General features: G+C 64.5%; 69 protein-coding genes and 2 tRNA genes (1 of these 71 cut by a window edge). 23 read left to right on the top strand and 48 right to left on the bottom strand.

Annotated elements, in window-relative coordinates:
- Positions 1–1,020: LysM peptidoglycan-binding domain-containing protein (locus OK351_RS02620; protein WP_265155774.1), on the top strand; the 1,020-nt coding region annotated here is incomplete at its 5' end.
- Positions 1,021–1,101: 81 nt separating this feature from the next.
- Here the strand turns inward: OK351_RS02620 and OK351_RS02615 are convergent.
- From OK351_RS02615 to OK351_RS02595, 5 genes are all read right to left on the bottom strand, one after another.
- Positions 1,102–2,580, bottom strand: coding sequence for a sensor histidine kinase (locus OK351_RS02615; RefSeq protein ID WP_265155773.1), 1,479 nt, complete (start codon positions 2,578–2,580; stop codon positions 1,102–1,104).
- Between the two features lie 7 nt (positions 2,581–2,587).
- The gene (locus OK351_RS02610) at positions 2,588–7,399 is read right to left on the bottom strand and encodes an NAD-glutamate dehydrogenase (RefSeq protein WP_265155772.1); all 4,812 of its coding nucleotides are present in this window, start codon (positions 7,397–7,399) and stop codon (positions 2,588–2,590) included.
- A 110-nt stretch (positions 7,400–7,509) separates the two neighbouring features.
- Positions 7,510–8,748, bottom strand: a complete 1,239-nt coding sequence (locus OK351_RS02605) for a CpaE/TadZ family protein (RefSeq protein ID WP_265155771.1) — start codon at positions 8,746–8,748, stop codon at positions 7,510–7,512.
- Entirely contained in the window at positions 8,745–9,410 is a 666-nt protein-coding gene (locus tag OK351_RS02600; protein ID WP_265155770.1) for a hypothetical protein, read from the bottom strand. Before OK351_RS02600 ends, OK351_RS02605 begins: the two co-directional genes overlap by 4 nt.
- Positions 9,411–9,499: 89 nt before the next feature.
- Positions 9,500–10,051: a hypothetical protein gene (locus tag OK351_RS02595; RefSeq protein ID WP_265155769.1), complete on the bottom strand. Its 552-nt coding sequence runs from the start codon at positions 10,049–10,051 to the stop codon at positions 9,500–9,502.
- Positions 10,052–10,227: 176 nt separating this feature from the next.
- Here OK351_RS02595 and OK351_RS02590 point away from each other — a divergent pair, with 176 nt between their 5' ends.
- Together OK351_RS02590 and OK351_RS02585 are read left to right on the top strand one after the other, a co-directional pair.
- Complete coding sequence (locus tag OK351_RS02590; RefSeq protein WP_265155768.1) at positions 10,228–10,893, top strand: LysM peptidoglycan-binding domain-containing protein; 666 nt, start codon at positions 10,228–10,230, stop codon at positions 10,891–10,893.
- Between the two features lie 12 nt (positions 10,894–10,905).
- Positions 10,906–11,421, top strand: a complete 516-nt coding sequence (locus tag OK351_RS02585) for an Rv3235 family protein (protein WP_265155767.1) — start codon at positions 10,906–10,908, stop codon at positions 11,419–11,421.
- Here the strand turns inward: OK351_RS02585 and secA are convergent.
- From secA to OK351_RS02505, 16 genes are all read right to left on the bottom strand, one after another.
- Positions 11,418–14,102, bottom strand: a complete 2,685-nt coding sequence (secA, locus tag OK351_RS02580; RefSeq protein ID WP_265155766.1) for a preprotein translocase subunit SecA — start codon at positions 14,100–14,102, stop codon at positions 11,418–11,420. The genes OK351_RS02585 and secA overlap by 4 nt on opposite strands.
- A gap of 67 nt (positions 14,103–14,169) precedes the next feature.
- Positions 14,170–15,408: a winged helix-turn-helix domain-containing protein gene (locus tag OK351_RS02575; protein WP_265155765.1), complete on the bottom strand. Its 1,239-nt coding sequence runs from the start codon at positions 15,406–15,408 to the stop codon at positions 14,170–14,172.
- Positions 15,409–15,444: 36 nt separating this feature from the next.
- Positions 15,445–16,134 (bottom strand): ribosome hibernation-promoting factor, HPF/YfiA family, encoded by a 690-nt coding sequence (gene hpf / locus OK351_RS02570; protein ID WP_265155764.1) that lies wholly within the window; start codon positions 16,132–16,134, stop codon positions 15,445–15,447.
- A gap of 173 nt (positions 16,135–16,307) precedes the next feature.
- Positions 16,308–17,087 carry a ComF family protein gene (locus OK351_RS02565; RefSeq protein WP_265155763.1) on the bottom strand — a complete coding sequence of 260 codons (780 nt, stop codon included), beginning with the start codon at positions 17,085–17,087 and terminating at the stop codon, positions 16,308–16,310.
- Positions 17,088–17,145: 58 nt separating this feature from the next.
- Entirely contained in the window at positions 17,146–18,849 is a 1,704-nt protein-coding gene (locus OK351_RS02560; RefSeq protein WP_265155762.1) for an LpqB family beta-propeller domain-containing protein, read from the bottom strand.
- Positions 18,839–20,653, bottom strand: a complete 1,815-nt coding sequence (mtrB, locus tag OK351_RS02555) for an MtrAB system histidine kinase MtrB (protein WP_265155761.1) — start codon at positions 20,651–20,653, stop codon at positions 18,839–18,841. Before mtrB ends, OK351_RS02560 begins: the two co-directional genes overlap by 11 nt.
- On the bottom strand, positions 20,650–21,330 hold the full coding sequence (gene mtrA / locus OK351_RS02550) for an MtrAB system response regulator MtrA (protein ID WP_265155760.1): 681 nt from the start codon (positions 21,328–21,330) through the stop codon (positions 20,650–20,652). The genes mtrB and mtrA overlap by 4 nt, the downstream gene beginning before the upstream one ends.
- Positions 21,331–21,470: 140 nt before the next feature.
- The gene (locus OK351_RS02545) at positions 21,471–22,535 is read right to left on the bottom strand and encodes a uroporphyrinogen decarboxylase/cobalamine-independent methonine synthase family protein (RefSeq protein WP_265155759.1); all 1,065 of its coding nucleotides are present in this window, start codon (positions 22,533–22,535) and stop codon (positions 21,471–21,473) included.
- On the bottom strand, positions 22,528–22,899 hold the full coding sequence (locus OK351_RS02540) for a chorismate mutase (RefSeq protein WP_265155758.1): 372 nt from the start codon (positions 22,897–22,899) through the stop codon (positions 22,528–22,530). Before OK351_RS02540 ends, OK351_RS02545 begins: the two co-directional genes overlap by 8 nt.
- A 93-nt stretch (positions 22,900–22,992) precedes the next feature.
- On the bottom strand, positions 22,993–24,669 hold the full coding sequence (locus tag OK351_RS02535) for an ABC transporter ATP-binding protein (protein ID WP_265155757.1): 1,677 nt from the start codon (positions 24,667–24,669) through the stop codon (positions 22,993–22,995).
- Complete coding sequence (locus OK351_RS02530; protein WP_265155756.1) at positions 24,666–25,652, bottom strand: ABC transporter permease; 987 nt, start codon at positions 25,650–25,652, stop codon at positions 24,666–24,668. Before OK351_RS02530 ends, OK351_RS02535 begins: the two co-directional genes overlap by 4 nt.
- A 2-nt stretch (positions 25,653–25,654) precedes the next feature.
- The gene (locus OK351_RS02525) at positions 25,655–26,743 is read right to left on the bottom strand and encodes an ABC transporter permease (protein ID WP_265155755.1); all 1,089 of its coding nucleotides are present in this window, start codon (positions 26,741–26,743) and stop codon (positions 25,655–25,657) included.
- Between the two features lie 140 nt (positions 26,744–26,883).
- A complete protein-coding gene (locus tag OK351_RS02520; RefSeq protein ID WP_265155754.1) occupies positions 26,884–28,515 on the bottom strand; it encodes an ABC transporter substrate-binding protein in 1,632 nt (543 codons plus the stop codon).
- A 296-nt stretch (positions 28,516–28,811) separates the two neighbouring features.
- On the bottom strand, positions 28,812–29,948 hold the full coding sequence (mnmA, locus tag OK351_RS02515) for a tRNA 2-thiouridine(34) synthase MnmA (RefSeq protein ID WP_265155753.1): 1,137 nt from the start codon (positions 29,946–29,948) through the stop codon (positions 28,812–28,814).
- A complete protein-coding gene (locus OK351_RS02510; protein WP_265155752.1) occupies positions 29,945–31,180 on the bottom strand; it encodes a cysteine desulfurase family protein in 1,236 nt (411 codons plus the stop codon). The genes mnmA and OK351_RS02510 overlap by 4 nt, the downstream gene beginning before the upstream one ends.
- 27 nt (positions 31,181–31,207) lie before the next feature.
- The gene (locus OK351_RS02505) at positions 31,208–32,014 is read right to left on the bottom strand and encodes a hypothetical protein (protein WP_265155751.1); all 807 of its coding nucleotides are present in this window, start codon (positions 32,012–32,014) and stop codon (positions 31,208–31,210) included.
- A gap of 110 nt (positions 32,015–32,124) precedes the next feature.
- Here OK351_RS02505 and folP point away from each other — a divergent pair, with 110 nt between their 5' ends.
- Entirely contained in the window at positions 32,125–33,054 is a 930-nt protein-coding gene (folP, locus tag OK351_RS02500; protein WP_265155750.1) for a dihydropteroate synthase, read from the top strand.
- Positions 33,055–33,056: 2 nt separating this feature from the next.
- On the top strand, positions 33,057–33,833 hold the full coding sequence (locus tag OK351_RS02495) for a dihydrofolate reductase family protein (RefSeq protein WP_265155749.1): 777 nt from the start codon (positions 33,057–33,059) through the stop codon (positions 33,831–33,833).
- Here OK351_RS02495 and OK351_RS02490 read toward each other — a convergent pair.
- Positions 33,769–34,689 carry a diacylglycerol/lipid kinase family protein gene (locus OK351_RS02490; protein WP_265155748.1) on the bottom strand — a complete coding sequence of 307 codons (921 nt, stop codon included), beginning with the start codon at positions 34,687–34,689 and terminating at the stop codon, positions 33,769–33,771. The two genes, OK351_RS02495 and OK351_RS02490, sit on opposite strands and share 65 nt — an antisense overlap.
- Positions 34,690–34,812: 123 nt before the next feature.
- Between OK351_RS02490 and OK351_RS02485 the strand changes: the two genes are divergently transcribed.
- The 3 genes from OK351_RS02485 (at position 34,813) to OK351_RS02475 (ending at position 36,939) form a co-directional block, all read left to right on the top strand.
- Positions 34,813–35,727, top strand: a complete 915-nt coding sequence (locus OK351_RS02485; protein ID WP_265155747.1) for a J domain-containing protein — start codon at positions 34,813–34,815, stop codon at positions 35,725–35,727.
- A gap of 36 nt (positions 35,728–35,763) precedes the next feature.
- Positions 35,764–36,225 carry a tRNA (cytidine(34)-2'-O)-methyltransferase gene (locus OK351_RS02480; RefSeq protein ID WP_265155746.1) on the top strand — a complete coding sequence of 154 codons (462 nt, stop codon included), beginning with the start codon at positions 35,764–35,766 and terminating at the stop codon, positions 36,223–36,225.
- Between the two features lie 126 nt (positions 36,226–36,351).
- On the top strand, positions 36,352–36,939 hold the full coding sequence (locus tag OK351_RS02475) for an anti-sigma factor (protein ID WP_265155745.1): 588 nt from the start codon (positions 36,352–36,354) through the stop codon (positions 36,937–36,939).
- A 129-nt stretch (positions 36,940–37,068) separates the two neighbouring features.
- On the opposite strand, the gene OK351_RS02470 is transcribed toward OK351_RS02475, so the two are convergent.
- The 4 genes from OK351_RS02470 to OK351_RS02455 all read right to left on the bottom strand — a co-directional run bounded on the left by OK351_RS02470 (position 37,069) and on the right by OK351_RS02455 (position 41,299).
- A complete protein-coding gene (locus OK351_RS02470; protein ID WP_265155744.1) occupies positions 37,069–37,830 on the bottom strand; it encodes a PIG-L deacetylase family protein in 762 nt (253 codons plus the stop codon).
- Positions 37,827–38,765, bottom strand: coding sequence for an electron transfer flavoprotein subunit alpha/FixB family protein (locus tag OK351_RS02465; protein ID WP_265155743.1), 939 nt, complete (start codon positions 38,763–38,765; stop codon positions 37,827–37,829). Before OK351_RS02465 ends, OK351_RS02470 begins: the two co-directional genes overlap by 4 nt.
- A gap of 14 nt (positions 38,766–38,779) precedes the next feature.
- Positions 38,780–39,601 carry an electron transfer flavoprotein subunit beta/FixA family protein gene (locus OK351_RS02460; RefSeq protein ID WP_265155742.1) on the bottom strand — a complete coding sequence of 274 codons (822 nt, stop codon included), beginning with the start codon at positions 39,599–39,601 and terminating at the stop codon, positions 38,780–38,782.
- A gap of 174 nt (positions 39,602–39,775) precedes the next feature.
- Positions 39,776–41,299, bottom strand: a complete 1,524-nt coding sequence (locus OK351_RS02455; RefSeq protein WP_265155741.1) for a S1C family serine protease — start codon at positions 41,297–41,299, stop codon at positions 39,776–39,778.
- A 261-nt stretch (positions 41,300–41,560) separates the two neighbouring features.
- On the opposite strand from OK351_RS02455, the gene OK351_RS02450 reads away from it, so the two are divergent.
- The gene (locus OK351_RS02450; RefSeq protein ID WP_265155740.1) at positions 41,561–43,585 is read left to right on the top strand and encodes a TPM domain-containing protein; all 2,025 of its coding nucleotides are present in this window, start codon (positions 41,561–41,563) and stop codon (positions 43,583–43,585) included.
- Between the two features lie 54 nt (positions 43,586–43,639).
- The gene (locus OK351_RS02445; protein ID WP_265155739.1) at positions 43,640–44,371 is read left to right on the top strand and encodes a PspA/IM30 family protein; all 732 of its coding nucleotides are present in this window, start codon (positions 43,640–43,642) and stop codon (positions 44,369–44,371) included.
- Between the two features lie 115 nt (positions 44,372–44,486).
- Here OK351_RS02445 and OK351_RS02440 read toward each other — a convergent pair.
- The 4 genes from OK351_RS02440 to OK351_RS02425 all read right to left on the bottom strand — a co-directional run bounded on the left by OK351_RS02440 (position 44,487) and on the right by OK351_RS02425 (position 49,279).
- Positions 44,487–44,560, bottom strand: a tRNA-Met gene (locus tag OK351_RS02440).
- Positions 44,561–44,992: 432 nt separating this feature from the next.
- Positions 44,993–45,066, bottom strand: a tRNA-Met gene (locus OK351_RS02435).
- Positions 45,067–45,135: 69 nt separating this feature from the next.
- On the bottom strand, positions 45,136–48,039 hold the full coding sequence (locus OK351_RS02430) for a UPF0182 family membrane protein (protein ID WP_371931363.1): 2,904 nt from the start codon (positions 48,037–48,039) through the stop codon (positions 45,136–45,138).
- A gap of 229 nt (positions 48,040–48,268) precedes the next feature.
- Complete coding sequence (locus OK351_RS02425) at positions 48,269–49,279, bottom strand: YlbL family protein (protein WP_265155738.1); 1,011 nt, start codon at positions 49,277–49,279, stop codon at positions 48,269–48,271.
- Between the two features lie 267 nt (positions 49,280–49,546).
- On the opposite strand from OK351_RS02425, the gene OK351_RS02420 reads away from it, so the two are divergent.
- Positions 49,547–50,959, top strand: a complete 1,413-nt coding sequence (locus OK351_RS02420; protein WP_265155737.1) for a zinc-dependent metalloprotease — start codon at positions 49,547–49,549, stop codon at positions 50,957–50,959.
- A 146-nt stretch (positions 50,960–51,105) separates the two neighbouring features.
- Here OK351_RS02420 and OK351_RS02415 read toward each other — a convergent pair whose 3' ends face one another.
- From OK351_RS02415 to nudC, 3 genes are all read right to left on the bottom strand, one after another.
- Positions 51,106–51,711 carry a M48 family metallopeptidase gene (locus OK351_RS02415; RefSeq protein ID WP_265155736.1) on the bottom strand — a complete coding sequence of 202 codons (606 nt, stop codon included), beginning with the start codon at positions 51,709–51,711 and terminating at the stop codon, positions 51,106–51,108.
- A gap of 116 nt (positions 51,712–51,827) precedes the next feature.
- Positions 51,828–53,936, bottom strand: a complete 2,109-nt coding sequence (locus tag OK351_RS02410) for an ATP-dependent DNA helicase UvrD2 (RefSeq protein WP_265155735.1) — start codon at positions 53,934–53,936, stop codon at positions 51,828–51,830.
- Positions 53,933–54,862, bottom strand: coding sequence for an NAD(+) diphosphatase (gene nudC / locus OK351_RS02405; RefSeq protein ID WP_265155734.1), 930 nt, complete (start codon positions 54,860–54,862; stop codon positions 53,933–53,935). The genes OK351_RS02410 and nudC overlap by 4 nt, the downstream gene beginning before the upstream one ends.
- Positions 54,863–55,028: 166 nt before the next feature.
- Here nudC and OK351_RS02400 point away from each other — a divergent pair, with 166 nt between their 5' ends.
- The gene (locus OK351_RS02400) at positions 55,029–56,204 is read left to right on the top strand and encodes a phosphotransferase (protein ID WP_265155733.1); all 1,176 of its coding nucleotides are present in this window, start codon (positions 55,029–55,031) and stop codon (positions 56,202–56,204) included.
- A 64-nt stretch (positions 56,205–56,268) separates the two neighbouring features.
- On the opposite strand, the gene OK351_RS02395 is transcribed toward OK351_RS02400, so the two are convergent.
- From OK351_RS02395 to OK351_RS02385, 3 genes are read right to left on the bottom strand one after another with little or no spacing between them, the layout of a single operon-like run.
- Positions 56,269–59,622, bottom strand: coding sequence for an ATP-dependent helicase (locus tag OK351_RS02395; protein WP_265155732.1), 3,354 nt, complete (start codon positions 59,620–59,622; stop codon positions 56,269–56,271).
- Positions 59,619–62,822: an ATP-dependent helicase gene (locus OK351_RS02390; RefSeq protein ID WP_265155731.1), complete on the bottom strand. Its 3,204-nt coding sequence runs from the start codon at positions 62,820–62,822 to the stop codon at positions 59,619–59,621. Before OK351_RS02390 ends, OK351_RS02395 begins: the two co-directional genes overlap by 4 nt.
- The gene (locus tag OK351_RS02385) at positions 62,819–63,220 is read right to left on the bottom strand and encodes an MGMT family protein (protein ID WP_265155730.1); all 402 of its coding nucleotides are present in this window, start codon (positions 63,218–63,220) and stop codon (positions 62,819–62,821) included. The genes OK351_RS02390 and OK351_RS02385 overlap by 4 nt, the downstream gene beginning before the upstream one ends.
- Positions 63,221–63,307: 87 nt before the next feature.
- Between OK351_RS02385 and OK351_RS02380 the strand changes: the two genes are divergently transcribed.
- From OK351_RS02380 to OK351_RS02365, 4 genes are all read left to right on the top strand, one after another.
- Positions 63,308–63,991, top strand: a complete 684-nt coding sequence (locus tag OK351_RS02380; RefSeq protein ID WP_265155729.1) for a 3'-5' exonuclease — start codon at positions 63,308–63,310, stop codon at positions 63,989–63,991.
- A 243-nt stretch (positions 63,992–64,234) separates the two neighbouring features.
- Complete coding sequence (locus tag OK351_RS02375; protein WP_265155728.1) at positions 64,235–65,227, top strand: methionine ABC transporter ATP-binding protein; 993 nt, start codon at positions 64,235–64,237, stop codon at positions 65,225–65,227.
- A 2-nt stretch (positions 65,228–65,229) separates the two neighbouring features.
- The gene (locus tag OK351_RS02370; protein WP_265155727.1) at positions 65,230–65,910 is read left to right on the top strand and encodes a methionine ABC transporter permease; all 681 of its coding nucleotides are present in this window, start codon (positions 65,230–65,232) and stop codon (positions 65,908–65,910) included.
- A gap of 82 nt (positions 65,911–65,992) precedes the next feature.
- Complete coding sequence (locus OK351_RS02365) at positions 65,993–66,847, top strand: MetQ/NlpA family ABC transporter substrate-binding protein (protein WP_306349463.1); 855 nt, start codon at positions 65,993–65,995, stop codon at positions 66,845–66,847.
- 98 nt (positions 66,848–66,945) lie between these two features.
- On the opposite strand, the gene hemL is transcribed toward OK351_RS02365, so the two are convergent.
- The 8 genes from hemL to hemE all read right to left on the bottom strand — a co-directional run bounded on the left by hemL (position 66,946) and on the right by hemE (position 75,706).
- Positions 66,946–68,253, bottom strand: a complete 1,308-nt coding sequence (hemL, locus tag OK351_RS02360; RefSeq protein WP_265155726.1) for a glutamate-1-semialdehyde 2,1-aminomutase — start codon at positions 68,251–68,253, stop codon at positions 66,946–66,948.
- Positions 68,254–69,240, bottom strand: a complete 987-nt coding sequence (gene hemB, locus OK351_RS02355; protein ID WP_265155725.1) for a porphobilinogen synthase — start codon at positions 69,238–69,240, stop codon at positions 68,254–68,256.
- 10 nt (positions 69,241–69,250) lie between these two features.
- Positions 69,251–70,054, bottom strand: a complete 804-nt coding sequence (locus OK351_RS02350) for a uroporphyrinogen-III synthase (RefSeq protein ID WP_265155724.1) — start codon at positions 70,052–70,054, stop codon at positions 69,251–69,253.
- Between the two features lie 11 nt (positions 70,055–70,065).
- Complete coding sequence (gene hemC, locus OK351_RS02345; protein ID WP_265155723.1) at positions 70,066–71,040, bottom strand: hydroxymethylbilane synthase; 975 nt, start codon at positions 71,038–71,040, stop codon at positions 70,066–70,068.
- Positions 71,037–72,242 carry a ferrochelatase gene (locus tag OK351_RS02340; RefSeq protein WP_371931362.1) on the bottom strand — a complete coding sequence of 402 codons (1,206 nt, stop codon included), beginning with the start codon at positions 72,240–72,242 and terminating at the stop codon, positions 71,037–71,039. The genes hemC and OK351_RS02340 overlap by 4 nt, the downstream gene beginning before the upstream one ends.
- Complete coding sequence (gene hemQ, locus OK351_RS02335; RefSeq protein WP_265155721.1) at positions 72,239–72,952, bottom strand: hydrogen peroxide-dependent heme synthase; 714 nt, start codon at positions 72,950–72,952, stop codon at positions 72,239–72,241. Before hemQ ends, OK351_RS02340 begins: the two co-directional genes overlap by 4 nt.
- A gap of 47 nt (positions 72,953–72,999) precedes the next feature.
- Positions 73,000–74,565, bottom strand: coding sequence for a protoporphyrinogen oxidase (gene hemG, locus OK351_RS02330; RefSeq protein ID WP_265155720.1), 1,566 nt, complete (start codon positions 74,563–74,565; stop codon positions 73,000–73,002).
- A gap of 85 nt (positions 74,566–74,650) precedes the next feature.
- Positions 74,651–75,706, bottom strand: coding sequence for a uroporphyrinogen decarboxylase (gene hemE, locus OK351_RS02325; RefSeq protein WP_265155719.1), 1,056 nt, complete (start codon positions 75,704–75,706; stop codon positions 74,651–74,653).
- Positions 75,707–75,898: 192 nt separating this feature from the next.
- On the opposite strand from hemE, the gene OK351_RS02320 reads away from it, so the two are divergent.
- From OK351_RS02320 to OK351_RS02295, 6 genes are all read left to right on the top strand, one after another.
- On the top strand, positions 75,899–77,239 hold the full coding sequence (locus OK351_RS02320) for a glutamyl-tRNA reductase (RefSeq protein WP_265155718.1): 1,341 nt from the start codon (positions 75,899–75,901) through the stop codon (positions 77,237–77,239).
- Positions 77,240–77,398: 159 nt separating this feature from the next.
- Positions 77,399–78,022, top strand: coding sequence for a TetR/AcrR family transcriptional regulator (locus tag OK351_RS02315; RefSeq protein ID WP_265155717.1), 624 nt, complete (start codon positions 77,399–77,401; stop codon positions 78,020–78,022).
- 85 nt (positions 78,023–78,107) lie between these two features.
- A complete protein-coding gene (locus OK351_RS02310; RefSeq protein ID WP_265155716.1) occupies positions 78,108–78,329 on the top strand; it encodes a DUF3107 domain-containing protein in 222 nt (73 codons plus the stop codon).
- Between the two features lie 123 nt (positions 78,330–78,452).
- Entirely contained in the window at positions 78,453–79,925 is a 1,473-nt protein-coding gene (locus OK351_RS02305; protein ID WP_265155715.1) for an RNB domain-containing ribonuclease, read from the top strand.
- Positions 79,926–80,174: 249 nt separating this feature from the next.
- Positions 80,175–81,728, top strand: coding sequence for a DEAD/DEAH box helicase (locus OK351_RS02300; protein WP_265155714.1), 1,554 nt, complete (start codon positions 80,175–80,177; stop codon positions 81,726–81,728).
- 69 nt (positions 81,729–81,797) lie between these two features.
- Positions 81,798–82,691 carry a DNA-methyltransferase gene (locus tag OK351_RS02295; protein WP_265155792.1) on the top strand — a complete coding sequence of 298 codons (894 nt, stop codon included), beginning with the start codon at positions 81,798–81,800 and terminating at the stop codon, positions 82,689–82,691.
- Here the strand turns inward: OK351_RS02295 and OK351_RS02290 are convergent.
- Entirely contained in the window at positions 82,646–83,491 is an 846-nt protein-coding gene (locus OK351_RS02290) for a PHP domain-containing protein (RefSeq protein WP_265155713.1), read from the bottom strand. The two genes, OK351_RS02295 and OK351_RS02290, sit on opposite strands and share 46 nt — an antisense overlap.
- A gap of 65 nt (positions 83,492–83,556) precedes the next feature.
- Here OK351_RS02290 and OK351_RS02285 point away from each other — a divergent pair, with 65 nt between their 5' ends.
- Positions 83,557–85,101 (top strand): aminopeptidase P family protein, encoded by a 1,545-nt coding sequence (locus OK351_RS02285; RefSeq protein ID WP_265155712.1) that lies wholly within the window; start codon positions 83,557–83,559, stop codon positions 85,099–85,101.
- 93 nt (positions 85,102–85,194) lie between these two features.
- Here OK351_RS02285 and OK351_RS02280 read toward each other — a convergent pair whose 3' ends face one another.
- From OK351_RS02280 to OK351_RS02270, 3 genes are all read right to left on the bottom strand, one after another.
- Entirely contained in the window at positions 85,195–85,437 is a 243-nt protein-coding gene (locus OK351_RS02280) for a hypothetical protein (protein WP_265155711.1), read from the bottom strand.
- A 120-nt stretch (positions 85,438–85,557) separates the two neighbouring features.
- The gene (locus OK351_RS02275; RefSeq protein WP_265155710.1) at positions 85,558–85,956 is read right to left on the bottom strand and encodes a hypothetical protein; all 399 of its coding nucleotides are present in this window, start codon (positions 85,954–85,956) and stop codon (positions 85,558–85,560) included.
- Positions 85,957–86,043: 87 nt separating this feature from the next.
- Positions 86,044–86,373, bottom strand: the end of a protein-coding gene (locus tag OK351_RS02270) for a YflT domain-containing protein (RefSeq protein ID WP_265155709.1). The gene runs 525 nt beyond the window's last position; 330 of the gene's 855 nt are visible here — the last part of the coding sequence; the start codon falls outside the window, past its right edge; its stop codon occupies positions 86,044–86,046.

The following is an 86,373-nucleotide window of genomic DNA, read 5'->3' as shown; positions in this document are numbered from 1 at the left end:
GCGCTGGGCGTCTCCCTGACCGAGGTCCGCAAAGCCGCAGGCAACCCCTCCGGCGACCGGATCACCATCGGACAGAAACTGAACTTCGGATCCAGCGGATCATCCTCAACAAAGCAGACCTCCACGGGATCAACATCATCCGGTGCCTCGAGCTACACCGTCAAGGCCGGCGATACCCTGGGCGCTATTGCAGTCCGCCACGGCTTGAGCCTGAGCAAGCTGCTGAGCTTGAACAACCTCAACGGCAAGTCGCTGATCTACCCGGGTGACAAGCTCACCCTCACCGGTGGTTCGTCGTCCCAGTCGGCTCCCAAGGCCGAAAGCGCACCGCAGCAGAAGTCCGAGTCAACCAGCAGCTATACAGTGAAGGCCGGGGATACCCTGGGCGGAATCGCCGCTGCCCACGGTATTTCGCTCAGCCGCCTGTTGGATCTGAACCCGCAGATCAGTTCGCAGACTCCGCTGCAGATCAATACCAAGCTCACCGTTAGCGGTTCAGCAGTCAAGCCCAACTCTAGCCAAGAGTCGGAGCAGAAAATCGGCAACACCTTCCTTGGCCGCACCTATCCCGACGCCACAGTTCGCAGCGCCAATGAGAACAAGCGGTACCTGGATTCCATCTCCGTGCCAAGTAAGGGCGAGATGCAGTCCCTGATCCGCAGCACCGCGCAGAGCATGGGTGTGGATCCGGCCTTGGCCTTGGCCCACGCCCACCAGGAATCAGGATTCAACCAGCGAGCAGTGTCTCCGGCCAACGCCATCGGCACCATGCAGGTAATCCCGAGTACCGGTGAGTGGATGTCGACCAGGGTGGGCCGCCAGCTGAACCTGCTTGATCCGCGGGACAACGTCACCGCCGGTGTCGCGACCATTAAGTACAACCTCGACAACGCCGCGAACCTGGATCAGGCCATCGCCGCCTACTACCAGGGGCTCGGCGGCGTACGCAAGTACGGCATGTACTCCGACACCAAATCCTATGTAGCCAGCGTCAAGGCCCATATGCGCCTCTACCGCTGATATCGCCTTGTACAAAAGGGGGTGGGGTGGAAACCGAACGGTTTCCACCCCACCCCCCTTTTTGGAGTTCATCTGTGCGGGCTAAGACGCCGGTTTACGCAGCTCCAGGGGCATTTCGATGACCACTTTGGTTCCCTGCCCGTCGGCCTGGGTCCACAGGATCTCACCACGCAGCTCGCTGGTCACCAGGGTCCGCATGATCTGCAATCCCAACCCCTCGGTCACCTTTTCCTCCGGCATCCCGTGCCCATTGTCGCTAACGCCCACCCGCAACCAGTTCTGGTGGTGTTTGGTGAAACGTTCGGCCACCAGGCTTACCTGGCCATCACGCCCAGCCAGCCCGTGTTCCACGGCATTGGTTGCCAGCTCGTTGATCACCAACGACAACGGGGTGGCCAGTTCGGCAGGTAACATTCCGAATTCGCCTTCGCGTACGGTCTGTACCCGTTGGCCCGGCGAGGCGATCTCCACGATCAGGCGGAACTGCCGGTCCATGAGGTCATCGAACTTGACCGTCTCGTTCAGGCCCTTGGACAGGAACTCGTGTACCGAGGCGATCGTGGCAACCCGGCGCATGGCCTGTTCCAGCCCCTGTTTGCCTTCCTCGGTGTGCATCCGGCGCGACTGCATGCGAAGTAGTGCGGCTACGGTCTGCAGGTTGTTCTTCACCCGGTGGTGGATTTCACGGATGGTGGCGTCCTTGGTGACCAATTCCTTTTCACGCCGGCGCAGTTCCGTCACGTCGCGGCAGAGCACCAGGGCACCCCAGCGACGTTTTTCATCGCGCAAGGGAACTGCCCGCAAGGACAGGTTGACTCCCATATATTCGACTTCGGTGCGCCAGGGCATTTTTCCCTGCAGGACCAAAGGCAGGGTTTCATCGATAACACGACGGTCGCTGACCAGTGCCATGGTCACATCGGATAGCGACTGCCCCTGGAGGACCTCGGCGGCCCCCAGGCGGCGAAAGGCCGAGACCGCATTGGGGCTGGCGTATTCGACGACACCACTGGCATCCAGCCGGATGAACCCGTCCCCGACACGTGGCGCACCACGCCGCGAGCCGGTGGGGCTGGCAAAATCCGGCCATAGACCCCGAGTGCCCATGGTCAACAGGTCCTCGGCGCTCTGCCGGTAGACCAGTTCCAGATTCGATGCAGTACGGCTGGAGGCCAGGTCGAAATGCGAGGTGATGACCGCGACCTTGCGTCCCTGTCGAACCAGGGGGACCGCCTGGACGGTGCTTTGGCCTGCCAGATCCAGCGATTGCTCGATTGAGCGTTGCAGGGTACTGGTTTCCCAGGCGCGGTCTACCATGATCCTCAAGTCCTTGCGGATCCGCTCCCCCACGAAGTCGGTGTGGAAGGCGGTATGCGAGGTTGAGGGGCGCACATGGGCCAGGGCCACGTAGGACCCGTCCCCGGTGGGGAACCAGAGCACCAGGTCGGCGAATGCCAGATCCGCAACCAGTTGCCAGTCCCCCACCAGCAGGTGGAGCCAGTCCTCATCACCGGGCCCGAGCCGAGATTGGTTCCGCAGTTGCTCGGTGATGAGGGCCATGGTGTGTTTACTTCCTCCGGACGATCGAACGCAGCAGGCGAAGGGCCACGGACAGCGACGACATGTCATCGCGTTCCAGGCTGTTCACTTCTTGGAACATCTTCTTCGCACGATCAAGGTTAGCCGCGTTTGCTTCCTCCCATGCCGCAACACGCGCATCGGCGGACTGAAGCTGCCCGGCCACGTCCAGGACGTCCCCGGTCATGTCGATCACCGTGGCATACAAATCATCACGCAATGCCGCCCGGGCCAGCGCCTTCCAGCGGTCGGTGCGCGGCAACGCGGTGATCCGGTTGAGCAGCGCATCGATTTCGAATCGGGCGAAGAGGGCGAAATAGGTGGTCGCAACCTTCTCTGCATCGGACCCGGTACGGAAGATGAAGTCGGCGATGTCCAGCAGCGTGTAGGACTCGAACTGCGCCGCCCAGTGCGTGGCCTGTTCGCTGGTCAGCCCGTGTTCCATGGCATCCTGGCGCCAGGTGGTGAACCGGGCCGCGTCGACCCCCCGCAACAGCTCCGGGAGCTGGCCGCGCAGGTCCTGCACAATTGCGGCGTAGCGGTCCACCAGCTCGCCGACACTCTGGCTCAGATCAGCATGGTTCAGCATCCACCGGGTGGCCCGGTCCAGCAACCGACGCATGTCATGGTGTTGACGGCTCCAGTATTCGAGGTTCGACCCTGCGGGTTGCTCGTTGATCTGCTGGAACCAGCGCTCGAACTCGTAGATCTCACGCAGTACGCAGAAGACCTTGGCAATATGCTCTTCACTCGCGCTGGATTCCTCCATGGCCCGGAAGATATAGGTGATGCCGCCGATGTTCACGATCTCGTTGGCCACCACCGTGGCGATGATCTCGGCACGCAGCGGGTGGGCATCCAGTTCATCGCCGAACCGCTCGACCAGTTTGGCCGGGAAATAGCGTTTAATCGTGGCCAGGAAGTAGTCGTCCTTGATCAGCTCCGTCCCCGACAGCGACTGGGCCAATTGGATCTTCGCGTAGGCGGTCAGCACTGCCAGTTCCGGGGTGGTCATCGATCCCCCGGCCGAGCGGCGTGCTTCGAGATCCTCGTTGCCGGGTAGGAACTCCAGAGCACGATTCAGGTCCGCGTGTTCCTCCAACCAGTCCATGAGCCGGCCATAGGCCGGGGACCAGGTGCGGGCCGCGTGCTTCTCATTGAGCAGCAAGACATTCTGGTCGAAATTGGTGCGCAGAACGAGCTCGGCGACATCGTCGGTCATCGAAACCAGGAAGTCGGCACGCTCCTCGGGCTCGATGGCACCGGCCTTGACCTGACGATCCACGAAGATCTTAATGTTCACCTCACGGTCGGAGGTGTCCACCCCCGCGGAGTTGTCGATGGCATCGGTATTGAGAATCACCCCGCCATTGGCTGCCTCGATGCGTCCGAGTTGCGTCATGCCCAGGTTCCCGCCCTCGCCGATAACCCGCGCCTGGACCTGTCGTCCGTCGATGCGGATCGCGTCATTGGCGCGATCGCCGACTTCGCCGTGGCTTTCCGTGCTGGCCTTGATGTAGGTGCCGATTCCGCCGTTGTACAGCAGGTCGACCTTGGCCGAGAGGATCGCCTTGAGCAGGTCATTGGGGGCCAGCGACGTGGTCTCGGCCGGCAGGCCCAACAGCTGCTGGATCTGCGGGCTGAGCGGCACCGACTTCAATGAGCGGGAGAAGACCCCGCCGCCGGCTGAAATCAGGTCACGGTTGTAGTCGGCCCAGCTCGAACGCGGCAGGTCGTACAGGCGTTGGCGTTCAGCGAAGGACGCTGCAGGATCCGGGTCCGGGTCCAGGAAGATGTCCCGGTGGTCGAAGGCAGCCACCAGTTTTACGGTACGGGTGCGCAGTAAACCGTTGCCGAAAACATCCCCGGACATGTCGCCGATCCCGACTGCGGTGAACTCCTCGCTCTGGGTATCGATGCCCAATTCGAAGAAGTGGCGCTTCACCGATTCCCAGGCACCGCGCGCGGTAATGCCCATGCCCTTGTGGTCATAGCCCACCGAACCGCCCGAGGCAAAGGCGTCGCCGAGCCAGTGGCCCATCTCCTCGGAAATCGCATTGGCGGTGTCTGAGAAGGTCGCGGTGCCCTTGTCCGCGGCTACCACCAGGTAGGTGTCGTCCCCGTCGCGGCGCACGACGTCAACCGGCGGGATGACCCGCTGGCCCTGCTCATCGGTGACGATGTTGTCGGTCAGCTCCAGCATGGTGCGGATGAAGATCCGGTAGGAGGCCTTGCCTTCCTCGATCCAGGCGCCACGGTCCACGGCGGGATTGGGCAGCTGCTTGGCGTAGAAACCGCCCTTGGCGCCGGTGGGCACGATCACCGAGTTTTTCACCATCTGGGCCTTGACCAGGCCCAGGACTTCGGTGCGGAAATCCTCTCGCCGGTCCGACCAGCGCAGGCCGCCTCGAGCCACGGCACCAAAGCGGAAATGCACTCCCTCGACACGCGGGGAGTATACCCAGAATTCGTGCTTCGGGCGTGGGAAAGGGGCGAAGTCGATCTCGTTGGGTGCCAGCTTGAAGCCCAGCGCGTTGCCCACGGCGTAGTAGTTGGTGCGCTTGGTGGCTTCGATGACCTTGACGAATCGGCGCAGCAGCGTATCCGCATCCAGTGTCGGCACGGCCTCCAGGGCTGCGGTGATCTGCTCGTGGGCTGCCTGCCGTGCACTTTCCGATGCCTCGGCCGAAAGCTTCGGATCGAAGATGGCGTGGAACAGGCTCACGATTCCATGGGTGACCGCGGCGTTGGAAACCAGGGTGCTCGCGATGAAATCGGTGGAGTTCGGAACCCCGAGTTGGAGCAGATAGTGGGCGTACGCGCGGAGCATCGCCACTTCGTTCCAGTGCAGTCCCTCGCGCAGGACCAATGCATTGAGCTCATCGGATTCGGCGGCGTTGCGGACAACGGCGGAGTAGGTCTCGGCCAGTTGTTCCTGCACGCTGGCAAAGTCGATGTCCTCATCGATCTTCAGCCCCATGTCATAGATGTAACGTTGTTCCCCGCCCTCGGGTTTGAGCTCGAACGGGCGTTCGTCAACGACCTCCAGTCCCAGATCCTGCAGAACCGGAAGGATCCGTGAAAGCGTCAGCGGGCGGTTCACATAGATCTTCATGCGGACCGTGACCGGGATGTCCTCGTTCTGTTCGACCGGTTCGTAGAAGGAGACTACCGGCCCATCCTGGGTCGGCTCATCAAGCTGCGCCAGCCGCTCGATATCGGCCAGCGCGTCTTCGACTTCGAACTGCACCTTGTAGGCCTCGGGGAAGGCCTCGGACCAGGACCGGGCCAGGGTGCGCGCCTGGTCAGGGTCCAGCTGGTCGTGGGCGGCATCGCCCACGGCTTCGCCCCAGGAACGTACGGCCCGTGCCACATCGGTTTCCAGGGCCTTGCGATCAATCACCGGTGCCAGGCCATGGCGCTGCAAACGGATGCGGTAGAACAGTCGCACCAGGGTGGAGTCGCCCATCATCACATCGTGTTCCATGGAATCCGGGTTGAAGGCGCGTTGCAGCACCCCTTCGATGCGCTGGCGCACCAGGGTGGAGAAGCGGTCACGCGGCAGGTAGACCATCACTGACATGAAGCGGCCGTAGTCATCGGAGCGCAGGAATACAGAGGTACGCCGGCGTTCCTGCAGGCGCAGGATCCCCAGGGCGGTCTGGGTCAGGTCCTCAACGGAAATCTGGAAGAGTTCATCACGTGGGTAGGACTCCAGGATGGTGACGATGTCCTTGCCCGAATGGGAGTCCGGGGCGAAACCGGCATGTCTCAAGACCGCGTCCACCTTTTCGCGGACCAACGGCACGGTGGTGACACTGGAGGTGTACAAGGTCGAGGCGAACAGGCCGATGAAGCGGCGTTCACCGTTGACCTCACCGTTGGCGTCGAAGCTCTTGACTCCCACGTAGTCCAGGTAGGTGCCGCGGTGCACTGTTGACCGGGCGTTGGCCTTGGTGATCACCAGCGCCCGCTTGTCGCGGGCGGTGTCGCGTCCGCGCTTGGTCAGGTGCAGGGGCCCGCGGTCATCCACGTCTCGCATCACACCCAGGCCGCTGCCGGCACGCGCGCGCAACACATCCTCGCCGAACTCGGTGACCAGCTCGTAATCACGGTAGCCCAGGAAGGTGAAGCGCCCATCTGCCATCCAGTTCAGCAGTTCCACGGCCTGGTCCAGGTCCGGTAGCTCGTCGGCGCCGGTGATACGCGGCAATGAGGCGGCGATTTCGGTGGCACGATCAAGCATGATCGGCCAGTCCTCCACGGCCTGGCGTACATCATGCAGGATGCCGATCAGTCCGGCACGGATCTGTTCACCCTGTTCCGGGTCGAGTTCGCGGTCCAGTTCAATGGAGATCCAGGATTCCACGGCGGTGTGGGTGCCCTGCATGGTCAGGGTGCTCAGGTCCGAGAGTGCGGCGGTGTCTCCACTGGCCACGTGCTGGGCATCGGTGGGGGTCAGTGAACGGATCTGGTCGGTTCCGGTATCCCGGGAGACCACGAAGGTCGGGTGGACGACCAGGTGGATCGGCAGTTTCTGGCGAACCAGTTCGGTGGTGACCGAGTCGACAAGGAAAGGCATGTCGTCGGTCACGATGAACACCACGGAGCGACCGGCAGCGGACTGCAAGACGACGTTCGCGGTCTGGGGCTTCCTGGTAAACCCGATTTCCAGGTGGGTTGCCACGCGATCCTCCAGCTCCCCCGGCTGGTAGGCGGCAAAATCCTCCCTGGCTATTTGCTTGTAGTACTCACTGATCAGATCGTTGTTGAGTGTCGCATTGACGAATGCTTCTGACACGACCGATTCCGACGAGTTCAACTGAACGCCTCCAAGAGTGAAGATCAACGATTCGCTCCATTGCGAATACACGATTGTCTCCAGCCTATCGCGTTTTTTCGTGGGTCACTTCACATCTTGGATCGCCAGCTGGGCCCTTTGTTTGACCCTGTGCGAAATGGAAGATTCTTCTGGGTCAGGGCACGGATTTCTGAGCGTAATGCACAACGCGGAGCCAGCTCCAGCAGCGCGCTGCCGGCCAGTATTGCCGCCTGGCAAGTCTGGTGGTCATCGGGCAGAAACCCGATAATCGGGTAGGAGGGGCCGAACCGCTCCCAGGCCTCGGAGACCCCACGCCGCGGACTGCGGCCTGCGGCGGCGGTACCGATCTTGTTGAAAAGGATCCGCAGCGGGGCTGCCACCTGCTGCTCGTTCAGCTCGTCGATGGCACGGATGGCACGGGGAATCCCGACGCTGTCGGCCGCGACGACCATGAACACCTCGTCGGAAAAGTGCAAGGCCTCCACCGTGACCCCGTTGCGTTGCGGGGCCCGGGTGTCGAAACTGAGCTGCTCATCGGTCTCCACCGGCGCAGCCACGTCCAGCACCACCCGGTCATAGTGCTGTTTGAAGACCCCCACCGCCCGGCGCAGCGACGCGGCACGGATCTCCGGCCAACGGCTGGCCCGCGGGATCCCGGAGGCAACCGTCAGTACCGCGGATCCCACTTGCAGCGACTTGCATACGGATTCCAGCCGTGCGACGTCATAGTGGCCGGTATCCACTACCCGGCAGATCTGCGCGACGGCGGCCGACTCGTCGAGTAATCCCAGTTGGACGGCGATCGACGCACCGTAGGTGTCGGCGTCAATCAGGATCACCTTCTGCCCTGCGACTGCTGCCTCGACCGCGAAATTCAACGCGAGCGTGCTGCGTCCCGGCGCCCCCACGGCACCCCAGAACGTCGTCACGCTGCCTTTGGCGCGCTCCTGTCGAGGCACCCCGTCCTCCGTGCCGGGATTCGCACTATCCACTGCATCCAGAAACTGCCTCAGCCCACGGGTGATGAGGCTTTCCAGTTCCGCGGCACTACCGCTTGGTGTCGCACTGAGTACCCCGGGGGTGCTCACCGGCTTGTCGTCCAGCAAGACCAGGACCACTTCATGCTCACGCACGTAGTCGACCTGTTCCATGGGCAGCATCAACTCCGGGTCCGAGACAATAAGCGCCTGTCCCACACCCGCGGCGCAGGCTGCCACCGCTTCGGAGATCTCCTGGCAGACCCTGGCCACCATGAGGTCCCCACGGTAGCTTTCGATCCGGTGCACCAGCTCCGGGTTCTGGCCCAGCACCACAACCGGAATGCTCATCGGGAGTCACCAGCCGGGTTGTAGACCACGATAATCCGTGATTCGTTGGCCAGAGCCTGAAGCAGGGGTTCCAAGTGGTCCGGTTCCACCAGCAATTCGAGGTTGACCCCGCGCTGGCCGACCAGACCCGCCGCTCGCTCACTACGGGCCGAGACTTCCATGAGGTTGGCCAACAGCTCCGGGGTGCCGTACGTGGCCGACCCCGGCTCGCGTTGGGCGATCCACACATCCACCCGGCTACCCGGGGTGATGGCCGGGGAAAGATCCACCGGCAAATCGATGTTGATCGGACGGCGTGAGCCCAGTTCACTGCGCGTGATGAAATCCTGGGCGATCAGTTGGCCGGCACCAATGTAGGTGTTGGCCCGCACCCCGTCCATCGCCCCGTCAGCCGCCGGAAGATAATGCCGCAGCGACTCCCCCAGCTGCACCTGGACGACTTCGGTATTGGTGTCCGTGATCGGCTCACCGAGGGTGATATCGGTCTTGGCCACGTAGACACCAGTTCGTTCGTCCATGGCATTAACCAGGAAAACGATGCCGACAATCGAGGCAGCCACCAGCAGCAGTCCCAGCAACAGACGGGGCTCTTTCCACCCAGCCCGGCGCAGCCGGGGTGCCGTAGCCGCCGATTTGTGCACACTTCGCTGTTCTGCAACCACGATTTTCACCTTGTCTCGATGTCTCGCATGGTGCTGGTGAGCCTAATCGAAGAAGCCCTCCGGCGGAAGAGCCGCCCTGGGACTGTGGATTACTCGATAGCCTGCGTGACGATCCAGGCCACGGCGGAGTACGGGATCAAGACCTGTGCTTGGATGCTGCGTCCGCGCGCGTATTCGTCACGGGGATGCACACCGAGCACGAGGAAATCCTCGGCTGCCTGCTGCAGGGTTCCTTCGCCCAGACTGCGCCCGTCCATACCGTAGACCCCCACCGGCGTCCTGTCCCGTAGTAGGGCACGGATCACGGCAGCGAATTTGGTCCGGACCAGGACCGCGGGATGGCCACCGCGCCGGGTAGGCAGGATGAGGGACTGCACTGCCGCCCGGCGAATGAGCCACCTGTTCGAGGAATCCTCCAAGCACAGGTAGTCCGATCCCACCGGTCCGACCACTCCGCTCACTTCCGCTGAACCACACAGGCGCAGCGACACCGGTAGGCCGCGGTACCCCGTCAATCGTTCATCCAGCGTTTGACGTGCCTGCTCCACCCGCGTTGACTCGGCGATTTCCTCACGAAGTTCCCCGGCGAGCCTCGCCTCCAGCTGCGCCTCCAGATCCGCAAACAGTGTTTCCCATCTCATGGAGCCACTCTACGTTTTTCACAATTTTCCGCCAAGAGCCTTCTCTTAATCGGATAAAAGTGCGACTATCAATATCAAATAACATCAAACAGGATCAAACTAGGAGATCTGATGTCATGTGGAACATGGGAAGGTTTGCACTCCTACCGGCTACGTTCGTGGTTTTCGGCATCCTAATGTCGCTGGCACTACGCCAGCTGAACCAGATACCGGTTGCCTCATGGCGGAACCTGAACCTTCCGCCCCAGACCGGAGTTTTCCTCCAGGCACTGATACTGGTCGCCATCATCTACATCCTCTGGCTTGTTGTGGGGCTACTGCTTCAGTACGCCTCGATCTGGGCGGCCCGCACCGGTCGGACACGACTTGCACAACGGCTCCATCGGAATTCGCCGCGGATCCTGCGGGGCCTGGCCGTGTCAGCGCTCAACACCGGCCTCCTGGTCGGATCGTCCGTGGTACCGGCATTTGCCGCCCCCGGAGTGCAAACCAGCCAGTTGGAGGAACCGGCGGCCGATACGAATTCGGATGCCGGGCCTCGAACGGCAACGCTCGTCCCGGTTCCCAGCTGGCTCCCGCACAATACGGCGGTCACCTTCTCCCGTTCGGTGGGCAGCCCAGCCCCACAGGTCGGTTCCCGGCAAGTCGTTGAGGAAGTGGTGGTCCTGTCCGGGGACACCCTATGGGATATCGCCCGCAAACGCCTGGGGCCCAGCGCCAGCATCACCGACGTGGCTGTCTACTGGCCTCGGATCCATGCTGCGAACCGTGAAGTGGTAGGCCCAGACCCGCATTTTCTGCGAATTGGCACGGTCCTGCTATTACCCACCCCCGGAAATTGAAAGGTGTAGATCATGTCGCTGACCGCCCAACCACTGCGTCCCGTTGCACCCTGGCACTCGCATCCGGCAGCAAACCTCACCGTACGGCTCTCCGGCGGAACCGCGTACCATCCCTTGCGCCATGAGTCGCCGACACAGATCGCCAAACCCATGGACCATATTTTCCACCGTGCCCCGGTTCCCCGCACCACCAGGCTGGCCGCCGTGCACCTGTGCCATGCGGTGGCTCGGGCCGTGTTCGAGATCCTGGCCGGACACCGTGGCCTGTGGCAACTGAACTTCGCCGTGGAACCGCGTTGTATCGAAAAGCTCAAGTGCCAACAACTCATCGAGACCAGGGCCCTGACCCTGGATCCTGCGGAGGGAACCAGCCATGGTTGTGTGCGCACCATCAGGATGGAATTGACGGCTTCCGGCGCCTACGAATGTGCCGCTGTGCTTGCGTTTAAACACCGCGTCCGTGCCGTGGCCCTGAAATTGGAGCCATGGCACGGACGGTGGCAAGTGACCGAACTGGAAGTTCTCTAGCGCTTCTTGTTCTTCTTGGATTTGCTTCCGCCAGCGCCGGCGGCCACCTTCTTGTTCTTGTTGCCAGAAGCTTGTTCTCGCTTCGTGCTGGCTTCGCCGTCCTCGTCCGGGCCGGTGAACTGGAGGTTGCGGGGCTTGGCCGGTTCGACCAGGGCACCGTTGATTTCCTCCGGCTTCTTCTCTCCTGTCGGCAATTCCAGGTGGAACAGGGTGCCGATGGAATCCTCCCGGATACCCTCCATCATGGTCAGGAACATGGTGTAGCCCTCGCGCTGGTATTCAACCAACGGGTCACGCTGGGCCATGGCACGCAGGCCGATACCTTCCTTGAGGTAATCCATCTCGTAGAGGTGCTCCTGCCACTTGCGTCCAATGGTCGAGAGCACCACACGGCGTTCGAGTTCGCGCATCGTCTGCGCGCCGACAGCCTCCTCGCGCGCTTGGTACTGCAGTCGGGCATCGGAAAGCACCTCGGTCTCGATGAATTCGGCACTCAGGTGCGAAACTCCCCCGGCTTCCTCGACCAGGTCATCCACGGTCAGAGCGATCGGGAAGACCTGCTTGAAGTTGGTCCAGAGCTGGCGCAGATCCCACTCATCCGGGTGACCGATCTGGGTGGCTTCCAGCACCATGGCCTTGATGACATCTTCCAGGAAGTGCTCGACCTTCTCGTGGATATCGTCGCCTTCCAGGATGCGGCGGCGGTCGGTGTAGATGGCCTCACGCTGGCGGTTCATCACGTCATCGTATTTCAGCACGTTCTTGCGCTGTTCGGCGTTCACGCCCTCGACCTGGGCCTGGGCGGACTCGATCGCCTTGGACACCATCTTGGATTCCAGGGCAACGTCATCGGGCATGGAGGGGTTATTCATGATCCGCTCAGCCATACCCGAGTTGAAGCGGCGCATCAGGTCATCGGTCATCGACAGGTAGAAGCGGGACTCACCGGGGTCGCCCTGGCGCCCTGCACGACCACGCAGCTGGTTGTCGATTCGACGTGACTCGTGGCGTTCGGTCCCCAGCACGTAGAGGCCACCAAGTGCCGAGACTTCCTCAGCATCGCGGGCCACGGCCTTCTTGGCGTTGGCGAAAACCTCATCCCACTGGGCCTGGTACTCCTCGGGATTGTTTTCCGGGTCCAGTCCGCGCCGTTCCATTTCGGCCACGGCGATGAACTCGGCGTTACCGCCGAGCATGATGTCGGTACCACGGCCGGCCATGTTGGTGGCCACGGTGACCCCACCCTTCTTACCGGCCATGGCCACGATCGCCGCTTCACGTGCGTGGTTCTTGGCGTTGAGCACTTCGTGGCGGATTCCCTGCTTGGCCAGCAGCCGCGAAAGGTACTCGCTCTTTTCCACGCTGGTGGTGCCCACCAGGATCGGCTGCCCGGTCTTGTGTCGTTCGGCAATGTCCTGGACGACCGCGTCGAACTTGGCGATCTCGTTCTTGTAGATCAGATCCGATTGGTCCACACGAACCGCAGGACGGTTGGTGGGGATTTCCACGACACCGAGCTTGTAGGTGCCCATGAACTCGGCGGCTTCGGTTTGCGCGGTACCGGTCATGCCCGAGATCTTCTCGTACATGCGGAAGTAGTTCTGCAACGTGATCGTGGCCAGGGTCTGGTTCTCGGCCTTGATCTGCACCCCTTCCTTGGCCTCGATGGCCTGGTGCATACCCTCGGAATAGCGGCGCCCCGCCAATGCGCGGCCGGTGTGCTCGTCAACGATCATGACCTCGCCGTTGACCACCACGTAGTCCTTGTCCTTCTTGAACAGTTCCTTGGCCTTGATGGCGTTGTTCAGAAAGCCGATCAGCGGCGTGTTGGCCGCCTCGTAGAGATTGTCGATGCCCAGGTGGTCCTCGATCTTTTCGATCCCGGGCTCCAGCACACCGACGGTGCGCTTCTTCTCGTCCACCTCGTAGTCGGTGTCGCGTTCCAGCGTGCTCATCATCTTCGAGAACTCGGTGTACCAGCGGTTCACATCCCCGGAAGCCTGCCCGGAAATGATCAGCGGGGTACGGGCCTCGTCGATGAGGATCGAGTCGACTTCGTCGACGATCACGAAGTGGTGTTCGCGCTGGACCAGTTCCTCTTTGCTCCACGCCATGTTGTCACGCAGGTAGTCGAAACCGAACTCGTTGTTCGTCCCATAGGTGACATCGGCTTGGTACTGCTTGCGCCGTGTGGCCGGATCCATATTGGACATGATGCAACCGGTGCTCATCCCCAGGAATCGGAAGACACGGCCCATCAAATCCGACTGGTATTCCGCCAGGAAGTCATTGACCGTGACCACGTGCACGCCCTTGCCGGTCAGCGCGTTGAGATAGGCCGGGGCCGTGGCAACCAGGGTCTTACCTTCACCGGTACGCATTTCCGCGATATTTCCCAGGTGCAATGCGGCGCCACCCATCATCTGCACGTCGAAGTGACGCATACCCAGCACCCGGTCTGCAGCTTCACGCACAGCGGCAAAAGCTTCTGGGAGCAGCGAATCCAGGGATTCCCCTTCGGTATACCGCGCCCGGAACTTCTCGGTTTCCCCGCGAAGTTCCTCGTCGGTCATATCGCGAAATTCGCTCTCCAACGCATTGATTGCGTCCGCGTAGACCCGGAGTTTTTTCAGGATCTTCTTGTCGCCGGTACGCAAAATACGTTCTAGCAATGATGCCACGTGGTAGCTCCCAATATCTCAAGCACAGTAAATTCTGGCGTTCCCCAGTCTACGTGAGTAATCCTGCCTACAAGCTCATTTCCCGTCTGGGTTTGGCATTTGCGGCTAAAGTCCATGGGCTGCACAGCACCTGCTCAGGTCCAACATGCACCCGCTCCAGTTGCAGCCACCCCGCCATGCGCCACAACTCGTCGTGGGTGCTGCTGAGCAGATCGTCGCTCGGATCCCCCTCGAAATACAGGGCCTGGACCCGCAGCACCCCGGCCCTCCGATCGGCTTTGAGGTCCACCCGGCCCACGAATTCATGCCCATAGAGGATCGGGAACACATAGTATCCGTATAGCCGCTTGGAGCTGGGCACGTAGATTTCGATCCGGTAGTGGAAACCGAACAGGGACTGCAATCGGGCGCGGTTGAAAACCATGGAGTCAAAGGGCGAGAGGATCCGTACGGTCCGGGTGATGCGGCTGGGAACCGGGGTGCCACGGGGCATGAACAGGTGTCCGGGCTGGCCCTGTACCCGCACCGGCTCCAGCTCCCCTGCCTCCACCAGTTCCCGGGCGGTTTGCCTGACCGGCCGCAGCGGCAGGCGGTAGTACTCGGCGATGCACTTGTCGCTGGCGATCCCCAAGCTGCCTGCCGCAGCCCGCACCAGTCGGCGCAGTGATTCATGCCGGTCATGCGCCGGGTGCAGTTCCTCCAGGTCCACCACCTGCCCGGCAAGGGCGAATCGCCGTTCGAACTGCCGGTTGCGGCCCAGGCTCAGTATCTCCGCGTTCCAGAAAAGCGACTCCGTCACGAGCTTGGTGTCGTTCCAGTTCCACCCCCAATGGGTTCCTTCCGTGTTGCCAGGCACCTTCAAGGCATTGCTGATATCACGGGCCGACGAGCCGGGGTGCTCACGCAGGTAACCCCGGACGTCCTCAAGCAACGACCGTTGGGCATCGGTAAACATCGCGGATTGGTCTGCCCAATGTCCCCGCCGCCAACGCCGCAGGTCGCCGATCAGCTCGCTGCGGACGAAGCTGGCTTCATGCCCCCAGTACTCGGTGACACCGCTGCGTGAGGTGGACACCAGCTCGTCAAGGTCCTCGGTGCGGTAGGGTCCCAGTCGGGCGAACAGCGGCTGGTAGTGCGCCCGGCAGACCACGTTGACCGAGTCCACCTGCGTTTGGCCGATGCCCCGGAAGACCTGGGCGATCCGTTGCCGGGAGCTGGCCGCGTCGTTTCGCTGTCCGGTTAAACCCTGAGCGGCCACGGCGATCCGTTGCGCCTGTTTCAGGCTCAGATCTCCGTGGCCGCTCATATGGGTCAGTTGGCTACCGAATTGGTGCGGTTTGGACTAGCTCACCGAGGCGTCGCGGTATCCGCGGACTTCGGTTGGCAGTTCATCGTCCTCATTCAGCGACGGATCGAGGGTGATCACACCGTACTGGTACTGGTGACGGCGGTAAACCACCGAATGGGACCCGTTGGCCTCGTCGATGAACAGGTAGAACGGGTGGCCGACCAGCTCCATGCGGTCCACCGCGTCATCGATGCTCATGACCTCGGCGGGGAACACCTTGCGTCGGATCACAACCGGGGTGTATTGCGAATCCTCTTCCTTCGCAGCGGCCTCGGCGGCTGCCTGGTTTTCCAGGGTCTGCTCCACCAGGGTCTTGTCCGTGGAGATGGTCGGAAGGTTACTGGTCGCCTCGTGAACCGCCACCGGGGTGTGGTTGCCGCGATGGACCTTGCGCTTGTCGCGCGCCTTGCGCAGGCGTTCAAGCAACTTGGAGAATGCCACATCAAAGGCCGCAAATTTGTCCGCGCCAGATGCCTCCGCGCGAATCGCCGGTCCCCGGCTGACCACGGTCAGTTCCACCGACAGCGCGGTGGACTGGTTACGGGCGTGGGCTTCCTTGACAACCTTGACATCGATCCGCTGCACCTTGGTGGTCAATTGCTCGACCTTCGTCATTTTCTCGTCCACGTATTCGCGGAAACGATCGGAGACGGTGATGTTGCGGCCGCTGTAATTCAGCTCCATGGTGTCCTCCAAAATAGAGTCGGGTGACACAACAATCCGGGATTTTCTCAGCTCCCGGACTGAAGATGGGCCTTCGCTGCATCTGTGATGCAACCCATACTTCACCATATGCCACATCGCTGAATATTCCACTATCAGACGCCCATTTTTCTTATCGCGGTCAGCATAATCGGCTACCGCGCGTCGCCCTGGGGAGCCGGCGTCAGCGCCACGACCAGCGCGCCGATCACCCGGTATCCGGCTGCCGTGCAGATCTGGGCCGCCGCCGACAGGGTGGCACCGGTGGTCAGCACGTCATCGACCAGCAGTATTTGTTGCCCTTCATGAAGCGCATCGAAGGCGAAGAGCGCCGTATTGGCTTCGCGGCGCTGGCGGCCGCTTCGCCCCTTTTGCGCCGCGGCGAAGGAGTTGGCCAACCGGTATTTCAGGATGGGCCGGCATTCCAGGGACGGCCCGAGCATTCCATGACCTGACGCGTAACGCAGTATCTGTTGGACCGGCCAGTATCCGCGGGTGGCCTGCGCCTTGTGGGAACTGGGCACCGGAACCAGCCAGATGGAACGGCCCGCAGGTTGCGGCGGGCACAACGTGTTGGCCAGGGCCGCCAGATACGGCGCAAAAAGCTCCGCAAGGAATAGCCGCTGGTGGTTCTTGAACGCCAGGATCGCCCGGGCCAGCTCGTTGGCGTACATCCCTGCCGCACAGGCGAGGATGCCGCGCTGGTACGCGGGCAGCTCGACGACCATCCGCAGCTGCCGTGGCACCGGCGGGTAATGCAGCAGTCGGTTCAGCGTGCTCCGGCACTGCCGGCACAACCGCTGGTCCGCGGTCTCGCACACCGCGCAACTGGTCGGCAGCAGCAGGTTCAGGGTTTCGGTCACAGCCCGTTCGGCGGTGCGTGCCGGCGTGCTGAGTGCGAGATCGTCCACGATCCGGTCCCATTGTGATGCCATGGGACCATCCTGCCTGTTCCGGGACGGACATTGCCGGTGCCGGCACAGGCTGTGGAAACTATCCCGGGTAGGAGACGTCCGCGGCGAAATCCTCCAGCACCCGCCAGGTGTTGCCTACCCGGGTGTGCAATTCACCCAGGGTTCCGGCGTAAACCGGGCGCCGTTCGCCAACACCCACCGCCAGGTTCACCATGCCCAGTAGCGGGGAGAACTGTTCGCTGCCGCCGGAGAAGGTCACCAATTCGGCTCGCACCGACTCGTTGCGGCCCAGTTGCGCCACGATAATGGACTGGTCGGAGTTCCACAGGGCGGTATTCGCCGGAACGCTGGGGAAGATCTCCATGGGGTGTTCGCTCAAGCCGCGGGGCACCCCATCGGTATCGCGAACGATCCCGGCCACCAGCACCCGGGTGCGTTCCTCGTCATGGACCACCAACAACGCCCGCGAACCGTCACGGGAAATGCGTAGCGAGTCCACCGATTCCCCGCTGAGCCAGCTGACAGTGATGGGGCGGGTCTCCCCCGACACGTTGGGATCGGCCGGGGCCACGATGATCGGATTGCTTTCGGAATTATCCGCCGTCCAGGTCCACCCGGCGACGTCCATGGACGGGCGCAGCAGGTCGGTGCCGCTGGCGATCTGGGTTACCTGGCCATGTTCGTCAACACCCATCAGTCGTGTGCCGTCACCGGAAAGGAACGCGAACCGGTTTCCCACCGGTGCCATGGCCGGTGCACGCGGCGAATACTGCGACAGATCCGGCACCCCTCCGACGGGTATGATGCTGCGTCCCTTGACGTACACCAGTCGGTCATCCTCCAGTCCCACCAGGGTATCGGGGGTGCTCGGGTTGATCTGCGGCTCAACGTAGTCCGTGGCCAGGGGACCGATGATCACATCGGACTCCTCGGATTGCATCTGGACCCGTTCGACCGAGGTCAGTTCATCCAGGGAGGCCGAGAGCTGGCGTTGCATCAACTGCTTGGCCAAGTCAGAGCTGTCCTGGAAGGTCTCGGCGTTCAGGTCCACCGTGGCCGTACCGTCCTTGACCGGAACCGCGGAGCGCATCAACGAGCTGGCTGGCGAGAATGCGGAGAGGACCGCATTCTCCAGGTGCGGTGCGGGGCCAGCGAGCAACGCCTCCACGATGGAGGTCGCCGCTCCGCTACGCGAGGAGAACCAGCGGATGTCCGGAACCAGGTAGTTGTAGCTGGAGTCATAGAAGTACAGCGATCGCGGGGCGAAGATCCGCTCGAAGTAGCTGGTCTCGAGCATGATGCCGTCCGGGGTGTTGGAGATCCGCCACTGCCCGTCGACCACGGTCAGTTCGATATCCACCGCACGGGTCGAATGCGGCGGGTACTCGGTGCGGATCCCGTACTGGTCAACCTCGGCGGTGATTTCCAACTGGACGGTGTAGCGGTTTTCCGACTCGGCGCCGATGATCGAGCTGGCATCGTAGACCAGCGTACGGGTGGTGCCCTTCCATTCGTTCTTCAGCTCCGGGGCCATGAATTCGCGGGCCACCGCGTAATCCTGGGCCAATGAGATGCCCGCTTCCATGAAACCTTCGACAATGCTGCGCGGGCTGGCCCCTTCGGTGGGACCAAGCGCGGTGAAGCTGTAGTTGTCCAGTTCCTCGTCGATGGGCTGCGATTCGATCTGCTGCACCGGCGAGCTACGCGGTATCGCGGCGCAGCCGGAGAGCACCATCAGGCCGGTCAGGGCCACGGCGATGATCCGGTAGAGGTTACGCGCCATCGGTGTCTGCTCCTCCTGCCCGTTTCTTCTCTTCGATCGTCGGATCGGCGATGTCGTCATCCAACACATCATCCAGCAGCAACGGTACGAACCCGATCTTGGGCAGTTCGCCGGTGAGCGGGAAATGCTCCGGGATGCTCGCCCCGCTCAAATCAGGCACCGCGCTGGGTTCCAATGGTATCGGTGAACTGGTGATGGTGCCGCCCGGAGTGCGCGGCAACGTCAGACGGAAGTTGGCTCCCACACCGGGGGCGCCCCAGACTTCCAGCCGTCCCCCGTGCAGGGCCGTATCCTCCTTGGCGATGGCCAGCCCCAGACCGGAACCACCGGTGGTGCGTTTGCGGGCCGGGTCGGCCCGCCAGAACCTGTCGAAGACATGGGCCAAGGCCTCTTCACTCATCCCGATTCCGTGGTCCCGCACCGAGACGGCCACGGCATCCTCGTCCTGCCCGATCGTGATGTCGATGGGGTGACCTTCACCGTGTTCCGCGGCATTAAGTACCAGGTTGCGCAGGATCCTCTCGACGCGACGCGGGTCCAGCTCCGCCACGCAGCCCGATCCGCTGGTGTTCAGGCGCAGCACCGAACCGTATTCGTCGGCCACCGGGGTGGCGGTATCGATGACCTTGCGCACAATGGTGCCCAGGTCGGTGGATTCGCGGTCCAGTACGGCCACGCCGGCGTCGAAACGCGAGACCTCCAGCAGGTCGTTGAGCAGGTTCTGGAACCTCTCGATCTGGTTGTACATCAATTCGGCCGAACGCGAGGTCATCGGGTCGAAGTCCTCGCGGGCATCGTAGATCAGCTCTGCGGCCATGCGTACCGTGGTCAACGGGGTACGCAATTCGTGGGAGACGTCAGAGACGAAACGCTGCTGCATGGCCGAAAGCTGATTCAGCTGGGTGATCTGGTCCTGCAGGGAGGCGGCCATGTGGTTGAACGCGGTGCCCAGACGGGCCACCTCGTCCTGACCGGCCACCTTCATGCGCCGGTCCAGGTCCCCTGCGGCAATGCGTTCCGACACGTAGGCGGCATCGGCGACCGGGCGGACCACGGTCCGGCTGACCGACCAGGTGATGACCCCGACCACCAGCAGCAGGATCAATCCGGTCAGGATCATGGCGCGGTTGATGAACTCCAAGGTGTTCTGCACGCTGCTCAGGTCGTAGACCAGGTACAGCCCGTAGTCCACTCCGGGTGGCAACAGGACCTGGGTTCCGAAGATGATGCCCGGCACCTGGTCGGTTCCGGTGCGGATCTCCACGGAGCGCCAGAAGATACCCGGATCGTTCATGACCCGTTCGGCCAGGTCCTCCGGGATGATCCGGCTGGTGAGCTGTCCCGAGGCGGTGGGTGCCACGTAGATGTTCTCGTCTCCCGGGAACGGCACCAGCACGAAGTCGCGCACGACGCTGGCCCCGTCGCCTTCCAGGGTACTGAGCGTGCTGTTGACCAGTGACTGGGTGGACACCCTGTCGGTGGTGGCCGCCGATTCGAAGATCGAGCGCGCCTGGCTCAGGCCCCGTTCGGATTCAGTGGCGATCTGGTTGAAGCGTTCGGTGAACAACGTATTGGCGATCTGGTTGGACAGGAACGCCCCGGCCGCCAGCAGCGCCAGCGAGGTGAAGAGCAAGGTGGAGGCCACCGTACGGTACATCAGGTGGCGGTTCCAGCGACGCCGCAGGACCGTCAGGGGACGAAAGACCCAGGCCTTGAGACGGTAGAACCGCGGAGCCCGGGGAAGTTCCGCGTTGCGCACGTCGACCGGGACTAGTTCTTTTCCGGTCGTTGCGCGCTGGTTCAACTTGACGAACCAGCCTTGTAGCCGACCCCGCGAACGGTCTGGATGATTCCCGGCTTCTCCGGATCCTTCTCGATCTTGGACCGCAGGCGCTGCACGTGCACGTTCACCAGCCGGGTATCTGCCGCATGGCGGTAACCCCACACGGCTTCGAGCAATTGCTCACGGCTGAAGACCTGCCATGGCTTACGTGCCATGGTGACCAGCAAATCGAATTCCAGCGGGGTCAGTGAGAGCACCTGCTCGCCGCGGGTCACGCGGTGTCCGGCCACATCGATGCTCACATCCCCGACGTTCAGTGTCTCGGCCGTATGCGTTTCGGCCGGGCGCAAGCGTGCGCGGACCCGGGCCACCAGTTCGGCCGGTTTGAACGGTTTGGGTACGTAGTCGTCCGCCCCGGATTCCAGGCCGCGCACCACATCGGCGGTGTCCGATTTCGCGGTGAGCATCACCACCGGCACATCCGATTCGGCGCGGATCAGCTTGCAGACCTCGATCCCGTCGATTCCGGGCAGCATCAGATCCAACAGCACCAGATCCGGGTTGGCTTCGCGGAAGGCTTCCAAGGCTCCAGATCCCTCATAGCAAAAGACCGGTTCGAATCCGTCGTTCTGCAGAACGATGCCGATCATTTCCGACAGCGCCTCGTCGTCATCGACGACCAAGATCTTCGCCTTCATTCAACTTCCCCCTGAAACCAACATATCGGTGCATGGCACGAGCACAGCATACCGCCGGGTAAGTTCTTTACCCCATTGTTCTTAAGATACATGAGAACACGCCGGTTTCCCCCGGTGGCCCCGGAGCTTGGGCGTGTAACCTAGGCGTCGATCCGTGTTTGCTCAAGGGCTTGGGCATAACCGGTGAGGCTTTGCAGGCAGCGAAGGACCTCACCGGGACTGCTGGTGCGGAAATCCCCACGTGGCATCAGCCGCAAGGCGGAGAGTGTGGCCGGTTCAAGGCCCAGCGTGCGCCATGGTTTGAGGAGGTCCTTGACCCCTTGGACCACGCCCGGCGGTCGCTGCGCGGGGTCCAATGCCTCCAGGAAGACCTGGCCACCGGACTCAACCAGTCCGGCCATCCGCTCCCATTGTCGGTAATCCAGTGTCCGCGGATCGAAGATCATCCCGGTGATTCCGGCCTGCTCCAGCAGATCCACGCGCTCGCGCCACTTCGGGTCGGCTTGCGGCAGGCCACTGATCCAGGACACCTGGTGTTCGGTTTCGATGGTTTCGACCAATTCCTTCAACCCCGTACGCACCTCCTGCCGTGGTAGCGAGCGCAGGGTCCGGTAGCCGCTGACGGTGGGTATGGTTCCGTCCAGGACCGCCGGCAACTGCTCTTCGCACAACTGCAGGGTGAAGTGTTCCAGCGAGGTGATGCGCCGCACCCGGGTGAGCCAGTCCCCCAGTCCATGGGTGTAGGCCTGGATGACATCGCGGCGGGCCCCGTGATCGCTGATCACGCGCTCGCCATTGGACAGGTACAGGTTGGCTGCCAGCGTCCAGGGGCCCATGATGGAGAGCTTGATGCGCCGTGAGACGGACTTCTCCGCTCCGATCACGTCGGCCAGCAGGTTCTCGTCGCTGCGCAGCAGCGAACGGGCCCGGCGGGCGTCGATCCCGTCCGCTACGCCCACACGCCACCCATGCGGTTGCAGGTCGAAGCCGAGTTCAGTGATCAGCGCGGCGCTACGGGCGACCGGTTCGGCCCAGATCCCGCGCTCGGGTAGTTCGGGCAACACCGCAAGGTTCGGTTCGCCCAATTCCCCGCGCACGACACGGTGCACCTCCAGGGCTTCCTTGCCGGCAAAGGCGGCATGGCAGGTGACGTGCACCGACTCCTCGGCCGCGGCCACGGCATCGGATGTCGGCGGGTTATCCATTGTGGTGTGATTCCGAGATGTTCTGGTGGTGGCGGATGACCTCGGAAATGATGAAGTTCAGGACCTTCTCGGCGAATTCCGGGTCGAGGTGCGCTTCGCGGGCCAGCTGGCGCAGGCGCTCGATCTGCGACTTCTCCCGATTGGGATCGCTCGGCGGCAGCTGGTGCCGGGCCTTCAGGTGTCCGACCCGCTGGGTCGCCTTGAAACGCTCGGCCAGCAGGTAAACCAGCTGGGCATCATAATTGTCGATGCTGCCACGGATGGAATACAGCTCCTCCAACACGCTTTGCTCAACCTCGCCGCGCAGGGAACTTGAGTGCGGGTCGAAGTCCGTGGCCTCGGTATTGTTATTCGGCTCGCTCATGCGCCCAGTTTACTTCCACCGTGGTCATAGTACGCATTCGATGACTTTGGACCCGCCGACAGGATGTTGTCGACGGGTCCATCGGATGGCCGGTCAGCTGTTCCGGTTCAGCTCCTCGATCAGCGCCCGGCGTTTGGCCTGCTCGCGGGGGTCCGGTACGGGCAATGAGGCGATCAGGCGCTGGGTGTAGGGGTTCTTCGGTGCACTGAGCACCGCGGAACCCAACCCCTCCTCCACGAGCTTGCCGCGTAACAGCACCCCGACCCAGCTGGCCAGCATGTCCACCACGGCCAGGTCGTGGGAGATGAACAGGGCGGCGAATCCATGCTCCTGCTGCAGCTGCTTGAACAGCTCCAGCACCTTGGCCTGCACCGACACGTCCAGCGCACTGGTCGGCTCATCGGCGATCAGCAGCTTCGGATCCAACGCCAGGGCGCGGGCCAGCGATGCCCGCTGGCGCTGCCCTCCGGAAAGCTCATGCGGGTAGCGGCCGGCGTAGGAGGATGGCAGTTGCACCGATTCCAACAAGGCCGCGACCTTGTCCCGGGTGGCCCGCGGGGTCAGCTCGCGGTGCACGTTGAGCGGTTCGGCCACGCATTCGCCGATGGTCAGCTGCGGATTGAAGCTCGCAGCCGGATCCTGGAAGACGAATCCGATATCCTGGCGCAACGGCTTGAAACTTCGTTCCTTGAATTCGGCCATCTCATAGCCCAGCACCTGCAGGGAGCCGGCGGTCATCCTGTTCAGCCCGGCAATGGTGCGTCCGATGGTGGTCTTGCCCGAACCGGACTCCCCCACCAGGCCGTAGACTTCGCCGGCATGGATCCTGAAGGACACTTCGTCGACCGCGGTGAACCCCGGTGCCCCCAACCGTCCGGGATAGTGGATGTACAGGTCCTTGGCCTCCACCAGGACCTTGCTTTGCGCGTGCGGGCGTTCGGTGAGCCCCTCGGAGGCGCTGTTGCGTCCCAGGTGCGGCACCGCGGCCAGCAGCGAACGGGTATAGTCCTGGCCGGGGTTCTCGAAAAGCGTGGTGGCCGCGGCCTGCTCGACGACCAGTCCCTTGTTCATGACGATCACCCGGTCGGCGATATCGGCGACCACCCCCATGTTGTGGGTGATGATCACGATCGCGGTGCCCAGTTCGTCACGGACCTCACGCAACAGGGCCAGGATCTCGGCCTGCACGGTCACGTCCAGGGCGGTGGTCGGTTCATCGGCGACGATCAGCGAGGGTTTCATCGCCAGTGCGGCGGCGATGACCACGCGCTGCTTCTGTCCGCCGGAGAACTGGTGGGGGTAGTAGTCCACCCGCCGTTCGGGGTCCGGGATGCCCACCTGGCCCATCGCCTCGATGACGCGGGAGCGGGCTTCCTTCTTGCTCATCCTGGTGTGCGCGCGGATCCCTTCCATGATCTGCCAGCCCACGGTGTACACCGGGTTCAGTGCGGTGGACGGCTCCTGGAAGACCATGGACACATCGCGTCCACGGGCGGCCCGCAGCTGGGCTCCGCTGGCGGTGAGCATGTTCTGCCCCTGCAGGTAGACCGCCCCGCGGGCGGCACCGTTCTCCGCCATGATGCCCAGCGCGGTGCGGGCGGTGACCGACTTGCCCGATCCCGATTCGCCGACAATGGCCAGGATCTCCCCGGCCTTGACCGAGAAATCCACGCCTTTCACGGCCGGGACCGCCCCGGAGTCGGTGACGAAGTCGATGGACAGCTCGGATACCTCCAGCACCTTGCCGGTGCCTGCGTCAGTAGGGCTCATGCCTTGGTTCCCATCTGGATCATTCGTTTGGCTTTCCTGCGGCTGATCCGGCGTAACCGCGGATCGTTCAGGTCGTTCATCGATTCGCCCACGAGGGTCAGTCCCAGCACGGTCATCACGATGGCCAGCCCCGGGAAGAGCCCGGTCCACCAGATGCCACTGGTGGCATCACTCATGGCGCGGTTCAGGTCGAAACCCCATTCGGAGGCCGCGGTCGGTTCGATGCCGAAGCCCAGGAAGCCCAGGCCTGCCAGCGTCAACAGTGCCTCGGAGGCGTTCAGGGTGAAGATCAGCGGCAGGGTGCGGGTGGCGTTGCGCAGCAGGTGGGTGAACATGACCCGCCAGCCGCTGGCGCCGATCACCTGGGCGGATTCCACGAAGGGCTCGGCCTTCAGGCGGATCACCTCGGCACGCACCACCCGGTAGTACTGCGGGATGAACACCACGGTGATCGAGATCGCCGCGGCCATGATGCCGCCGAACAGCGAGGATTGGCCCTGGGAGATCACGATGGACATCACGATCGCCAGCAGCAGCGACGGGAAGGCGTAGATGGCGTCGTTCAGCACCACCATGACACGGTCGAACCAGCCGCCGAGGTAGCCGGAGACCAGGCCGAGGAACACCCCGAGGAAAATGGACATGAGCACCGCGGCGACGATCACCCAGACCGCGGTCCGGGCCCCGTACATGGTGCGGGAGAAGACATCGTACCCGGAGACCGTGGTGCCCCAGATGAACTTGTCATCGGGCGCACTTTGGCGCGGGAAGGCCCCGGTGGCGTCGGCGTTCTGGGCGAAGTCGAAGGGCGCGATCAACGGGGCGAACAGCGCGGTGAGTAGCAGCAGCGCGGTTAGCGCCAGCCCGGCGATCAGCATTCCACGCTGCAGTCCGGAGGACATGCGCAGGTGCGATACCACCGGCAAGCGCAACCACCAGGGCGCGCCGATCTTCGCTTCGCTCACGGGAGTAGTTGCAACCATCTCTAGAACCTGACTCTCGGATCGATCAGTGCGGCGACCACATCGACAATGAAGTTGGTGACCGCCACGATCACGGCCAACAGCACGACAATGCCCTGCACCGCCACGAAGTCGCGGGCGGTGAGGTACTCGGCCAGCTTGAATCCGAGTCCGGACCATTCGAAGGTGGTTTCGGTCAGCACGGCCCCACCCAGCAGCATGGCGATCTGCAGGCCCATCACGGTGATGATCGGGATCAATGCCGGACGGTAGGCGTGCTTGGTCAGCAGGCGGTATTCGCTGACGCCGCGGGAACGGCCGGCCTCGACGTATTCGCGGCCCAGCGTGCCGATCACATTGGTACGGACCAGGCGCAGGAAGACACCGCCGGTGAGCAGGCCCAGGGCCACGGCGGGCAGCACCGCATGGGCGGTCACATCCCAGAAGGCGGCCAGGTTGCCGCTGCGTAGCGCGTCCAGCCAGTAGATCCCCGAGGGACTGGCCAGGTTGTTCAGCGCCAGTTCGGTCTGCCACTGGGCCCGCCCGGAAATCGGCAGCCAGTCAAGCCACACACCGAAGATGAGTTTAAGCAGCAGGCCGGCGAAGAAGACCGGGGTGGCGTATCCCAGGATCGCGAAGATCCGCAGGGCGGCATCCGAGTAGCTGTCACGGAATCGGGCGGCGATCAGACCCAGCGGGATACCGATCAGCAGGGCGACCAGCACCGCGTTGATCGACAGTTCCAAGGTGGCGGCCCCGTAGGTCAGCAGTACCTCGGTCACCTCACGGTTGTCGGTCATGGTCCGGCCCAGGTCGCCACGCAGGATCTGGCCCAGGTATTCGAAGTACTGGATCAGCACCGGACGGTCGTAGCCGGCCTCGGCGATGCGTTCGGCCAGTTGGTTCGGGGTCAGCCGCCCGCCCAGGGCGGCGGTGATCGGATCCCCGGTCACCCGCATCAGGAAGAAGACGACGGTGATCAGGATGAAGATGGTGGGGAAGATCAGCAGGAAGCGGGTGATGAGGTAGCGGGCGAAGCCGCCGCCCAGCGCCTTGCGTTTCTTCTCCGGTGCACTGGGTGTGGGTTCTTCCACAGGCAGGGTTATGGACATTCAGGTTCCTTCGGACGGGTTTTCCGGCGCTGCTGCCATCAGGGAACGCTCCCTGACATGCCAAAGGGGCCCGCGGAGATACTGCCCGGTTCGGGCACCGCAGGCCCCCTTGGCGTCGCATACGCCGGTTGGGCCAGGGCTTACTTGCTCAGTACGCCAAGGCGGAACTTGAAGGAGGCATCCAGGGTCGAGTCCACGCCCTGGACATCGCTACCGGAGACCGCTACCTGGGCGCCCTGCAGCAGCGGCAGGGTCGACAGGTCATCGGCAACCATGTCCTGCAGCTGGCCGATCATTTCCGCACGCTTGGCCTCGTCGACTTCACCGCGCTGTTCGGCAATCAGCGAATCCACTGCATCGTTGTCATAGCCGTTGGACAGGAAGTTGTCCTTGGCGAAGAACGGTGACAAGAAGTTGTCGGCATCCGAGTAGTCCGGGAACCAACCCAGCTGGTAGGCCGGGTAATCGGTGACACGCTGCTGCTGGTAGGTGACCCACTCGGTGGACTTCAGGTCGACCTCGAACAGGCCCTCGGTTTCCAGTTGGGCCTTGACCATGGCGTACTCGTCACCCGAATTCGGTCCGTAGTGGTCCGGGTTGTACTGCAGCGCCAGCTTGACCGGGGTATCCACCCCGGCGTCCTCCAGCAGCTTCTTGGCGGCCTCGACATCGGGTCCGCCGTTCTGCCCGTACTTCTCCTTCAGCGGCTCGGTGGCTCCGGTGAAGCCCTGCGGAACGAACGAGTAGGCCGGGGTGTAGGTGTCCTTGTAGACCTCGGAGGCAATGGCCGCACGGTCCACCAGGTTCGCCGCCGCCTGGCGGACGGCCAGGGCCTTATCGGCATCCGCCTCGGCGGTGTCGGCACCGTATGGCATGGAATCGAAGTTGAACACGATGTAGCGCAGTTCGCCACCCGGGCCCTTATGCACGGTCAGGTTGTCCTGGCCTTCCAGGTCATCGATGTCCGTCGGTGTCAGCGAACGCCAGGCCACATCGATCATGCCCTGCTGCACTTCCAGCTTCATGTTGTTGGCATCGGCGTAGTACTTGATGGCGGCCTGGTCGTTGGCCGGGGCACCGAGGACTCCGTTGTACGCGTCGTTGGCGGCGAAGGAGACCAGGTTGTTCTTGTTGTACGAGTCGATGACGTACTGGCCGCCGAAGGCGTTGGCGGAGACGATTTCCTGGTCATCGAGCAGGGCGTCGGCCGGGAAGACCTCGTCATCGACGATCGGCCCGACCGGGGAGGAGAGCACCTGCGGGAAGGTCTGGTCGTTGGCGACCTTCAGGGTGAAGACCACGGTGGTGGCATCCGGAGCCTCGACGGACTCGAGGTTGCCCAGCAGGCTGCTGGGCCCGTTGGGATCGGAGATGGCCAGCTGGCGGTCGAAGCTGTGCTTCACGTCGGCCGAGTCCAGGTCGTTGCCGTTGGCCCACTTGGCGCCGGGCTTGAGCTTGACGGTGAATTCCGTGGGCGAGGTGAACTCCGCGCTTTCGGCCAGGTCCGGTAGCGGATCCGGGCTACCAGGTTCGTTGTTCATGAGGAACGGATAGATCTGGTTCATGACCATGAACGAGCCGTTGTCGTAGGATCCGGCAGGGTCCAGCGAGGTGACCTTGTCGGTGGTGCCCAGGGTGATCGCTGCCGGGGTCTCGGCGCCGCCCTCGTCAGCGTCGGTGGAGCCCGATGGGCCGGTGCAGGCGGAAAGTGCCAGGGCGCTGGCGGTCAACAGCACCGCTGCGCGCGAAAGACGGGTGAGTTTTGGCGTCATGTCTTTTTCCTTCTCATAGTGATCGCCGTGACACTAGGGGGTGATAAGCGCCACGCTCAGTCAACTATACGACAGATCTTTCACATCTCAAGATGTGGATACGCTTCCGTGGGCCGCAGTTGATCCGCGGCACCGGCTTTCCGGGGTTAACACTCAAGAGCGCTAGTCAATGAGGTGTTGCGGGATTGTGGACGCGGCGTTGGCGCTGCCGCGGGCCGGATTGGCGGCCAAGGTACCTGCGGGCAGCAGAAAACCCCCGCCGGGTACGACGGGGGTTTTCCCAGGTAATTGGAAAGCTAGCTGACCTTGGCCGGATCCCAGGCGGTGGAGCGGGCCGAATCGATGGTGGCCTGGCCAAGGACCCTGCTGCCCTGGTAGATGACCATGGTCTGGCCGGGGGCCACTCCGCGCATCGGTTCAAGCAACCGGGTCACCAGCACCGGGATTCCGTGCTCGGTGCGTTCCACATGGGCGACCGCCGCCACCGGATCCCCGTGGGCGCGGACCTGTACCATGCAGTCGAACCGGGCACCGGCCGCTACTTCGGTGATCGGCAGTCCGGCCCAGGAAACCCGGATGCCGCGCAGTTCGTCCACCGCCAGCAGCGCCTCGGGGCCGACGATGACCTTGTTGTCCTTGGGGCGGATCTCCAGCACGAAACGTGGCTTGCCATCGGCTGCCGGACGGCCCAGGCGCAGCCCCTTGCGCTGACCGACGGTAAAGGCCTGCGCCCCGGGATGTTCCCCGAGCTCGTTGCCGTCCTGGTCGACGATGACCCCGGGCTTCATCTCGATGCGTTCGGCCAGCCAGCCCCGGGTGTCCCCGTCCGGGATGAAACAGATGTCGTGGCTGTCCGGCTTGTTTGCCACCGTCAACCCGCGTTCGGCGGCCTCGGCACGCACCTGGGCCTTCGAGGGGGTCTCGGCCAGGGGGAACATGCAGTGTTCCAGCTGCTGGTGGGTCAGCACCCCCAGCACGTAGGACTGGTCCTTGGCCCAGTCCGCGGCGCGGTGCAGTTCCGGGTTGCCGTCCTGGTCGCGGATGACCTTGGCATAGTGTCCGGTGCAGACCGCATCAAAGCCCAGGGCCAGGGCCTTTTCCAGCAGGGCGGCGAACTTGATTTTCTCATTGCACCGCATGCAGGGGTTGGGGGTGCGTCCGGCCTCGTATTCGCTGATGAAGTCCTCGACCACATCCTCGGAAAACCGGTCGGAGAAATCCCAGACGTAGAACGGGATCCCCAGCTTGTCGCAGGCCCGCCAGGCATCCGAGGAGTCCTCGATGGTGCAACACCCGCGCGAACCGGTCCGCAGGGTTCCGGGCATCCGCGAGAGTGCCAGGTGGACCCCGACCACGTCGTGGCCCGCCTCGACGGCGCGGGCCGCGGCCACCGCCGAATCGACCCCGCCGGACATCGCTGCTAAGACCTTCATCGTGTAAATCCTGTTCCCGCAGTACGGATACTGCTTTCGTCGGCCGCCATGCCGGCCTTCTTGGCCCGGGCATAGGCTTCGGGCAGTGCTTCCAATAGTTTGTCAACGTCCGCGTCGCTGGTGCTATGCCCGAATGTGAAGCGTTGCACACTGCGCGCGGTCCGGGCATCACGTCCCATGGCCAGCAGCACATGCGAAGGCTGCGGCACCCCGGCGGTGCAGGCCGAACCGGTGGACGAGTGGATACCGAGCATGTCCAGCACGAACAACAGCGAATCGCCTTCGCATCCGGGGAAGGTGTAGTGCAGGTTGCCCGGCAGCCGCTTTCCGGTGCCGCCGGGATCCGCCGGCCCATTGAGCACAGCTTCGGGGATCAGCTCGGCGATCGCGGCCACGGCACGATCACGTAACGCACCCAGCCGGGAGGATTCGGCCTCGCGGTGCCCTGACGCTTCCTGCGCCGCGATACCGAAGCCGGCGGCCAACGCGGCATTCAGGGTGCCCGAACGCAACTTGCGTTCATGCCCGCCGCCGTGTTGCACGGGGGTCAGCACGATGTCACGGCGCACCAGCAGCGCACCGATTCCCACCGGCCCGCCGATCTTGTGCGCGCTGATGGCCATCGTGGCCGCCTGGCTGGTGGCGAAATCCGTGGGTACCGAGGTGAAGGCCTGGACCGCATCGGTATGCAGCGGGATGCCGTAGCCGGCGGCGTATTCGGCGAGCGCCGGGACCGGCTGCACGCTGCCTACCTCGTTGTTCGCCCACATCAGGGTGACCAGCGCGATCCGTTCGGCGTGCTCGTCGATCAGGGCCATGGCGCTGTGCAGGTCCAGCACCCCGTCGGCATCCACCGGCATCCAGCACAGTTCGGCACCCTCGTGGGCCTGGAGCCATTCGGCGGTGTCCAGCACCGCATGGTGCTCCATGCCGCTGAGCAGGATCAGCCGTGTCTGGGGGTTCGCGGCCCGGCGATTCCAGTACAACCCCTTCAGGGCCAGGTTGTCCGATTCGGTGCCGCCGGAGGTGAAGACCACTTCACTGGGGTGTGCTCCGGCCGCCCGGGCGATCTGCCCGCGTGCATCATCAACCACACGGTTGGCCTGGCGCCCGGCTCCGTGCAGGGAGGAGGGGTTGCCGGTCCGTGTCATCTGCTCGCTCAGCACCGCCAACGCGGCACGGTTGATATCCGTGGTGGCGGCATGATCGAGGTATACGGGCGTGTTGTTCATCCCTTCAATGGTACGAGCATCCCCGGGCTACATTGAATGGCCGATTCGTGTGAGTTCGCTGACCTCGATGGCTTCCAGCTGCGCGGCTGCGGTAATCGCCTGGATCAGCGACCGGCTACCACCGACAATGGTGGAGTCGTCATAGGGTTCGGTGGACAGCATCCACGACCGGTCCCGGGCAAACACCAGGCCTGGTCGCTGGCGCTGTTCGCCGGCGGCGGTCACCGCCCACAGCGGGCTGGCCAGTTGTTCGCGGTCCACCGCGAACAGGTGGTAGTTGCGGTATCCCCCGCCCAGGTCGAGGGTGGGGCTGTTCCGGATCTCCTCGGGCAGTCCCGGCTGCTGGGCCCGGGCCAGCTCGCGTGCGCGGGCCTGCTCGTTGTCTTCGGCGCTGGCCTGCGGGTCCGTTTCGAAATCGATCTGGATCCGCTCCCCGCCCTCGATGAAGGCGTATCCGGCCCACAGCCCGGCCACCAGCCCTCCGGTGCCGAGGTGCTCGACCAGGATCCGGGCCAGTACCCGCCATTGGTCGATGGGCAACTCGTAGGCCGGCACGTCCCCGTCCACCCAGGCGTCATCGCTGAGCGGGTCCCCGTGCTCGTCGAGCCCGGACACATCCTCGAACAGGTCTGCGCCCTCCAACCGGTGGTTCCTGGTGGCGGCAATCGCCGCCCAGCGAACCGGGGCGCCGTCCTCGTCCATGGCCGGGTGCAGGATCCGCACATAGGCTTCGTACCCTGCAGGGACTTGTGCGGCGATGGTACCGGGTGCCGCGCAGGCACGGGATTCGATGATCCATTCTCCAGCGGACGCCGGGAGATGATTGTTCTGCATGTCTCCAGCCTACTGATCCCGCGCACCGAATCCCTGACCGAAGCCGGTTTCAGTGATAGGAATTAAGGAACATGCCGTCCACCGCACCCCGGAGTAAGGATCCATTGCCGATGTTCCTGCCTGATCTGAAGTACCCGCTACACAGCTTTTCGGGGCGTCGCATCGATTTTTCGCAGCGGGTCGCGGTGATGGCGGTGGTGAATCGCACCCCGGACTCGTTCTACGATGCCGGGTCGACCTTCGGACTTGACGAGGCGGTGGCAGCCAGCCTGCGGGCCGTGGAGGCCGGGGCCGATTGGGTGGACATCGGCGGGGTCCCCTTCTCCCCCGGTCCGGCGTTGTCCTGGCGTGAGGAAGCCGAACGCGTGGTCCCGGTGATCGCCCGGGTGCGCGAGCGCAGCGACGCGATCATATCCGTGGATACCTTCCTGCCCGAGGTCGCGCAGGCGGCCATCGACGCGGGGGCGGATGTCATCAACGACACCACCGGTCTCTCACAGCCCGGGATGGCCCAGGTGGTGGCCGCTGCCGGGGTGCATGTGGTGCTGACCCATTCGTTGGCCCGACCGCGCACCGCCTATCCGCGGCCACACTACGACGACGTGGTGGGGCAGGTGCGCGACTATCTCGCGGCCAAGGTCCAGCGTGCCCTGGATGCCGGGATCGAGGGTTCGAAGATCATCATCGACCCGGGCCACGACCTGAACAAGAATACCCGCCACACCCTGGATGTGACCGGGAACTTCAGCCCTATCGCCGCCCTGGGCTACCCGGCGCTGGCGGCCGTGTCGAACAAGGACTTCATCGGAGAGACCCTGGATCTGCCCAAACAGGAGCGGATGGTCGGTTCGATGGTGGCCGCAACCATGTGCATCATGGGCGGGGCGCGGATCATCAGGATGCACAATATTCCCGAGGCGGTGCAGACTGTCCGGTTGATCGAGGCCGCCGCAGGGTGGCGTGAACCGGTCTACCAGGTGCACAACATGTCGGATGTGAACCCGCCGGCGCATCCACAACCGGCAAGGGATAGGAGCTGACAATGCGGTCGTTGTTTCCACGGCACCAGCACGGGCTGGATGACCAGGACATCCTGGAGCGCTACGCTGCCACACCACACCCCTTTGTCCGGTTCAACTTCGTCTCCAGCCTTGATGGCAGTGCCCAGGTCAATGGGCTGTCCGCCGGGCTGGGTTCCCCGGCAGATGCCCGGGTTTTCGCGTTGCTGCGGCGGCTGGCCTCGGTGATCCTGGTGGGGGCCGGTACTGTCCGGGCCGAAGGCTATGACGGTGGGCTACTGGATGAGCAGTCCCAGCACTGGCGGGTGGCCAGGGGGATGGATGCCCATCCGGTGCTGGCGATCATCAGCCGCGGGCTGAATATCGAACCCGACGCACCGGTACTGACCCGTAGCCCCGCACCGGTGCTGCTATTCACCGCTGCCGAGGTCAACCAGCACACCAGCAGCAGGTATCCGCGGAACGTCGAGCTGATCCAGCTGGAGGATCACGGTCACTGGTGCAATGCAGCGCAGATCGTCCGGGAATTGCAGGACCGCGGGCTGGGCCTTATCCATGCCGAGGGCGGACCGCATATTCTCGGGCAGTTCATCGCCCAGGACATGGTCGACTCGCTGTGCGTGAGTCTCAGCCCGCTGCTGGTGGCCGGCCCCGGCTCACGGATCTCGCGCACCGTCGAGGAAGTCAGCGTGCGCCTGGAACTGCATTCGGTGCTCGAGGAGGATGGAATGCTGCTTACCGAGTACCGCCGGCACGCTGATCCATCAGGCTCAACGCCCCCGGACGCACCGTCAGTGTGAAGTCGCCGGTACCCAGCGGTTCGCCATCCCCGTAGCTGGTGCCGGTGAACCGCACCGTGGCCGAGGTGAGCACCGCCGTGCTCCGGTAGGGGTGCCCGGCTCCCCGCAGGATCCGCGGCAGGTAGGGCAGCACCCGGTACAGCGGGGTGTCGCGCACCAGCATCAGGTTTGCGGCACCGTCGTCATCGCGCGCCTGCGGAAACAGGGGGATCCCGCCGCCCAGCGAACGGATATTGGCGATGCTGCCGAGCAGCACCTTGCCCGAGAACCGGAAATCCACGGCCTCGATTCCCAGCTGCCTGCCACGTATCCGGGGCAGGCAGAGCAGCAGCGCCAGGGCGTAGCGGGACACCGGCAGCCAGCGCGGCAAGGCGTTGGCCCGGGCATTGACCAGCGCCTCGAAACCGCAGGAAACCGCGCCCAGGACATACCTGGTCTCGTCCGGTTGCCCCGCGTAGACCAGCTCCAGCAGGTCGCAGCTCCTGATCCTGCCGCGCCCGGCCAGGAAGGCGGCGATCCCGTCCAGGCTGTGGCGCACCGTGCGGGCACCACCCATCCGCCAGGCGTCGTTGCCGCTACCGGCCGGGATGATCCCCATGGGGATGCCCATATCCACCAGGGCGGGCAGCACCGAGTGGATCAGCCCGTCGCCGCCAACCACCACCACCGCATCGCTGGAGCGCAACGTGCTGTGCAGCTCCGCGGCCGGCACCCGCGAGGTATCCAGCATCCGGATCTCATGGGTTCCAGCCTCCAGCCGGACCTGCAGTTCAACGGCGCGCGCCACGGCCTTGCCGCGCCCGGACCCCGGGTGGAAGACGATCGATACACGGTGGAAACCGCTGTGCTGCCGCATACCGACCAAGCCTACCGAGCAGCGGCGGGCAACGGGAAAACGGTACCGGGCGATTATGCTTGATTTCGATACCCCGATTTCATCGACCGTGAGCGGTTCCGTCGAGAGGACATCTGCCGAGCAATGAGTTCGCCGAGCCCCTATGCAATCCTTGGCATTGCACGAACAGCTTCCTTGGCCGAGATCAAGGTGGCCTACCGCAGGGCGGCCCGCGAGTCGCACCCCGATCTGGGTGGATCGGCTGAACGGTTCAAGCAGGTGCAGCAGGCCTACCAGTTGCTATCCAACGAGCGGGCACGCACCGATTACGACCGCTCCTTCCAGGGCTCCGGACCGGCCCCCGATGCCCGTACCGCGGCCCATGGCGCACCCACCCGGTCCTACGACGAACGGGTCAAGCCCAGCGGCACCCCGCCCAAGAACCAGCTGCCGGTGCAGTACGTCCCCGCGTTGCAGGATCCGGGTTTCAGCGGATTGTCGGCGAAACTATCCAAGACGCAGGTGCACGGCCAGCCGCGCAAGCGGGGCCTGTTCACCTCGCGCTCCCGGCTGGCCCGCGAGGAAGCCACGATCTCCCTGCTGCAGCGTAATGTGTTGCCGGTCTTGCCCGCCGCCCGGTTGGTCAACGGGTTGCATGCCCCCGGCGGGGGCCATTTCGACCACGTGCTCATCGCCGGGTACCGGATGGCCGTGATCGGCACCATGATGCTACCCGAGGGCTACTACATGTTTGACGGGCAGGTGCTGCGCCACGGGAACAAGATGACCCAGCCGCCGACGCTGCAGGTCGCGGGGCTGCAGCGGGCCTTCATGCAGATGAATGTGGTGCCCTACACACTGGTGCTGACCGGACGGGACAACCCCCACGAACCGGTAATCGAATACGGCCGCAAGGGTGCCCCGGCCTTGGCGGGGTCTCCGAATGTGCTCAATGCGGCCGGTCTGGTCCGCGAGCTCAAGCTCTTCCTGGGCTCGGGGCCGCAACCGAACCTGGTGGATCGTGATGTCCTGGCCAGGCTGATCGCGGGCATGTACTGAACGAATCGGAAGCGGAAGGGCACTACACTGGTTTGAGTGTTCCGCATTCTTTTTAACGCACCTGAGATTCCGGGTAATACCGGCAACGCCATCCGCCTGGCAGCCGTAACAGGCACCGAACTGCACCTGGTCAAGCCGTTGGGCTTTGATTTCGAGGACGCGAAATTACGTCGTGCCGGCCTGGACTACCACGACCTGGCCGTGGTGACCGTCCACGAGGACCTGGACGCCGCGTTCCGGGCCTTGGGCGAAGGACGGGTTTTCGCCTATTCCAGCGAGGGCAGCACCGTCTACACGGAGATCGCCTACCAGCCCGGGGACATCCTGATGTTCGGCAAGGAATCCGTGGGGCTCTCGGCCGCTGACAAGGCCCACCCGCGGGTCACCGACCTGGTGCGCTTGCCGATGTTGCAGGGACGCCGCTCCATGAACCTGGCCAACTGCGCCTCCGTCGTGGTGTTCGAGGCCTGGCGGCAGCACGGTTTCGCGCACGCCTAGGACATTCAGCTCCGACACTTCCCAGTCACAGGTTGATGCCAACTTTGTGCAGTAGGCTCGATAGGGTGCACCGGGACACGGAGGCACCTGACCCAACCGACAAAACCCTCGGGAGACTTCAAGACCATGAACGGTAGCTCCGATCAGCGCCGCAACGATTCACACGACGATGACCTCGGTCTGGGGATTGTCGATGAGGTAGCCAGCACATCGCGTTCCACCCGCCCGGCCAAGTCGCGCGGCTGGATTTTCGGTGTGCTCGGATTGGCCATCGTGATCGTGCTGGCCCTGGTGATTTTCTCACTGAGGTCCTCCAGCCCAACCAATGACACCTCGGCCCTGGATGCCGGGGATGGGATATCCAACACCCTGACGCTGCGCAGCGGCGGTATCGCCACGGTGACCACCTCGGAATCCGCCGATGCCTTGGCTGTGGAACTAGCCGAACTACCCGCCTTGGACGAGAGCGAACAGTTCGTCGTCTGGGCCGTGGATTCCGAGGGCAATGTAACGGTGCTGCTCACCAGTTCCGGCGGTGACGAGACCGGCGGCGTCAGTCCGGCCGCAGACATGGAATCGATCCACATCAGCGTTGAAACGGACCCGATCCCGGACTCCCCCACCGGACAGACCGAGGCGTCGGTGGACTTGCCGCTGGATCCCCAGGCGCCGCAAGAGGACACCCCGGCCGAGGACGAACCGGCCGACGGCTAGGAGTATTCCCGCCGCAAACACCAAGGAGGTCCGGGTCCCCGCCATGGCGGGGACCCGGACCTCCTTGGTTGCGATGGTTACCGGCATCCGGGGTTCAGTCCCCCTTGACCTCGAACCGTGTGCGGGTCGTTAGAATCCGGCGATCGTGTCATCGGCATTGACCGGCACGGCGTGGAAGGCCTCGGCATGGTGCGCCTCGGATAGTCCGCCGCGCACGGCGTTCTGCCGGCACTGCTGCTCGACAAACCTTTCCATCGCCGCCACGTCGGGATGCTGCGTGAAATGCGCCCGCAGGGCCTCCATTTTCCGGGGAAAGTAACCGGTGATATCCACGAACGCGTTTTCGCGTTCCTTTGGCGCCCCGTAGAGCCATAACCAGGGCACCTTGTAGGCCTCCAGGCCTTCCTCGGAGAGCAGCTCGGGATAGCTGAACGGGTTCTCCACGGCCGGATAGATGGCCCTGGTAACCGCCTCGCCGCAGGCCAGGTGGTCGGGGTGGGAACGCTGCAGCCGGTCCCACGCCCGTTCGGGATGCATCGCCAGCACGATCTGCGGCCGCATCTGCCGAATCAGCCGGACCACCTGTCGCATCACTCGGTGGGAAGGCTCCAGGAAGCCATCCCGCTCCCCCAGGAAATGCACGGTGTTGACCCCGACCCGGGCAGCGGCTTCACGCTGTTCGAGGTGACGCAACCGGGCCGTTTCGTCGGGGTCGCGGTCATCGAACCCGCCAGCGTCCCCGTCGGTCATGATGCAGTACTGCACCTCTACCCCGGCACTGGTCAGGGCGGCTACGGTACCGGCCGCCCCGAAATCCAGGTCATCCGGGTGCGCGGCGAAGGCCAGTACCCTGGCCGTGCTGCCGGAGATAAACGGTTGGGTGTCGATCATGATTGGCGTCGGCGGATTTCCTCGGCGGCCTGCGGCAGGATCTGCTTCAGGTCCCCGATGATCCCGAAATCGGCGATCTCGAAGATCGGCGCGTCCTCGTCCTTGTTCACCGCCACAATGTACTTGCTGGTCTGCATCCCGGCCTTTTGCTGGATCGCCCCGGAAATCCCGGCGGAGATGTACAGCTGCGGGGACACGGTCGTTCCGGTCTGGCCCACCTGGAAATCGTGGTCGATCCAACCCGCGTCGGTGGCCGCACGTGAGGCGCCCACGGCGGCGCCCAAGGCGTCGGCCAGGTCCTCAACCGGGGAGAAGTCCCCGTCCACGCCACGGCCGCCGGAGACCACGATCCGCGCTTCGCCCAACGACGGGCGCCCGGAAGCGGGTTTCTCCTCACGGCCCACCACCTGGAGCCGTGAGGCGTAGGCTGCCACTTCCAGGGGTTCGACGACTGCGGCGGATTCGCCTCCGGCCGGTGCGTCCTCGACGCTATTGGGCTTGACCGTCACCAGCACCAGGTCCGCCACGGGGTTCACGCGTGCGGTGTAGGCGCCGGCCAGTTCGTCCTTCGTCACGGTCCGATCGGCGGACACATCGATGGCATCGGTGATGATCCCGACTTCCCGACGGGCAGCCACGCGGGCGGCCACTTCCCGGTGGAAGCTGTCATTGGCCAGCAACACGATCTGCGGGTTCACGGTCTGGACGGCGGCATCCAGCACGCCCACCTCATGGTCCTGGAAACCGTCACCGGCCGGTGCCTGAAGGATCCGGCCGATGCCGTAGCTGCCCACGATGCCGGTCGCTTCCTCGGAGATGTCGCCGGTCAATGCCACGGTCGCGGAGTCGAAACGCGCAGCCAACGTCAGCAGCTCACGTTGGGCCTTGGACGGAGCCTGGGTGAGTTCGGTGAAAAAGAGTAGTGCGGAAGTCATGTTCGGCTCAGTCCTTAGATCAGCTTCTGTTCGGCCAGGTAGTTCACCAGCGCGATGCCGGCCTGCCCGTTATCGGTGATGACGGTTCCGGCGGTGCGCGCCGGGCGGGCCTCGGCAGAGACCACTTCGGTTCCCGAGCCCGCAGCGCCGACCGCCGAGGCATCCAAACCGAGATCAGCCGCAGTGACCTCTTCGGTCTTCTTCTTTTTAGCTGCCATGATGCCGCGGAAGTTCGGGTAGCGGGGCTCATTGGCCTGATCGGTCACCGAGAGCACGGCCGGGAAGCTGGCGCTGAGCTTCAGCGACTCGGATCCATGGTCGCGGGAAATCGTCAGGGCGGAGGCGGCCGAGTCGAATTCCACCCTTGAGGCATTGGTCAAGGCCGCGAATTCCAGGCGTTCGGCCAGCTGGGCCGGAACCACCGCGGTTTCGGCATCCGTCGAGGCCATGCCGGTGACCACCAGATCGACGTTGCCGGCGTACTTGACCAAGGCGGCCAGGGCGCGGGAGGTGGCGGTGGCGTCGGAGCCGGCCAGCGTTTCATCATTGAGGTGCAGGCCGCTGGTCGCACCCATCTGCAACGCCTTCTTGATGGATCCTACGGCTTTGGGGCCACCCATGGTTGCCGCGATCACCTGGTTTCCGGCCTTGGGGCCGCCGCGTTCCTCGGCGATCGCAAGGGCCGCTTCCACGGCGTATTCATCCAGTTCCGACAAGATCGATTCACTGCGGTCCATGCGCAGGGTGCTCTGATCGATATGACGGTCAAACTGAGCATCGGGTACATGTTTAACCAGCACCAGAATCGTCAGTGGTGTGCTACTCGCGTCGCTCATTCTCGCCTTTCATACAAAGTGTCTTCACTGTCGCAGACGACCGTAGAAGGATCTCTTCAACCCTCATCGTATCGGTGGGCACCGATAACAAGGGGTTTCTACACCATAATAAGCAAACGGCACGTGCTGGAATTGGTTGCACGTACCGTTTGCCTCTTTACCTTTTATTAACTTTTATTCCAATGTCCCGACCGTAACATCCACGGTGTGCGACTGCTCCTCGCGCAGATAGGTGATCTGCGCCTGTCCACCGGCAGCCACCTCGCGGATGGCCGCGGTCAGGGTTTGGGAATCGAGAATCGGTCGGCCATTGACCCCGGTGATCACGTCTCCGGCAACGAATCCGGCCTTTTCCGCGGCTGACCCTGGATTGACTTCGACAATCCGGGCCCCGGTGCTGAAGCCGGTGGATTGGTTTGCCCCGCTGGTCGCGGCAAACGCCTGGACGGTGGCTCCCAGCAGCCCATGGCTGGCCTTGCCATTGGAAATCAACTCGTTGGCGATCCGTTTCGCGTAATCGATGGGGATGGCGAAACCCACGCCGATGGAGCCCGAATCCTCATCCCCCGACGAGGCGATGGCCACATTCACCCCGATGATCTCCCCGGCGGCATTGACCAGTGCGCCCCCGGAATTGCCATGGTTGATGGCCGCATCGGTCTGGATGACGTTGATGTAGATCGATTCGGCATTGGACTGGCCCTGCGGCATGCCCGGGAACTCGAACTGGAAGTCGCTGCCGCCCCCATTGCCTTCGGCCTGTTGCTCAGGGACGGCGGAGGAAGCAACGGAGATCGTCCGGTTGAGTGTCGAGATGATGCCGTCGGTCACCGTGCCGCTGAGCCCCAACGGCGCCCCGATGGCCACGGCGGTATCCCCCACGTTCAGGTTACCGGACTCGCCAAGTGTCGCCGGGAGCAGGTTCTCCGCCTCCACCTTGATCACGGCCAAGTCAGAGAGCGGATCGGTACCCACCAAGGTAGCCGAGTAGACCTTGCCGTCGTTCAAACGCACGTTCAGGACCGGATCACCGGTGGCACCGCCGAGGGTCACCACATGGGTATTGGTCAGGATATGCCCCTCGGCATCCAGGATGATCCCCGATCCCGAGCCTGCCGACCCGTTGCCGGAGGCCTCGATGGTCACCACGCTGGGTGCCGCCTTCGCCGCTGCGGCGGTTGCGGTGGTCACCGATTCCGGATTATTGATGACCACCCCTTCCCGGGGTGACTGCACCTGCGCCGTGCCACTTCCGGTGGGGGTCATCAGGTAGGTGGTACCAGCCGCGGTGACACCGCCGATCAGCGCCGCGGCCACCATGCCCGCGATCAGCGTGGACCCGGCATACCGTTTGCGAGCCGGGCGTTCCGGCGGCAGCGGTGCCTGGTGCTGCGGATAGGGACTGGCTCCGTAGGGGTTGGGGCCGGATGCGTCGGCTGGTGACGGTTGCCCCTGGTACTGTCCCGCAGCGCTCGGGTACCGTGCGGTGCTCTGATCATCACCGGGTTGCTGTGATCCCGTGTCGGCAGCGGAATGCTGCGGTATCGGACGAGTGGGTTCTCCGGTGCTGCCGAGCGGAGTCACCGCCGGATGCTGCGGCCCGGCGACCGGCCTCTGCCCGTGGTCGGCCCGGTCAGGGTGCCGCGGATCGGTGTTGCCGCTGTTGTTCTCATTCGGTTCGCTAGGTGGCTGGCTCATCGTCGTTTCCTTCGTCCTGTAAGTCTCTTGAGATCGATTATCGCGGCTCGATCTGTGGTCTTAAGCGGCAGTAACTGAGTAGCCCCTGTGAGTTGCCATCCATGCCACGAAAATTGTCAAGACTTTCTGCCCATACCCTCAATGGAATCACGAAATTTCATCCGTCTTCAGGAATTTGTCAATCTGTCACGGGTATTGTGTAGCTAACATCTATGCACCAGAAAGCTAAGGACGAAAATGCCGTTCACCGCACGGAGACTGTTGGCAGCAACGATCACGGCCGTGTTGCTGCTGTTCTCGGTGGCACTACCCAGCCATGCCGAACCCCCGGTGGAGATTCCGGCCGGAACCTTCGTCGTGGATAATGCCGGCGTCCTGGATGACGCGGTTGACGATCTTGAGCAGCAGCTCTCGCACCTGCGTTCCGAAACGGGAACCAGTCTCTTCATCGTCTACGTCGAGAACTTCGATGACCCCGATCAGCCGGCCGAATGGGCCGAGGCGGTGGCGGAACAGAAGAACATGGGCAGCCGCGACGCAATCTTCGCAGTGGCCACCGAGCAACGCCAAGCCATTTTCATGGCTTCGCAAGGCAGCGAGCTGGAAGGTTACCAGCAGCAGATCTACACCGGCTTCATCGCCCCTGCGCTTAATGACCTGGACTGGCTCGGCGCTGCGGAAGGGGCGATCGAAGGCATCACCGGGGCCTCTGGCAACGTGGCGGAAACCGGTTCCTCCACCGCAGGCGGGGGAATCTCGGTCTTCCCCATCCTGTTGATACTCGGCGCGGGTGCGGTTCTGCTTTATGTCGTGCTGGCCGGACGCAGCAAGAAGAAGCAGCGCCGTTCCAGTGCACCGCCTACCGAGCAGCTGGTCCCACTGGACCAGCTACGCAAGCAGGCAGATCACCTGCTGGTCGCCGCCGACGATTCGATCCGCTCCTCGGAACAGGAACTGGGGTTCGCCGAAGCCCAGTACGGTGCCGACGCGATCAAGACCTTCAACGAGGATCTGGCCGCCGCCAAGGTGCACCTGAGCGAGTCGTTCCGCCTGCAACAACAACTCGATGACCACATCCCCGATACCGAGCAGGATCAACGCGCCTGGCTGGGCGAGATCATCAATCGGTGTGGTGAGGTCAACAACACCCTGCAGGCCCACGCCGACGAGTTCCGTGAATTGCGCCAGCTGGAGGCCAACGCCGAGACCCGGATCGAGGAATTGGACGAGGTACTGGAGCGGCTGAACCAGAACCTGTCACAAAGTATGGCCCAGATCGAGGAGTTATCCTCCCGCTACGACCCGGCGGCCACGTCCCAGGTCCTCGACAACGTTTCGCAGGCTTCCGAACGCATCAGCTTTGCACGCTCGGCCCTGGTCGAGGCGCGAACCGCGGTGGCCTCCAACGATCGTTCGCAGGCCGCAGTGCTAGTCCACGGAGCCGAGGATGCGCAGGACCAGGCCGAAGGCCTGCTGGCCGCCATCGGCCGCTCAGCCCAGTCGCTGTCCCAGGCAGAGCAGGACCTGCGGGAGGCGATCCAGGATGCCACGGCGGAATTGACCCAAGCCAAGGCCATGCTGGATGGTGCTAACCGGCATCAACTGGCCGGTCCGGTGGCAGCCCTGGAAACCGCCTTGACGCGGGTCCAGGACGCATTGGCGAAGGACAAACCCAACCCGTTGCAGCTGATCTCCAACCTGGGCGAGGCCAGCGAACCGCTCTCTGCACAGCTGGACAGCCTGCGCGACCAGGCCGAGCAGGATCGGCATGCCCGTTCCCAGCTGCAGGCGGTGTTGCGCACGGCCCAGTCCCGCATCAGCGGCACCGAGGACTACATCCGGGCCCGACGTGGAGGAGTCCGTTCCTCGGCACGCACCCGGCTGGCTGAAGCCCAACGCTGCTACGACGATGCGGTGTCGCAGTCGAACAACCAACCCGCGGCCGCACTGGCCACCGCCCAACGGGCCGTCCGCCTGGCCGAACAGGCCGCGCGCATGGCCGAGAGCGACGTCGACAACTTCGGCGGGGGCGGAGGCTTCGGAGGCGGCAGGCAGCGTGGACCCTTCGACGGGGTGGGCGGTGCCGTGCTGGGCGGGATCCTGATTGACTCGATTCTGCGCGGAGGCCGGTCAGGCGGTGGAAGCCAAGGTGGTGGCTTCGGCGGCTTCGGCGGCTTCGGCGGCGGAAGCAGTGGCGGAGGCTTCGGCGGGGGTGGTTTCGGCGGCGGCTTCGGTGGTGGAGGTGGCGGATTCCGGGGCGGAGGAGGCGCCGGAGGCAGCTTCTAGGCCAGACGGTTTTCAATCCAGACGTTTAATCAACAATCGATAGAAAGGTCCACAATGACCAAGCAGTCCATTTTCGGTCGCATTGCCCAACTAGCCAAGGCAAATATCAATGCACTGGTCGACGCGGCGGAAGATCCGCAGAAGATGATGGATCAGATGATCCGTGATTACACCAACAACATCGCCGAGGCCGAGCAGGCCGTGGCCCAAACCATCGGCAACCTGCGCATGCTCGAAGATGACTACCGCGAGGACGAGCAGGCCTCGTCCGAATGGGGCAACAAGGCGCTGGCCGCGTCGAACAAGGCGGAGGAATTCCGCGCTGCCGGCGAAAGCGCGAATGCCGCAAAGTTCGACAACCTTGCCAAGGTCGCCATCCAGCGCCAGATGCAGGCAGAAAGCGAGATGAAGAGCGCCGAGCCGACCATCAACTCGCAGCGCGAGATCGTGGAGAAGCTGAAGACCGGCCTGGACCAGATGAAGCTCAAGCGCACCCAGTTGGTGTCCAAGCGTGACGAGCTAACCGCCCGCGCCAAGGCCGCTGCGGCCCAGAACCAGATGCACGAGGCCGTCAAGGCCGTCAACATCATGGACGCCACCAGCGAGATCGGCCGCTTCGAGGAAAAGGTGCGCCGTGAGGAGGCACGGGTGCGCGGTGCCGCCGAGCTGGCTTCCTCCAGCCTGGATGCCCAATTCGAACAGCTGGAAGACCTCGGCGAGCAGACCGAGATCGAGGCCCGGCTGGCCGCGTTGAAGGCCAAGCAGTCCGGCATCCTGGAGTCCTAGTTCCGTATACCCGCTTTTTGGCCGTTCTCCCGTTCCCGGGAGGACGGCCTTTGGCTTCTGCGGGTGAAATCCGGGCAAAAAAGAAGAGGCCCTTTCGGACCTCTTCTCGCCATCGTGGCGGGGGAAGGATTTGAACCTTCGACCTCCGGGTTATGAGCCCGGCGAGCTACCGAACTGCTCCACCCCGCGTCGGTAAATACAACATTACCAATCCGTGAACCCGATGACCAATCGGGGGTCGGTGACCTTCCTCACCAGGCGGTTGCGCACCGGGTGTTTTTCGAAACCCAGGACGTCACGAAACCCGTGAAGCGAAGTCGAGCATCCCGGATCCACCAAAGAGCTGGACTGTGGCCAACGTGCGGCCGAGGCGGAAAGCGGACACCATCGGGCCCGGCTTCCGCTTCGCACGGACGGTTACGGGACGCTGGTGCCGTTCGTGGCCGCTCCGGGAACCAAGCACCGCGGCCAGCACCCGGACTGCCCCGTTCCCGCACCCAGCCTGCCACGCCGGTCACACTAGTGCGCCATGGGATCGGGCACCGGCCCCGGGGCAGCCCGACTCTGGTGTGGGCGCGCAAAAAAGGTGGAAACTTTCGTTTCCACCTTTTTTGTTCTATGTGGCGGGGGAAGGATTTGAACCTTCGACCTCCGGGTTATGAGCCCGGCGAGCTACCGAACTGCTCCACCCCGCGATGACTAGACTAGTCTTCATCATCGCGAAGTGAAAAGCAAATCAAGGGCATCCCCCAGCCCCTCGGGGATTACTCCCCTTCGGGCACTTCACCTTCCAGCTGGACTTCCTCGTCACCGTCTTCGGTGATGGTTCCATCTGCTTCGAGCGCACGGTTCAGTGCATCCTGCAGCTTCTGCTGCGCCTGGCCATAGGCTGCGAAGTTCCCGTCAGCCAAGGCTTCCTGGCCTTCGCGGATTGCCGCGTTGGCGTCCGCCAAGGCCTGGGTGAGCTTCTCGTCATTGGTCTGCGTCTGCGGAGTCTCACCTTCCTCGCCTTCGACGATGTCGCCTCCGTCGGAACCATCACCTTCCTGGGTCACGGCTCCGGAGTCGCCTTCGAAGACTTCATCCAAGGCTTCACCCAGGGTGTCTGCGAAGCCCACGGACTCGCCGAAGGCCACTAGTACCTTGCGCAGTGTCGGGTAGCTGGTCTGGCCGGAAGACTGGACATACACCGGCTGGACGTACAGCACACCGCCACCCACTGGGAGCGAGAGCAGGTTACCGCCACGCACTTCCGAGGCACCCTGACGCAGCAGGTTCAGCGTGGTTGTCACCCGCGAGGTGGTATCGAAGTTCTGCTGTGCCTGGCCCGGCCCCGGTACCGCGGTATCACGCGGTAGTTCGAGCAACCGCAGCTTGCCGTAGTCCTCATGGCGTTCGCCATCGGTAGTGCCGGCATCGGCGTTGGCCGAAAGGAAGCCGAACAGCACGTTGCGCTGCTGCCCGGTGCGGGAAGCGGCCGGGATAAAGGTCGAGGTCAGCGAGAATGTCGCATCGTCCTGGGTCGGCATCTTCAACGACATGTAGTACGGAGGCTGCTTGATCTCCCCGGTCGCGGTCGGATCGTTCGGCACCTGCCAGGCGTCGTTCGCCTCGTAGAAGTCGTCCGGGTCTTCCACGTGGTAGGTCGTCAGGACCTCACGCTGGACCTTGAACATGTCCTCCGGGTAACGCACGTGGGCCATCAGCTCGCCGGACATCTCCGACATCGGCTTCACGCTGGTCGGGAAGACATTCTGCCAGGCCTTGAGCATCGGTTCCTGGTCGTCCCAGGCATAGAGCTCGACCTTGCCGTCGTAGGCGTCCACTGTTGCCTTGACGGAGTTGCGGATGTAGTTGATCCGGCCCGACAGCCGATCAAATTCCGAGGCGTTGGTCAGCGAGTCGGTCACTGCCGATTCCAGCTGCTGCTGCTGCGAATACGGGAACGCGTTCGAGGTGGTGTAACCGTCCAGGATCCACTTAACTCGCCCGTCCACGATGGCCGGGTAGGCGTTGGAGTCCAGGGTCAGGTACGGCGCGACCTTGCTCACGCGTTCACGCGGGGTGCGATCGTAGAGGATCTGCGATTCGGCGTTGACCGCATCCGACAGCAACAGGTCGGTCGAGGCGAACTTCAGCGAGTAGACCAGCCGGTTGAAGAAGTTGCCCACATTCGGTCCGCCGGAACCGGTGAACGTGTAACGGACATCGTCGCTTTCCGATCCGCTGCTCGGCCGGTCGACTTCACGGGGGGTCCAGCCTTCCGGCCCTCCGACCACCGAGTACTCCGGTGAACGCTCACCGAAGTAGATCCTCGGCTCATAGGTTTCGTCGCTGGCCAGGGTCCCGCCGGTGGGGATACCGCCGAGCATGAAGTCCGGGCGGCCGCTGGAATCGACGCGGTTACCATAGGCTGCCACCAGACCGTAGCCATGGGTGTAGGTCACGTGCTGGTTGACCCACGAACCGTTGGGATCAACAGTGACCTCGCGGGCCGCAATCACGGTGTCCTCGACGTTGCCGTCGATATCGTAGCGGTCCACGTTCAGGTTGGTCGGGAAGGCGTAGTAGCTACGGAACTGCTGCAACTGCGCGAACGCAGCGGATACCAGGTTCGGATCCAGCAGGCGGATGTTGTTGGTCGTGGCCGCTTCGGCGGCCAGGGCACCGGATTCCGCCGTGACCTTGGCATCATATGGGGTCACTTCCACATCATCGAGCCCGTAGGCCAATCTGGTCATCTCGAGGTTTCGTTCGAGATATTGCCGTTCAAGGGTCACTTCGGACGGCTTGACCTGGTACTCCTGGACCAGGAACGGATAGATGCCACCGGCCACGATCATGGTGACCACTAGCATGGCGGTACCGATCATGGGCAGTCGCCAGCGGCCGGTAAAGGCGGCGATGATGAAGGTGACCGCGATCAACACGGCGACGATCGCCAGGATCATCCGGGCAGGGATGACCGCATGGACATCCTTGTACAAGGCGCCGGCGGCACGCCCGGACTGGTCGGTGAGGGTCTCGTACTGGCCGATCCAGTAGTTCACGCCCTGCAGGATCAGGAACAACGCAACCATGATCGCCGCGTGGACGCGGGCGGACTTGCCAATGGTCACCCCGCCGCGTTCCTCGATGCGGATTCCGCCGTACAGGTAATGGGTCAGCAGACCCGCCACTCCGCCCAGCAGCACCACGGAGATCAGGAAACCGTTGATCAGGGAGATGAACGGCAGGGAGAACATGAAGAAGGAGATGTCCAGGTTGAACTGTGGATCCGTTGACCCGAAGGACTCCTGGTTCAGGAACAGCAACACCGTCTGCCATTGTCCTGCCACGGCAATGCCGGAGAAGACGCCGATCACGGCTGGGATACCGATCATCAGGAAGCGACGGATCGGTTCCAGCTGCGCCTGGTACTTGCTCATCATGTCCGGGCGGTTGGATGTCGGCGCGTACACCGGGCGGTGCTTGTAGGCGGTGCGCATGGACAGCCACATCGGCACGGCCATCAGCACGGCGGCGATGACGAAGATGACGGCCTTGGCTACCTTCTCGGTCCAGTAGACCTCGGAGTATCCCAGCTGGTTAAACCAGAGGATGTCTGCATAGAAGTTCGAAAAGAAGACGAATAATGCGACGAGAATACCGACCGCAAAGATCGTCAACGTCAGCGGCGAGGTCTTCTTGTTAGGTGGTCTCGACGGTCTTTGGGGCTCGTCGGATCCCCGTGGGGGTCCTCCGAATGGACTATCCGGTCCGATTGACACTATTTCTTCCTCACACTCAAGGTCTCGGTGAGCAAATTCGTGCCGAGACGCGTGTTCATTACTTATATTGGTATCTGTCGCGTGTGGGTTTCAGCTGTGAAACGGCACACGTTTGGGTTACGTTCGCTTAGCACGACGGCAATTCCTGCGGATCGGTGCCGTCCGCGATGCTGGTCAATGCCTCGCGGGCCTCTCCGAGCGTCGCCACCTTCACGACGTTCAATCCCAGTGGCACCCGGCCCTGCACATCGGGGCAGTTATCCGCCGGGGCCAGGAATACCTCGGCGCCGGCACGCTTGGCGGCGGCCATCTTCTGGGCGATTCCGCCGATCGGTTCGACCTGCCCGTCATCGGTGATGGCCCCGGTTCCGGCGACGTGCGTGTCACCCGCCAGCGACCCTTCGGTCATCTTGTCGATAATCGCCAGCGCGAACATCATGCCCGCGCTGGGACCGCCAATGTCCTGCACACCGAAGTCGATCTGGTGCTCAAAGACGTAAGTGGAACTGAGGTAGATTCCCATCTGCTGGGTTCCGTCCTCCGCAGGGGTTGTGCGGACGACTTCGTCCACGGTCTGTTCTCCCCGGCGCACCGTCAAGGTGGACGCAGCCGTTCCCTTGTCGTTGAGCTCTTCCTTGAGTTGGGACAGGTTCTTGACCGGGGTCTGGTTGATCGCCAGCAGCAGGTCGTCCTCCTGCAGGGCTCCGCTGTTGGTCTCGGTACCGAACCCGGCGACCCGAAGTTCGGTGGTGAAGGGGATGTTCATTTCGTTGAAGGCTGCAGCCACCGACAGTTCTTGCGACGAAGCCATCAAGGTGTCGTTTTGCTGGCTCAGGTCATCGCTGCTCACCCCGCGCGGCAGCACGGTTTCCTCGGCCACCACGTCCTTGGTCGAATTGACCAGCGCTTCGAGGATCACCGGAACGGTCACCCGGTTCTGCCCGCCGCCTTGGACATAGACAGTGGTCATATCGAGCTGGCTGTCACTGGGGTAGCTGTCCATGCCCACAATCGAGACCAATTCCTGACCGTCAATTTCACCCATGGTGTTAACGGTCGGCCCGGGGGATTCGACGACGAAGTTGGTTGGCATGAAGGAAATCACCGCGGCCAACAGCAACGCTATGGTTCCGGCCACGGAACCACCGGATTTCCTGCGACCGTGCGTTCTGGATCCCTGCATTTGGGCATGCTCAGCACCTTGCAGTGGTTCCGTCTCGTGCACGTAATCGCTCCCGCCGCGAAAATGTTAAGGCTCTGGGCCTTCTAAATGCGAAGGCGCACTACTAGCCTACTGAATAAGCCTGTGGAAGTTCATACGCACTACGGGGTATCTTGGTGTGCCGAAAGCGAACTGTGGTGCCAGGCCATGCCATCTCTCAGCTCGACCGGGTATTTTTATTACATGGCACAGAACCCTCCGAATAACCGACCCCATGGCTCAGACGACGAGAACGACCCGCAGGATCCCCTTGCCGCGATGTTTGGACAACTTTTTGGTGGAGGGTTCGACCCCAACAACCTGCCACCGCAATTGCGTGCGGCGTTGGGCGACCAGGCGAACGATCCTGCGGCCATGCAGCAGATGATGCAGCAGGCGCAGAGCTTCATGTCCGCGATGATGCAGGGAAACCCCTCCGGTGGGGCAGTGAACTGGAAGCTGGCTTCCGATACCGCCCTGCAGGCCTATGCCGGCGATGACCCGGGAATCAGTGAATCCCGTGCCGGCGCAATCAATGATGCCTCGCATCTGGCAGGCATGTGGTTGGATAATGCCACAGTCTTCGAGGGCACCGGTTTGCCCCTGGAAGTCTGGACCCGACGCAAATGGTTCGACCAGACCCTGGCGACCTGGAAGCAGTTGACCGAACCCATTGCCGAATCGGTCACCAAGGCCATCACCTCCTCGCTCAGTGAGCAGATGCCCGAGGAGATGAAGGGCATGCTGGGCAATTCGGATGCGATCTTCCGCAACCTGGGGGGCAGCATGTTCGGCGCTCAATTGGGAACGGCCCTGGGCACCCTGGCCAAGGACGTTCTCGGTGGCACCGATATCGGGTTGCCGTTGGCGGGCACGACCCCGGGGCTGGTCTCCACCAATGTCACGGCATTCGGCGACGGATTGGAAATCCCCGAGCAGGAGATCCTGCTCTATGTGGTGTTGCGCGAAGCCGCCCATATCCGGTTGTTCCACCGGGTTCCCTGGCTGTCGACCAAGCTCATCGGCGCCGTGGAAAGTTACGCCCGGGCCATACATATCGACATGTCACGCATCGAGGAAGCCGTGCGCGGTGTTGATCCGTCGAATCCCGAGTCGCTGCAACAGATGCTCGGCGAGGGGTTGTTCACCCCGCAACGTACCGAGGTGCAGGAACGTGCCCTGAAAAACCTGGAGCTCACCCTGGCCTTGATTGAAGGCTGGGTGGACCATGTGGTGGCCTTGGCCGCCAAGAACCTTCCGTTTTCCGAACACCTGCGTGAGACCTTCCGCCGACGCCGCGCCTCGGGTGGCCCGGCCGAGAACACCTTCGCCTCGCTGGTTGGCCTGGAATTGCGTCCACGCAAATTGCGTGAGGCCACCGCCTTGTGGGAGCACCTGTTCAATGAGCGCGGTCTTCAGGGGCGCGACGCTGTCTGGGATCACCCGGATCTGATGCCCACGGCAGATGACCTGGACGACCCTGCCAGCTTCACCAGCCGCCGTGAAACCGCGGCCTCGGAGTATGAGGACTTCGATGCGGCGTTGGGCAAACTGCTTGATGGTGGTTTTGATACTCCCGCGGATCCACAAGAAGACGATCCGCAGGACAAGCCTTAACGGGCTTCCACCCATTTCCCGGACGATACCCGCATAAGGTCCGTCGGCATGCTACAGGATGCTGACGGACCTTGTACGTTGGATCTGACGGGTTCCCCAAGGGATCGGGTATCGGGCCCGGGGGCGCACTGTACTGGGCCTCAGTCTCAGTCGACGTCGTCGAAGCCGTCGATGTCATCCTGGGGCTGGCCAGACTCCCGGGCATAGGCCCGGTATCCGGTGCTGAAAGCCTTCAGGTAGATGTCGGCCTCCGCCCTGCGTTCGAACCGATCGAGCAATGCCTGGAACCGTGGCCCATGGCCGTCGGCCGGCTCAACCAAGTGGCACAGCTCATGGACGAGCACATAGTCCTGGACCCACTGCGGCATGTACTGCAGCCTGTTGGACAAACGGATCGTGCGTTCGTACAGGGTAGCCGATCCCCATCGCTTGTCCTGGTTGCTGACCCAGCGCACCGATACCGGCCGGGCCAGTCCCCCGGTATAGCGCCGATCCAGCTGGTAGGCGCGTTGCTGCAGCATGTCGTCGCTATTGGCCAGGTTCGCGTTGACCTTGCGCTGTCGATACTTCTTGAGCATTTCCTCGACAAAGGTCCGTTCGGCCGACTCGCTGAGTGCGGCCGGCACCGACACGACGAAACGTTCATTCTTCCACTGCGAGGAAATGGTCTTGGTGCGCCGGGTCGATCGCACGATCCGCACAGGGATATTGTCCTCGGCATAGAAATCCACCGTTTTGGGATGAGCCGGCATAACAATCCTCCGATCCGAAAAAATCTTGTTGACCCGCCAGCTGGCTGGTGTCTCACAGCCTAGGACTTCCAGCCGGGTTGGTGGCCGCCATGGTGCCACGCTGGGGAGAACCTGTCCTAGACCTGGCCCACCAGTTCAAGCACCGCGTGGCCATAACGGTCGAGCTTGGACTTGCCGACTCCGGAAATCCGGCTCAGCTCCTGCAGGTTGCGCGGCTTGTCCTCGGCAATGGCCATCAGGGTCGTGTCGGTGAAAACCACGAAGGCCGGCACGGAGTTGGCCTGGGCTACTTCCTGCCGCCACGTGCGTAGCGTCTCGAACAGCGATTCATCGTAGGCCGCCGGACAGCTGGAGCAGCGGCGCAGTTTCCGTTCCCGGGCGCTGCTGAGGAAGGTACCGCATTCACGGCAGACGGCAGGGGTGAGTTTCTGTTCCTTGCGACGTTTGACCGGCTGCGTCCGGTTGCTGGTTTCGCGTACCGTACGGATCGAGTCCAGGAATCGCGAGGGATACCGGTGTGCCCGGCCGCCCGGGGTCCTTGCCAGCGACCAGGAGAGCACCAGCTGCAGCCGGGCTCGGGTGATCCCCACATAGAGCAGCCGCCGTTCCTCGTCATATCCGGCCTGGTCCTTGGCGTAGGTGATGGGTACCAGCCCGTCACTCAGCCCGGCAAGGAACACCACATCCCATTCCAGGCCCTTGGCCGCGTGGAAGGACGCCAGGGTGACCCCGTTGAGGGTGGGCGCATGTTGCGTCGCGGCCCGTTCCTCCAGTTCGGCAATGATCTCGCGCAACGTGGTCTGCCCGCCCTCGCGCTCTTTCGCGGCGGCCATCTCGTCCGCGAGACGGACCAGGGCCGAAAGCGACTCCCAGCGTTGGCGTTGGGCTCCGCTCACGGCCGGTGCCGTGGCCGAATAGCCGTGGGATGAAAGCACGTCCCTGACCATTTGCGGAGCCGGCAAATCGGAGTCCACCTGCAATGCGGCCCGCAAGGCGAGCATGCCTTCCCGCACTTCGCGTCGCGAGAAGAACCGTTCGGCTCCCCGCATCACATAGGGAACGGAGTGCGCGGTCAGTGCCTGTTCGAAAGCCTCGGACTGTCCGTTGGTACGGTAAAGGATCGCGATCTCGCTGACGTCCTGGCCACGACCAACCAGGGCCTTGATCCGTTGGGCGATCTCCTCCGCCTCGTGGGCATCGTCGGAGGCCTCGAAGAACTCCGGTTCAGGTCCGGATTCCCGCTGGGCGACCAGCTCCAACGGTTCGGGCCAGGTCACCGTCCGGTCCGGCACCTGGCTTTCGATTCGGCGGGTGGCCAGGATCCGGTTGGCCAACGCGACGATCTGCGGGGTCGACCGGTAGTCGCGCACGAGCTTGACCACTTCCGCCGAGGGGAAGCGTTGCCGGAAGTTCAGCAGGTAATCGGGGGTCGCCCCGGTGAACGAGTAGATCGTCTGCGAGGCGTCACCCACCACGCATAGGTCCTGGCGCTCGCCCATCCAGAGGTCCAGCAGGCGCTGCTGCAGGGGTGAGACGTCCTGGTACTCGTCGACCACGAAATGCCGGTATTGCTGTCTCACGCTCGCGGCGACCTTCTCGTTGTCTTCCAGGACGGCTGCGGTGAGCAACAGCACATCCTCGAAATCGATGACCTGGCGGTCGTCCTTGAGCTCTTCATAGGTCTGGAAGATCCGCGCCATCGTCACCGGTTCGATTCCGTTGGGCAGGTCGCGTCCGTCAACCACCTTGGCGTAGGTTTCCACCGAGTGCATCGAAACCTTGGCCCATTCGATTTCCGAAGCCAGGTCGCGCACCATGGCCCGGTCGCTGGATAAGCGCAATCGGCGCGCGCTTTCGGCCACCAGGGGGGCCTTATGCTCGATGAGGTTGGGCAGCGAACCGCCAATCGACTGCGGCCAAAAATACTGCAATTGCCGCAATGCGGCGGCATGGAAGGTGCGTGTCTGGACTCCCTGGGCGCCAAGGTGGCGTAGCCGGGTGCGCATTTCCGCTGCCGCGCGGGTGGTGAAGGTCAGGGCCAGGACACTGGTGGCGTTGTAAACTCCGCTGTGCACCCCGTGGGCGATCCGGTGGGTGATGGCCCGGGTTTTCCCGGTGCCGGCTCCGGCCAGGATGCACAGGGGCCCGCTGAGGGTTTCGGCGGCCCGCCGCTGTTCGGCGTCCAGCCCCGCGAGCAGGTCCGGTGACGTGGGTAATTCGCTCACAGGTCAGCGGCCTCCGGAAGCTCCTGTCCATACCAGTCGCGGATCAGGGCATGGGCGATGGACACCCCCCTGGGGATCTGGATGCTGCCCGCCCGCAGTTCCTGTCCCAACTCCTCCCGGCTGAACCAGCGCAGGTCGAGGATTTCCAACCCGTCCGGCACCAGGTCCGTGGTTTGCGCGTGCGCCGTGTAGCCGAGCATCAATGAGCGGGGCAACGGCCAGGGCTGCGAACCACGGTAGGCACAATCCCCGACCCGGACCCCGGATTCCTCGAAGACCTCACGTCGCACGGCGGATTCCAGGGACTCGCCGGCTTCGACGAACCCGGCAAGAACGGAGTAGACACGGTTGGTCCAGCGAGAGTTGGCGCCCAACAGCAGCCGGTCCGCGTCGTCCACGATCGCCACGATCACCGCCGGGTCCGTCCGCGGAAACAGTTCATGGTCGTTGTCCACACACCGAAGCACCCACCCGCCGGTGGTAGACCGGAGCGCGGAACCACAACGTGGACAGAACCTGCAGCTCTGCCGCCAGTTGACGATTGCCTGGGCGATGAGCATCAGGTGCTGCTCTTCAACCGGCACGCTGGTGAACGCGGTACGAAGGTCGATCCATTCGGCACCCCTGCCGCCGTCCTGAGGTGCTGCCGGCAGCATCGCGGCAACATAATCGTGCCCGCCGCCCTGCCCCAGATAGATGAACTCGCCGCCATCGGGCAGCGGGTAGTCGGCACTTGGCACCAGTTCCAGTCCCGAGCCATTCAGTGGTGCCCGCCCCTGGGCAACCGGCAGCACCAGGGTGGAGGACAGCTGCACGACCTGTTGGAGGTGTGCCGGGTCGTCCTGCTCGATGAGTTGCCGTGTGAACCGTGCCTGAGAGAAATTCAGATCGGTCAGGGGAAGGTGGTATTTTTCTGCCAGCGCCATACCTCTAACTTTAGGCGGGTTGTCAAAACGCCGCCGGGAAGCAGGACCGGCTGTGGGCGAACGCACTGGTTCCGGCCCCGCGCACTACCGACATACAGCTGATTGACAGTGACATACCGTGAGTCTTTGGCCGCGCAGGCTGCACCGGTAGATTACGGTGGAACATGTGAAACGCTCAGCCATGGAACTCGCCGCAATCGCTACCGCCGCAGTGCCCGGACTATGCCCGATTGGCTTTGCAGCGTTGTCCGATGATCCGGAGGATTTCGACTCCGCCCTCGTCGTTGATGACAAGAAGAACCGTTGGCGAGTTCGTTCACCGCGCCACGACGAGGCCAGTATGCGTCTGGAAGCCGAGCTTTCCGCACTGCGCGCCTTTTCCGCCAAGGTGCGCGCCTCCCTGCCTTTTGCGTTGCCCTCGATTGCCGGCACCGTTCGCCAGGGCCCCTTGCGCACCTTCGTGTACAAGGACCTTCCCGGACACAAGGCCAGCCTGGAAGAACTGACCGATTTGGGCGACAACCTGGCCTCCGAGCTGGGCAATGCCATGGCCTGCATCCACAAGATTCCGGACGAATCCATCGAGATCGCCGGTTTGCCGACGTATACGGCCGACGAAATCCGCCAGCGCAAGCTCAACGAACTGGATACCGCTGCGGCCACCGGAAAAATCCCGAGCCGTTTGCTGCGGCGTTGGGAACACGCCATGGAGGATGTCTCGCTCTGGCGTTTTAACGCCACCGTCGTGCATGGGACCTTTGACGAGGAACAGGTACAGGTGCTGGGCAGCAAGATCAGCGCCGTCTCCGGTTGGACCGATTTGCATGTTGGCGACCCCGCCGAGGACTTCGCCTGGCTCTCGGCCGTGGAGGACCATGAATTCAGCGACAAGGTTTTCGCCGCCTACATCCAGTCGCGCGGCGACAAGGCCGATCCTCATATCATGCGCCGGGCTGCACTGAACGCGGAATTCGCCCTGGCCCAGTGGCTGGTCAAAACCCTGGATTCCAAGGACACCGCGCGGATCTCCGAGGCCGAACAGATGTTGCAGGAACTGGATGAGAACATCGCGGAATACGGTGGCCAGCCGCTCTCCGTGGTGGAGGAACCACGCCCGGTCAGTTCGGTTTTCGCACCCCCGGGTGCGACCACCGCCCAGGATCCGGCATCCGCCGCGAAACCGCCGGCCGCGACTGAGCACAACGGTCCACGGGATTCGAAAGTGCAAGAAGACGGGGCCGGGCAGGAACCTGCCAACTCCGCCGTACAGGACGATGGCGGCACCGACCAGTCCAGCGAGTCCGACCCGTCGACCGAAGCGGCTCCGGACACCAAGAACTAGAACTGCAACAGTTGTGGCGGGCGGGACGAGATGTCCTGCCCGCCACAGCTGTTGCAGTGCATTGTCAGCCGCCCGTACCCCCAGCGGGACCGAAGGCCGCGAAGGCGGCGGCGATCATCTGTTCGAGTTCGGCTTCACCCTGCAGGTGTTCGGCGTGGATCGTGATCCCGGCGCCCACATAGTAGAAGGCCGCGTTGATCTCGTCCAACGGGATCTCGTGCAGCCGTGACCAGCCCAGCCGGTAGACGGCCAACTGCACCAGCTTGTCCTTCAGCGACTTGCCGCTGGGTACGTGCCCGGTCTTCCAGTCCACCAGCAACCAGTTCCCCTGCGCATCGCGGAACACCGCGTCCACCCGGCCACGTACCGCGACCGAACCGATGCGGGTTTCCAAGGGGACCTCCACGTAGGCCGGTTGCCGATCGGCCCACTCGCTGGAGAGGAACGACTGCTTCATGGATTCCAGGTCCAACGTGTCATCCAGGAAGCTGTCGCTCGGTTCCATGAGCTCCCCCAGATCAAGCATCTGGGTTTGCTCATAGTACTGTTCAAGCCAGGCGTGGAAGGCCGTCCCGCGGCGGGCAGCCATTCCGGGCCGGCGCGGCACCGGGCGGCGCAGGTTCTGCAGGACTTCCTCCGGGTTTTCGGCCAACTCGACAAATAGCGAGGCGCGTACGTGTTCCGGTTTCTCCACCACATGTTCCAGCTCCGAGAGGAACTGGCGGTGGGCCAGCAGGCGTTCGGCCTCGTCCTGCCACATCCTGCCCTGCTCGGTCACCGGTTCATACTCCCCCGCAGCCTGTCTCACCTGCGCGGCGATGGACTCCACCACTTCCCGACGCGAATACGGGTAGGGGGTCGTGGGTTGCGCCCCGGTGATATCCGGGCCCTGGAGCGGGTCGTAGGGCCAACGGGCTTCAACCGGTTGCGATCGGGTCGGGTTCACGTCCGGGGCCTGTTCGTCCTGGACCCATACCCCGATCTGTGCGCGGGGGTACTCCCCCTGGGCCAGGGGTAGCAGTTCCTCCAGGAATACCGAGGGCTCCGAGGCCTTGGTCCGGGTCCCGTACCAGACACTGCTACTGCAGATCAGCAGGGACTTCGCACGGGTCAGCGCCACATAGGCCAGTCGGCGTTCCTCCCCTTCGTTGTGGTCGGCAACATCGGCTGCAAAACGCTTCTCCGCGTCCAGCAGTTCCTTGAAAGACACCTGGTCGGTATCCCATTGTGGCAGGTCATGGCGGTCCCCCCGCAACGGCCACGGCAGCGCGGCATCCCCGCTGGTCCACCTGTCGCTGGTGCGGTCGGGGAAGACCCCTTCATTCATGGACATCACGGCCACGATGTCCCACTCCAGGCCCTTGGAAGCATGGATGGTCAACAGCTGCACACTGAGCGGGTCGGCGTCCTGGGCCGGTAGCGGCAAGCCCTTCTCCTTCTCGGCCGCCTGTTCCAGCCACATCAGGAAGCCGCTGAGGTCAACGCGTTGGGCATGGCGGCTATAGTCCCGGATGACATCCGCGAAAGCATCCAGGTTCGCGCGGTGCTCGGCCGGGGCGATCCATGGTCTGGCCGCCACTTCGATATCAAGATTCATGGCACGCTCGACCTCGCGAACCAGCGCCTCCAGATCATCATTGGCCAACAGACGCAGGCGGCGCAGTTCATCACGGAAACCTGCCAGCCGCTCGTAGCCGGACCGGCTGATTGTGCGTCCGTCCGCGCTGGTCCACCCCGCAGGAGGAAGATAGTCCAGCGCCTCGATCAGGCTGGCCGCATCATTGAGTTCGGCCCGTGCCAGGGTTTCGGCATCCTCACCGCCGTCGGGGTGACCCCGCTCCCCAGGGAGGGGGCCGGACAACGCAAATTCACGGCGCCGGGCCAGGAACCGGGACCAATCGGCAAAGGCCATCAGGTCGGCGGTTCCCAATCTCCATCGTGCCCCCGCCAACAGTCGCATCAGCTTATCGCTGCGCAGCGGGTCCACCAGCACATGCAGGTAGGACACCAGGTCGGTGACTTCCGGGGTGCTCAGCAGACCGGAGACTCCCACCAGTTGGTATGCGACCCCCCGTTCGGCCAGAACCTGGGCCATCAGTGACAGCTGGGCCCGGTTCCGGCTCAGGACCGCCGCCGTGGCCGAACGCCCGTCCTGTTCCGCGCGTTGGCGTTCGGCCTGCACCAGGTCGGCGATCTGCTCGGCTTCATCACGATCGGTGGCACAACGGTTGAGCACCACCCGTCCGGGTTGCGCATAGGCCGAGGCTTCCAGCGGTTTGACCGCCACCGGTCCGGACTCTGCCCCACCGCCCGAACTGCCGGAGACCAGGTTCGCCGCCTCCAGCACATTGGTGGTATTGCGCCATGCAATGGTCAGGTGTTTCACATGTGCGTTGGAACGTTCACCCGAGTCCTGCACGATCGGGAACTCGTGGGGAAAGTGGAACAGCTGTCCGGCGCTGGCCCCCCGGAATCCGTAGATCGACTGGTTGGGATCCCCCACCGCGGTGACCGGGTGCCCGTCACCGAATAGCTGGGAGAACAGCACCATCTGGGCGTGCGAGGTGTCCTGGAATTCGTCCAGCAAAACCACCTTGTACTTGGACCGTTCGGCCAGCGCCGCCGCGGGGATCCGCCGGGCGATCGTGGCCGCGTGGGCGACCAGGTCTCCGTAGTCCATGACTCCCCGCTCGGCCTTCTGGGCAGCGTAGCGTTGGCAGAGTTCGGCGATGGTGGTCCTGGATGCGATCTTGTCGATGAGTTTCCGGGCCAGGGCGGTATGTGGTTTGTCCTTGCCCTCATGCATCGGCAGCTGGCGCAAAGACGATTCCAGATTCCGGAGCCAGGCTTCGGCCGCGTCCGGGCCGACGAGGTGTTCGGAGGCTTCGGAGGAAAAGCTGACGATCGCGTTGACCAGTGTGCTGGTGGCGCTACCCAGATGCTCGTAGTCCCCGGTGTAGCTTTCGAGGACCTCGCTGGCCAGTTCCCAGGATTGGGCGGCGCCAAGCAGGGTGCTGTCCTCCTCGATGCCCAGGCGCAATCCGTAATCCTGGACCAGGGTGTTGGCGTAGGAGTGGTAGGTGGAGACCGAGGGGTCCAGGTAGTCCCGGGTGGTGGTTGCATCCAGCAGTCCGGTGGTCACCAGTGTCGCGATTTTCGCCCGGATGCGGGCAGAGAGTTCCCCGGCGGCCTTGCGGGTGAAGGTCACCCCCAGCACCTGCTCGGGACGGACCAGTTCGTTGGCGACCAACCATACCACTTTGTCGGCCATGGTCTTGGTTTTCCCTGAACCGGCACCGGCAATGACCAGCATGGGTTCCAGTGGCGCGGCGATGATCTGCGCCTGCTGCTCGGTGGGGGGAAATTCCTCGCCCAGGGCCCGGGAGAGTTCTTCGGGGGTGAATCGGATCTGGCTCATGGTTCGGTGACCTGCCGCCCTTCAGCGCATAGTGGACAGATTTCCGGCAGGGAGCAGCCGCTGGAGAAAGCCGAGCCGCGCGTGGCGTCGTGGCGGGTCAGGAAGTCGGCTTCTCCCATCAGCCTGGCCGCCTCGATGATCAGCCGTTCGGCCCAGTCGTCTTCCGGGGCGTCCTGTTCTCGGAGGCTCGGTTTCTGGGTGTTGGCTCCAACGAAGACCAATGCGGCCCCACCGGGGTTGTTTCCCAGTCCCGCGGTATCCTCTCGGGCGGACAATGCCCCGAGTTTCACCGCGGCCTGGTATACACCCAGCTGCGGATGGGTTTGCGCGTCCTTGGCCGAAGGCATCCGGGCGCCGGTCTTCAGGTCGACCACATAGGGGTTGCCGTGGGCGTCCACCTCGATCCGGTCGATCACCCCACGCAGTTCGATCTCCCGGCCCTCGTGGGGCAGCTGGACATTGAATGGTAGCTCCCGGGCCACCAGCTCGCGGCCCTCGGCTCGCATTTGCAGGGAGTACAGGGCGAGCTTCTTGAGCATGTCCTGGGCCCGATCGAAGTCCCGATGCCCCTCCCAGTTGTCCGGCATCTCCATTTCCGGCCAGCGCTGCTGAAGCACCGTGAGGTACTCGCTGCTGGCCGCGTCCGGGTGCTCCTCGGCGATCGAGTGGATCAAGGTCCCCAGTGAGGCCGCGAAATCGACCGCGGTCAGTCCACCGGCGGCCTGCACGAACCAGTTCAGGGGCGAGGTGGTGATCGCCTCGACCTTGGAGGGCGAGACCCTGACCGGCTGGTCTTCCGGGGTGGCGGCCCCGGTACTGCTCAGCGGAAGTAGCCCCCACCAGGAATCCGGATGGGCTCCCCGGATGGGCGGTGTGGCGTGGGCGAGCCGACCGAGGATGCCGATGGCGTCCCGGGCCAGATCAACGGACTGGTCCTGTGCTGTCGTCGTAGTTGTGCCAAGGACGGAAGCGTGCCGCTCGGCTTCGCAGCGCAGCTCGCTGACCAGGCTTGCCAGGTTGCGTAGGCGCGGCACCTGGGTCGTTTCGGGGTTCGGGCCGCGGTCCGGGTCGATCAGCTCCATGAACGAGGATGCCTGTTGGTCGTCGTTGTCGACCGCCGTGCAGATCAGCACCTCCGCGGCCCGCGAGAGGGCGTTGGAGAAGGAACGCAATTCGTCATTGCGGATTTCGCGCACCAAACGCCCAGGGGTTCGGGTGGACAGGAAACCGGTGCCGTGTTCGGCGGCTTCGGCCAGGGCTTGGGATCCGAGTAGTTCCCCACGCAGGCGCAGGTTCGGCCAGGACCCTTCCTGCAGCCCGGGGATGAACACCACGGGCCATTGCTGCCCGGCCGCTGCCGCCGTAGTCAAGACCGTGACGGTCTGGCTGCTGGCCGAACGGCTGGCCAGCGAGTCCATGGGCAATTCCTGGTCCAGGATGTGTTCCACGAACTGCTCCACACTGGCCCCGGGCAACTGGTCCACGAATCGTTCGGCCGCCTGGAACAGGGACAGCACCGCATCCAGGTCGTGGTCGGCGCGGCGCGCGGCCGGGCCTGTGCCCAGCGCTTCGCGACACCAGGCGTCCGCGCGCCCCGAGGCCTCCCACAACGCCCATAGTGCCGTTTCCGGGGTGGCATTGCCGCTGGCCAGCTCCTCGGTCAACCGATGGTACATGCCCAGGATCCGTTCAAGTCCCCGCCCTACCGGACCGAGGTTGCCTGCCAGCTCGGGTTCTTCCAAGGTGGCTTCGAGCAGTTCCTGGCTGGACCGGTTCGAACCGGTGGCGCTTTCCCCTTGGCGAAGCAATTGGCGCAGCCGCCGGATTTCCAGGGCGGTGCTCATCCCGTAGCGGGAGAGCAGCAGTGACTGCATGCGCAATGGATCGGGGTGCTGTTCGCTGCCCACGGCCAGGATCAGCAGGTCCAGCAGCGGACGCACCGCGTTTTCCTCCTTGAGCGGAATTTCCGCCGGAGGCGTGGTGACCGCGATCCCCTGGCCTTCCAGGAACCGGCTCAGGGTACGGACCTGGGAGCCGTTGCGCACCACGATCGCGATATCTTTGAGCGGGCGTTGCCCGAACAGGTTCATCTCGATGATCTGCTGGGCCAGGAAACGTTCTTCCTGGGTGGAGTTCTCGAAAAGGTGCGTGCTTACCTGCCCGCGGGCCGTGTCCGGAGGGTGGCTGAGAATTCGCCCCTGGGTTCCGCTGGCCACCGGAACCCGTTGCACCACCCGAAGCCAGGCGTGGGCGATGTCCGGGGCCATCCGGTAGCTGTGCTCCAATTCCAGGCTCGTCGCCGGGGCACGACCGGTGGAGTAGTGCTGTGCAAAGCCGGCCAGCTGATCGGCCCGGGCCCCGCGGAAGCCCTGCACCACGTTGTCGGGAGCCGCGAAGGCCACCAGGGAACGGCCCCGGGTCAACAGCCGCAGCAGTCGGTGCTGGGACAGTGTCGCCTCCTGCAGGTCATCGACCAGCACCAGCTGGAGCCTGTCCTGTTCGCGTGCCAGGAAGTCGGGGTGGCTCTCCAACAGTTGCACCGCCCGGGTGATCAACCCGGCGGGGTCGAAGGCTTCGGCGCTGCCCAGATCCAGCAGATCCCGGTACTCCTGGTAGAACTGCGCTGCAGCCAACCATTCCGTACGCCCGGCCTCGGCACCAAGACGCTGGATGTCGGCTGGTTCCAGTCCGAGTTCGGAGACCCGGTCAAAGAATTCCCGGACCTCCTTGCGGAATCCGCGGGTCCCGATGGCCAGCTGCAGTTCTTCCGGCCAGGGCGGGGGCGGGGTCAGCCCCTGCTCGTGGCCGGCGAGCAGTTGGCCAAGCAGGGTGTCCTGTTCCGGTCCGGAGAGCAGCCGCGGTTCGCGTTCCAGGAACGGCAGCAGCCCTTCGACCCGGGCCCGGCGGATCAGGTCGAAGGCGTAGGCCGACCAGGTGCGCACCACCGGTTCGGTGAAGGTCCGTTCGGCCCGGGAGCTCAGTTCATTGCGCAGCAGTCCGGCCGTGTGCCTGGTGGGGGCCAGGATGAGCAGGGACAGCGGGTCCAGCCCCCGGTCCAGGCGGTGCACCGCCACATCGATGAGCAAGGTCGACTTCCCGGTACCGGGGGCCCCGGTGACCAGGACCGGATGGCGGCCGGTGGTCAACCGGTTCCGCAACTCCTCCGCGGAGGACTTTTCAGGCTCGGTCGGCAGGTTCATGGCCCCATCCCATCATGTGCGCCGGACAATTTGGTCGAGCCACAGGCGCGGGCGAGCTGTTCAATGTCGGCCCAGTGCTTCGGATCAGGTTGCCAGCGGGCCCGGGTCATATCCACCCGTCGGCCCCGGCGCGCAGTGGCCTCCCGATCCCATGCGCGTTGCGCGGCCTCGAGGAGGGATTCAGTGATCAGGCCGTCGGCCCGGATCACCCGCCACCATGGCACGTCCTGGTCACCGAGCTGCATGGCTTTGCCAACCTGCCGCGCACCACCGGTGCCGAGCAGCTCGGCGATGTCCCCGTAGCTGAGGACCTGCCCCGAGGGGATCATCTGGGCCAGCCGGTGTACTGCATCGGTGAAATCGAGGGACCGTTCACCGGGGTGCGTGGGTGGATACATGTTCCCATTGTGCCAAGTTGCCGGGTTGTGCCCACAAACGGTGGGTCACGCTCCTGGCATCGGGGTGCAACCGGTAGCGTTGGGATCATGACTGAATGGCATAAGGGCCCCTGCGTGGGCTTCGACTTGGAAACCACCGGCGTTGACACTTCCACTGCACGGATCGTGACCGCCTCGGTGGTCTTGCTTGATGCCGGCGGAACGATCCTGAACCAGCGCGAGTGGCTGGTTGACCCCGGCGTCGAAATCCCCGAGGCGGCCACCGCCGTGCACGGCGTGAGTACAGAAAAGGCCCGCGCCGAGGGGGTGCCCGCCGCCCAGGGGGTCCAGCAGATCCTGGAATTGCTGCAATTCGCCGCGCAGCAGGCCCCGGTGGTGGCCTTCAACGCCTCCTACGATTTCTCCGTGCTGCACTCCGAGGCCCTGCGTTACGGGTTGACTCCGTTCATTCCCGGCAATGTCATCGACCCGTTCATCCTGGACAAGCAGATGGACCGGTTCCGCAAGGGCAAACGCACCCTGGAAGCGGCCTGCGCCCATTACGGTGTGGTGCTGGAAAATGCCCATACTTCCTTCGCCGACGCGGTCGCCTGCGTCGCGGTGGCGCGGGCGATTGCCGGGAAGTACGCCGAGCTGCACATTGCTCCCGCCGAGCTGCATGGTCAGCAGATCCGCTGGGCCCGTGAACAGGCCGAGAGCTTCCAGCAATACCTTCGCAAGTCCAAGCCCAATGCGGTGGTCGATGGCGCCTGGCCGATCAAGGACGACTAGGAGTACCACGGAGATCCATCTCACACCCAAAGGAGGGTGTCAGCGACCCGGTTCCGGGTCAGCTTCTCCATGGGTTCGTTACTGAAATCCGGCGATCTTCCAAAGATCCTTCGAAATCACAGGACAGATTCCGTTGCTTTACGCCGCATGTCTCCATGTTTAGGGTGATTCGGTCGATAATATTCGATAGTGGTTCAATTGGGGGTACTCTCTTTACCCTGAGAACTGAAGGATCCACTTTTAGTGATTACCATCAAGGACCTGCGCAAGGTCTACCGACAAGGCGGCGATACCGTTGTCGCCCTTGACGGGGTCAGCCTCGACGTCCCCACCGGGAAAATCCACGGCATTGTCGGGCACTCCGGCGCCGGCAAATCCACCTTGGTACGGTGCCTGACCCTGCTGGATCGCCCCACATCGGGAACGGTAACGGTCAACGGCCAGGAACTGACCAATGTCAGCGACAGCAAGCTACGCGATGCCCGACGCAGGATCGGGATGGTCTTCCAGCACGCCAATCTCTTCGATTCGCGGACCACCGCCCAGAACGTGGCCTACCCGCTGGAACTGATCGGCGTGCCGAAAGCCGAGATCAAGACCAAGGTCGCGGACCTGTTGGAGCTGGTGGGTCTGGGCAAGTTCGCCAACGCCTACCCTTCGCAGCTCTCCGGCGGCCAACGCCAGCGGGTGGGCATTGCCCGCGCCCTGGCCACCGACCCGGATGTGCTGTTATGCGATGAGCCGACCAGTGCACTGGATCCGCAGACCACCGACGAAATCCTTGAACTGGTCAAGAAACTGCGCGACCGGCTGGAGATCACGGTGCTGATCATCACCCACGAAATGCACGTGGTGAAGCAGGCCTGCGATTCGGTCTCCCTGCTGGAAGCCGGACGCATCGTGGAACACGGCGAACTCGGCGAGGTCATCAACACGGCCGGAAGCCGGCTGGCGGCCACCTTGCTGCCGCTTCCCGGGGACACCCCTTCGGGTGAGGGCCGGGGCCCGATCCTGGATCTGCTGTATTCCGGCGAGCAGGCCACCGAGCCGATCATCTCGCTGATCACCCGCACCTTCGGCATCGACGTCAACGTCCTGGCCGGGTCCGTGGAGCAACTCGGCGAGCAGCAATTCGCCCACTTGCGTGTCCAGTTGCCGGCCGGCACCGACGCGGCCGCCGTACGCGAACACCTGCTGGGGATCGGTGTGGCCGTGACCGAGAAGGGCGGAAAGTAGTGATGGAATTCCTTACCGACCTGCTCAACAACCCGGGTATCACCAAGGCCCTGTGGCCGGCTACTGTCGAGACCCTGCAGATGACCGCGCTTTCCACTCTCTTCACGGTGCTTGTCGGCCTGCCGCTGGGTATCCTGCTGCACGCCACCGACAAGGGCGGACTGGCCCCGGTGCGCTGGTTGAATGTGGTGCTTTCGGGCATCATCGTGAACATCACCCGTTCGATCCCTTTCGCGATCCTGATGGTCTCGCTGATCCCGTTCGCGGCGCTGGTTGTCGGCACCGCACTCGGTCCGATCGCGGCCACGGTGTCGCTGACCATCGGCACCATCCCATTCTTCGCCCGGCTGGTGGAAACCGCCTTACGTGATGTTTCCTCGGGCAAGGTGGATGCGGCCCTGGTCATGGGCTCAACCCGGATGCAGGTCATCCGCAAGGTCATGGTCCCCGAGGCGATGCCCGGACTGGTCGCGGCCACCACCACCACGGTGGTGACCCTGATCGGGTATTCGGCGATGGCCGGCCTGATCGGCGGCGGTGGACTGGGCCGCCTGGCCTACAACTACGGGTTCGTCCGTTTCGAATCCGACATCATGATCGTGACCATCATCGTAATCGTGTTGATGGTCCAAATCGTCCAGATCCTCGGTGATTGGCTGGCCAAGAAGGTCGACCACCGCTAGAGCTCCGCTATCCGGCGGCACCACATCCGCCGGGTCTGACCCGCGGGCCGATCCCGGTTCGCACGACATCAAAGGAATGAACATGTTGCGCAAGAAACTCGCACTCGCAGCCACCTCCGTCGCCGCCCTGGTGGCCCTGACCGCTTGCGGTGGCGGCTCCACCGAGCCTGCCGCCGAAGCCAGCCTGGATCCGGCGAACCCGGTGGTCGTCAAGGTCGGCGCCAGCCCGGTACCGCACGCCCAGATCCTGGAGTTCATCGACGAGAACCTCGCCCAGGACGCCGGTATCGACCTGGAGATCACCGAGATCGAGGACTACCAGACCCCGAACATCGCCCTGGCCGACGGCACCTTGGATGCCAACTACTTCCAGACCGCCGCCTACCTGGCCGATCAGGTTGCCCAGAAGGGCTACGAATTCGAGCATGGTGCCGGCGTGCATATCGAACCGCTGACCGCCTTCTCCAAGAAGTTCAGCACCCCTGAGGAAGTCACCGAGGGTGCCAAGGTCGTGTTGAACAACGACCCGGTCAACCAGTTGCGCGGCCTGCGTGTGCTGGAAAACGGCGGCCTGCTGGCGAACCTGACCGACGAGGACACCGTGTTGAGCATCGAGGGCGATGCGGAGAAGAACCCGCTGGGTCTGGTGTTCTCGGAAGTAAACTCGGAGCAGGTGCCGCAATACTACACCGAGGATGACTCGGTGGGTATCGCCGTGGTGAACGGCAACTACATTGTCCAGGCCGGTCTGGATCCGGAAGAGATCCTGGTCCAGGAATCGGCCGAGAACAACCCGAACGCCAACTTCCTGACCTGGCGTGCCGGCGAGAAGACCGAGGCCATCGGCGCCTTGGAGGAACTGCTGCATTCGGATGAGGTGCACCAGTTCATCCTGGACACCTGGAACGACGGCAGCGTCATCCCGGCCACCAACTAGCCATCGATCCCCGCACCACCGTGCGAGGACAAACAAGGGCCCGTACCCGGCTTCCCGCAAGGGAGACCGGGCACGGGCCCTTGGATTTTGCGCCCCGGTTATGCGCTGGCGTTGGCGGCGGCGCGCGCCGCGGCCGGCAGGGCGTTGATGATCTGCTCCATGGCCGTATCGTCGTGGGCCGAGGAGACGAACCAGGCCTCGAACACGCTCGGTGGCAGGTACACACCGGATTCCAGCATGGAGTGGAAGAACGGCGCGTAGCGGAACGCCTCCTGCTGCTGTGCCTGGGCGTAGTTCGACACCCCGGTGTCCGCGGTGCCGAAGGCCACCGAGAACAGGGTACCGGCCCGCTGGATCGAGTGGTTGACCCCGGCCTCGGTCAGCGCATGCACCAGCGCTGTTTCCAGGACCTGGGACTGCCTGGCGAGGTGGGCGTACACCTCTTCGGTGGCGTGGGTCAGCTGGGCGATGCCGGCGGCCATGGCCACCGGGTTACCCGACAGGGTGCCGGCCTGGTACACCGGGCCCAGCGGGGCCAGGTAGTCCATGACCTCGGCGCACCCGCCCAAGGCGGCGGTGGGAAGCCCACCGCCGATGACCTTGCCGAAGGTGTACAGATCCGCGGTCCAGCCCTCGGTACGGCCGGTGAGGCCCCAGTAGCCGGCGTCGGAGGCGCGGAAGCCGGTGAGCACCTCGTCCAGGATCAGCAGCGCACCGTGCTTGGCGGTGGTGTCCTTCAGGAACTTGTTGAAGCCCTCTTCGGGGGTCACCACACCCATATTGCATGGGGCGGATTCGGTGATCACCGCGGCAATGTTCGCCCCGTGTTCGGCGAAGGCCTCCTCGATGGCGGTGCGGTCGTTGTACGGCAGCACCAGGGTCTCGGCGGCGGTGGCAGCGGTGACCCCGGCCGAACCCGGTAGCGCCAGGGTGGCCACGCCGGACCCGGCCGAGGCCAGCAGCCCGTCCAGGTGCCCGTGGTAGCAGCCGGCGAACTTGATCACCAGGTCGCGTCCGGTGTAGCCGCGGGCCAGACGGACCGCGGTCATGGTCGCCTCGGTGCCGGTGGAAACCATGCGCACCCGTTCGACCCCGCCCATGCGCTCCTTGATCAGCTCGCCAAGCTTCACCTCGTCCGGGGTGGAGGCCCCGAAGGACAGCCCCTGGTCCACGGCACGGTGCACCGCTTCCTGGATGGCCGGGTGCTGGTGGCCCAGCAACGCCGGCCCCCAGGAGCAGACCAGGTCGACGTACTCGTTGCCGTCCACGTCCCTCAGGTAGGCACCCTTGGCGCTGGCCATGAACGGCGGGACACCACCCACCGATCCGAAGGCACGCACCGGGGAGTTCACCCCGCCGGGCATGACGTCCAGGGCGCGGGCAAAGAGTTCTGCTGATTTCGACATCTACTTCTTTCCTTCGTTCAGCCAGCCAGCGACTTCGCTGGCCCAATAGGTCAGGATCTGCTCTGCCCCGGCGCGCCGGATGGAGAGCAGGGATTCGAGGATGGAGGCCTTGCGGTCGATCCACCCGTTCGCGGCGGCGGCCTCGATCATCGAGTACTCCCCGGAGATCTGGTAGGCCGAAACCGGGACCGAGGACACCGCGGCGATATCGGCCACGATGTCCAGGTAGCTCATGGCGGGTTTGACCATCACCATGTCGGCGCCTTCGGCCAGGTCCAGCTCCACCTCGATCAGCGCCTCACGGCGGTTCGCGGCATCCATCTGGTAGCTGCGGCGATCCCCCTTCAGCTGGGAGTCCACCGCTTCGCGGAAGGGGCCGTAGAAGGCGCTGGCGTACTTCGCCGCGTAGGCCAGGATCGCGGTGTTCGCATGTCCTGCGGCATCCAGGGCGGCGCGGATGGCGGCGATCTGCCCGTCCATCATGCCCGAAGGGCCCAGCACATGGGCTCCGGCCTCGGCGTGCATCACACCCATCCGCGCGTAGATCTCGTTGGTGGCGTCGTTGTCCACGTAGCCCTGGGCGTCCAGTACCCCGCAGTGGCCGTGGGAGGTGAATTCGTCTAGGCAGACATCGGACATGATCACCAGCTCGTCACCGACTTCGGCGTGCACCGCGGCGATGGCCCGGTTCAGGATCCCGTCCTCGGCGACCGCCCCGGAGCCCATCTCGTCGCGCACGGCGGGCACGCCAAAGAGCATGATGCCCCCGACGCCGAGTTCCGCAGCCTGGTTGGCGGCGGCCTTGAGCGAGTCCATGGTGTGCTGCATGACCCCGGGCATCGACTGTATCGGGTTCGGTTCATTGATCCCCTCGCGGACGAAGGCGGGCAGGATCAGCTGCCGGGCGGCCAACTCGTGTTCGGCCACCAGGCGGCGTACCGCCGGGTTCTGCCGCAGCCGGCGGGGACGGTGCTGGGGAAAGGACATGAGGGGTTCCTTATCGGTTCGGGTGTATGGTCTTCAGGATCTTCCGGGCGCTGGCCGCCAAGCCGGCCGGGGTCGGGTCCGCGGCGGTGTCGTGTACCGGCAGCCCGGCAGCCGCCAGGGCCCGGGCGGTGGGCTGCCCGATGGCCAGGGTGCGGGTCCGGGCCGGCAACCCGGTGCCGGCCAACTGCACGAAGCGGCGCACGATGCTCGGCGCGGCGAAGACCAGCAGGTCGGTCTCCGGCAGTTCGCCGGCCAGCAGCCCCGGGTCAAGCACCCGGATCCCCGGAGGGAGCACGCTCCGGGCGACCGGTTCTCCCCCGCTTCCGGCGGCCACCGTCCGGTAGGCCAGCACCTCGTCGAGCCGCATGCCACGCCGCCCCAGCCCCTCGGCCAGGGTCGGGGATGCCAAATCCCCGTGCGGGTAGAACACCCTGCTTCGGGGAGCCAGCTGCCATTCGGCGACCATTCCGGCCGCGGATTGCAGCTGCGGCACGAAGTGGGCCTGGCGCCCGAAGGCTGCGTGCGCCTGTTCGGCGGTCTTGGTCCCCACCGCGGCGATCCGTGTGCCCTGCGGCCAGGCACCGGTGCCCAGCCTCTCGGCAACGGCGTGCACGGTAGTCACCGAGGTGAACACCGTCCAGTCGTAGCGGCCTTCGCGCAACCGGGCCACGTGCGTGTCCAGTCCCGTGAGGTCCTCGGGCCAGACGGTCTCGATCAGCTGGCAGCAGCTGCTGCTGATGCCGGCGGCGGTCAAGGCCGCCACGGTGGCGGCGGCGCGTTGCGGGGCGCGCAGGATGATGGCCCGGGGCTGCATGCTCGACGGCCCTAGGCCAGTCCGGCCACGGCCGCCGCGCCGTTCTCGATCATGGTCCGGGCCAGGCTGCGGCCCAGGAAGAGGGCCGCGGCCTCATCCGCTACCTGTGCCCGCGCGCTCTGGCGCATGACTTGCGAGCCATCGGGTTTGCAGGCCACCGCGTCGAGGACCAGTTCGGTGCCCTCGAAACGGGCCAGCGCCCCGATCGGGGCGGCGCAGCCGGCTTCCAGGGCGTTCAGCAGCGCCCGCTCGGCTCCCACCTGCATCCGGGTGGGTGCATCGTCGAATTCCGCCAGCGCCGCATCCAGCGCCGGTTGCCCGCTGCCGGTGCTGCGCACCTCCACGGCCAGTGCGCCCTGTCCCGGGGCCGGCAGCATGATCGCCGGGTCCAGGTATTCGGTGATGTGCCTGGCCATGTCCAAGCGGTGCAGGCCGGCGGCGGCCAGGATCACGGCATCCAGGTCTCCCTGCACGGCCCGGCCCACGCTGCCGTCATCCAGCGTCTGCCCCACGCCCTTGACCCGTCCGAGCCGGGTGGGCACATTGCCGCGGATGTCCACGATCCGCAGGTCCGGACGGTGGTTCAGCAGCTGGGCGGCCCGGCGCGGTGAACCGGTACCGATCTTCGCGCCCTGTGGCAGGTCGGCCAGTGACAGCCCGTCGCGGGCGCACAAGGCGTCGCGGACGTCTTCGCGGGCCGGGATCGCAGCCAGCACCAGCCCTTCGGGTTGAATCGTGGGCAGGTCCTTGAGCGAGTGCACCGCCAGGTCGCATCCGGCGTCCAGCAGGTGCTGGCGCAATGCGGCGGCGAAGACCCCGGTACCGCCCAGGGTGGCCAGCGATCCGGTGATCACATCCCCTTCGGTTTTCACCAGCACGGTCCTGGCTTCCAGCCCGCTCAAGGCCGCCAGCGCATCGGCGGCCCATCCGGTCTGGGTGGTGGCCAGGGCGCTGCCACGGGTTCCCACGGTAAAGCCCGTACTCATGGTTGCGGCACCCCTACCTCGGAGTCGACCCCGGCAATGGTTGGTCGCAGCGTCCCGTCCAGGGCTGGTTTCACGCAGCAGGAGGCCGGGCAGACATCGAACCACGGCCCGCCGGGCACGGAGGTGATCCGGCCGGTGCGCCGTGGGAGGCCGTTCTCGTCGAGCAGGCGTTCCTCGATGATATCGATCAGCCCGGAGACGAAGTCGCGATGGGTGCCGGGGGTCGGCACCCGGGAAAAGGCCAGGCCGAGTTCGGCGCAGCTGTCCTTCGCCTCGGTATCCAAATCCCAGAGCACTTCCATGTGGTCGGAGATGAAACCGATCGGGACGACCACCACCCCGGCCACCCCGGCGGCCGCATCCTCCTCCAGCGCGTCGTTGATATCCGGTTCCAGCCACGGGATGTGCGGGGCCCCGGAGCGCGACTGGTAGACCAGGCTGTGTTCCAGCCCGTCGGCCTCGGGCACCTGGGCCAGGATCTGCTTGGCGACCGCCAGATGCTGGGCGGTGTACAGGTTCTGGTCGCGGTTTCCGTGTTCGGCGGCCGGGCCGGCGGCGTTGGCATCACCCATCGGGATCGAGTGGGTGACAAAAACGATCTTGATCCGGCCTGCGGTATCGCCCCGCCCGGCCAGCTGGGCGCGTACCGCCTCCAGCGAGTCGCGTAGTCCCTCGGCGAAGGGGTTCACGAAGGCGGGGGTGTCGAAGAACTGGCGGACCTTGTCCACTTCCACCACCCCTTCGAGCCCGGTCTCGCGCAGCCCCATGCCCAGGTCCTCGCGGTACTGGCGGCAGGCCGAGTACCCGGCGTAGGCTCCGGTGCCCAGCAGCAGCACCTTGCGGTGCCCGTCGGCGGCCAGCTGCTTGAGCGTGTCGTTGACAAACGGGTGCCAGTTGCGGTTGCCCCAGTAGATCGGCAGCTCGATGCCACGGTTGGCCAGTTCGGCTTCCAGCGCGGCCTTCAACGCCCGGTTCTGGGCGTTGATCGGTGAGATGCCGCCGTTGCTGCGGTAGTGAACCGCCACTTCCTCAAGCCGCTCGTCGGGGATCCCCCGCCCGGCGGTGACATTGCGCAGGAACGGGATCACATCGTCCTGGCCCTCGGGTCCGCCGAAGCTGGCCAGCAGGATCGCGTCATAGGCCTTGGGGTCCATCCGCCCGTTGGCGTCGTACCCGGTGCGCGGATCGAAATCCCGGGTCACTGCAGGACCTCGATGGCCTCGGCAGCCGAGATGCGCCGTCCGGTGTAGAACGGGGTTTCCTCGCTGACGTGGTGGCGGGCCTCGGTGTAGCGCAGGTGGCGCATCATGTCGACCAGGTCGATCATGTCATCGGCTTCCAGGCAGATCTGCCACTCGTAGTCGCCGAAGGAGAACGCCGCCACGGTGTTGGCCAGCACATTCGGGAAGTCGCGGCCCAGGATGCCGTGGTCGCGCAGCATCTTGCCACGGGCCGCCGGGTCCATGGTGTACCAGTCATGGGAACGCACGAACGGGTAGACGGTCATCCAGCCCTTGGGGTCCAGCCCGCGGGCGAAGGCCGGGGAATGGTCCTTGGCGAACTCCGCCTCACGGTGCACGGCCATGGTGGAGTAGGCGATCTCGGTGCCCGCCAGCAGCGCGCTGCGGCGGATCCGGCGCATCGCACCCTGCAGCAGTTCGGCGGCCGGGCCGTGGATCCAGACCATCACATCGGCCTCTTCGCGCATGCCCGAGACGTCGTAGATCCCGCGCACGCTCACGCCCTCGTCGGCGAGGTCGGAAACCAGTGCCTCGAAGCCGGCGTCGGCGCCGGTCCGGTCCACATCCTGGGAGCGCTTGAAGATGGTCCACAGGGTGTAGTACATGGTGGCGTTGCCGGCGGCCTCACGGTCGCGCAGTACCGGTGAATTGTTCTCGGGGCGTTGGCTCATGGTTCTCTCCTCGTGTTGACGTCAGGTCTAAAAGAATTCGTGCGGGTTCAGCTGGCGCTGACGGCCAGCTGCTTGCGGGTATCGGCGATGACCCGGGCCAGCCCGGTACCCGAGCGCCAGGACCCCACCACATGTAGGCCCGGGATGCCGGCCAGCGCCTGATCCAGTGCCGCGTTGCGTTCGCGTTGCGCGGAGCCGGTGAGCGGGACCATGTCGCTGAAGCGCGAGATCGCGCTGCCCAGCACGTCGTCCTCGCCCAGTTCGATGCCCAGGATGGTGCCGGCGTCGGCGATGGCCTGCGCGGTCAGCGCCTGGTCGTTGCCGGACTCGACCAGCGCCTCGCGGCGTCCGATCCGCCCGTAGGACAGGCGCAGCACGTGGGTGCCCGGCCCGGAGGTCTCGGCCAGCCACGGCCACTTGGCGCTGGAGTGCGTCATCGCCTTGGCCTTGATGTGCTGCCCCTCGGTGACCAGTACCCCGCTACCGCGCGGGGCATCATCCAGTTCCGGCTTGTCCACCACCAGGATCACCAGGGCGATCGAATTCGCCTCACCGCCTAGCGGTGTGATGCCGACGGCGGGCAGCAGCGGGTCCAGCAGCGGCGCGGCGGCGGCGGCCTCGGTGGCCATGACCAGCTTGTCGGCCTTCAGCACCCGGGTATGGCTGGTGACGGTGAACGGTTCCGCGGCCGCCGCATCGTGGGACACCAAGGACACCGGCGCGTTGCGCACCAGGGTGACCCCGGCCTGCTGCAAGTGCCTGACCAATTCGGTCACCAGGGTGTACATGCCGCCGTCGAGGCCGGCGACCCGGGAACCGGCCGGGGCATCGGCCTGCAGCCGCGCCACCGCGCGGGCCAGCGACCCGGTCTCGACCATCGCCTGGCGCAGTCCCGGCGCCGCGGTATCGATGTCGACCTGGTTCGGGTCGCTGGAGTACACCCCTGCCACCACCGGGGCGACCAGTTGTTCCAATACGGTGCTGCCCATGCGCTGGCGCACCATCTCGCCCACGCTCAGGGCCCCGGTCGCCCACTTCCTGGGCATCGGGGCCACCAGGTCCGCGGCCGCGCGCACCGCGGCGGCCCGGCCGATCAGGGCGCGCACCTCATCCCCGCGCGGATTGGAGGGGATGCCAAGCAGGGCGCTGGCCGGCAACGGGTGGGACTCCACCGTGTTCTCGCGCTGCCGGGTGAGCCAGGCGCCCAACCCGCTGGTGGGCACGATCTTCTCGCCCAGCTCCAGTTCGGCCAGGTACCCGGCCACGGTATTCGAGCGCACCGCGAAGGATTCGGCGCCGGCATCGAGCTGCAATCCGGCCACCTCCATCCGGCGCAGGCAGCCGCCGAACTGGTCCGCGGCTTCCAGCACGGTGACCCGGTGACCGGTCTGCACCAGCTCGTGGGCCGACACCAGCCCGGAGACCCCTCCGCCGATGACGATGGCGTGGGGCCTGGGTGCCTCCTGGCCTGCGGCATCCTGGGCACGATGGGTGGCGGCGCGCACCTTTTCCAGCAACCGCAGGGCGTGGGCTGCGGCATCGGCCGCGATCTCACGGCGCCCCCTGGCACCTGGTTCGCGCTGCGCTTCTGGCTGCTGCCGTTCCTCGGTCATGGTGATTCGTCTACCCCTTGGCTGTTGCTATCTGTGCTTGCGGTGCCGGCCCGCTGGCCCTGCCACCAGCTTAGCCCTGCGCGTTCTAGAGCGAATGGATCAGTTCCACCACGCGGGTAAGCACCGCGGGGTCGGTATGCGGCGGCACCCCGTGACCCAGATTGAATACATGCGACCGGGCTTTGGCACCCCGGGCGGCCACATCGCGCACATGGGCCTCGAGCACCTCCCACGGGGCTTCGAGCAGTGCCGGGTCGATATTGCCTTGCAGCGTGATGTCCTGCCCCAGCCGTTCGGCGGCCACATCCAACGGGATCCGGTAGTCGATGCCCATGGCGTCCACCCCCACATCGCGCATCGCGGTCAGCAGCTCGCCGGTACCGGTACCGAAGTGGATCAGCGGCACCCCCGTATCGCGCACGTGGTCCAGGGTACGCACCGAGGCCGGGGCGACGAACTTCCGGTAATCGGCCAGTGGAAGCGAGCCGGCCCAGGAGTCGAAGAGCTGGGCGGCGGAGGCCCCGGCGTCGACCTGGGCGCGCAGGAACTTGCCCGAGGCGTCCGCGGCCCAGTCCATCAGGGCCTTCCAGGTGTCCGGGTCCGAATGCATCATGGTGCGCGGGCCCAGGTGGTCGCGGCTCGGCTTGCCTTCGACCATGTAGGCGGCCACTGTGTACGGGGCGCCGGCGAAACCGATCAACGGGGTGGTGCCCAGTTCGGCCACGGTCAGTGCCACGGCCTCGCGGATCGGGTCCAGGGACTCATCGGTCATTTCCGGTAGGGCGGCAACCTGCTGCGCGGTACGGATCGGCTCGGTGAGCACCGGACCCACCCCGGGGACGATGTCCACGCCGATCCCGGCCAGGCGCAACGGGATCACGATATCGGAGAAGAAGATCCCGGCATCGACCTTGTGCCGGCGCACCGGCTGCAGGGTGATTTCGCTGGCCATTTTCGGATCCAGGCAGGAATCGAGCATGGTGGTGCCTTCGCGCAGTTCGCGGTATTCGGGCAGCGAGCGCCCGGCTTGGCGCATGAACCACACCGGGGTGTGGCTCGGGGTGCCGCCGGTCAATGCGGCGATCAGGGCGGAGTTACTCGTACGTCCATCAACCAGAGGATGGTCTGCAGGCAGGGTCATGACCCCAATTCTGCCAAGTCTTGACCCGAAATGCCTACCCGATCCGGTGAGCCCGATCACTTGGTGAGCAACATTACTTCTACATACCGTCGAAAAACCTCTACAACTCGTCGAAATCGCGGTGGAAATGCGTCGAAGGAAGGTTCACCTTCGTTGTCCAAAGACGTAATTCGGGCCTATTCTTGGGTCACTGTGGTTTACCTATCTCTTGTTGCCTCGCATTCGCAGCTCGACCTGGAGACCGTGGCCCACCTGAGTGCCTCGGCCGGCGAGCTGGCGACAGCGTCCCTTAAATCCGCGTCCCTGTCCGTCAATGGCACCGTGGTGCTCGCGACCTGCAACCGCTTCGAGGTCTACGCCGATGTGACCTCCCCGTTGACCGCCGCCACCGAACTGGTCGAGCAGCTGGCCGACACCAGCGGCATTCCCGCGCACCTGCTGGAAAGCAAACTGCTGCGTTTCGAGGGCCGCGCGGTAATCGACCACCTGTTCTCGGTCGGCGCCGGGCTGGAGAGCGCCGTGGTCGGCGAACGCGAGATCGCCGGACAGGTGCGCCGTGCCCTGGCCGAGGCCCAGACCCAGAAGACCACCACCGGGAACCTCACCCGCTTATTCGAAACCGCCACCCGCACCGCCAAGGACGTCGGGTCGCAGACCGCCCTCGGTTCCCAGGGCAAGTCCGTGGTCTCCGTGGCCCTGGACCTGGCCGATGACCTGATGAGCGCCAGTCGTGACTGGTCCGAGCAGGAAGTGGTGCTCTTCGGCACCGGGGCCTACGCCGGCGCCACCCTGGCCCTGTTGCGCGAACGCGGTGTGCGGCATATCAAGGTGTACTCCACCTCCGGGCGTGCCGAGGACTTCGCATCCAAACGCGATGTCAGCCCCATCGCCGAAGGCGAGCTGGACCAGGCCCTGCGCCAGGCCGATGTAATCATCGGTTGCAGTGGCAACGGCACCACGCTGACCCGTGAACGGCTGACCACCCTGCGGGTGCGCAACCACCCGTTGATCGCCATCGACATGGCGCTCACCCACGATTTCGACCCCCGGCTGGCCGAACTGCCGGATGTCGAGCTGATCACCCTGGAGTCGGTGCGGATGGCCGCCCCGGATGAGCAGGCGCTGGCCGTCTACGAGGCCAAGAAGATCGTGGCCCGCTCCGCCGACGAATTCGACGCCCTGCAGCGTGAACGCGAAGCGGACCACGCCATTGTGGCCCTGCGCCGGCACACCCAGCAGGTGCTGGAAGCCGAAGTCGCCAAGGTGCGCTCCCAGCATGGTTGCACCTCCGCCGCCGACGAGGTCGAACTGGCCATGCGCCGGATGATGCGCCAGCTGCTGCATGTGCCCACGGTCCGTGCCCGCGAACTGGCGGCCCAGGGCCGTGCCGGGGACTATATCAGCGCCCTGGAAACCATGTACGGACTTGAGGTTTCGACCCCGGCCCCCGCCCGGCAGACCGCCGCGGATCCGGAGAAGAAGGCCCCGGCCCCCGCCAGCTGCCCCATGGACCTGGATTCACGCAGCGCCTAACCCCACGGGCACCCACGCCGCTTCACACCACTGGTCACAGCGGAAATGGACACTTTTGCGTCGCAACGTGGAATACTACACACAATGAGGCCGTCCCGAGGGTGATCCCACCGAAGGGAATCGCGGTCCTCGTCGGGTCAACACGGTGAAAGGCACACCATGTCGGGAATCGAAGAACGCAAGGGCACACGCACCCAACGACTACCGCGCGAAGCCCGACGTCGCCAACTGCTCTCCGCCGCCCACCAGGTCTTCGTGGCCCACGGCTACCATGGCGCGTCCATGGATGAAATCGCGGAAGTGGCCGCGGTCTCCAAACCTGTGCTGTACCAGCACTTCCCCGGCAAACGCGAACTCTACCTGGCGCTACTGGACTCGCATCTGGCCGAATTCTCGGACCTGCTCGGCCAGGCCATCGCCTCCTCGGACGACAACCGCGAACGCGTCTACAACACCATCGACACCTATTACCGCTACATCCGGCGCGAATCGCAGGCCTACCGGCTGATCTTCGAATCCGATGTGCTCTCCGACCCGCTGATCGCCGAACGGATCGAACAGTTCAACGCCCAGCTGGCCGAGGCGATCGCCGAGGTCGTGGTGGCGGACACGCAGCTGAACGAGGCGGAAGGCAAATTGCTGGGCCGTGCGCTGGCCGGGCTCTCGCAGGTTTCGGCCCGCTACTGGGCCACCACCGATGACGGGGTGTCCCAGCGCACCGCCGTGGAGCTGATTTCGCTTTTAGCTTGGCGCGGAATTGCGCGGTTCCCGAAGGAAAACTAGCTAGATTTGGTTCTAGGTCCACCACGCGCCGTCAACGGTGCGTGCACCGGGCAGTTACCGAATCTTCGAGAGGATCATCAGCTTTATGGAAATCCGTATTGGCATCCAGAACGTCGCCCGCGAAGTAGTCCTTGAATCAGAACAGGACAATGCGGCCATCACCGAGCTGGTCACCAAGGCCCTGAACGATGGCGGGCAGCTGCGCCTGACCGACGCCAAGGGCCGGGAGGTCATCGTTCCTGCCGCCGGAATCGCCTATGTGGAAGTCGGCCCGGACCAGGTCCGCCGCGTGGGCTTCGCCCAGTAGAACTCCCTGCCAGGTGGCCTGCCGCAGCTCGCGGCAGGCCACCTGCGCCGTTAACACCGCGGCACCCTGTCGCAGCCGGCCGGTTGTGCCGTGCACCACATGCCCGGTTATGATTTTCCCGTGGTGGATCGACGGATAAAATTCCGGACCCCGGCTCCCGCGGCCGGTCTGGAAGCAATGCTGGAACAGCTGGAAAGCGAGTTCAGGCTTCCCGGCGACTTCACCGAGCCGGTTATGGCCGCGGCCCGGCAATCCCTGCAGGCCCTGCCCCCGGCACCGGCGGATCACACCCATCTGCCTTTCTTCACCCTGGACCCGGCCACCTCCACCGATCTGGACCAGGCCATGTTCCTTCAGAACACGGCGCGTGGTTTCCGCGTGTACTACGCCATTGCCGATGTACCGGCCATCGTGCCCTTGGGCTCGACGCTGGATGAGGTCACCAGGGCCCGCGGGCAGACATACTACCTGCCGCATCGCCGGATCGGCTTGCATCCGAGCATCATCAGCGAGGACCACGGTTCGCTGTTGCCCGGCGCCACCCGGCGGGCCTTCATCTGGATCATGGATCTGGATCCCGAGGGCGCGCTGGAGAACATCGCCCTGGAACGATCCAGCATCCGTTCCCGGGCCAAGCTCGACTACCCCACGGCCCAGGAGGCCCTGGACCGGCAGCACGCCAGTGAGCAGCTGCGGCTGCTGCGCCGCATCGGGTTGCTGCGCATCCACCAGGAGCAGCTGCGCCACGGCGCGTCGCTGAACCTTCCCGAACAGGAAGTGCAGGTCGATAGCCGCGGCAACTACCAGCTGCGCTCCCGCTTCCCGCTGCCCGTGGAGGACTACAACGCCCAGATCTCCCTGCTCACCGGCATCGCCGCAGCCCAGCTGATGATCGGGGCCGGAGTGGGGATCCTGCGCACCATGCCGCAACCGGGTCCCCGGGAGCTGGAGGAGTTCCGCATGCACAGCCGGATCCTGGGCCATCCGTGGGATGCGGGCAGCAGCTACGGGCAGTTCCTGCGCACCCTGGATATCAGCCGCCCGGCCGAGCTGGTGCTGATGCACCGCGCCGCTGCGCTCTTCCGCGGGGCGGACTACTCGGTGATCAACGGCCAGCCCGCCAACGAGCTGCTCCAGGCCGCGCTGGCGGCACCCTACACGCATGCCACCGCGCCGCTGCGCCGGCTGGTGGACCGGTTCGTGCTGCTCACCTGCCACCTGATCGTCACCGGCCAGCGGATCCCGTCGACCCTGCACCAGGCACTGGAGGAACTGCCCGCCCTGATGCGCGCCAGTTCCACCGAGGCGTCCCGGGTGTCCAAGGCCAGCATCGACCTGATCGAGGCGTGGGTCATGCGGCACCGGGTGGGACAGGAGTTCCAGGCGGTCGTCTTGCGCCCCGAAGCGGCCGCCAACGGGCAGGGAACGGAGCGTCCGGGACTGGTGCAGCTGCTGGACGAGGCGGTCACCGGTTCCTTCCGCGGGCCGGCCGAGGCGGCGTCCCTGGTCCGGGTACGCCTGACCCGCGCCGACCCGCAAAAGCGCACCTGCGAGTTCGAACAGGTGGCAATCATGGTCACACCTCAAGCCACCTGAGCCCAAAACCCGTTATGCTTGGGCATACGCAAGATATTCAGGATGCCCGGTCGCACCGCGCTAAACGACAATGAACAGTTTTCGTGGTGACTTCCCAGCGGTCACCATCCCCCACACCGCGTGCCGGTGCTGGTGTATGACGCGATCGGCTCCGCTGGACCGCGTTCCATAGCGCACAACCTCCGGCCGCCTCGGCGCCCGGGAGCTGCCTAGAGCGGAACGCCAACGTGAAACGAGAATACGACTATCGTGACTGACACGACCATCCAGGACGCCACGGCGGTTCCTGAAGAAGAACCCAAGACCTTCGCCGACTTCGCAGTCCGCGCGGACATTGTCGCCTCCCTCTCCGAAGCCGGCATCGTCCATCCCTTCCCCATCCAGTCGCTGACCCTGCCGGTCGCGCTGGCCGGCAACGACATCATCGGCCAGGCCAAGACCGGCACCGGCAAGACCCTGGGCTTCGGCATCCCGGCCCTGCAACGCGTGATCCGCGAATCCGATGAGGGCTACGACCGGCTGGAGTTCCCCGGCGCCCCGCAGGCCCTGATCGTGGCCCCGACCCGTGAACTGGCCCTGCAGGTCTCCGCGGACCTGGCGCAGGCCTCGCGCCACGCCGGGGTCCGGGTGACCACCATCTACGGCGGCCGCCCCTACGAGGAGCAGATCGCAGCGCTGAAGGCCGGCACCGACGTGATCGTCGGCACCCCGGGCCGGCTGATCGACCTGAACCGCCAGCGTGTGCTGAACCTGAAGCAGATCGCCACCGTGGTGCTCGACGAAGCCGACGAGATGCTGGACCTGGGCTTCCTGCCCGATGTCGAACGCATCCTGGCCGCCCTGCCTCCGGTACGCCAGGCCATGCTGTTCTCCGCCACCATGCCCGGCCCGGTCATCACCATGGCTCGGCGATACATGTCCCGCCCGATGCATATCCGTGCCGCGGACCCGGGTGACGACTCGATCACCAAACGCAATATCCGCCAGTTGGTGTACCGGGCCCACAACCTGGACAAGGACGAGATGGTGGCCCGCATGCTGCAGGCCGAGGGCCGCGGCAAGACCATCATCTTCACGCAGACCAAGCGTTCGGCCGCGAAGCTGGCCGACGAGCTGGTGGACCGCGGCTTCAACGCCGGTTCGCTGCACGGCGACCTGGGCCAGGGAGCCCGCGAACAGGCGCTGAAGGCCTTCCGCGCCGGCAAGGTGGACATCCTGGTCGCCACCGATGTGGCCGCCCGCGGTATCGACGTGGATGATGTCACCCACGTGGTGAACCTGCAGTGCCCGGATGACGAGAACACCTACCTGCACCGGGTGGGCCGTACCGGCCGTGCCGGCAACACCGGTATCGCGGTGACCTTCGTGGACTGGGATTCGGTGCCACGCTGGTCGTTGATCAACAAGGCGCTGGGCCTGAACGTGCCCGAACCGGTGGAAACCTACTCCTCCTCACCGCATTTCTTCGCCGACCTGGATATCCCGGCCGGCACCAAGGGACGGTTGCCGCGGGTCAGGAAGGCCACCGCCGAGGACGCCGGCGAACGCCGCGCACCACGTGCCGAGCGCACCCCGAACCCCAACCGCAACCGCAAGCGCACCCGGCGCACCGGCCAGGACGACACCCCGGTGGCCATGGACGGGGCCGACCGGCACGGCCACTCCAAGGGCAAGCAGGACCGCCCCAGCCGGGAAACCGAACGCCACCGCGAAACCCATCCGGCCGGCGATAGCGGCACCCCGCGCCGCCGGCGCACCCGTCGCCGCACCCGCAGCCAGGATGCCGGCGGACAGCAGGACTAGGTTCGCCCCTGACGGGTCGGCATGATGTTGGAAGGAAACGAAAAGTACGTGACAAGTCCGCTGTTCGACATGGGTCCGGCGATGTTCGACCCGCAGGGGCCGAACACCGTGGCCCACGGGGAGAACCTCGAGATCCTGGCGGCAATGCCCGACGCCTCCTTCACCCTCATCTACGTCGACCCGCCGTTCAACACCGGGCGCAAACAGACCCGGGCGGCGCGCACCATGGTGCGCGCCGCGACCGGGGAAGGCGACAGGGTGGGTTTCAAGGGACTGGAGTACGTCACCGAATTGGGGCAGGCCCGCTCCTACCACGATTCCTTCGACGACTACCTGAGCTTCATCGCCCCCAGGCTGCATGAGGCCTACCGGCTGCTGGCCGAAGACGGCACCCTGTACGTACACCTGGACTACCGCGAAGTGCACTATGTGAAGGTGCTGCTCGACGAGATCTTCGGGCGCGACTGCTTCCTGAACGAGCTCATCTGGGCCTACGACTACGGGGCCCGGGCCAAAAGCCGCTGGCCGGCCAAGCACGACACCATCCTGGTGTATGTCAAGGACCCGAAGAAGTACCACTTCGATTCGGCCGAGGTCGACCGCGAACCCTATATGGCCCCGGGCCTGGTCACCCCGGAAAAACGCGAGCGCGGCAAACTGCCCACCGACGTCTGGTGGCATACCATCGTCTCACCGACCGGCAAGGAGAAAACCGGGTACCCCACGCAAAAGCCCGAGGGGATCCTGCGCCGGATCATCACAGCCTCCTCGCGCCCCGGCGACTGGGTGCTGGACTTCTTCGCCGGATCCGGGACCACCGGCGCAGTGGCCGCCAAGCTCGGACGGAAATTCGTGCTAATCGACCAGAACACCGAGGCGATCGAGGTGATGCGCCACCGGCTGGATGCGCAGACCCGTTACATCGAGGCGAACGACCCGGTCCCCTCGGACACGATGCGCTGAAGCATCACCGGATCGGTGCTGTTCTCCCCCAACCGGTTCGGCTTACCCGACCCGTGGTAGTCCGAGGACCCGGTCACGATCAGGTCATGGCGTTCGGCCAGGCCGGACAGGAACCGGCGTCCGGCCGCCGAATTATCCCGATGGTGGATCTCCACCCCGGCCAAACCGGCCTCGATCAGCTCCTCAAAATCCTCCGGGGGCACCACCCGGCCGCGAGCCGAGGCCATCGGGTGGGCGAATACCGGCACCCCTCCGGCCTCACGGACCAGGCGCACCGCATCCACCGGGTTCACCGCCGGGTGCGACACGTAGTAGCGTGATCGCGCCGAGAGCATGCTGGCGAACGCCTCATCACGGTTGATCACCACCCCGGCACTGACCAGTGCGTCGGCGATATGCGGGCGGCCCACGGTGCTGCCCGGCTGGGTGTGCTCCTGCACCAGCTCCCAGCTGATCGGGAAATCCTCGGACAACAGCCCCACTATGCGCTGTGCCCGGCTCTCCCGGGCGGTGCGGGTGACCTTCAGCTCATCCAGCAGCGGCTGGTAGTGCGGGTTGTGCAGGTAACTGAGCAGGTGCACACTGATACCCTGGCGCGAGTGGCAGGTGATTTCCATCCCCGGAACGAACCCGATCCCCAGTCGCTGCGCCGCGGCGCGCGCCTGCTCCCACCCTGTGGTCTGGTCGTGATCGGTCAATGCCAGCACATCCACCCCGGCACCGGCTGCCGCCATCATCAGGTCGGCCGGGCTCTCGGTACCGTCCGAGATATTCGAGTGGGTGTGCAGGTCGATCAACATGGCAATAGACTATCGCCTCGCCCACGGCTTTGTGCGCAGGCCGTGGCAGGTGACAGTATTGGATCATGACCACTGAAGCATCGACACCCGGTAACGATCAACCCATCCAAGATCGAGTCAACAACCGCTCGCAGCGACCCACTTCGCGGGCATTCCAGGAATTCATGGCCTCCAGCTGGGCCCCGGACACCTCCGCCCTGCCCGACGCCGATCCGGCCGCCGGCTACGCGGCAGCACGCCGCCAGGCCCTCTCCGCCCGGTTCCCCGGCGAACGGCTGGTGATCCCGGCCGGTCCGCTGAAGGTACGCAGCAACGACACCGATTACCGGTTCCGCCCGCATTCGGCCTTTGCCCACCTGACCGGTCTGGGAGTGGATCACGAACCGGATGCGGTACTGATCCTGGAACCCACAGACGAAGGGGCCGGAGATCAAGGCGGCAACCACGCCGCCACCTTGTACTTCGCTCCCATGGCCGGCCGTGACTCCACCGAGTTCTACCTGAACTCCCGCTCCGGCGAATTCTGGATCGGCCCCCGCCCCACCCTGTCGACCATGTCCGCCCGCACCGGCATGCCCACCGAGGGGCTGGAGCAACTGGAAACGGCCATCACCAAGAACTCGGGTCCGCAGGCCCTGGGTGGCATCCGTATCCGGCTAGTGCGCGAGGTGGACCTGAACGTCGAGGCCCTGGTCGACACCTCCCGTATCAACACCGGGCAGGACCTGGAAGCCAGCGATGCGCTGGATAACGAACTGGCCGAGTTCGTCTCCGAGCTGCGCCTGGTCAAGGACGAGTACGAGATCGCCGAACTGCAGGGCTCGGTGGACGCCACCATCGCCGGGTTCGAGGACGTGGTGCGCCAGCTGGATGCGGCGATCGCCCACGAACGCGGCGAACGCATTGTGGAAGGCGCCTTCTTCGCGCGGGCCCGCGCCGAAGGCAACGAGTTGGGCTACGACACCATCGCCGCCAGCGGCAACAACGCCACCATCCTGCACTGGATCCGCAACAACGGCACCGTACGCGAGGGCGAAGTGCTGCTGCTGGACGCCGGAGTGGAAGCCGAATCGCTGTACACCGCGGATATCACCCGTTCACTGCCGGTCTCCGGGAGATTCACCCCGATCCAGCGCAAGATCTACCAGGCCGTGCTCGACGCCGCCGATGCGGCCTTCGCCGCGGTGAAGCCCGGGCTGAAGTTCCGCGACCTGCACCAGATCGCCACCCGGGTACTGGCCGAGAACCTCGATGCCTGGGGCCTGCTGCCGGTTCCGCTGGAGGAGGCGCTCTCCCCCGAAGGCCAGCACCACCGACGTTGGATGCCGCACGGCACCAGCCACCATCTGGGGCTGGACGTGCACGACTGCGCCCAGGCACGTGCGGACCTGTACCTGGATGCCCAGCTCGAGGAGGGCATGGTCTTCACCATCGAACCGGGCCTCTACTTCAAGGCCGAGGACCTGGCGATCCCCGAGGAGTACCGCGGCATCGGGGTGCGTATCGAGGATGACATCCTGGTCACCGCGGATGGCGCGGTGAACCTCTCCGCGGCACTGCCCCGCGACCCGGATGCGGTGGAAGCCTGGATGGCCAAGCTGCGCGGCTGATCCCTCGGTTTAAAAGGCCAAGGGCCAGGGCCGCGGATTCATTTCCGTGGCCCTGGCCCTTGTCGTCCATGGCAGCAAGCGTCTGGCCTGCCACTACCCTTTGAGCAGGCTGGAGTCCTTCAATCCGAGCAACAGGTCGATCCGGGGGTCGTTGGCATCGCCCAACCGTCGATTCAGCCCGTCAACCGTTTGCGCCTGGGATACCAGCTGTTTGTATTCTGCCAGTCGAAGCGGCTTGCTCAGATTCCGGCCATCGGCACTGCGGATCACATAGTGGTTCTTGTCGACCGCCACCAAGATTACCTTGAGGTCGGACTTGTCCGCTGGTTTGCCCATGATCAGCCCACCTCGCCTTCGTCTTCTTCTCCCATGCTACCGAATTTCAGCACCGGAAGAAGGAAAAAATCCTCAGGGAGATCCGCCCTTCAATCGTCAACTCATTAAACGCATTGCGGATCACGGAAGCTTCCGTATTCCCGATCTTCCAGCGTGACTTGTTCGATTTTTCGTTGCCTTCAACTCTGCCCGGCTGGCATGTTCGAGCGGCTCTCCGGGAACCAGGGCCTGTAAAATCGCCACCGCAGTGCGCCGCATCAGCTGGTGTTCGTGCCTCGTTAGCTCCAGCGCGTACTGCTCCCGCTTCCACCACTGGTCGGCATGTTCCACTCTCACCCGTAGCCGGAACGTCCACAGGCCGATGAAAGCTACCGTCGATGCCACTATCAAGGCAAGAAATGGGGTGAACACCGGAAGGTATTCCCGCGCCACCTCCATACCTGGGGTCATCCACTGCCAGATACCATCGAGGAATCCTAGAACCGCCTCGACCCAGTCCCAGAGGTTCATGTACGCCATGCGGATATCATAATCCGCACCGCCGACAGCTCAGGGAACCAGATCCTGCCATCAGGACCTGCCGTATGACTCCCTATGCGTGGAATATCATCGGGAGGTCCCGGAACGATCCTGTTCGTCCTGCTCCCCGGCGGGTTCCGCAGCCGGCTGCTGGTTGGTGGATGCGGTCACCTTGGGCTCCTCATCGGCCACCGGAGCGTTTGCCGGCCCGCCGGATGTGTCGGTCTGCGGCTGTTCGGCCGTGCCGGGTGTTTCCGCCGGAGCCGCCGGGGTGACACGCACGCCGTAGCGCGGGCGCCCGTCGGGAAGATCCGGGAAGCTGCCGCTGGGGGTGTTCTGCTCCTCCTGGCCTGCCGGTTCCTGCTGCTGGGGTGTGCCCGGGGCGGCGGGGGTTGCGGGATCCACCGGTGTGGTGGC

Origin of the sequence: Glutamicibacter sp. MNS18 (assembly GCF_026107515.2) — a bacterium.
GTDB lineage: Bacteria > Actinomycetota > Actinomycetes > Actinomycetales > Micrococcaceae > Glutamicibacter.
Note: the sequence above shows the minus strand (reverse complement) of the source record. Positions and strands in the feature narration are given on the sequence as shown.

Bases quoted from the DNA above. Each gene is read 5' to 3' on its own strand.
- OK351_RS02615 (WP_265155773.1), bottom strand. From the start codon at position 2,580: ATGGCCCTCATCACCGAGCAACTGCGGAACCAATCTCGGCTCGGGCCC.
- OK351_RS02605 (WP_265155771.1), bottom strand. From the start codon at position 8,748: ATGAGCATTCCGGTTGTGGTGCTGGGCCAGAACCCGGAGCTGGTGCAC.
- OK351_RS02595 (WP_265155769.1), bottom strand. From the start codon at position 10,051: ATGAGATGGGAAACACTGTTTGCGGATCTGGAGGCGCAGCTGGAGGCG.
- OK351_RS02590 (WP_265155768.1), top strand. From the start codon at position 10,228: ATGTCGCTGGCACTACGCCAGCTGAACCAGATACCGGTTGCCTCATGG.
- OK351_RS02585 (WP_265155767.1), top strand. From the start codon at position 10,906: ATGTCGCTGACCGCCCAACCACTGCGTCCCGTTGCACCCTGGCACTCG.
- OK351_RS02575 (WP_265155765.1), bottom strand. From the start codon at position 15,408: ATGAGCGGCCACGGAGATCTGAGCCTGAAACAGGCGCAACGGATCGCC.
- hpf (WP_265155764.1), bottom strand. From the start codon at position 16,134: ATGGAGCTGAATTACAGCGGCCGCAACATCACCGTCTCCGATCGTTTC.
- OK351_RS02565 (WP_265155763.1), bottom strand. From the start codon at position 17,087: ATGGCATCACAATGGGACCGGATCGTGGACGATCTCGCACTCAGCACG.
- OK351_RS02560 (WP_265155762.1), bottom strand. From the start codon at position 18,849: ATGGCGCGTAACCTCTACCGGATCATCGCCGTGGCCCTGACCGGCCTG.
- mtrA (WP_265155760.1), bottom strand. From the start codon at position 21,330: ATGAAGGCGAAGATCTTGGTCGTCGATGACGACGAGGCGCTGTCGGAA.
- OK351_RS02545 (WP_265155759.1), bottom strand. From the start codon at position 22,535: ATGGATAACCCGCCGACATCCGATGCCGTGGCCGCGGCCGAGGAGTCG.
- OK351_RS02540 (WP_265155758.1), bottom strand. From the start codon at position 22,899: ATGAGCGAGCCGAATAACAATACCGAGGCCACGGACTTCGACCCGCAC.
- OK351_RS02535 (WP_265155757.1), bottom strand. From the start codon at position 24,669: ATGAGCCCTACTGACGCAGGCACCGGCAAGGTGCTGGAGGTATCCGAG.
- OK351_RS02530 (WP_265155756.1), bottom strand. From the start codon at position 25,652: ATGGTTGCAACTACTCCCGTGAGCGAAGCGAAGATCGGCGCGCCCTGG.
- OK351_RS02525 (WP_265155755.1), bottom strand. From the start codon at position 26,743: ATGTCCATAACCCTGCCTGTGGAAGAACCCACACCCAGTGCACCGGAG.
- OK351_RS02520 (WP_265155754.1), bottom strand. From the start codon at position 28,515: ATGACGCCAAAACTCACCCGTCTTTCGCGCGCAGCGGTGCTGTTGACC.
- mnmA (WP_265155753.1), bottom strand. From the start codon at position 29,948: ATGAAGGTCTTAGCAGCGATGTCCGGCGGGGTCGATTCGGCGGTGGCC.
- OK351_RS02510 (WP_265155752.1), bottom strand. From the start codon at position 31,180: ATGAACAACACGCCCGTATACCTCGATCATGCCGCCACCACGGATATC.
- OK351_RS02505 (WP_265155751.1), bottom strand. From the start codon at position 32,014: ATGCAGAACAATCATCTCCCGGCGTCCGCTGGAGAATGGATCATCGAA.
- folP (WP_265155750.1), top strand. From the start codon at position 32,125: ATGTTCCTGCCTGATCTGAAGTACCCGCTACACAGCTTTTCGGGGCGT.
- OK351_RS02495 (WP_265155749.1), top strand. From the start codon at position 33,057: ATGCGGTCGTTGTTTCCACGGCACCAGCACGGGCTGGATGACCAGGAC.
- OK351_RS02490 (WP_265155748.1), bottom strand. From the start codon at position 34,689: ATGCGGCAGCACAGCGGTTTCCACCGTGTATCGATCGTCTTCCACCCG.
- OK351_RS02485 (WP_265155747.1), top strand. From the start codon at position 34,813: ATGAGTTCGCCGAGCCCCTATGCAATCCTTGGCATTGCACGAACAGCT.
- OK351_RS02475 (WP_265155745.1), top strand. From the start codon at position 36,352: ATGAACGGTAGCTCCGATCAGCGCCGCAACGATTCACACGACGATGAC.
- OK351_RS02470 (WP_265155744.1), bottom strand. From the start codon at position 37,830: ATGATCGACACCCAACCGTTTATCTCCGGCAGCACGGCCAGGGTACTG.
- OK351_RS02465 (WP_265155743.1), bottom strand. From the start codon at position 38,765: ATGACTTCCGCACTACTCTTTTTCACCGAACTCACCCAGGCTCCGTCC.
- OK351_RS02460 (WP_265155742.1), bottom strand. From the start codon at position 39,601: ATGAGCGACGCGAGTAGCACACCACTGACGATTCTGGTGCTGGTTAAA.
- OK351_RS02455 (WP_265155741.1), bottom strand. From the start codon at position 41,299: ATGAGCCAGCCACCTAGCGAACCGAATGAGAACAACAGCGGCAACACC.
- OK351_RS02445 (WP_265155739.1), top strand. From the start codon at position 43,640: ATGACCAAGCAGTCCATTTTCGGTCGCATTGCCCAACTAGCCAAGGCA.
- OK351_RS02420 (WP_265155737.1), top strand. From the start codon at position 49,547: ATGGCACAGAACCCTCCGAATAACCGACCCCATGGCTCAGACGACGAG.
- OK351_RS02415 (WP_265155736.1), bottom strand. From the start codon at position 51,711: ATGCCGGCTCATCCCAAAACGGTGGATTTCTATGCCGAGGACAATATC.
- nudC (WP_265155734.1), bottom strand. From the start codon at position 54,862: ATGGCGCTGGCAGAAAAATACCACCTTCCCCTGACCGATCTGAATTTC.
- OK351_RS02395 (WP_265155732.1), bottom strand. From the start codon at position 59,622: ATGAGCCAGATCCGATTCACCCCCGAAGAACTCTCCCGGGCCCTGGGC.
- OK351_RS02390 (WP_265155731.1), bottom strand. From the start codon at position 62,822: ATGAACCTGCCGACCGAGCCTGAAAAGTCCTCCGCGGAGGAGTTGCGG.
- OK351_RS02385 (WP_265155730.1), bottom strand. From the start codon at position 63,220: ATGTATCCACCCACGCACCCCGGTGAACGGTCCCTCGATTTCACCGAT.
- OK351_RS02380 (WP_265155729.1), top strand. From the start codon at position 63,308: ATGACTGAATGGCATAAGGGCCCCTGCGTGGGCTTCGACTTGGAAACC.
- OK351_RS02370 (WP_265155727.1), top strand. From the start codon at position 65,230: ATGGAATTCCTTACCGACCTGCTCAACAACCCGGGTATCACCAAGGCC.
- OK351_RS02365 (WP_306349463.1), top strand. From the start codon at position 65,993: ATGTTGCGCAAGAAACTCGCACTCGCAGCCACCTCCGTCGCCGCCCTG.
- hemL (WP_265155726.1), bottom strand. From the start codon at position 68,253: ATGTCGAAATCAGCAGAACTCTTTGCCCGCGCCCTGGACGTCATGCCC.
- hemB (WP_265155725.1), bottom strand. From the start codon at position 69,240: ATGTCCTTTCCCCAGCACCGTCCCCGCCGGCTGCGGCAGAACCCGGCG.
- OK351_RS02350 (WP_265155724.1), bottom strand. From the start codon at position 70,054: ATGCAGCCCCGGGCCATCATCCTGCGCGCCCCGCAACGCGCCGCCGCC.
- hemC (WP_265155723.1), bottom strand. From the start codon at position 71,040: ATGAGTACGGGCTTTACCGTGGGAACCCGTGGCAGCGCCCTGGCCACC.
- hemQ (WP_265155721.1), bottom strand. From the start codon at position 72,952: ATGAGCCAACGCCCCGAGAACAATTCACCGGTACTGCGCGACCGTGAG.
- hemG (WP_265155720.1), bottom strand. From the start codon at position 74,565: ATGACCGAGGAACGGCAGCAGCCAGAAGCGCAGCGCGAACCAGGTGCC.
- hemE (WP_265155719.1), bottom strand. From the start codon at position 75,706: ATGACCCTGCCTGCAGACCATCCTCTGGTTGATGGACGTACGAGTAAC.
- OK351_RS02315 (WP_265155717.1), top strand. From the start codon at position 77,399: ATGTCGGGAATCGAAGAACGCAAGGGCACACGCACCCAACGACTACCG.
- OK351_RS02310 (WP_265155716.1), top strand. From the start codon at position 78,108: ATGGAAATCCGTATTGGCATCCAGAACGTCGCCCGCGAAGTAGTCCTT.
- OK351_RS02295 (WP_265155792.1), top strand. From the start codon at position 81,798: ATGGGTCCGGCGATGTTCGACCCGCAGGGGCCGAACACCGTGGCCCAC.
- OK351_RS02290 (WP_265155713.1), bottom strand. From the start codon at position 83,491: ATGTTGATCGACCTGCACACCCACTCGAATATCTCGGACGGTACCGAG.
- OK351_RS02285 (WP_265155712.1), top strand. From the start codon at position 83,557: ATGACCACTGAAGCATCGACACCCGGTAACGATCAACCCATCCAAGAT.
- OK351_RS02280 (WP_265155711.1), bottom strand. From the start codon at position 85,437: ATGGGCAAACCAGCGGACAAGTCCGACCTCAAGGTAATCTTGGTGGCG.
- OK351_RS02275 (WP_265155710.1), bottom strand. From the start codon at position 85,956: ATGGCGTACATGAACCTCTGGGACTGGGTCGAGGCGGTTCTAGGATTC.